97 protein-coding genes and 7 pseudogenes (1 of these 104 running past the window's edge) are annotated in these 113762 nt (G+C 71.3%); 39 read left to right on the top strand and 65 right to left on the bottom strand.

What is annotated here, in order from left to right; genetic code table 11:
* Positions 1-360, bottom strand: a 360-nt coding sequence (locus tag LCH29_RS23570) for a lyase family protein (protein ID WP_446463730.1), incomplete at its 3' end; no start/stop codon positions are given.
* Between the two features lie 247 nt (positions 361-607).
* Here LCH29_RS23570 and LCH29_RS23575 point away from each other — a divergent pair.
* The gene (locus LCH29_RS23575) at positions 608-1519 is read left to right on the top strand and encodes a LysR family transcriptional regulator (RefSeq protein WP_446463731.1); all 912 of its coding nucleotides are present in this window, start codon (positions 608-610) and stop codon (positions 1517-1519) included.
* Positions 1520-1589: 70 nt separating this feature from the next.
* Here LCH29_RS23575 and LCH29_RS23580 read toward each other — a convergent pair whose 3' ends face one another.
* Positions 1590-1877 (bottom strand): YiaA/YiaB family inner membrane protein, encoded by a 288-nt coding sequence (locus LCH29_RS23580; protein WP_039936191.1) that lies wholly within the window; start codon positions 1875-1877, stop codon positions 1590-1592.
* A 283-nt stretch (positions 1878-2160) separates the two neighbouring features.
* On the opposite strand from LCH29_RS23580, the gene LCH29_RS23585 reads away from it, so the two are divergent.
* Positions 2161-2583: a hypothetical protein gene (locus LCH29_RS23585; protein WP_446463732.1), complete on the top strand. Its 423-nt coding sequence runs from the start codon at positions 2161-2163 to the stop codon at positions 2581-2583.
* Positions 2584-2639: 56 nt separating this feature from the next.
* Here the strand turns inward: LCH29_RS23585 and LCH29_RS23590 are convergent, their stop codons facing one another.
* Positions 2640-6317 (bottom strand): nSTAND1 domain-containing NTPase, encoded by a 3678-nt coding sequence (locus LCH29_RS23590; RefSeq protein ID WP_446463733.1) that lies wholly within the window; start codon positions 6315-6317, stop codon positions 2640-2642.
* A 248-nt stretch (positions 6318-6565) separates the two neighbouring features.
* Between LCH29_RS23590 and LCH29_RS23595 the strand changes: the two genes are divergently transcribed.
* On the top strand, positions 6566-6979 hold the full coding sequence (locus LCH29_RS23595) for a peptidase inhibitor family I36 protein (RefSeq protein ID WP_446463734.1): 414 nt from the start codon (positions 6566-6568) through the stop codon (positions 6977-6979).
* Positions 6980-7066: 87 nt separating this feature from the next.
* Entirely contained in the window at positions 7067-7981 is a 915-nt protein-coding gene (locus LCH29_RS23600; RefSeq protein ID WP_446463735.1) for a hypothetical protein, read from the top strand.
* 14 nt (positions 7982-7995) lie between these two features.
* Here LCH29_RS23600 and LCH29_RS23605 read toward each other — a convergent pair whose 3' ends face one another.
* The 9 genes and pseudogenes from LCH29_RS23605 to LCH29_RS23645 all read right to left on the bottom strand — a co-directional run bounded on the left by LCH29_RS23605 (position 7996) and on the right by LCH29_RS23645 (position 17195).
* Positions 7996-8337: a hypothetical protein gene (locus tag LCH29_RS23605; RefSeq protein ID WP_446463736.1), complete on the bottom strand. Its 342-nt coding sequence runs from the start codon at positions 8335-8337 to the stop codon at positions 7996-7998.
* A gap of 13 nt (positions 8338-8350) precedes the next feature.
* Positions 8351-8647, bottom strand: a pseudogene (locus tag LCH29_RS23610) (serine dehydratase beta chain); the annotation flags it as partial.
* 75 nt (positions 8648-8722) lie between these two features.
* The gene (locus tag LCH29_RS23615; RefSeq protein WP_446463737.1) at positions 8723-9907 is read right to left on the bottom strand and encodes an NAD(P)/FAD-dependent oxidoreductase; all 1185 of its coding nucleotides are present in this window, start codon (positions 9905-9907) and stop codon (positions 8723-8725) included.
* A 76-nt stretch (positions 9908-9983) separates the two neighbouring features.
* Positions 9984-11138 carry an N-methyl-L-tryptophan oxidase gene (solA, locus tag LCH29_RS23620; RefSeq protein ID WP_446463738.1) on the bottom strand — a complete coding sequence of 385 codons (1155 nt, stop codon included), beginning with the start codon at positions 11136-11138 and terminating at the stop codon, positions 9984-9986.
* A 101-nt stretch (positions 11139-11239) separates the two neighbouring features.
* Positions 11240-11869, bottom strand: coding sequence for an MBL fold metallo-hydrolase (locus LCH29_RS23625; protein WP_446463739.1), 630 nt, complete (start codon positions 11867-11869; stop codon positions 11240-11242).
* Entirely contained in the window at positions 11866-12951 is a 1086-nt protein-coding gene (locus tag LCH29_RS23630) for an S-(hydroxymethyl)mycothiol dehydrogenase (protein WP_446463740.1), read from the bottom strand. The genes LCH29_RS23625 and LCH29_RS23630 overlap by 4 nt, the downstream gene beginning before the upstream one ends.
* On the bottom strand, positions 12948-13664 hold the full coding sequence (locus tag LCH29_RS23635; RefSeq protein ID WP_446463741.1) for an MFS transporter: 717 nt from the start codon (positions 13662-13664) through the stop codon (positions 12948-12950). Before LCH29_RS23635 ends, LCH29_RS23630 begins: the two co-directional genes overlap by 4 nt.
* A 197-nt stretch (positions 13665-13861) precedes the next feature.
* Positions 13862-14758, bottom strand: a complete 897-nt coding sequence (locus LCH29_RS23640; RefSeq protein ID WP_446463742.1) for a bifunctional methylenetetrahydrofolate dehydrogenase/methenyltetrahydrofolate cyclohydrolase — start codon at positions 14756-14758, stop codon at positions 13862-13864.
* 10 nt (positions 14759-14768) lie between these two features.
* Positions 14769-17195: a GcvT family protein gene (locus LCH29_RS23645; RefSeq protein WP_446463906.1), complete on the bottom strand. Its 2427-nt coding sequence runs from the start codon at positions 17193-17195 to the stop codon at positions 14769-14771.
* 212 nt (positions 17196-17407) lie between these two features.
* On the opposite strand from LCH29_RS23645, the gene purU reads away from it, so the two are divergent.
* Both purU and LCH29_RS23655 read left to right on the top strand, forming a co-directional pair.
* Entirely contained in the window at positions 17408-18280 is an 873-nt protein-coding gene (purU, locus tag LCH29_RS23650; protein WP_446463743.1) for a formyltetrahydrofolate deformylase, read from the top strand.
* A gap of 63 nt (positions 18281-18343) precedes the next feature.
* The gene (locus LCH29_RS23655) at positions 18344-19141 is read left to right on the top strand and encodes an IclR family transcriptional regulator (protein WP_123103746.1); all 798 of its coding nucleotides are present in this window, start codon (positions 18344-18346) and stop codon (positions 19139-19141) included.
* A 47-nt stretch (positions 19142-19188) separates the two neighbouring features.
* On the opposite strand, the pseudogene LCH29_RS23660 reads toward LCH29_RS23655, so the two are convergent.
* The 4 genes and pseudogenes from LCH29_RS23660 to LCH29_RS23675 all read right to left on the bottom strand — a co-directional run.
* Positions 19189-19506, bottom strand: a pseudogene (locus LCH29_RS23660) (SRPBCC family protein); the annotation flags it as partial.
* A 139-nt stretch (positions 19507-19645) separates the two neighbouring features.
* Complete coding sequence (locus LCH29_RS23665) at positions 19646-20467, bottom strand: carbohydrate ABC transporter permease (protein ID WP_446463744.1); 822 nt, start codon at positions 20465-20467, stop codon at positions 19646-19648.
* A 3-nt stretch (positions 20468-20470) separates the two neighbouring features.
* Entirely contained in the window at positions 20471-21415 is a 945-nt protein-coding gene (locus LCH29_RS23670; protein ID WP_446463745.1) for a carbohydrate ABC transporter permease, read from the bottom strand.
* 24 nt (positions 21416-21439) lie between these two features.
* Positions 21440-22813: an extracellular solute-binding protein gene (locus LCH29_RS23675; protein ID WP_446463746.1), complete on the bottom strand. Its 1374-nt coding sequence runs from the start codon at positions 22811-22813 to the stop codon at positions 21440-21442.
* Between the two features lie 271 nt (positions 22814-23084).
* Between LCH29_RS23675 and LCH29_RS23680 the strand changes: the two genes are divergently transcribed.
* Both LCH29_RS23680 and LCH29_RS23685 read left to right on the top strand, forming a co-directional pair.
* A complete protein-coding gene (locus tag LCH29_RS23680) occupies positions 23085-23873 on the top strand; it encodes a DeoR/GlpR family DNA-binding transcription regulator (protein WP_446463747.1) in 789 nt (262 codons plus the stop codon).
* Between the two features lie 126 nt (positions 23874-23999).
* Positions 24000-25124: a glycoside hydrolase family 76 protein gene (locus LCH29_RS23685; protein ID WP_446463748.1), complete on the top strand. Its 1125-nt coding sequence runs from the start codon at positions 24000-24002 to the stop codon at positions 25122-25124.
* A 74-nt stretch (positions 25125-25198) separates the two neighbouring features.
* Here LCH29_RS23685 and LCH29_RS23690 read toward each other — a convergent pair whose 3' ends face one another.
* Positions 25199-25753, bottom strand: coding sequence for a TetR/AcrR family transcriptional regulator C-terminal domain-containing protein (locus LCH29_RS23690; protein ID WP_446463749.1), 555 nt, complete (start codon positions 25751-25753; stop codon positions 25199-25201).
* A 544-nt stretch (positions 25754-26297) separates the two neighbouring features.
* On the opposite strand from LCH29_RS23690, the gene LCH29_RS23695 reads away from it, so the two are divergent.
* Complete coding sequence (locus LCH29_RS23695) at positions 26298-27224, top strand: ADP-ribosylglycohydrolase family protein (RefSeq protein WP_446463750.1); 927 nt, start codon at positions 26298-26300, stop codon at positions 27222-27224.
* Between the two features lie 43 nt (positions 27225-27267).
* A complete protein-coding gene (locus LCH29_RS23700; RefSeq protein ID WP_446463751.1) occupies positions 27268-27729 on the top strand; it encodes an N-acetyltransferase family protein in 462 nt (153 codons plus the stop codon).
* 46 nt (positions 27730-27775) lie between these two features.
* Here the strand turns inward: LCH29_RS23700 and LCH29_RS23705 are convergent, their stop codons facing one another.
* Positions 27776-28657 (bottom strand): peptidoglycan-binding protein, encoded by an 882-nt coding sequence (locus LCH29_RS23705; protein ID WP_446463752.1) that lies wholly within the window; start codon positions 28655-28657, stop codon positions 27776-27778.
* A 239-nt stretch (positions 28658-28896) separates the two neighbouring features.
* Between LCH29_RS23705 and LCH29_RS23710 the strand changes: the two genes are divergently transcribed.
* A complete protein-coding gene (locus tag LCH29_RS23710) occupies positions 28897-30066 on the top strand; it encodes an aminotransferase (RefSeq protein ID WP_446463753.1) in 1170 nt (389 codons plus the stop codon).
* A 20-nt stretch (positions 30067-30086) separates the two neighbouring features.
* On the opposite strand, the gene LCH29_RS23715 is transcribed toward LCH29_RS23710, so the two are convergent.
* On the bottom strand, positions 30087-31388 hold the full coding sequence (locus tag LCH29_RS23715) for an MFS transporter (RefSeq protein WP_446463754.1): 1302 nt from the start codon (positions 31386-31388) through the stop codon (positions 30087-30089).
* Between the two features lie 155 nt (positions 31389-31543).
* Positions 31544-32752, bottom strand: coding sequence for a PucR family transcriptional regulator (locus LCH29_RS23720; protein WP_446463755.1), 1209 nt, complete (start codon positions 32750-32752; stop codon positions 31544-31546).
* A 184-nt stretch (positions 32753-32936) separates the two neighbouring features.
* On the opposite strand from LCH29_RS23720, the gene LCH29_RS23725 reads away from it, so the two are divergent.
* The 4 genes from LCH29_RS23725 to LCH29_RS23740 all read left to right on the top strand — a co-directional run bounded on the left by LCH29_RS23725 (position 32937) and on the right by LCH29_RS23740 (position 35195).
* Positions 32937-33734 carry an SDR family NAD(P)-dependent oxidoreductase gene (locus LCH29_RS23725; RefSeq protein WP_446463756.1) on the top strand — a complete coding sequence of 266 codons (798 nt, stop codon included), beginning with the start codon at positions 32937-32939 and terminating at the stop codon, positions 33732-33734.
* Positions 33735-33796: 62 nt separating this feature from the next.
* Positions 33797-33964, top strand: coding sequence for a hypothetical protein (locus LCH29_RS23730; protein ID WP_446463757.1), 168 nt, complete (start codon positions 33797-33799; stop codon positions 33962-33964).
* 80 nt (positions 33965-34044) lie between these two features.
* A complete protein-coding gene (locus tag LCH29_RS23735; protein ID WP_446463758.1) occupies positions 34045-34482 on the top strand; it encodes a hypothetical protein in 438 nt (145 codons plus the stop codon).
* 86 nt (positions 34483-34568) lie between these two features.
* Complete coding sequence (locus LCH29_RS23740; protein WP_446463759.1) at positions 34569-35195, top strand: hypothetical protein; 627 nt, start codon at positions 34569-34571, stop codon at positions 35193-35195.
* Between the two features lie 16 nt (positions 35196-35211).
* Here the strand turns inward: LCH29_RS23740 and LCH29_RS23745 are convergent, their stop codons facing one another.
* The 8 genes from LCH29_RS23745 to glyA all read right to left on the bottom strand — a co-directional run bounded on the left by LCH29_RS23745 (position 35212) and on the right by glyA (position 45004).
* A complete protein-coding gene (locus LCH29_RS23745) occupies positions 35212-36408 on the bottom strand; it encodes an FAD-dependent monooxygenase (protein WP_446463760.1) in 1197 nt (398 codons plus the stop codon).
* A 90-nt stretch (positions 36409-36498) separates the two neighbouring features.
* Entirely contained in the window at positions 36499-37191 is a 693-nt protein-coding gene (locus LCH29_RS23750) for an HAD family hydrolase (protein ID WP_446463761.1), read from the bottom strand.
* A gap of 24 nt (positions 37192-37215) precedes the next feature.
* Positions 37216-38313 (bottom strand): winged helix DNA-binding domain-containing protein, encoded by a 1098-nt coding sequence (locus LCH29_RS23755; protein WP_446463907.1) that lies wholly within the window; start codon positions 38311-38313, stop codon positions 37216-37218.
* A gap of 323 nt (positions 38314-38636) precedes the next feature.
* Positions 38637-39266, bottom strand: coding sequence for a sarcosine oxidase subunit gamma (locus LCH29_RS23760; protein WP_446463762.1), 630 nt, complete (start codon positions 39264-39266; stop codon positions 38637-38639).
* On the bottom strand, positions 39259-42153 hold the full coding sequence (locus LCH29_RS23765; RefSeq protein ID WP_446463763.1) for a sarcosine oxidase subunit alpha family protein: 2895 nt from the start codon (positions 42151-42153) through the stop codon (positions 39259-39261). The genes LCH29_RS23760 and LCH29_RS23765 overlap by 8 nt, the downstream gene beginning before the upstream one ends.
* Positions 42150-42446, bottom strand: a complete 297-nt coding sequence (locus LCH29_RS23770; RefSeq protein WP_009712259.1) for a sarcosine oxidase subunit delta — start codon at positions 42444-42446, stop codon at positions 42150-42152. The genes LCH29_RS23765 and LCH29_RS23770 overlap by 4 nt, the downstream gene beginning before the upstream one ends.
* 10 nt (positions 42447-42456) lie before the next feature.
* Entirely contained in the window at positions 42457-43677 is a 1221-nt protein-coding gene (locus tag LCH29_RS23775; protein ID WP_446463764.1) for a sarcosine oxidase subunit beta family protein, read from the bottom strand.
* A gap of 13 nt (positions 43678-43690) precedes the next feature.
* Positions 43691-45004, bottom strand: coding sequence for a serine hydroxymethyltransferase (glyA, locus tag LCH29_RS23780; protein WP_446463765.1), 1314 nt, complete (start codon positions 45002-45004; stop codon positions 43691-43693).
* 95 nt (positions 45005-45099) lie between these two features.
* Between glyA and LCH29_RS23785 the strand changes: the two genes are divergently transcribed.
* Entirely contained in the window at positions 45100-45765 is a 666-nt protein-coding gene (locus tag LCH29_RS23785) for a GntR family transcriptional regulator (RefSeq protein WP_446463766.1), read from the top strand.
* 185 nt (positions 45766-45950) lie between these two features.
* Here the strand turns inward: LCH29_RS23785 and LCH29_RS23790 are convergent.
* Positions 45951-46364 (bottom strand): annotated as a pseudogene (locus tag LCH29_RS23790) (FCD domain-containing protein); the annotation flags it as partial.
* 75 nt (positions 46365-46439) lie between these two features.
* A pseudogene (locus tag LCH29_RS23795) lies at positions 46440-46727 on the bottom strand (MBL fold metallo-hydrolase); the annotation flags it as partial.
* A gap of 169 nt (positions 46728-46896) precedes the next feature.
* On the opposite strand from LCH29_RS23795, the gene LCH29_RS23800 reads away from it, so the two are divergent.
* Positions 46897-47208 (top strand): hypothetical protein, encoded by a 312-nt coding sequence (locus LCH29_RS23800; RefSeq protein ID WP_446463767.1) that lies wholly within the window; start codon positions 46897-46899, stop codon positions 47206-47208.
* Positions 47209-47290: 82 nt separating this feature from the next.
* Here the strand turns inward: LCH29_RS23800 and LCH29_RS23805 are convergent, their stop codons facing one another.
* The 4 genes from LCH29_RS23805 to LCH29_RS23820 all read right to left on the bottom strand — a co-directional run bounded on the left by LCH29_RS23805 (position 47291) and on the right by LCH29_RS23820 (position 52265).
* Positions 47291-47797, bottom strand: coding sequence for an inclusion body family protein (locus LCH29_RS23805; RefSeq protein WP_446463768.1), 507 nt, complete (start codon positions 47795-47797; stop codon positions 47291-47293).
* A gap of 4 nt (positions 47798-47801) precedes the next feature.
* A complete protein-coding gene (locus tag LCH29_RS23810; RefSeq protein ID WP_446463769.1) occupies positions 47802-48758 on the bottom strand; it encodes a thiamine pyrophosphate-binding protein in 957 nt (318 codons plus the stop codon).
* Entirely contained in the window at positions 48755-50794 is a 2040-nt protein-coding gene (locus LCH29_RS23815) for a flavin monoamine oxidase family protein (protein ID WP_446463770.1), read from the bottom strand. The genes LCH29_RS23810 and LCH29_RS23815 overlap by 4 nt, the downstream gene beginning before the upstream one ends.
* 370 nt (positions 50795-51164) lie before the next feature.
* Positions 51165-52265: a hypothetical protein gene (locus tag LCH29_RS23820; protein WP_446463771.1), complete on the bottom strand. Its 1101-nt coding sequence runs from the start codon at positions 52263-52265 to the stop codon at positions 51165-51167.
* Here LCH29_RS23820 and LCH29_RS23825 point away from each other — a divergent pair.
* Positions 52254-52595, top strand: a pseudogene (locus tag LCH29_RS23825) (prolyl aminopeptidase); the annotation flags it as partial. The gene LCH29_RS23820 and the pseudogene LCH29_RS23825 sit on opposite strands and share 12 nt — an antisense overlap.
* A gap of 24 nt (positions 52596-52619) precedes the next feature.
* On the opposite strand, the gene LCH29_RS23830 reads toward LCH29_RS23825, so the two are convergent.
* The 3 genes from LCH29_RS23830 to LCH29_RS23840 form a co-directional block, all read right to left on the bottom strand.
* Positions 52620-54500 (bottom strand): serine/threonine-protein kinase, encoded by a 1881-nt coding sequence (locus LCH29_RS23830; protein ID WP_446463772.1) that lies wholly within the window; start codon positions 54498-54500, stop codon positions 52620-52622.
* A gap of 276 nt (positions 54501-54776) precedes the next feature.
* Entirely contained in the window at positions 54777-55556 is a 780-nt protein-coding gene (locus LCH29_RS23835) for a polysaccharide lyase family 7 protein (RefSeq protein WP_446463773.1), read from the bottom strand.
* Positions 55557-55634: 78 nt separating this feature from the next.
* Positions 55635-56420, bottom strand: coding sequence for an FHA domain-containing protein (locus LCH29_RS23840; protein ID WP_446463774.1), 786 nt, complete (start codon positions 56418-56420; stop codon positions 55635-55637).
* 229 nt (positions 56421-56649) lie between these two features.
* Here LCH29_RS23840 and LCH29_RS23845 point away from each other — a divergent pair, with 229 nt between their 5' ends.
* From LCH29_RS23845 to ppk2, 5 genes are all read left to right on the top strand, one after another.
* Entirely contained in the window at positions 56650-57075 is a 426-nt protein-coding gene (locus tag LCH29_RS23845; RefSeq protein WP_446463775.1) for a hypothetical protein, read from the top strand.
* Between the two features lie 109 nt (positions 57076-57184).
* Positions 57185-57892, top strand: a complete 708-nt coding sequence (locus LCH29_RS23850) for a DUF2470 domain-containing protein (RefSeq protein ID WP_446463776.1) — start codon at positions 57185-57187, stop codon at positions 57890-57892.
* 221 nt (positions 57893-58113) lie between these two features.
* Positions 58114-59268: an anion permease gene (locus tag LCH29_RS23855; protein ID WP_446463777.1), complete on the top strand. Its 1155-nt coding sequence runs from the start codon at positions 58114-58116 to the stop codon at positions 59266-59268.
* Between the two features lie 41 nt (positions 59269-59309).
* Positions 59310-59546: a hypothetical protein gene (locus LCH29_RS23860; RefSeq protein ID WP_009712294.1), complete on the top strand. Its 237-nt coding sequence runs from the start codon at positions 59310-59312 to the stop codon at positions 59544-59546.
* A 26-nt stretch (positions 59547-59572) separates the two neighbouring features.
* Positions 59573-60496: a polyphosphate kinase 2 gene (ppk2, locus tag LCH29_RS23865; protein ID WP_446463778.1), complete on the top strand. Its 924-nt coding sequence runs from the start codon at positions 59573-59575 to the stop codon at positions 60494-60496.
* Positions 60497-60506: 10 nt separating this feature from the next.
* On the opposite strand, the gene LCH29_RS23870 is transcribed toward ppk2, so the two are convergent.
* The 5 genes from LCH29_RS23870 to LCH29_RS23890 are packed head-to-tail and all read right to left on the bottom strand — an operon-like array spanning position 60507 to position 65749.
* Complete coding sequence (locus LCH29_RS23870; protein ID WP_446463779.1) at positions 60507-61511, bottom strand: Gfo/Idh/MocA family protein; 1005 nt, start codon at positions 61509-61511, stop codon at positions 60507-60509.
* The gene (locus LCH29_RS23875; RefSeq protein WP_446463780.1) at positions 61508-62512 is read right to left on the bottom strand and encodes a Gfo/Idh/MocA family protein; all 1005 of its coding nucleotides are present in this window, start codon (positions 62510-62512) and stop codon (positions 61508-61510) included. Before LCH29_RS23875 ends, LCH29_RS23870 begins: the two co-directional genes overlap by 4 nt.
* A gap of 41 nt (positions 62513-62553) precedes the next feature.
* Positions 62554-63417: a carbohydrate ABC transporter permease gene (locus LCH29_RS23880; protein WP_446463781.1), complete on the bottom strand. Its 864-nt coding sequence runs from the start codon at positions 63415-63417 to the stop codon at positions 62554-62556.
* Positions 63414-64391: a carbohydrate ABC transporter permease gene (locus tag LCH29_RS23885; RefSeq protein ID WP_446463782.1), complete on the bottom strand. Its 978-nt coding sequence runs from the start codon at positions 64389-64391 to the stop codon at positions 63414-63416. Before LCH29_RS23885 ends, LCH29_RS23880 begins: the two co-directional genes overlap by 4 nt.
* The gene (locus LCH29_RS23890; protein WP_446463783.1) at positions 64388-65749 is read right to left on the bottom strand and encodes an ABC transporter substrate-binding protein; all 1362 of its coding nucleotides are present in this window, start codon (positions 65747-65749) and stop codon (positions 64388-64390) included. The genes LCH29_RS23885 and LCH29_RS23890 overlap by 4 nt, the downstream gene beginning before the upstream one ends.
* Before the next feature lie 206 nt (positions 65750-65955).
* On the opposite strand from LCH29_RS23890, the gene LCH29_RS23895 reads away from it, so the two are divergent.
* The gene (locus LCH29_RS23895) at positions 65956-67212 is read left to right on the top strand and encodes an ROK family transcriptional regulator (RefSeq protein ID WP_446463784.1); all 1257 of its coding nucleotides are present in this window, start codon (positions 65956-65958) and stop codon (positions 67210-67212) included.
* Between the two features lie 18 nt (positions 67213-67230).
* Here the strand turns inward: LCH29_RS23895 and LCH29_RS23900 are convergent, their stop codons facing one another.
* Together LCH29_RS23900 and LCH29_RS23905 are read right to left on the bottom strand one after the other, a co-directional pair.
* Positions 67231-67734: a GNAT family N-acetyltransferase gene (locus LCH29_RS23900; RefSeq protein WP_446463785.1), complete on the bottom strand. Its 504-nt coding sequence runs from the start codon at positions 67732-67734 to the stop codon at positions 67231-67233.
* A 64-nt stretch (positions 67735-67798) separates the two neighbouring features.
* Positions 67799-68362: a TetR/AcrR family transcriptional regulator gene (locus tag LCH29_RS23905; protein ID WP_446463786.1), complete on the bottom strand. Its 564-nt coding sequence runs from the start codon at positions 68360-68362 to the stop codon at positions 67799-67801.
* 102 nt (positions 68363-68464) lie between these two features.
* Here LCH29_RS23905 and LCH29_RS23910 point away from each other — a divergent pair, with 102 nt between their 5' ends.
* A complete protein-coding gene (locus tag LCH29_RS23910; RefSeq protein WP_446463787.1) occupies positions 68465-69316 on the top strand; it encodes an SDR family oxidoreductase in 852 nt (283 codons plus the stop codon).
* Here the strand turns inward: LCH29_RS23910 and LCH29_RS23915 are convergent.
* The 3 genes and pseudogenes from LCH29_RS23915 to LCH29_RS23925 all read right to left on the bottom strand — a co-directional run.
* Positions 69226-70715: pseudogene (locus LCH29_RS23915) on the bottom strand ((Fe-S)-binding protein); the annotation flags it as partial. The gene LCH29_RS23910 and the pseudogene LCH29_RS23915 overlap by 91 nt on opposite strands.
* A gap of 8 nt (positions 70716-70723) precedes the next feature.
* On the bottom strand, positions 70724-71230 hold the full coding sequence (locus LCH29_RS23920) for a GNAT family N-acetyltransferase (protein WP_446463788.1): 507 nt from the start codon (positions 71228-71230) through the stop codon (positions 70724-70726).
* Positions 71227-72804: an amidohydrolase gene (locus LCH29_RS23925; RefSeq protein ID WP_446463789.1), complete on the bottom strand. Its 1578-nt coding sequence runs from the start codon at positions 72802-72804 to the stop codon at positions 71227-71229. Before LCH29_RS23925 ends, LCH29_RS23920 begins: the two co-directional genes overlap by 4 nt.
* Before the next feature lie 98 nt (positions 72805-72902).
* Between LCH29_RS23925 and LCH29_RS23930 the strand changes: the two genes are divergently transcribed.
* Entirely contained in the window at positions 72903-74003 is a 1101-nt protein-coding gene (locus tag LCH29_RS23930) for an alpha/beta hydrolase-fold protein (RefSeq protein WP_446463908.1), read from the top strand.
* Positions 74004-74018: 15 nt separating this feature from the next.
* Here LCH29_RS23930 and LCH29_RS23935 read toward each other — a convergent pair whose 3' ends face one another.
* The 8 genes from LCH29_RS23935 to LCH29_RS23970 form a co-directional block, all read right to left on the bottom strand.
* Entirely contained in the window at positions 74019-75764 is a 1746-nt protein-coding gene (locus LCH29_RS23935; RefSeq protein ID WP_446463790.1) for an ABC transporter ATP-binding protein, read from the bottom strand.
* The gene (locus tag LCH29_RS23940) at positions 75751-86706 is read right to left on the bottom strand and encodes an amino acid adenylation domain-containing protein (RefSeq protein WP_446463909.1); all 10956 of its coding nucleotides are present in this window, start codon (positions 86704-86706) and stop codon (positions 75751-75753) included. The genes LCH29_RS23935 and LCH29_RS23940 overlap by 14 nt, the downstream gene beginning before the upstream one ends.
* 82 nt (positions 86707-86788) lie before the next feature.
* Positions 86789-88582 carry an ABC transporter ATP-binding protein gene (locus LCH29_RS23945; RefSeq protein ID WP_446463791.1) on the bottom strand — a complete coding sequence of 598 codons (1794 nt, stop codon included), beginning with the start codon at positions 88580-88582 and terminating at the stop codon, positions 86789-86791.
* Positions 88579-89634, bottom strand: coding sequence for an iron-siderophore ABC transporter substrate-binding protein (locus LCH29_RS23950; RefSeq protein ID WP_446463792.1), 1056 nt, complete (start codon positions 89632-89634; stop codon positions 88579-88581). Before LCH29_RS23950 ends, LCH29_RS23945 begins: the two co-directional genes overlap by 4 nt.
* Positions 89635-89737: 103 nt before the next feature.
* Positions 89738-90586 carry an ABC transporter ATP-binding protein gene (locus LCH29_RS23955; protein WP_446463793.1) on the bottom strand — a complete coding sequence of 283 codons (849 nt, stop codon included), beginning with the start codon at positions 90584-90586 and terminating at the stop codon, positions 89738-89740.
* Positions 90587-90625: 39 nt separating this feature from the next.
* Positions 90626-91690, bottom strand: coding sequence for a FecCD family ABC transporter permease (locus tag LCH29_RS23960; protein ID WP_446463794.1), 1065 nt, complete (start codon positions 91688-91690; stop codon positions 90626-90628).
* Positions 91687-92745 (bottom strand): FecCD family ABC transporter permease, encoded by a 1059-nt coding sequence (locus LCH29_RS23965; RefSeq protein WP_446463795.1) that lies wholly within the window; start codon positions 92743-92745, stop codon positions 91687-91689. The genes LCH29_RS23960 and LCH29_RS23965 overlap by 4 nt, the downstream gene beginning before the upstream one ends.
* A gap of 17 nt (positions 92746-92762) precedes the next feature.
* On the bottom strand, positions 92763-94130 hold the full coding sequence (locus LCH29_RS23970; protein ID WP_446463796.1) for a lysine N(6)-hydroxylase/L-ornithine N(5)-oxygenase family protein: 1368 nt from the start codon (positions 94128-94130) through the stop codon (positions 92763-92765).
* 246 nt (positions 94131-94376) lie between these two features.
* Between LCH29_RS23970 and LCH29_RS23975 the strand changes: the two genes are divergently transcribed.
* Both LCH29_RS23975 and LCH29_RS23980 read left to right on the top strand, forming a co-directional pair.
* Positions 94377-95324 carry a methionyl-tRNA formyltransferase gene (locus LCH29_RS23975; protein WP_446463797.1) on the top strand — a complete coding sequence of 316 codons (948 nt, stop codon included), beginning with the start codon at positions 94377-94379 and terminating at the stop codon, positions 95322-95324.
* Positions 95325-95407: 83 nt separating this feature from the next.
* Positions 95408-95779, top strand: a complete 372-nt coding sequence (locus tag LCH29_RS23980) for a hypothetical protein (RefSeq protein ID WP_446463798.1) — start codon at positions 95408-95410, stop codon at positions 95777-95779.
* Positions 95780-95844: 65 nt separating this feature from the next.
* Here the strand turns inward: LCH29_RS23980 and LCH29_RS23985 are convergent, their stop codons facing one another.
* The 4 genes and pseudogenes from LCH29_RS23985 to LCH29_RS24000 form a co-directional block, all read right to left on the bottom strand.
* Positions 95845-96843 (bottom strand): sugar phosphate isomerase/epimerase family protein, encoded by a 999-nt coding sequence (locus LCH29_RS23985; RefSeq protein WP_446463799.1) that lies wholly within the window; start codon positions 96841-96843, stop codon positions 95845-95847.
* Between the two features lie 28 nt (positions 96844-96871).
* On the bottom strand, positions 96872-98068 hold the full coding sequence (locus LCH29_RS23990) for a Gfo/Idh/MocA family protein (protein WP_446463800.1): 1197 nt from the start codon (positions 98066-98068) through the stop codon (positions 96872-96874).
* 66 nt (positions 98069-98134) lie between these two features.
* Complete coding sequence (locus tag LCH29_RS23995) at positions 98135-98656, bottom strand: MFS transporter (protein ID WP_446463801.1); 522 nt, start codon at positions 98654-98656, stop codon at positions 98135-98137.
* A 156-nt stretch (positions 98657-98812) separates the two neighbouring features.
* Positions 98813-99829: pseudogene (locus LCH29_RS24000) on the bottom strand (sugar ABC transporter substrate-binding protein).
* A gap of 177 nt (positions 99830-100006) precedes the next feature.
* Between LCH29_RS24000 and LCH29_RS24005 the strand changes: the two are divergent.
* A complete protein-coding gene (locus LCH29_RS24005; RefSeq protein WP_446463802.1) occupies positions 100007-101038 on the top strand; it encodes a LacI family DNA-binding transcriptional regulator in 1032 nt (343 codons plus the stop codon).
* Between the two features lie 120 nt (positions 101039-101158).
* Here LCH29_RS24005 and LCH29_RS24010 read toward each other — a convergent pair whose 3' ends face one another.
* Positions 101159-101236 carry a 50S ribosomal protein bL37 gene (locus LCH29_RS24010; RefSeq protein WP_370443954.1) on the bottom strand — a complete coding sequence of 26 codons (78 nt, stop codon included), beginning with the start codon at positions 101234-101236 and terminating at the stop codon, positions 101159-101161.
* A 324-nt stretch (positions 101237-101560) separates the two neighbouring features.
* On the opposite strand from LCH29_RS24010, the gene LCH29_RS24015 reads away from it, so the two are divergent.
* The 4 genes from LCH29_RS24015 (at position 101561) to LCH29_RS24030 (ending at position 104974) form a co-directional block, all read left to right on the top strand.
* Complete coding sequence (locus LCH29_RS24015; protein WP_446463910.1) at positions 101561-101992, top strand: amino acid permease; 432 nt, start codon at positions 101561-101563, stop codon at positions 101990-101992.
* 14 nt (positions 101993-102006) lie between these two features.
* Positions 102007-102204 (top strand): hypothetical protein, encoded by a 198-nt coding sequence (locus LCH29_RS24020; RefSeq protein WP_446463803.1) that lies wholly within the window; start codon positions 102007-102009, stop codon positions 102202-102204.
* Positions 102197-104272, top strand: coding sequence for a SpoIIE family protein phosphatase (locus LCH29_RS24025; protein ID WP_446463804.1), 2076 nt, complete (start codon positions 102197-102199; stop codon positions 104270-104272). Before LCH29_RS24020 ends, LCH29_RS24025 begins: the two co-directional genes overlap by 8 nt.
* Before the next feature lie 81 nt (positions 104273-104353).
* A complete protein-coding gene (locus LCH29_RS24030) occupies positions 104354-104974 on the top strand; it encodes an L-threonylcarbamoyladenylate synthase (protein ID WP_123101244.1) in 621 nt (206 codons plus the stop codon).
* A gap of 2 nt (positions 104975-104976) precedes the next feature.
* Here LCH29_RS24030 and LCH29_RS24035 read toward each other — a convergent pair whose 3' ends face one another.
* Together LCH29_RS24035 and LCH29_RS24040 are read right to left on the bottom strand one after the other, a co-directional pair.
* Positions 104977-105222 (bottom strand): hypothetical protein, encoded by a 246-nt coding sequence (locus LCH29_RS24035; protein WP_039936264.1) that lies wholly within the window; start codon positions 105220-105222, stop codon positions 104977-104979.
* Between the two features lie 252 nt (positions 105223-105474).
* Entirely contained in the window at positions 105475-106683 is a 1209-nt protein-coding gene (locus LCH29_RS24040; protein WP_446463805.1) for an alginate lyase family protein, read from the bottom strand.
* 230 nt (positions 106684-106913) lie between these two features.
* Here LCH29_RS24040 and LCH29_RS24045 point away from each other — a divergent pair, with 230 nt between their 5' ends.
* Both LCH29_RS24045 and LCH29_RS24050 read left to right on the top strand, forming a co-directional pair.
* Positions 106914-107711: a thioesterase family protein gene (locus LCH29_RS24045; RefSeq protein WP_446463806.1), complete on the top strand. Its 798-nt coding sequence runs from the start codon at positions 106914-106916 to the stop codon at positions 107709-107711.
* A 77-nt stretch (positions 107712-107788) separates the two neighbouring features.
* Positions 107789-108211 carry a PPOX class F420-dependent oxidoreductase gene (locus LCH29_RS24050; RefSeq protein ID WP_123101238.1) on the top strand — a complete coding sequence of 141 codons (423 nt, stop codon included), beginning with the start codon at positions 107789-107791 and terminating at the stop codon, positions 108209-108211.
* A 34-nt stretch (positions 108212-108245) separates the two neighbouring features.
* Here LCH29_RS24050 and LCH29_RS24055 read toward each other — a convergent pair whose 3' ends face one another.
* Complete coding sequence (locus LCH29_RS24055; protein ID WP_446463807.1) at positions 108246-109331, bottom strand: tetratricopeptide repeat protein; 1086 nt, start codon at positions 109329-109331, stop codon at positions 108246-108248.
* A 303-nt stretch (positions 109332-109634) separates the two neighbouring features.
* Between LCH29_RS24055 and LCH29_RS24060 the strand changes: the two genes are divergently transcribed.
* The 3 genes from LCH29_RS24060 to LCH29_RS24070 all read left to right on the top strand — a co-directional run bounded on the left by LCH29_RS24060 (position 109635) and on the right by LCH29_RS24070 (position 111734).
* On the top strand, positions 109635-110555 hold the full coding sequence (locus tag LCH29_RS24060) for an LLM class F420-dependent oxidoreductase (RefSeq protein ID WP_446463808.1): 921 nt from the start codon (positions 109635-109637) through the stop codon (positions 110553-110555).
* A gap of 197 nt (positions 110556-110752) precedes the next feature.
* Positions 110753-111196 (top strand): hypothetical protein, encoded by a 444-nt coding sequence (locus LCH29_RS24065; RefSeq protein WP_446463809.1) that lies wholly within the window; start codon positions 110753-110755, stop codon positions 111194-111196.
* Positions 111177-111734: a cupin domain-containing protein gene (locus LCH29_RS24070; RefSeq protein WP_446463810.1), complete on the top strand. Its 558-nt coding sequence runs from the start codon at positions 111177-111179 to the stop codon at positions 111732-111734. Before LCH29_RS24065 ends, LCH29_RS24070 begins: the two co-directional genes overlap by 20 nt.
* Before the next feature lie 97 nt (positions 111735-111831).
* On the opposite strand, the gene LCH29_RS24075 is transcribed toward LCH29_RS24070, so the two are convergent.
* Positions 111832-112695, bottom strand: coding sequence for an ABC transporter substrate-binding protein (locus LCH29_RS24075; RefSeq protein ID WP_446463911.1), 864 nt, complete (start codon positions 112693-112695; stop codon positions 111832-111834).
* Positions 112696-113205: 510 nt separating this feature from the next.
* Between LCH29_RS24075 and LCH29_RS24080 the strand changes: the two genes are divergently transcribed.
* Positions 113206-113682 (top strand): hypothetical protein, encoded by a 477-nt coding sequence (locus LCH29_RS24080; protein WP_446463811.1) that lies wholly within the window; start codon positions 113206-113208, stop codon positions 113680-113682.
* Here the strand turns inward: LCH29_RS24080 and LCH29_RS24085 are convergent.
* A protein-coding gene (locus tag LCH29_RS24085; RefSeq protein ID WP_446463812.1) for an MFS transporter crosses the window boundary here: on the bottom strand, positions 113655-113762 show its 3' portion. It continues 1401 nt past the right edge of the window; only the last 108 of its 1509 coding nucleotides appear in the window; the start codon falls outside the window, past its right edge; it ends in the stop codon at positions 113655-113657. The genes LCH29_RS24080 and LCH29_RS24085 overlap by 28 nt on opposite strands.

A 113762-nucleotide genomic window follows, 5' to 3' on the forward strand; every position in this document is an offset into this window, starting at 1 on the left:
GATCTCCAGCGCCCGGTTGGCGATGACCTCGTTGGCGTTCATGTTGGTCGAGGTCCCGGCGCCGCCCTGGATCACGTCCACGGTGAACTGGTCGTGCAGCTCGCCGCGGCGTATCTCCTGGCAGGCGGCGGCGATGGCGTCGGCCTTCTCCGGAGCCAGCAGTCCGAGATCCTCGTTGGCCCGTGCCGCGGCCTCCTTGACCGCGGCGAGGGCGTTGGTCAGGTGCGGGTATGCGGAGATCGCCGTACCGGTGATGGGGAAGTTCTCCGAGGCGCGCAGGGTGTGGATGCCCCAGTACGCGTCGGCGGGCACCTCCCGGTCGCCGAGCAGATCGTGTTCACGGCGATGACCGGTGGTCATGGACACATCAGTTCCTTGCAAAGGGGTGGCGGGGATTCGGACGAAGGAGGGCATCACACGAGCGCGGGACCCCTGCGGGCGCGGGGACGCCAGCCGGTTCGGAGCCCGGGACCAACGGCGGTCCTTGCCGTTGCGTTCATGGAAGACCACTTTGGAGAGCCGATCCTGTGAAGTCCATCGGCAATTTCCCAGGTTGCCTGTGAAGCTCCGCTTCACAGATGCTGTCCCGTCTGGTGAACTGCCTCATGTGATCGATCCACGGAGACTCCGGGTGCTGCGCGCCCTGGCCGAGCACGGCACCGTCACCGCCGCCGCCCAGGCCCTCTACCTGTCCCCATCAGCGGCTTCGCAGCAGCTCGCGGCGCTCGAGGCGGAGGTCGGGCACGCGCTGCTGGAGCGGCGCGGGCGTACCGTCCGGCTCACACCCACGGGCGTCGTACTCGCCGACCACGCGGCAAGGATCGCCGCGCAGCTGGAGCAGGCGGAGGCCGACATGGCCGCCAGCTCGGCGGGGCTGGCGGGCGAGGTGACCATCGCCGCGTTCGCGAGTGCGATCACCGAAGTGGTGGCCCCGACGGTGGCGGCGCTGCGGAAACGCGCTCCGCAGGTGCGGATCCGGGTGAAGGACGCCGAGGGGCATGCGAGCCGTCGGCTCCTCATCGACGGCGCGGTCGACATCGCCCTGGCGGTGGAGCACCGGGACACCCTCGGCCAGAACGGCGAGCAGCTGCTCCGTAAGCCGTTGTACGCGGAACCGTTCGATGTCGTCCTGCCGGCCGACCATCCGCTGGCCTCCGCGCCGGAGCTGGCCCTGACCGACCTGAAAGCGGATCCGTGGGTCACGCCGTGGCCCGGGAACCCGGTGCATGACGTGGTCATGCGTGCCTGCGAGGAGGTGGGTTTCCAGCCTCGGGCGGAGTGCCTGGCCGATGACTCCCGGGCGGTGTGCGCACTGGTCTCCGCCGGTTCCGGGGTGGCGATGGTGCCCCGTTCGGCGCTGCACGGCATCGCTTTCGGCGGCGCCGTCGTACGTCCGGTCAGCGGCTCCCGTCCGACGCGGCGGGTGTTCACGGCCGTCCGGAGCGGCAGCGAGGGCCACCCGCTGCTCCAGCTGGCGCTGCGCGGGCTGGGCGACCAGGCGGCCGACCTCAGCTCCTGACCGGCGGGGGCGACCCCGCCGGGTCCTGGAAGCGTGCGTGCGGTGCTGCCGGTCTCCGAGGGGGACGTGCTTACAGCTTTTCGAAGGGGTCGTGCTCGGCGAGGAGCCTGTCCACCCGCGCCTGGTCGACCCGGCTGACGAGCTGCCCGGCCTCCTGCCGGTCCCGGATCACCTTGGCCAGGGTGAACGCGGAGGTCACCAGGTAGAGCACGGCGATGGCCAGGAAGCCTCGTACCCAGGCGTCGGCGTTCAACCGGAAGATGCCGATGGCGGTGGCCGCCATGGCGATGGAAAAGGAGGCGACCGCCTGACCGTAGAACGCGGTCGTGCTCTGCTGCTTGACCGGTGTCTCACTCATGGGCAAAGAATCGGCGGCCGCCCTCGGCCCCACATCCGTCCGGATACTCAGGTACGTACTCAGATCGGTCGCGCGCGACAGGGCCCGGCCAGGCCTCGCCTTCCCCCTTCTCCCCGGTTCATTGTTTCGCGCGGCGAATTGGGCTGCGCAACAACGCAGGTGGGCGCCAGTCTCGAAGAACGCGGGCCCGGATTGCGGATCGGAACGGGGGTGGGCCCGACACGCGCCCTGCGGCGGAGAACGGCAGGACGAACTCAGCACTCGCGATCAGTGGAGGCAACCCATGCGATCGAGGTACTCAGCCATCGTGGCCCTGGCGGTGGGGGCCGCCGTCGCGCTCCCGGGGACGGTCGCGGCGCACGCGGCAGCCGGTGAGGGCACCGGCGGCGCGGAGCAGACGACGGCGGAGGTCCGCCCCATGGGCGAATGTTCCATCGGCGGCCATATCTGCGGAAACGTCTACAACCGCGATAACCGGTACTCGCTGATGATCACGAATAACTGGGGGAGGCACGGCAACTCCTCGACGTGGCGCACCCTCAAGCCCGGTCAGAACGGGCACCACGTGGGTGTGAAGGATGTCGACGGGTACTGGGTCGGCCCCGGGTGCAAGGCCAAGCGTTCGCTGGGGATGAGGACGGTGGGGCCCGGCTGGCACAAGGTGCGGGACGGCCAGAAGATCCAGATCGTCGACATCCGCTGCTGACCGGTCCGCCCGCCCGGTCGTGCGCGACCGGTGAGCCCTAGCGACGTGCCCCGCGGTCACACCGCGGGGCACGTCGTCCGGTATGCGGTGCCGGGGATCAGCTGCCGCCACTCCTGTGGGGTGAGATTGCGGCCTGCCGTGCGGCACAGCTGCGCCGAGGTGTGCCGGGGGTCGGCGTTCCACAGCAGGACGGACTGGTCGTCGCCTCCGGTGGCGAGGAATCGGCCGTCGGGGCTGAAGGCGAGCGACCTGACCTGCTTGGTGTGCCCGGTCAGCAGGGCCAGCGGGCTGCGCCGGGCGATGTCCCACAGCATCACCGATTTGTTCGAGTTGGCCGTGGCGAGCATGCGGCCGTCCCTGCTGAACGCCAGGGCGAACGCGGGTCCGGTGCTGTCGGCGAGGGTGGCCACGCGGGTGCGCTTGGCCACGTCCCACAGCATCACCTTCTGATCGATTCCGGCGGTCGCCAGCATGCGGCCGTCCGGGCTGAAGGCCACGGATCTGAGCTGTCCCGTATGCCCGGACAGGGTGGCCAGTCTGGTCCGTCCCGCCACGTCCCAGAGCGTCGCTTTGCGGTCCTGGTTGGCGGTGGCGAGGAATCGGCCGTCGGGGCTGAAGGCCACGCCGTTGACAGCGGTTCCGGCTTCTCCGGACGCCGCGGTCAGGGAGGCCAGCCGGGTGCGGCGGGCGGCGTCCCACAGGATGACCTTCTTATCGGCGCCGCCCGTCGCGACGAGGCGCCCGTCCGGGCTGTACGCGACGTCCATGACGCGACCGGCGTGCCCGGTACGTCTGACGGGCGGGCCATGGCCCGTAGCGCTCCAGAAGGTCAGGACGTGGTTGCGGGTGCCCGCGGGCCGCCCGTCGGTACCGCTCACGGTGGCGAGGGTGCGTCCGTCGGGGGCGAACGCCACGGCGTGTACGGGGTCGGATCCGCTGGTGAACGTGGCGCGGCGGGTGCGGCGTCTGCTGTCCCAGAGCACGACGTCGTCGCCGCCGGCGGTGGCGAGCGTGCGGCCGTCCGGGCTGAAGGCGACGTCGTTGATCCGGTCGCGGTGGCCGGAGAGGGGAATCCGGGCCGTGTCCCAGAGCACGACCTTGCCGTCCTCGCCCGCGGAGGCGAGGAGGGAGTCCCGTGGGCTGAAGGCGAGCGTGTAGACGTTGGTGGTCTGCCCGGTCAGCGTGGTCAGGCGGGTGGCGCTGCGGGAGTCCCACAGCATGACCGACTTGTCGTGCCCTCCGGTGGCGAGGGTGCGCCCGTCGGGGCTGAAGGCCACCGCTCTGACCTCGCCGCTGTGTCCGCGCAGGGTGGCGACGCGGGTGTGGCGTCGGACGCTCCACAGCCTCGCGGTCCAGTCGTCGCCGGCGGTGGCGAGCGTACGGCCGTCCGGGCTGAAGGCGACGGCGCCGACGGACCGGGTGTGGCCGGTGAGGGTGGCGATCCGCTGTCCCGTGGCGGCGTTCCACAACATCACCTTGTGGTCCGCGCCCGCGGTGGCCAGGGTGCGGCCGTCCGGGCTGAAGGCTGCCGCCCAGACGATTCCGGTGTGGCCGGAGAGGGTGAGCCGCCGGGCGCGGCGCTCGGTGTCCCAGAGTCTGACGGTGTGATCGGCACCGGCGGTGGCCGCGGTCCGGCTGTCCGGGCTGAAGGCGATGCTCTTGATCTGGCCCTTGTGGCCGGTCAGGGTGGCCGATGGTCTGTGTGCCGCAGCGTCCCAGAGGACCAGTTTCCCGTCGTTGCCTCCCGTTGCGAGCGTGCGGCCGTCCGGGCTGTAGGCCACCGCGCGCAGCCAGGTGGAGTGTCCGGTCAGGGTGGCCAGCCGCCGTCGGGCGCCCGTGTCCCACAGCATCAGCGTGCGGTCGCGGCTGACGGTGGCGAGGGTTCCGTCGGGGCCGAAGGCGGCCTCGGAGACGGCGTCGTTGTGGCCGGACAGCTCGGCCCGGTAGTACTGACGTGCCGAGATGGTGAGCATGGCACTGCGTGCTTCGAACGTCCGCGCGGTGCGGAAGGCCTCCACGCTCAGCAGCATGGCCGCGGCGGGCCGGGATTCGGCGAGGCCGAGGGCCTCGGCCGCCAGTTGCCGTGATACGGCGACCCGGTGGGCCTTCAGGGCGTCCCGGCGCTGTTGCAGGGCGACCACGCTGACGCCGGTGACCACGAGCAGCAGCAGCGCGAGGCCCGCGGCGAGAAGGCGCAGATGGCGGTGGCGCCGCACGGCGGCGGCCCGCTCGCTGTCCGCCAGGTCGACGCTCGCGTCGAGGAACGCACGCTCGGCCGCGTTCAGCTCGTCGCGGCTGCCGTCGCGGGAGGCCCAGTCGCGGAGTATCGCGAGCCGCGTTCCCCGGTACAGGGCACCGGAGTCGCGGTCGAGTTCGGTCCACGCCTGGGCGGCCTCGGTCAGGTGCCGGTGGACGCGCAGCCGCTCACGGTCCTCCTCGACCCAGGCGCGCAGCCGCGGCCAGCCGCTGATCAGCGCCTCGTGGGCGAGATCGACGGCGTCCTCGTCCAGGGTGATCAGCCGGGCGCGGGTCAGCTGTTCGAGGACGATGGAGAGGTCCTCGGGGGTGGCGGTGCTGTCCAGTTCGGACCGGTCGACGGGGCGGCGGGTGTCCTGGGCGCCTTCGCCTGGGGTGATGAGTCTGAGCAGGACGCGGCGGGCGATCTCGGCACGTTCGGGGGTGAGGTCGGCGTAGGTGTGCTCCGCGGTGCGGGCGATGGCGCCGTGCAGGCCGCCCGCCGCCTCGTAGGCGGTCTCGGTCAGGGCGCGGCCGCGGCGGCGGCGCCATGTTTCCAGCAGTGCGTGGGACAGCAGGGGCAGTCCCCCGGGCTCGTCGGTGACCTCCTCGATGAGCCGGGCGGTCAGGGCGCGTTCCACGATGAGTCCCGCGGCGGCGGCCGGTTTCACGATCGCCTCGCGCAGCTCGGCCGGGCTCATCGGACCGACCAGCAGGGTCGCGGTCCGCAGCGCGTCGGTGAGCCCACGGTGTTCGGCGCAGCGCCCGAGGAAGTCGGCGCGCACCGCGATGATCACGCGTAATCGGCTCCCGGGTGCACGTGCCGCCTTCAGCAGGTCGGTGAAGGCCGTCCGCTCCGCGGGGTCGGCGCACAGCGTGAAGGTCTCCTCGAACTGGTCGACGACGACCACCGTGTCGCCGTCGGCGTCCTTCGGCGTGAGCCGTTCGGCGTGGGTGCGGGCGGGGTGCGGGCCGGGCGTGAAGATGCGGATGGCGGCGGGACGTTCGTCCTGCGGGGTGGCGTTCTGGAGGGCGGGGATCAGCCCGGCGCGCAGCAGTGAGGACTTTCCGCTGCCGGAGGCTCCGACGAGGGCGATCAGGCGGTGCTTGCGCGTCAGTTCGAGGAGATCGGAGATCAGCTCGTCGCGGCCGAAGAACCGCTCCTGATCGCGGAGTTCGAAGCGGGCCAGGCCCTGGTAGGGCGGCTCGGCGTCGTCGTGTTCGGCCGCCTCGGCGGCCACTTCCTCGGCCACCTGCCGCCAGCGCCGTTCCCATTCCTCCGGGTCTCCTCCGCATCCCTCGGCATAGGCCAGGGTGACCTGAAGGGACGGCAGCTGCTCGCCGGAGGCGGCTCTGGAGAGGGTGGAGACCGTGTACGGCGTCCGCTGGGCCAGAACGCGGTAGGTGACGTCGGCTTCCTGGCGCAGCTTGCGCAGCTCCAAGGCGAACCGCTGTACGGGCCCGGCGCCCGGGTCCAGCGGCGCTTCCGGTCGGCCCATTTCGAAGCCCCTCTCCCCGCTTCGCCGTCCTCCACAACCTAGGAGCCGCATCAGGGCCGGGCAAGGCCGCGCCGAGGGCAGGACATCGCCCTCGGTGACTGCTTCACCTGTGACGACGTGATTGTTGCGGGCCGCGGATCGGGGCTGCGCAACAAGGTTGACGCCGCGGAGAGTCGGTGACGTACGGCGTCGCCCGGCTCACAGCGGGCCGGGCGGCGCTCCGGACCGAACGAAAGGGACACCTCACCATGTCGATCACGATCCGCACCGCCCTGGCAGCAGTCGCGCTCGTCGGCGGTACCGCTCTCGCCGCGGTGCCTGCGGCGTCCGCCGCCGACTCCGCGCCCGCGGCCCGCAGCGCCCAGGCCGGTGGCTTCCACATGTACCAGCACGACAACTACAAGGGCGGCTGGGCGCACGTCACGCGCACCGACAAGAACCTGCTGGACAACTACTGGGACAGGGGAGGGAAGGTCGACAACGGCACGAGCTCGGTGAAGAACCAGACGCGCAAGTACGTGGACATGTACCAGAACGGCACCGCCAGCCCCCGGGGCCGGTGCACGGGTGCGTCCACGACGTCGTACCCGGGCACCAGTGACCGGAACCTGAGCAACGACGCGATCAAGGACAACCGGCTGAGCTGCGTCATCTTCCGCTAGGCCCGCCCGGGTGGGGGTGGCGTCCGCCGGTCGGCATGGGCGCCACCCTCACCGCACGAGCACACCGGAAGGGAGACAGGAGGGGCCATGACCATCCGTTCCAGCGCAGCCCGCTCGGGCGCAGGCCTCCTGCTGCTGTGCACCGCCGCGGCCGGATGCGCCACCACGGCACCCGCCCGGCAGCCGCCACAGGGCGGAGTGGCCGTGCCGGCCATCGGCGCCGAGGCCCGGCGCCTCGTCCTGCCGTTCGACGCCTACGAGTTGTCCGACCGGGACATCCACACGATCGAGTCGGCCGAAGACCTCCTGCTGCGCCGTTGCATGCGCGATCGGGGCATGGGCTGGAAGCTGCTGCCCCGCGCGGCGGGCAAGGACCTGGCCCCGCCGAACCGCACCCGCTACGGACCGGTCGAGGCCGAGGTCGCCCGCCGCTTCGGGTACCACGCTCCCCCTCCCCTGCCGACCGCCGCGCGGCGCGAGGCGGCGGGCACGTCGCGGGACGCCGACCTGACGTCCCGGCAGCGCCGGGCCGCGTACGGGAGGGACGGCACGGGAGGGTGCTGGAAGGCGGCGCACGCGCGACTGCTGCGCGGCGCCCCGGCGTCCGATCACTCCTTGTTCAACCGGCTGGTCACGCGCGACTTCGAGCGGTCCCGGCGCGACGCGGCCGTCCGCCGGGGCATACGCGCGTGGAGCGCCTGCCTGGGCGCGGAGGGCTTCCGTCACGGCGATCCTCTGAGCGTCGCCGACAAGCCCGTGTGGGCGAGATCGTCCCGCCCGTCGCCCGAGGAGATCCGTACCGCGGTCGCCGACGTACGGTGCAAGGGCAGGACGGGGCTCGTCGAGATCTGGCGCACCGCCGAGGCATGTCTCCAGACGGAGACCATCCGCGCGCACGCCCGGAGTTTCCGGGCACTGAAGGCCGCCAAAACGCACTGGCTTCGCGCGGCCGAGCGGGTTCTCGCCCGCCAGGACGCGGACGGCCGTGGACGTGGCCGGTGAGCCCGTGAGGGTCGTCAGGGGCGGGCCGGGACGCCGGGCAGGCCCGCGCTGCCGGGCAGCGGTGTGGTGGCCGGGCGGCCCGCGAGCACCTCGAGGATGTTGTCGACGGCGAGGTCGACCATGGCGGCCCGGGTGGCCTCAGTGGCGGAGCCGATGTGCGGGAGTGTCGCCACGCGCGGCTCGCCGACCAGAGGGGACAGGTCGGTGCCCAGGCAGAGGATGCCGCTCGCCCCGGCGGCGAGGGCGTGCAGCTCGGCCGGTTCGGGCTTGCCGTCCCCGTCCCAGCGCACCAGGTCCGACTGGGCCGCCAGCCGGTCCAGGCCCTGGCCGGGCAGGTCGGGCCGGGTGGTGAGCACTCACTGGGTCATACCCCACTCCTCGGGTTCTTCCACTGAATGGAAAACGTATCTGCTCAACGGAAAGCATCGTCAGAACCGCGAGCTCGTTGCCCTCCAGGCCGAGCAAGACGGCCTTGGGGGTGCCGTGGCCGTGGCCGGTGGCGCCGAGGGAGCCGTACAGCTCGGCCCGTACCGCGGTGGTCTGGGCGAGCAGGCCGTCCTGCTTCAGCCGGGCGGCGAACATGCGGGAGGCCCGCATCGGGCCGACCGTGTGCGAGCTGGACGGGCCGATGCCGATCGAGAACAGGTCGAAGAGGCTGATTGCCACGCCATACTCCGTGGGGCGGGATCGCGGGCGCCTTGCCGCCGGGTTGTCGGTTACGGGTCCGGGTGGAGCGGATGTCTACTCCGTCAGGGCAGCGACGCGGGGCGCGGTGAGGGTACGGCGGAGCCGGTTGAACAGCTTCGGCTGGTTCATGCACAGCACGGCGACGGCGGCGCCCTCGTGGCGGTAGACGGCCGCGAAGGAGCGGCTGTCGACGTCGCCCTCGACCACCTCGGGCTCGGCGCCGGGGACGACGTGCCCGGCGAGCTGGATGCGCACCCGGTACTGGTCGGACCAGAAGTGCGGCGCGGTGCTCGGTGGTTGGGCCGAGGTGCCGGAGAGCAGCGTGCGGGCGGCGGTCTTCGCCTGCTCGGTGGCGTTGCTCCAGTGCTCGATGCGGGCGTGCCGTCCGGTGAAGGGGTGGGGGCAGCGGGCGACATCGCCGACCGCGACCACGCCCGGGACGCTGGTCGCGCACCCGGCGTCGCACACCACGCCGTCGTCCACCGCGACGCCGGAACCGGTGAGCCAGTCGGTGGCGGGCCGCACCCCCACCCCGACCACGACGATGTCGGCGGGCAGCAGGCGACCGTCCTCCAGCTGCACGCCGGTGACCCGGTCGTGGCCGGTGAATCCCGCCACGCCGGTGCCGCACAGCAGGCGCACCCCGTGATCGGTGTGGAGGGAGGAGCACACCAGCCCCATGTCGCGCCCCAGTTGGCGTTCCAGCGGTACGTCGAGCGCCTCGACCACGGTGACGTCGAGGCCGAGCCGGTGGGCGGTGGACGCCACCTCGGCACCGATGAATCCGGCGCCGATGACGACGACCTTGGGCAGACCGTCCAGGAGCGCGGCGCGCAGCGCCCGGGCGTCGTCCAGGGTGCGCAGGGTGTGGACCCCGGCCATCCCGCCGGTGCCGGGGAGCGTCCGGGGGCCGGCGCCGGTCGCGACGACGATCCCGTCGGTGCGTACCTCGCGCCCTCCGGCGAGGGTGACGGACCGGGCCGCGGTGTCGAGTCGTACGGCGCGCTCGCCGAGCAGCCACTGCGCCCGGAGCTCCTCGTACTCCTCGGTGTCGCTGAGCATGAGCGCGTCGGCGCCGACGTCGCCCTTGAGGAACTCCTTGGACAGCGGCGGACGGTCGTACGGGGCGTGGCGCTCCTCGCCGACGACGAGGATGTCGCCGTCGAAGCCTTCCGTGCGCAGCGCGCGGACCGTGCTCAGGCCCGCCAGCGATGCTCCGACGACGGTGATGCTCCTCATGCGGGCTCCCCGACGGATGCGTGGCGCGGGACGATCATGGGGTACCTCCGGGTTGCGAGCTGTCTCGCATGCGCGACTAGACGTCAGGGCGCACACGGCGGGGGTCGAACAGCGCGATGGGGTGTTCGGTGGTGCCCTCGGTGGCGAGGTCGGCGAGGATCTCGCCGACGACGGGTACGAACTTGAATCCGTGGCCGGAGAATCCGTAGGCCACCGTCACCCTCGGGTGCTCGGGGTGCTGGGCGAGGACGAAGTGTTCGTCCGGGGTGTTGGCGTACATCCAGGCCGTGGCCTTGAGGAAGCGCGTGGGGAGGGTGGGGACGCGCAGCCGCAGATACTCGGCCATGGCCCCGATCTCCTCGGAGCGCACCCGGCGGTCGACGGTCTCGGGGTTGCTGGGGAGGCCCTTGCGGAAGAAGGCGACCTTGGCGCCGCCGTCGGGGCCGTCGAGGGCGGGGAAGCCGCAGATCCGCCTGCCGTCCGCGTCCTCCCAGATGTACACGGGGTGCCGGTCGGCGGTGAACGGGTCGGTTCCGCCTTCGGGCTGGAACCAGTACATGACCTGCCGTTCCACCGTCACGGTCACGCCGAGGTCGGAGAGGAGGTTGGACGCCCAGGCGCCGGGGGCGATGACCAGCCGGTCGGCGGTGTAGATGCCGCGGTCGGTGACCACCCACGCCTTGCCGCCCGGCCCGTCGGCCTGCCATCCGAAGACGGTTTCCACGAAATGCAGGTCGGCGCCGTGGACGCGGGCCAGGTCCAGGTGGGCGGTGACGGTCGCCTCCGGCCGCGCCACACCGGCCTTGCGCTCGTAGAAGGCGAGATCGTCGGTGCCCGGTTTGAAGGTGGGGAAGCGGCTCCGGAGGTCGGCGGCCGTGAGGACCTCGTGGTCCAGGCCCCACTGCTGGGCGCTGCGCAGCGTACCGGCGAACGCCTGGCTGTCCTCGCGCCCGATCACGAGGCCGCCGGTCGGGGTGAACACCTCGTGGCCGGAGTCGGCGGCCAGCTTCTCCCACAGTTCGTGGGCGCGGAGCAGCAGGGGCACATAGGCCGGGTCCTCGAAGGAGGCCTGCCGGTAGATGCGGGATCCGCCGTGGCTGGAGCCGAGGTTGTGGGCCGGGCCGAAGCGCTCAAGGCCGAGCACTCGCTGCCCGCGGGCGGCGAGGTGGTAGGCGGCTGCGCTTCCCATCCCGCCCAGACCGACGACGATCACGTCGTACGAAGGGGCCATCCGTCCATCTCTCCTGGCTCGCCTGGAAACTCTGCCGGTAATGCGTTCGTTCTGCGGGTGCCCATGGGTCTCCTCTCAGCTTCGGGTTCTCTGACGTTGCGTCAATGTCCCCGGGCCACCCAGGCGTCGAGGTGGGGCGCCTCGGCCCCGATCGAGGTGGTGCCGCCGTGGCCGGTGTGCACGGCGGTGGCGGCGGGGAGGGCGAACAGCCGGTCGCGGATGGAGGCGATGATGGTGCCGAAGTCGGAGTAGGAGCGGCCGGTGGCTCCGGGACCGCCCTGGAAGAGGGTGTCGCCGGAGAACAGGGCTCCCAGCTCGGGCGCGTACAGGCAGACGGCGCCGGGCGCGTGCCCGGGGGTGTGCAGCACGTACAGCCCGGTGCCGGCCACGCTCAGCAGTTCGCCGTCGACCAGTTCCCGGTCCGGTTTCCGCTGGGGGTGTACGGACTTCCACAGCACCGCGTCCGCCGGGTGGAGCAGGATGGGCGCGCCGGTGCGGGCGGCGAGGGCGGGGGCGGCGTTGATGTGGTCGTTGTGGGCGTGGGTGCACAAGATGCCGACCAGGTGGCGGTCGCCTATGGCGTCCGCGATGGCCGCTTCGTCGTGCGCGGCGTCGATGACCATGACTTCCCGTTCGTCACCGATGAGCCAGACGTTGTTGTCCACCTCCCAGCTGCCCCCATCCAGCTCGAAGGTTCCGGAGGTGACCAGGTGCTCGATGCGCGCCGTCACAGGATCACCACCGAGCGCAGGACGTCGCCGCGGTGCATCTTGGCGAACGCGGCCTCGACATCGTCCAGGGTGATCTCCTCGGTGACGAAGCGGCCGAGGTCGAATCGGCCCTGCTGATAGAGGTCGACCAGGGCGGGGAAGTCCCGGGAGGGCAGGCAGTCGCCGTACCAGGAGGACTTCAGGGCCCCGCCACGGCCGAAGACGTCCAGCAGGGGCAGGTCGACGGTCATTTCCGGGGTGGGGACGCCGACCAGGACCACGGTCCCGGCCAAGTCGCGGGCGTAGAAGGCCTGTCGGTAGGTCTCGGGGCGGCCCACCGCGTCCACGACGAGGTCGGCGCCGAAGCCGCCGGTGATGGCGCGGATGGCCTCGACGGCGTCGGTCTGGGAGGAGTCGATGGTGTCGGTGGCGCCGAACTCCTCGGCCCACTTCAGCTTCCGCTGGTCGACGTCGACGGCGATGATGCGGCCGGCTCCGGCCAGATCGGCGCCCGCGATGGCGGCCATGCCCACGCCGCCGCAGCCGATCACCGCGATCGAGTCCCCGCGGCCGACGCCGCCGGTGTTGACCGCGGCGCCGAACCCCGCCATCACCCCGCAGCCGAGCAGTCCCGCCGCGGCGGCCGAGGCGGTCGGATCCACCTTGGTGCACTGCCCGGCGGCGACCAGGGTCTTCTCGGCGAAGGCGCCGATGCCCAGGGCCGGGGACAGCGGGGTGCCGTCGGCCAGCGTCATCGACTGGGTGGCGTTGTGGGTGTCGAAGCAGTACCACGGTTTGCCCTTGCGGCAGGCCCGGCACTGGCCGCAGACCGCACGCCAGTTGAGCACGACGAAATCGCCGGGCGCCACGGCGGTGACGCCCTCGCCGACCGCCTCGACCACGCCCGCGGCCTCATGGCCGAGCAGGAAGGGGAACTCGTCGTTGATCCCGCCCTGCTGGTAGTGCAGGTCGGTGTGGCAGACACCGCACGCCTGCACCTGCACCAGCGCCTCGCCCGGGCCGGGGTCCGGCACGAGGACGGTCTCCACCGAGACCGGAGCGCCCTTCTGCCGGGCGACGACGGCGCGTACTTCGTGTGTCACTGTCGCTCTCCTCGTTGCGGGGCGGCCGAATGCGCGGTTCCGGCCGGTTGATTCGGATGGCGGGGGCGCCGCGTCGCTCCGGCGGAGCGATCGGCGAGGGAGGGGAATGAACTCCGCTGTCCGCGGGGAGCACGAACGGCGGGCGGTGTACTGAACGGCGGGCCGACCGACCCCGGACCGATGTGCCGGGAGCGTGGGAGGGCCGAGACCGAGCCGTCGCGATTTGTTGCGCATGGCGCGTGCCGCTTCATTATGAGCAACAATCTGTCTTCCGGGCGACCGCTGTCAAGGAGTTGGCCGGGCGAACTTTCCCCGCGGCGCGTCGGCCTCCGAGCCCTGCGGGGAACGGCCGGGAAGTGCGTTGCTCTCCGCCAGGGTGCGGCCCTTCGTCTCCTCGGCCCAGTCCACTCCAGCACCGTGGGGCCACCCGAGAGGAGGGCATAGGTACAGAAGCACACGATGACCGCTCCGATGGGGAGCACTGAGCCGCCTCCGAGCACCACGAGCGGGACCACCATCAGGGCGAACGACCAGGTGATGACGGGGCGTCGCCCCGCCCGGTCCACCAGGCGCAGCGCGGGGAGGCAGCCCAGGACGAACACGATGCTGATCAGCGCCGAGCCCAGGTTGCTGGTGTGGCGCTCGCCGAGGCCGAAGGAATCCAGGATGGCGGGCCGAAGGTGTACAGGGCGAACATCGGCGTGATCTGGCACATGGAGAACAGAGGGCTCGTTGGATCGCCTTCTGGGCGTCGGCGGTGCGGCTCTTGTTCACCAGCCACAGCGGGGACTCGGGGGTGCCGACGCGCAGCAGCAGGATCACGGCGCTCAGTACGGCGCCGGAGGCGAGCATCCGCCGAGTGCGTGGCCGCGGGGCGCTCGGGCCGGTCGGGGCTCGCAGGACGGGGTGTTCATCGCGCGTCGGACAGCTGCGGCTGGAGAGGCTCCCGCGCGGGCGCGGCGGCGGTGCGTTCGGCGGTTTCGACGACGTTGGCGAGCAGCATGGCCCGGGTCATGGGGCCGACGCCGCCCGGCATGGGGGCGACCCATCCGGCGACCTTGGCGACGTCCGGGTGGACGTCGCCGAGCAGGCCGTCTTCCGTGCGGGTGATGCCGACGTCGAGGACGGCGGCGCCGGGCCGGACCATGTCCGCGGTGACGATTCCGGGGGAACCGGCGGCCGCGACGACGATGTCCGCGTCGCGTACGTGCCAGGCCATGCCCGTGGTTCGGGTGTGGCACAGCGTCACGGTCGCGTTCTCGGACCTGCGGGTGAGCAGCAGTCCGAGGGGGCGGCCGACGGTGACGCCGCGGCCGATGACGCACACCCGGGCCCCGGCCAGGGGTACGTCGTGGCGGCGCAGCAGTTCGACGACACCGCGCGGGGTGCAGGGCAGGGGGCCGTCGACGCCGAGCACGAGCCGGCCGAGGTTGGCCGGGTGCAGACCGTCGGCGTCCTTGGCGGGGTCCATGCGGGCGAGGACGGCGCCGGTGTCGAGGCCGCGGGGCAGTGGGAGCTGCACGATGTAGCCGGTGCAGGCGGGGTCGGCGTCGAGTTCGTCGACGACGGCCTCGACCTGCGCCTGTGTGGCGTCGGCGGGAAGTTCGCGGCGGATCGAGGCGATGCCGACCTGGGCGCAGTCGCGGTGTTTTCCGGCGACGTAGGCGCGGCTGCCGGGGTCGTCGCCGACGAGCAGCGTGCCGAGGCCGGGCGCCGCGCCCCGTGCGGTGAGGGCGGCGACGCGGGCGGTGAGTTCGGTGCGGATCTCCGCGGCGGTGCGGCGTCCGTCGAGGATGTGTGCGCTCATGGGGTTCTCCTCAGCTGCGCAGGCGCTGCATGGACGGGTCGAACAGGGGTTCCTGGGCGACGGTCGCGGGAATCCGCCGGCCGAAGTAGCCGATGTGCAGGGTCCGGCCGGGGGCGGCGAGTTCGGCGGGGAGCCAGGCGTAGGCGATGCCCTTGCCGACGGTGTAGCCGAAGGCGGCGCTGGTGACGTAGCCGACCGGGCGGTCGCCGTCGTACACGGGCTCCTTTCCCATGACGACGGAGCCCGGGTCGTCGATGGTCAGGCAGGTGAGCCTGCGGGTCACGGATTCCGCGCGCCGCTCCAGCGCGGCCTTTCCGATGAAGTCGTCCTTGTCGCGCTTCACGGCGAAGCCGACCCCGGCCTCGTACGGGTCGTGCTCGTAGGTCATGTCGTGGCCGAAGGAGCGGTAGCCCTTCTCCAGGCGGAGGCTGTTGAACGCGCCGCGCCCGGCGGCGATGATCCCGTGTTCCCGCCCCGCCTCCCAGAGGGTGTCCCAGAGCTTGGTGCCCATGTCGGCGGTGGTGTACAGCTCCCAGCCCAGTTCGCCGACGTAGCTCAGCCGCATGGCGGTGACGGGGACGGCGCCGATGTGGGCGCGCCGGGCCCGGAAGAACTTCAGGCCCTGGTGGGAGAAGTCCTGGTCGGCCAGGGGTTGCAGGACCTCGCGCGCCCTGGGACCCCACAGGCCGATGCAGCAGGTGCCGGCGGTGATGTCGCGGACCTGCACCGACCCGTCCCCGGGCAGGTGGCGGGTGAACCAGTCGAGGTCGAGGTTGCCGTTGGCGCCGACCTGGAAGTGGTCGCGGCCCAGGCGGGCGACGGTCACGTCGCTGCGGATGCCGCCGTCGTGGTCGAGCGTGAGGGTGTAGGTGACGGAGCCGACGGACTTGTCGACCTTGCCCGTGGTGAGGTGCTGGAGGAAGGCGGCGGCCCCACGGCCGGTGACCTCCAGGCGTTTGAGGGCCGTCATGTCGTACATCGCGACGCCCTCCCGCGTGGCCTGGGCCTCGGCGCCGACGATCGGCGACCAGTGGCGGGCCGCCCAGTCGCCCGGCACGGGGATGTTCCGCCCCGCCACCAGGGCGTCGTTGGCCTCGTACCACTGGGGCCGCTCCCAGCCGTTCGCCTCCAGGAAGACGGCGCCCAGGTCCCGCTGGCGGGGGTGGAAGGGGCTGGTGCGCAGGGGCCTGGGCGCGCCGGGCGGCTGGAGGGGATGGAGGATGTCGTACACCTCGGTGAAGTTCTGGCAGCCGCGGGCCGTGACGTACTCCGGGGCGAGCTGGTGGGGTTCGAAGCGGTTGACGTCGCACTCGTGCAGGTCGAACGACGAGCAGTGGCCGTCGACGAGCCATTCGGCCATGGCGCGGCCGACGCCCGCGGAGTGGGTGACCCATACGGCCTCGGCGACCCAGAAGCCCTTCACGTCCGGGGACTGGCCGAGCAGGGGCAGTCCGTCGGTGGTGAAGGAGAACAGGCCGTTGATGCCCTCCTCGACGTCCGCCTCCTTCGTCGCGGGCAGCAGGGCCTGGGTCTCGGTCCACGCCTCGGCGAAGTCGTCCCCGGTGAAGCGCAGGACGGACGGCATCTCCTCGGCGGCGTCCACGGAGACGATGTCGTCCGCGTCGATGGGCATGGGCCGGTGTCCGTAGGAACCGATGCCGAGCCGGTCGAAGCGGTCGCGGTAGTACAGGTCCGCGTCCTGGTGGCGCAGGATCGGGCGGATGGCTTCCCGGTCCTGCCCGGCGAGGGCGGGCACCGGGCCGGTCCAGGCCAGTTGGTGGGCCAGCGGGGTCAGCGGGAGGTTCATGCCGACCATGCGGGCCACCTTGGGCCCCCAGATCCCGGCGCAGCACACGACGATGTCGGCGGGGATCTCGCCGTGGTCGGTGAGGACGGCCGTCACCCGGTCGTCGTCATCGGTGCGGATGTCGAGGACCTCGTGGCGGCCGAGGGTGCGTACGCCGCGGGCGCGGGCGGCGCGGAGTTGCGCCTCGACCGCGAGGACGGCCTTGGCCAGGCCGTCGGTGGGGATGTGCAGTCCGCCGAGCACGCGCTCGCGCGCCACCAGCGGGTGCAGCTCGACGCAGCTCTCGGGGCCGATCACCCGGGCCTCGATGCCCCATGAGGCGAGCCAGCCCTGCCGCCGGTGGAGCTCGTCCAGGCGCTCGGGGGTGGTGGCGACCTCCAGGCCGCCGACCTCCAGGTAGCAGGGCCGGCCGTCGAGGTCGAGGGAGCGGAACTTCTCGACCGTGTAGCGGGCCAGCTCGGTCATGGTCTTCGAGGCGTTGGTCTGGAACACCAGGCCGGGTGCGTGGGACGTCGACCCGCCGGTGGCGGGCAGCGGGCCCTGGTCCACGACCGTCACGTCGGTCCAGCCTCGGGAGGACACTTCGTCCGCCAGCGCCGCCCCCACGACGCCCGCGCCGATGATGACCATTCGCGGTCCCGCCATCACAACCTCCAGTTGCGTTCAGCGCAACGCGCCTCGCATTGCGCAACTCACAGTGCAGGGGGCCCGGGGGGCTGTCAAGGGTTGGATCAGGGATACGGCCGGTCAGCAAAAGCCCCCTTGACCGCCCGGCCACCGCACTGGACCATGTTGCGCATCACTCACAGCGTTGCGCCATACGCACCACGACGGAGGATGCCATGTCTCCTCGACCGCAGCCCGGCCGCGAGTTCGTCCTCACTCTTTCGTGCCCGGACCGGGCCGGCCTCGTCCACGCCGTGGCCGCCTACCTCGTCAGCCACTCCGGCAACATCCTGGAGAGTCAGCAGTTCGACGACCGGCGGCAGGACCGCTTCTTCATGCGGGTGCACTTCGACGTCCTGGACCCGGAGATCTCCCTGGCGGAGCTGCGGACCGGTTTCGGGCCGGTGGCCGAGGCCCACCGGATCACCTGGCAGCTGCACGACGCGTCGACCCCGACCCGCACGCTGATCATGGTGTCGAAGTTCGGCCACTGCCTGAACGACCTGCTCTTCCGCAAGTCCACGGGCGCCCTCAAGGTCGACATCCCGGCGATCGTCTCCAACCACCGCACCTTCGAGCCGCTGGCCCGGAATTACGGCATCCCCTTCCATCACATCCCGGTGACCCCGGAGACGAAGCACGAGGCGGAGGCGCGGCTGCTGCGCCTCGTGGACGAGCTGGACGTCGACCTCGTGGTCCTCGCCCGTTACATGCAGATCCTCTCGGACGACCTGTGCAAGCAGCTCGACGGCCGGGCCATCAACATCCACCACTCGTTCCTGCCGAGCTTCAAGGGCGCGCGGCCGTACGTGCAGGCGCATGAGCGCGGCGTGAAGCTCGTGGGGGCCACGGCCCACTACGTCACGTCCGACCTCGACGAAGGCCCGATCATTGAGCAGGACGTCGTCCGCGTGGACCACTCGCGCGCCCCGGACGAGCTGGTCACCATGGGACGCGACGTCGAGGCCCAGGTGCTCGCCCGTGCCGTGGAGTGGCACAGCGAGAGCCGCGTACTGGTCAACGGCAACCGTACGGTCGTCTTCCGCTGACGGCCGTCCGCCGGCGGGTCCTGACCGGCGGGACCCGCGCTCACCTGCACGTATAGTTGCGTTATGGGCAACTACACGGCAGATGGTGGAACAACAGGTCCCCCCGGGACCGGGGTGCAGTCCGTCGACCGTGCCGTCAGCGTCATGGAGATCCTCGCCCAGCGCGGCGAAGCGGGCGTGAGCGAGGTCGCCGCCGAGATCGAGGTGCATAAGTCGACCGCGTTCCGCCTGCTCGGGGCGCTGGAGGCCCGCGGTCTGGTCGAGCAGGCGGCCGAGCGGGGCAAGTACCGGCTCGGCTTCGGGATCGTGCGCCTGGCGGGCTCGGTCATGGGCCGCCTCGACATCACCCAGCAGGGCCGCCCGGTGTGCGAGCGGCTGGCCGAGGAGATCGGCGAGACCGTCAACATCGCCGTCCTGCGCGAGCACTACGCGGTCAATCTCTACCAGGTGCGCGGCCCGGGCGCCGTCGGCACCCACCGGTGGGTCGGGCAGCTCACCCCGCTGCACGCCACGTCCAGCGGCAAGATCCTGCTGGCCCACCTGTCCGCGAAGGAGCGGGCCGCGGCGCTCAAGGCGTCCGGAATGGAGAAGCTGACGCCGCGCACCCTGACCGCCAAGACCAAGCTGGAGAAGAACCTCACCGAGACGCGGAAGCGCGGGTACGCGGTGACGCTGGAGGAACTCGAGATCGGACTGCACGCCATGGCGGCCCCGATCCGGTCCGGCGACGGCGAGGTCATCGCCGCCCTCAGCGCCTCCGGCCCCGCCTACCGGTTCACCGAGGAGCGCATCCCCGAACTCGCTCCCGTGCTGGTCAAGGGTGCCGAGGAGATCAGTCACCGGATGGGCTACGCGGGCTGAGCCCCAGCCGGCCCGCGTAGCCGCGGGCCGGGTGGGCCGTGCTCCCCCTACGCGCCGAGGCGGGTCCGGAGCCAGGTGTGGAAGGCGCCGATGTGGTGCTCGCTGGGCACCAGGACACCGCCCTCGGTGTACGCCCGGGCACTCCACGACCGTGCGGTCGGCCGCCATCGGGTACATCCGGTGGAAGATCACGTGTCCGGTACGAGGTTGATGAACACCTGCGGCCTGACCGTCATCGCATGATAACGACGGTCCTGCCCCTCGGCCACCGTCGGAATCCGGTCCAGCCCCTCCGAGCCGTCGACCGTGAATCCCCGGGCCCCTTCCCCGAACTCCGCGCCATGGCCCACGTAGTACTGCGCCGCGACCCGACCGGCGCCGGGCCGTCGTCGGGCGTCGTGCGTCGTGCGTCGTGCGTCGGAGTGCCATCGGCGGTTCGCGATGATGCGTTCCGTATTGCGCAACGACCAGCGTATTAGGCAACAAGGTGCGCTCGTCGGTCGGCTATCCCTTCACGGCCCCGGACAGCATCCCCGAGATGAAGTGACGCTGGAGGAACACATAGAGGATCACCACCGGCAGGGCCACGATCACGGACGCCGCGGCGAGCAGGGAGAACTGGGTGGTGTGCTCGCCCTGGAAGAAGGCGAGGCCGAGGGGCGCGGTGCGCTTGCTCTCGTTCGTGATCATGACGAGCGGAAGCAGGAACTCGTTCCAGGTCCACATGAAGACGAGCATGGCCATCGTGACGAGTGCCGGGCGCCCGGACGGCACCAGGATCTGCCACAGCACCCGCCAGTCCGAGGCCCCGTCGAGTCTGGCCGCCTCGATCACGCTGGACGGCACCGAACGGAAGAAGTTGCGCATCCAGAAGATGCCGAAGGCCAGGGACTGGGCGGTCTGCGGAAGGATCAGCGACCAGTACGAATCGGTGAGACCGAGGGAGCGCAGGTTGAAGTAGAGCGGGATGACGAATGCCTCCGGCGGCACCATCAGGCCGATCAGGGTGGTGTAGAAGAGCAGCGAGCGGCAGGGGTAGGTGAAGTGCGCGAAGGAGTAACCGGCCAGGATCGCCAGGACCGCGGTGAGCAGCACCACGCTCACGGTGACCAGCACGCTGGACGCGAGGTAGGTGGCGAAGTGCCCCTCGGCCCAGGCCGCGGAGAAGTTGCCCCAGTCGAGCCGGTCCGGCCAGCTGAAGGACGCGGAGGACTGGCTGCGCGGGGCGAGCGAGGAGGTCAGCACGCCGATGAGGGGCAGCGTGGCGAGGGCCGCGAAGACGATGAGGATCGCGTAACTGAGAGCGCGTTCGCGCCGGGAGATCACCGGTCAGTCCTCCTTGGGCTGGAGCTTGGTGATCGCGTAGGTGACCAGCAGGATGATCAGCGTCAGGACCACGGCGATGGCGCAGGCCGAGCCGACCTGGCCGGTGCTGAAGGCGCGGTTGTACACCTCGAAGGCGGGCAGACTGGTGGAGTCGCCGGGGCCGCCGTGCGTGGTGATGTACACCAGGTCGAACGTGCGCAGCGCGGCGATGACGGTGAGGGTGAGCGCCACGGTGATCTGGCCGCGCAGTCCGGGCAGCGTGACGGCGAAGAACTCCCGGACCGCTCCGGCGCCGTCCACCTTGGCGGCCTCGTAGAGTTCGCGCGGGATCTGGCTGATCCCGGAGATGAACAGCACGAGGCACAGGCCGATTTCCAGCCAGGTGCCGATGAGGCCGACGGCCGGCAGGGCGGTGCCGAAGTCGCCGAGCCAGGCGCGGGTGACCGACTTCAGGCCGATGGCCCGCAGCAGGGTGTTGAGCACTCCGTCGGGCGCGTAGATGGCCGTCCACGCGGTGGCGGTGACGACCATGGCGACGATCTGGGGCAGGAAGATCACGGCGCGGAAGAAGGACGCGCCGCGCAGCCGTGCCGCACGGGTGGTCACCCCTGCCAGCATCAGGGCCAGCACGGTCGGGACAACCGCGTAGAAGACGATGAGCACCAGGGAGTGGACGAAACTCGCGCGCAGCTGCGGGCTTCGTGCGATCTCGGTGTAGTTGGCGAGACCGGCCCAGGTCGAGCCGGACAGGCCGTCCCAGTGGTAGAGGGAAATCTGGACCAGTTGCCCGAGCGGGACCAGCAGGAAGGCGGCGAGGACGCTGAAGGCGGGCAGGAGGTAGAGGTATCCCTTCGCCTGGATGCGGCCGCGGCGCCCGGCCGGCCGCCGCCGTCGGGGCGCTCCGGCCGGGCGCTTGTGCGCGGGGGTGCGGGGCGTGGTGACTGCCATGGCTTCCGTTTCCGCTCGCGGACCTTACCTGCTCTGCTGGAAGGAGGAGTAGTCGGCCTGGAGCTTCTCGCCGAACTTCTCCGGGCTCAGCTGGCCTGCCGTGACCTCCTGTACCGCGGCGGTGAGGGTGTCGTAGAAGGTCGGGGTGGTGTAGTCGAGGTACGGCAGCAGTCCGTCCTTCTGGCTGACGGCCTTCCACTCCTTCAGGATGTCGGCGTGGACCGTGCCCTTGGCGGGCTTCCATGACGGGGGCGGCAGCGCGGGGAGGTTGCCGTTGTCCGCGGAGGCCTTCATGCCGCCCGCGTCGACCAGGAAGTTGATGTACGCGGCGGCCACGTCGGGGTGCCGGGACTTGGACGTGACCGCCCACGCCAACCCCTCGCCGCCCTGGGTGAGCGGGGTGGCGCCGGAGGACGGGGCCAGTGCGCTGAAGCCGACCTTTCCGGCTCCCATCTTCTGCGCGAGCGTGGCCTGCTGCCAGGTGCCGTCCACCAGGAAGGCGGACTTGCCCGCGGCGAAGGCGGACGCGGCCTGGTCGGCGCTCTGGCCGTTGAAGCCGGGCGTCAGGTAGCCCTTCTTGGCCCACTGCTGGAGGACCTGGGCGGCCTTCACCGTGCCGGAGCCGGTCCACTTCGCCTTGCCCTGGTCGAAGACCAGGTTGCGGACTTCGGCCTTGCCCGCGGTCAGGGCCTGGACCACACCGAAGAGGTGGATGCCCGGGCTCTTGTCGGAGTCGCCGTAGGAGACAGGCAGCAGGCCGGAGGCCTTCGCCTTGGCGAGCGCGCTCTGGAACTCGGCGAGGGTGGCCGGGGGTGCTATGCCGAGGGACTTCAGCTTGGCCTTGTTGTAGTAGACGCCGATGATCTCGCCGGTCTGGGAGACGCCGTACAGGTTGCCGGTCTTCCAGGTCTTGCCGTCGGCGGAGAACTTGTTGAGGTCGAGCAGCTGCTGGGGGTAGGCGGTGGACCAGCCGTACACCTTGGCGTAGCGGTCGACGGGCTGGAGCAGCTTGGCCTTCACGAAGGCGCCCATGTCGGGGTAGCCCTGGTTGGCCTGGATGGCGTCCGGGGGGTTGGCGGAGGACAGGGCGAGCTTGAGCGTCGTTTTGAGGTCGGAGAAGGACCGGGAGACGCGCTTGATGGTGACGTTCGGGTACTTCTTCATGAACGCCGCGTTGAGCGCCTTGGTCGAGGCGTCGGTGCCGGCATCGGTGTTCTGGTCCCACACGGTGAGCGTGACCTTGCCGGCCTTGGCCGGGTCGGTGGAGACCGGGCTCGCGCTGCCCGAGCCCTTCGGCGAACCGCTGTCGCCGCCCGGTGCGCAGGCCGCCGCGGCTGTCAGACACGCGGCGGTGAGGGTGGCCGCGGCGAGGCGACGATAACGTGTTTTGTCGCTCATGGGTGGTTCTCCTGTGATCTCGTCCGCGGTGGTGGGGAGCGGGGTGCGGGAAGGCGGGGTGTGGGGGGCGGGGTGTGGGAGGCGGAAGGCGGGGCGCCGGGAGGCGCCGCCCGCGCCGGTCGGGACATCTCCACCTCGGACACACCGTGCGTGGCCATGAAGGTGCTCAACTATGAGCAAGTGATTCCACTTATGACAAGAGTCGGTCAGTAGAGCACTTGTTTACTTTTTCTCGTGACCGAAGTCAGTCAGCTGGTGCTACTTTCAGCGCGTGACTTCGAGCAAACGGCACGCCAAGATCGTGAAATCCCTCCGGATGACGGGCGGCGTGGCTTCCGTGCGCGAGCTGGCCGAGCGGCTCCAGGTCAGCGAGTCGACGATCCGCCGCGACCTGACCCTGCTCGACCGCGACGGCGAGCTCATACGCACCTACGGCGGTGCCGCCCTGTCGCTGAGCGCCAGTGCGGAGGTCGCGGCGGAGAAGGCCGATGACGAGGAGCCGTTCGACGTCTCGGCATCACACGACATGGCGATGAAGGAGGCCATGGCCACGCGCGCCGCGGAACTCGTGGTGGACGACAGCGTGGTCGTCCTGGACATCGGCACCAGCACCGCCATGATCGCCCGTCGGCTGCGCGGCCGCCCGGTCACCGTGATCACCAGCAACGTGGCCGCCTTTGATGAGCTGCGGGACGACGACGCGGTACGGCTGGTCATGCTCGGCGGCGTGCTGCGCCGCAACTACCAGTCCATGGTCGGCTCGCTCACCGAGACGGCCCTGCGACAGATCAGCGCCGACCTGCTGTTTCTGAGCTGCACGGGCGTACGGCCCAGCGGGCACGTGGTGGACAACATGGCCGTCGAGGCGCCCATCAAACAGGCCATGATCGAGGTCGCCGACAGCGTGGTGCTGGTGGCCACCGAGACGAAGTTCCCCGGTACGGGCAGCCTGCGTCTGTGCTCGCTCTCCGACGTCGACGTCCTCGTCACCACCGCCGGCGCCGACCCCCAGACGCTGGAGTTGTTCCGGCAGGCGGGCGGAAAGGTGATCACCGCATGAGGCCGTCCCAGCCGCCCGGATACGGGTCACCCGGCCACAGCCCCTGACGGCATACCCGCGCCGTCCTCCGCACCCCACCCCCCGCCCCAAGGAGCAGTGCCTCTCACCACCCAAGGAGTTCCCGACATGCACAGACGGGCCCGAAGAATATGGACCGCCGCGGTCGTCGCCGCCTGCGGTGTGGTCCTGTCCCTGCTCGCGGCCGCCGTGCCGGCCCAGGGCGCACCGCAGGCCGCCCCCACCGCACGCGCCAAGGCCACCGCGGCCATCGACGCGATGATGGGCTTCTACGACCAGAAGACCGGCCGATGGAATCCCGATGCCCCCTGGTGGCAGTCGGGGAACGCCCTCCAGGCGCTGCTGGACTACATGACGGCGACCGGCTCACGGAAGTATCTGCCCGAGGTCAAGAACACGATCGCCGAACAGCGGAAGCCCCTGGAGTGGTGGCCGCAGGGCGGCGGCGAGTTCAGGGCCGACTCCACCGACGACACCGGCTGGTGGGCGCTGGCCATGACCCGCATGTACGACCTGACCCGCGACAAGCAGTACCTGGACATCGCCAAGCTGGACGAGACCTACATGCGCGACTACTGGGATGACACCTGTGGCGGCGGTATCTGGTGGGACATCCCGAGCAAGACGTACAAGAACGCGATCAGCATCGAGCTGTACATCAAGCTCGCCGCGTCCCTGCACAACCGGATCCCCGGCGACAAGGTGTACCTGAACCACGCCCTCGAAGCGTGGAACTGGTTCAAGAACAGCGGGATGATCAATAACGATCACCTCGTCAACGACGGCCTGAACACCCAGAGCGGCGGCTGCGCCAACAACGGCGGCACCACCTGGACCTACAACCAGGGGGTGGTCCTCGGCGGGCTCGTCGAGCTGTACAAGGCCACCGGCGACAAGAGCATGCTCACCACCGCGCGGCAGATCGCCGACGCCGTGATCGCCAGCCCGCTGCTGTCGCCGAAGGGCATCCTGACCGAGCCCTGCGAGGCGGTCGGGAACTGCGAATTCGACGGCACGGCCTTCAAAGGCATCTTCGCGCGCAACCTCGGCGAACTCGACCATGCCCTCCTCGGGCATCCCTACCGCAGCTATCTCCAGGCGCAGGCGAACTCCGCTTACGCCAACGACCGGAACGGCGAAAACCAGTACGGACAGAGCTGGGCAGGACCGTTCGACAAGGCGTCCATCGGACGCCAGGAGTCGGCTGTATCGCTCCTGGTCTCCGTGCTCTGACCCGCGATCCGCCCCGATGCGCCCCGCGCCACGCCCCTCCCGGGCAGGCGCGGGGCGTCCGGCTGCCGTTGCCGCTACGAACCCTCGACGAGGGGGGCCAGTCCGTCGAGGAGGGCCGAGAGGCCGGAGGCGAAGAGATGGTCGAGTCGCAGGTCGTAGCCGTCGGTGAAGGATCCGACCACCTTGGCGAAGGTCGGGAAACGGCCGGATTCCGCCAGCTCCCGGAGGGCGGGGGCCCGGCTGTCCATCCACTGGTCTTCCGATTGGCCCGTGGAGGCTTCGGCGTGCGCCTCCCACTCCAGGTACACCGCCAGGCCCTGGACATGGCTGTAGATCAGTAGGTGGATGTCGAACAGCGTGGTCGGATCGAGACCGTGGCCGTCGAGGGCGCTGAGCATCCATTCGCCGTGGGCGATCAGGTTGGGCACCATCAACGGGCGGGTGAGGGACCCGAGCTGGGCCAGCCACGGGTGCCTGCGGTACAGGGTCCAGAGGGTGCGCGCACAGAGCTCGATGCGTGGCCGCCACCCTTCGGGCGCATCGGCGGGGTAGGTCTCCTCGCCGAATGCGGCGTCGGCCATGAGGAGGACGAGGTCGTCCTTGCTGGGGACGTATCGGTAGGGCGACATGGCGGCGACGCCGAGCCGGGCCGCGACACCGCGTATGGAGGGAGCCGGGAGCCCTTCGGCATCGGCGATGGCGGTACGGACGATCCGGTCGAGGGTCAGCTCCTGTTTCCTGCTCCGGGGCCGGGGCGGGCGACGCGGGTTTGCGGGGCGGCGGGACGGGAGCGGTTCCGGCGACGACGGTGCCGGTCCGGGGCGGGTCTCGACAAGTCCCTCGAGGCGCAGGGTGGTCAGGGCCTTGGTGGCGGTGGCGAGCGCGACGCCGTACTCCCTGGCGATCTGGCGGGGCCAAGGAACAGCGCCTGCACCAAGCGCTGAGCCCCTGCTTCGAGGCCACGATCACGGAACGCGTCGAGTACCCCCTGCCCCTGACCGAGCAGGAGGCCCTCGACCTGGTGGGGATGACACCGAGCGCACGCCACGGGTTCCCGGCGGACCTGGCCGACAGCGGTTGTCTACCCGGTCAGGTCACCGTCTCCGTGCTGGCCACCGCCTTCCGGGCCCGGTGACCGCGGGCGGACGGAGGCCTGCTCGGTAGCCTGTTCGGATGGACTGGGAGGAACGGTCGGTCGGTGCGGTCGTGGGCTCGGCGGTGGGTGATGCGCTGGGCGGCCCGTTCGAGTTCGGTCCCGAGGGGGCGTTCTCCGCCCGGTTCCCGGTGCCGGGGTTCGGCGGCGAGATGTGCGGAGGAGGCGGCTGGGATCCGGGGGAGGCGACGGATGACACGCAGATGGCGGTCCTCGTCGCGGAGTCGTTGATCGAGCGGGGCGAACTGGATCTGCCGGACATCTTCGCCCGCTTCCAGCGGTGGGCCGCGTCCGGGCCGAAGGACATCGGATTGCAGACCGAAGACGTGCTCACCAACGGCATGTCCTGGGACCTGGCCGCCGCCATCCACTTCCAGGTCAACCTGCGGGCGGCGGGCAACGGATCGCTGATGCGGGCCTCCACGTCAGCGGTCCACTTCGCCCGCCACGGACGGCAGGCCACCATGGACGCGGCACGGCGCATCGCGGCCCTCACCCACGGCGACCGCGCCGCCTGGGAAGGCACCGCTGTCTTCCACGAACTCATACGGCTCGCGCTCCACGGCGCCGACCCTCTCGCCGCGCTCCCGGAGATCCTGGACCTGGTGCACCCCGGGCACCGGGACCGGTACGCGACCGTCCTCGCCCCCGGCTGGCACCCCGACCAGGCCACCGAGGTCAACGGCGCCGTCTGGCCCTGTCTGGGCTCCGCCGTATGGGCACTTCGCACCACCGGCACGTTCGAGGAGGCGGTACGGGCGGCGATCGACCTCGGCGGCGACACCGACACCGTCGCCGCCGTCACCGGTGGCCTCGCCGGTGCCTGCTACGGGCGCGACGCCATTCCGGCCCGCTGGACCGGGCCACTCCACGTTCCGCTGCCGGGCTTCGACCGGGTGCTGCGGCTCCCGGATCTGCTCGATCTCGTCCATCGTCTCGTGACCTGACCCGCGGCCCGGCGTGGTGCATGGGCTGCCATGATGGCCCTTCATGAACGTAGCGATCACACAGGCCGAGACAGCCGACATCCACCTGGTGCTGGAGCAGCACTCCCGGTACTGGGGTGAGCGGGATCTTCGCAAGCTCCACCTCGTGACCCTGGTGCACGAGTTCCCGTCAACGTGCCTGGTGGCCCGGGCCGATGACGGCATCCGCGGGTATCTCCTCGGTTTCGTCACGCCCACCGGGACGGGATATGTGCACCTGATCGCCACGCGGGACGATGCCCGCGGCACCGGGCTCGGACGGCGTCTTTGGGGGGCGTTCACGGATGCCGCGCGTCAGCAGGGCGCACAACGGCTGAAGGCGATCACGTCCGTCCAGAACACCGGCTCGATCGCCTTCCACCGCGGCCTTGGGTTCACCGCGCAGGTCGTCGAGGACTACGACGGTCCCGGCCGCCCCATGGTGCTCTTCGACCGGCTCCTGCCGGCGGAGGGCGCGGCCTGGTGAGACGGGAGGCGGGACGGCGCGCGCCGTCCCGCCGGGTGGTGCCGCTCTACACGTTCGGGACGCGCAGCTTGTCCCAGCTCTTCTTGCCCGGGATGCCGTCGGCGTCATCGCCGGAGTAGCCCAGCTTCCGCTGCCACGCCGCGTACGACTTCTTGTCGGCGTTCGTCCACTCCGGGCCCGGGCCCTCCTCGTAGTGGTCGCAGCCCTCGGCGACGAGCCGCTTGCCCATCGCGGTGATGATCTTGCTCTCCCGGCCGTTGCGGAAGAAGTCGGCGCCCGGGAAGGGCTCGTACGACGCCGGGGGCTTCGGCTTGGTCCCGGTGGCGCCGTCGGGTTTCTTGTCGAGCCGCTTGCCGATGCGCGTGCGCATGGAGCTCATCGTGAAGCCGCGGGGGTCCACCTTGCCCGGCTGCCACTCCAGGTGGCCGATCACGGACTTCTCGCTCCAGCCGTGGGCGCGGCAAATGGCGGCGGACACCTTCTCGATGGCCAGCTTCTGCGCCTCGGGCCATGGGTCCTTGCCGTCGCCGAGGTTGACGCATTCGAAGCCGTAGAAGCGGGCGTTGCCGTCCTTGTCGGCCTCGTTGTCGCTCGGCAGCCTGGTCTCGTTGATCACCGCGTTCAGGACGTCGTTGTCGCCCATACCCGCGTGGTTGGCGCGGCCGTTGCCGACGAGGTGGACCTCGCCCTTCTTGTCGATCACCCCGTGGCACAGCGGCCCGGGCAGCGAGGCGTGGCCCTCGTAGCAGAGTTCGACGGAACTGTCGGTGCCCGAGGTGACGGTGTGGTGGATCATGACGCCGTTCACCGGACCCCAGGCGCCCTTGGAGTTGCGGTTGTGCGAGCGCCAGTTGCGGACTTCGTGGACGGTCAGACCCTCGTCGCGCAGGGCCTTCAGAAGTCTGTCGGCGCTCAGGGGTTTTGCCATAGGGAGTGCTCCTTCGGTGCTGCTCGGTATGTGTCATATACGGATGCCGGGATGGCACGACTCAGTTGCGGTCGGTGTGCGGTGCACCAACTGCCGTACGGGCGTGCGTTTTCGGCCGCGGAGTTCGACATGGCGTGCGCAGCACGGCCTGTTCGGTCCGGCCGGTGCGCGGGGGATGTCGGTAGCATCGCGGTGAACCGACAGTGCCCGGCCAGCCAGCCCGTGAAGGAGCGCCCGACGTGCGACTCAGCCCGCGAACCGTGCGTGAGATCGATTCGCCGATGGGTGCGACGTACGCCCTGCTGGCGGGCCGCAGTGGTGAGCGTGCACTGCTCGATCTGGCCCAGGCGGCGCCGAGCTACCCGGCCGCCGCCGAGATGATCGAGCACGTCGCCGCGGTCGCGCACGAGCCGAACGGCGCCGCCTACGTGCCGGCCCCCGGACTGCCCCGGCTGCGGGAGGCCTTCGCCGCCGACCTCGGCAAGGGGTACGGGAGCCCGGTGGGGGCCGACCAGATGGTCGTCACCGCGGGGTGCAACCAGGCGTTCTGCCTCGTCGCCCAGGCGCTCACCGAGCCGGGTGACGAGGTCATCGAGGTCCTGCCGTACTACTTCAACTACGACATGTGGCTGCGCATGAACGGCGTCGTGCCGCGCTATCTGGAGCCCGGCCCCGATCTCGTGCCCACCCCGGAGGCGGCCGAGGCCCTCATCACGCCGCGCACCCGGGCGATCGTGCTGGTCACCCCGGGCAACCCGAGTGGTGTCACCCTTCCGCCGGAGGTGCTCGCGGGCTTCTACGAGGTGGCGAAGCGGCACGACATCGCGCTGATCCTGGACGAGACCTACCGCTCGTTCCGCGACACCGAGCAGCCGGCGCACCGGCTGTTCGCCGAACCGGACTGGGCGGGGACCCTGGTGAGCCTGCACAGCTTCTCCAAGGACCTCGCCATCCCCGGCTACCGGGTGGGCGCGGTCGTCGCTTCGCCGGAACTGAGCCGCGAGGTGATGAAGCTGCTCGACTGCGTGGCGATCTGTCCTCCGCGCGTCGGGCAGGAGGCCGCCTGGGCGGGGCTGACCTCGGCCCGGGAGTGGCGGCGTGAGCGGGTGAACGAGGTCACGGAGAAGCGGCGTTGGCTGGAGACCGTGATGGCCGACCGGCCGGGCGGTTTCGAGCTGCTGAGCTGCGGAGGGTTCTTCGGCTGGGTCCGCCACCCCTTCGCCGGGCGCGGCACCGACGAGGTCGTGCGCGACCTCGTCGCCCGCTACGACACGCTCGTCATCCCGGGCACCGCCTTCCTGCCCGAGGACCGCCAGGTGTTCCGGGTCAGCTTCGGCAACGTCGACCGGGCCGGGCTCACCGAGTTCGCCGCGCGGCTACGGCTGATGGCCAAGGACGTGCTCGGCTGACGCTGACCCCTGTCAGCCCGTCAGGTCGTCTCCAGGTCGCTGGTGTGGGTCTCCTTCAGGAACCATACGCACAGCGCGGAGGCCAGGGCGACCACCACGATGTAGCCGGACACCGGCGCCGAGGAGCCGGTGGAGGCGACGAGCTGGGTGGCGAGGAGCGGCGTGATGCCACCGCCGACGATGCCGCTCGCGTTGTAGGCCACGGACGCGCCCGTGTAGCGGTAGCGGGTGGCGAACATCTCGGGGAGGAAGGCGCCCATCGGGCCGTACAGCGCGGCGAAGGCGAGCATCCCGACGGCCATCGCGAGCCCGATGAGCAGCGGCTCACCGGTGTTGATCAGGGCGAACATGGGGTACGCCCACACCGCGGCCAGTACCCCCGCGCTCAGGCAGACGGTGCGGCGGCCGACCCGGTCGGACAGGACGGCCAGCAGCGGAGTGGCGACGCCCAGGACGAGCGCCGCGGCCATCACGCACAGCAGCAGCATGTCCTTGTCGAGACCCAGCACGGTGGTGCCGTAGGAGAGCGCGAAGGTCGTGATGGTGTAGAAGAGCGTGTGCGCGAGGATGAACGCGCAGGTCGCCAGGGCCAGGGTGGTGCCCTGACGGCGGACCACCTCGACGATGGGTGCCTTGGCCCGCTCGTGCTGATCCAGCGCCTTCCGGAACACCGGTGTTTCGGCGATCCGCATCCGGATGTAGAAGCCGACCACCACCAGCGCCGCGCTGGCGAGGAACGGGATCCGCCATCCCCAGGACTCGAACGCCGCGTCGTCCATCACCCGGCCCAGCAGCAGGAACGAACCGCCCGCGGCGATGAAGCCGATGGCGGGGCCCATCTGCGGGAAGCTCGACCACAGCCCCCGCTTTTCCCGGGGCGCGTACTCGGTGGCCAGCAGCACCGCGCCGCCCCATTCGCCGCCCAGCCCCACGCCTTGCAGGAACCGGCACAGGACCAGCAGGACCGGGGCCACGATGCCGACGTCCCGGTAGGTGGGCAGCAGCCCGATGGCAACCGTTCCCGTGCCCATGACGAGGAGTGAGGTGACCAGCATCGTCTTGCGGCCGGTGCGGTCGCCGAAGTGTCCGAAGATGACTGCGCCGATCGGGCGGGCGACGAAGCCGACACCGAAGGTGGCGAACGCGGCAAGGGTGCCCGCGAGCGCGGAGAAGGTGGGGAAGAACAGCTTGCCGAGGACGAGCGCGGCGGCGGTCCCGTAGATGTAGAAGTCGTAGAACTCGATGGCCGTTCCGACGAAACTGGCCACCGCGATCCGTGTGGTGGACACCGTGCGGACGGCGGGTGGGGCGGTGGTGGACATGGCGGCGGCTCCTGGGTGACCTTGGACTGCGGTCGGAGTATGGGGCGCGGCGGCGGGGCACGCCACCGTTGCCTGTCGGGAATCGGCCGGGTGCATTCCTCGCTTTGTCGAAATCCATCGGTGCGGACGTTCGCGTGCCGGACCGGGCAGGTGGCTCAGCCCATCAGCGCGTGGAGGCGGAGCCCCAGGTGGAGCGTGAGCCGGTTGTCGCCGTCGGCCAGGTCGAGCCCGGTGAGTTCGGTGATCCGCTGGAGCCGGTAGTAGAGCGATGTGCGGTGGAGGTGGAGGGCGTGTGCCGTGCGCGGGGCCGAACCCCCGTGGTCGAGGTAGGCGGTGAGGGTTTCGGTGAGGCGGCCCGACGGGTCCTGCGCGAGGAGGGTGCGCAGCGGTGCGGGCAGCAGTGCGGGGGTCAGCCGGTCCGGCGGGAGCAGCGACAGGGGTGCCAGGGCGCCGAGTTGCTCCCAGTGGACGATGCCGTCGCCGCCGGGCCGCGCACCGGCCGCCCGTGCGGCACCGGTGGCCTGCTCGTACGCCATCCACGCCGCTTCGGCGCCGCCGTCCGTGGTCTCGCCGATTCCCGCGACGCACTCCGCCGTCCCGGCCAGCACCGACCGTGCCTGTTCGAGGAGGGCCGAGGCGCGGGCGCGCAGCGGCTCGTCCGGCAGGGGGCGGTCGGAGAAGGTCAGCAGCACGCCGTGCGGTCCGTTGAGGCAGAACTCGGTCCGCCACGTTCTGTCGGCCGCCACCCGCTCAAGACCCGTACGCAGCGCCACCTCCACCGCTCCCCCGCGGTCGGCGGGTGGGTCACCTGCGACCGTTGCGACCGTGACGGTGGCATAGCGGGACGACGGCAGCCAGCCGGCGCGTACGAGCGCGTCCCGCCCGGTTTCGCGCACGGTGGCCGAGGGGTTCAGCAGCTGGCGCAGCGCTCCCTCGCGGGCCGTGCGTTCGGTGTCCCCGGCGGCGAAGTCCTGGTACATCAGGGGCGCGAGGGTGTGCGTGGCGGCGGTGACGGCGTCGATGCTGGAGGGGGGCAGGGAGCCGTCGGGGTCGATGACGACGAGCAGGCCGAGCAGGTGGTGCCGCCACCGGATCGGTGCGCACAGCCGGGCCCGCATGCCGAGGTCGGCGCGCGGCGGGATGACGCCGGGTGCGGTCCAGCGGTCGACTCCCTGCGCGAGGATGTGTCCGGCGGCGGCGCTCCCCGCGTCGCGCTGGAGCACGGCGCGCACCCGTACCCGGTCCTCGTCGCCGAAGTGGCGGCTGGCGCAGAGGATGTGAACGCGTGGATCGTTGACCGCGACGGAGCGGCCTATGCGCTCGGCCAAGTCGTCCACGACGTCCTGGAGTCGGCCTCCGGGCATCGCGCATCACCTCCCAACGGACGCTGCCACTGCCGAGGGCACCGCCGATTGAAGATCATTACGCATGTGGGCCTGCCAGGTGAAGGGTTATGACCTGGTGTTTTCTACAGATCGAGGATCGGGCACGGCAGGTTTGCGACGGCCGTCGGTGGTCCGGTCACCTTGCGGCGCGCAGGATCGGGTCATGCGCAGGGCACGACGACTGGACGGCCGTACCGCACTCGTCTTCGGGGCCGGTTCGAGCGGTGGCGGGGTGAGCAACGGCACGGCGGCCGCGCTCGCGTTCGCCCGGGAGGGCGCGCGCGTCGCGGCGATCGACATCGACGGGGACCAGGCGCGGCGTACGGCGGAGGCGATCACGGCCGAGGGCGGTGAGGCGCTGCCCCTGACGGCCGATGTGACGGTCGAGGAGCAGGTGGCGGCCGCCGTCGTGGCGGCCGAGCGCGCCTTCGGCACGCCGACGGTGCTGCACAACAACGTGGGCGTGGCCCGCTTGGGCGAGGTCACCGGGCTGGACCTCGCCGAGTGGCGGTCCACCCTCGCGGTCAACGTGGACGGTGTCTTCCTGACCTGCAAGCACGTGCTGCCGCGGATGGTGGCGGCAGGTGGTGGCGCGGTCGTCAACGTGTCCTCGATCGCCGCGATACGCGACACGGGTTACCCGTACCCCGCGTACAGCGCGGCGAAGGCGGCCGTCAATCAGCTCACGGTCACCCTGGCGCTGCGCCACGCCGCCGAGGGCATCCGCGTCAACGCCGTCCTTCCGGGGCTGATCGACACCCCGCTGGTGGCCCGGCAGATCGTGGCCGGTGCCGACGATCCCGAGGCCGCACTCGCGGCCCGCCACGCGGCGAGCCCGACCGGGCGCATGGGCAGCCCCTGGGATGTCGCGGCGGCCGCCGTCTTCCTCGCCTCCGACGAGGCGGGTTACGTCAACGGCGTGTGCCTGCCGGTGGACGGCGGTCTCACGGCGCGCTGCTGACCTCCGCTCCGGGGCGCGGGTAACCGCACCGGCAGCTGCGAAGCGGTCATGGCTGTGCGAGTATGGCCCGCCGAGTACACCAGACCCCCGGGAGTCGGCTCTCGGGGTACGCGGCGGCGCTGGCCGTGGCCGTTCCGGTGGCCGGGCGGCTCGTGGACCGGCTTCGGCCCCGCAGGGTCCTGGCCTGCTGTCTGGTGGCGAACATGGCCGCGTACGCGGTGCTGCTGTAGGCGCTGGCCCAGCACGCCTCCGTGGGAGTGCTGATCGCGCGGCGGCACTCGGCGCCACCACCCCGCCCGCGGGCCCGGTGGTGCGCTCCAGCTGGCCGGTTCTGGTGTCCGGGGAGCAGCTGAAGACGGCTTTCGCCCTCGACGCGGTGCTCAACGAGATCATGTTCGTCACCGGCCCCCTGATCCTCTCGGGCCTGATGGCCTTCGCGTCCCCGAATGCCGCAGTGGTGTTCGCGGCGTGCAGCACGACCGCCGGAGTCCTGCTGTTGCTGACGGTCGGGGCGCGCGAGCGCAAGGGACGTCCGGGGCCCCAGCTCGCCCTGTACCACGCCGCCTCCGCGGCCCTGCTCCTGGTCAGCGCCCAGGTGTCCCATCTGGTGCGGGCCGGGCTGGTCCTGCTGCTGGTGGGCATGGTCGGCGGCCCCCGGGACACCCTGCACCAGGTGGTGCTGGGCGAGGCCGCGCCGCGTCCGCGGGCGAGGAGCAGCGGGAAATCCTTTAGACGCGCTGCATCTTGACACCCCGTCACCCATGCCTTCTCTTAATACCGCACAAAGTCGAACGCCCCCACACAGCACCGCACGGACGACGAGGAGTACGGGACATGACGTCACCCCACCCCAGACGCCGGGCCCTGGCCGCCGCTCTGGCGGCCGTCACGTTCACGATGGCCGCCCCGGTCGTGGCACAGGCAGCCGCCCCCGCGAAGGCACCGAGCGCCACCCAGCAGCGGTCGCCACAGGCCGCGTTGGCGACCATCACCTGGACGCTGCAAAAGGCCGGTAATCCCACCCCGGATCAGAGGGACGCGTACAGCCGCATCACCGCGGCCATGAACGCCGCGGTGTCGCGCTACAACAACCTCAGCGACCTGGGCAAGAACATCACCGTGCAGTACGACCCGGGTGTTCCCACCGCCGACGGCAACATCAACGGGACGATCCGCTTCGGCAACCGCGCCTATATGACCGAGCGCACCGCACTGCACGAGATCGCGCACACGATAGGCGTCGGCACGAGCGGCCGCTGGGCCTCGCTCACCAGCGGCGGCACCTGGCGTGGCGCGGAGGCCACCAGGCTCGTCCGGAGTTACGACGGCGCCGGTGCCACGCTGTCCGCCGGGGGCGGCCACTTCTGGCCGTACGGCCTGAACTACGACAACGAGTTCTCCCAGACCGCCGCCGACCGGCACGTGAACATCGTCGCCGCGATGGTACGAGACGGCCTGTAGCGAACCCGGTGGCCCGTCATACGGTGTGGCCGTAGTCGGGCAGAACCAGGGCGGTGTTGGCCGCGCGGAACTCGGCGCCCGTCAGTTCGTCGGGGTTGAGCAGGGCCGCGTTGCGGGCGTCGAGCGCTTCCCGGGTGCCGGGGATCGTGATGGCGGCACCCGAGGTGGCCAGGGCCTGGTTCTGCTCGGCGAAGGGACGCATCGTCCGCTCGTAGGCGGCGAAGGCGGCCGCGTGATCGGCGTGGGTGGCCAGTTCCCCGGCCAGGATGTACGCACCGACGAGGGCGATGCTGGAGCCCTGCCCGGAGACGAACGAGGTGGCGTGGGCGGCGTCGCCGACGAGCGCGACGCGGCCGTGTGCCCAGGTGGGCATGTGGATCTGGCTGACGATGTCGAAGAACAGGTCGTCGGCCGTGCGCATGGCGGCCACCAGGCGTGGGATGTGCCAGGTGTGCTCGGGGAACCTGGAGGCGACGAGATCGCGCTGGGCCTCGGGGTTGCGGAAGGCCTCGAAGGGCGGTTCGTCCTGCCGGAAGACGAGGAACCCGTGCACCCGGTCGTCGGGTTCGTGGGCGTAGAGGACGGCCGCCCTGCCGGGGGTGTTCCAGGCGACCGCTTCGTGTGCGAGGCCGAAGTCGTTGGGGAGGGTGAAACCGGCGAAGGCGTGGCCGAGGTGGCGGTGGAACCGGTCCTCGGGGCCGAAGACCAGGCGGCGGGTGTTCGAGTGCAGCCCGTCCGCGCCGATGACCAGGTCGAACGTGCGGTGGGTGCCGCTGTCGAAGGTGACCTCGACGCGGTCGCCGCGGTCGTCCAGGGTGGCGATGGAGTCGTGGAACACGAACTCGACCCGGTCGCGGACCGGGGCGTAGAGGGCGTCGGCCAGGTCGCCGCGCGGCACTTCGAGGTCCAGGCCCTCCGCGCCGCCGGTGATGGCCTCGGGGCGGAGGGAGCCGATGAGGTGTCCGTCGGCGTCCACGAACGAGGCCTTGCGGGTGTCGACGTGGGCTTTCCGCAGCTGCGGGAGCAGCCCCATGCGGTCCGCGACGCCGCGGGCCGTGCCGCGGATGTCGATGGGATAGCCGCCGCCGCGGATCGCGGAGGCCTTCTCGACGACGGTGACCTCGAAGCCGTGGCGATCGAGCCAGTAGGCCAGGGACGGACCGGCGATGCTCGCGCCGGAGATGAGGATCGTGCGGTGCGTGGAAGGGGTCATGACCGCGATAATACATACCTAAGTTAGGTAATCAAATGGAGATGAGGCGAGATCCATGGCCGACATCGGCCAGGCCCGGATCGGGAGCGCTCAGCCCAGCAGGTCCAGGACGGGCGTGAGCCCCGCCGGACGCCGGCCGACCGGCAGGTGGTCGACGAAGTGCACCGGACAGCCCAGCGCCTCCGCGCCGCCGTCCGCGACGCGGTTGTCCCCGACCATCAGCACGTCGGAGGGGGACAGGCCGAGCGCGTCGCAGGCGGCCCGGAAGATGGCGGGGTCGGGCTTCTGCGTGCCCAGCTCGCAGGAGAGCACATAGGCGTCCACCAGCCCATCGAGGTCATGGGCCCGGAACACCGGCCGCAGGTCCCAGCCGATGTTGCTGACCACGGCCACCGGTATCCCCCGTCGGCGCAGTGCCCGCAGCGTTGCCCCCGTGTCCGGGTAGGGCCGCCAGGCGGCTGGCGCCTTGTGGCGGTCGTACAGCGCCTGGGTCAGCTCCGCCCGCGGCAGCCCGGCCTCTTCGATCAAGGTGCTGTAGGCCGCTCGATGCTGATCAGGGCTCAGATCCCGCTCGTGCCACAGCCCTTCGAGCCCCGGGGAAATGCGCTGGGGCGACGGCCCGCCCGGCAGTGCTCCGCACTCCGTCAGCCGCCGCACCCAGTCGGCGAACTCCGCGCCGTCCACCGGGACTTCAGCCTCCGCCAGGACCGCGCCGAGCCACTCCTCGACCGACTCGCAGCGCAGCAACGTTCCGGAGAAGTCAAACATCACTCCCTTGACCATGCCGTCATCGTAGGACGCCGCCGCTCACGGGGACGTGGCAATCCGTACGCGGTCGCTGTCGTTCTCGGACAGGAACGCGGCCAGGCCCTGGCCCTCCTCGGTGATGGCCGCGCGCTCGGCCCGGGAGAAGCCTCGCAGCGGGGTGACCTGGACGGTGGCCGCGTCGACCGTCCAGGTCGCGGCGACCCGGCCGTCCACCAGCACCACGCGGGCGCCCGCGACGGACAGGCCGCGGTGGACATCGTCGATGATCCGGCCGCGGTCGTGGTAGCCGAGGATCGCGTTGTCGAACGCGGGCAGGAACCGCACCGGGGCGGGTGTGCCGGGGTCGGGGCGCGGTGCGTCGGGCAGGTCGAGCAGTTCGCGGCCGCGCGCGTCGCGGAAGCTGACCAGCTCCCCGCGGAGGGCGGCCACCGCGGCGGGCAGTCCGGCGAGGCCGCACCAGGCCCGCAGGTCGGCCGAGGCGGCGGGGCCGAACGCGGCCAGGTAGCGGCGCACCAGGGCTTCGCCGACCGGGTCGGACCCCTCCGGGGCGGGCGGGGCGATCTCGCGGCCCAGCCAGCGGGTGAGCGGGGTGTAGCGCACCCCCGACCGCGCGCGCCACAGCCCGCGCGGCGGCAGTTGTACGACCGGGACGAGGGCGGCGATCGCCATCTCGCCCAGTGCCCTCGGGCTCGGCGCGGGCCAGCGGTCGGCGAGGATCCGCGCGACCTCGGGCATCGAGCGGGGCTCGCCGTCGGCCAGCACCGCGCCGGCCGCGGCGGCGAGTTCGGCGAGGTCCACCCCCTCCAGTTCGCGGCGGTAGGTGCCCAGCGCCTTCTGGCGCAGCATGGTGTCATGGCGTATCCGCCAGGCCAGGGTGTCGTCGGCGGTGAGGAGGTGCACGGTGCGGCGCATGAGGTGGGTGCGTACCACGTGCCGCCCGGTCAGCAGTCCGTCCAGGGCCGCCGGGTCGAACGCGCGCAGCCGCGACCACAGGCCGGTGAACGGTTCCTGCGGCTCCTGCGCCTGAAGACCGCCGAGGTGGGCGACGGCGTCGAGCACCGGTACGTCGGCGCGGTCGAGCAGCAGCTGCCGGGCCAGCGTGGCGCGGTTCAGCGCCCGGTCGTCGAGGACGGTCATCCTCATCGTCACACGTGTTCCCTTCGGGGCCTGCCGATTGCTGTCGGGTGCGGGACGACGATCGCAGGCGATGCGGTCAGGATGTGTCCGCATCCGGGACCCGCGTCGCCGTTCCCGCACCCGATGCGGGAACCGTGTTCCTCCGGCGCTAGGGGGTGTCTTGTCGATCAGGCCGGATCAGCGAGCGGCGTCAGGGGGCACCTCCCAGTGGTAGCTGGGGGCGCAGGGGGCACCTCCCAGCGGTAGCTGGGGGAGCGACGAGCGCGGGGCCGCGAGGTGCCGTGCCAGGCGTCGGGAGCCCGGCATGATCGGCAAGACACCCCCTACGGCAGCGCCGGGCCGCGGTACTCGCTCATCGCGTCGATGAGCCAGCGCGCCAGGTAGTCGGCGAACGAGGACCGCGGGAACAGCCGGTAGGTCGGGGCCTCGTCGATCTGCCAGAGCAGTACGGCGACGGGTCCCACCGTGGTCGAGACCGCCCGGCCGGGGCCGAAGGCCCGGGGGTGCAGATCCAGGGGGCAGCCCTTCTCCAGCACCTGCCGGGCGGCCGGGCCGCTCAGCTCCAGCGTGGTGCGGTTCGCCGAGACGTCCACCACCGACCCCGGGTCTCCGGCGAGCGCCTCCCGCAACTCGGCGGCCACGGACGTCCCGCCGACCGGGGTCACCACCAGCCACTCGTCGGGGCCGAGCCACAGGACCGTGTGGGGGCCGGATGCGGCGGTCTGACCGCACTGCCGCGGGAGCGGCGCGCCGAGGGTCTTCTCGATGCGATCGGCCGCTTCGGAGGCGGGGGCGACGCGCAGGTTCACCATGGTGATGAACGGCCACTCGGCGAGCCGGACACCCCGCTCGCCGGTGACGGCGGCGGCGCGCATCCGCGCCTCCAGATGGCCCAGGGGGCTGGTGCGCAGGGCCACCGGGCCCGCGCCCGCGTCGATCGTCGGCTCAGCCATCGCGCTTGGTCCCTTCGGGGTCGTACAGGACGGAGTCGGCCACCAGGACGGGCACCAGCTCCTCGCCCACCGGGGCGAGCAGGGTCTGTCCGATCCTCGCCCGCCCACCGGCGACGAGGGCGAGGGCGAAGGGGCGGCCGAGGGCCGGGCTGTGATAGCTGGAGGTGACGTGGCCCAGCATCGGCACCGGCCCGGCCCCGGGGGTGAGGGGCACGTCCGGGGCGACGAGCTGGGCGCCCTCGGGCAGCCGGGTCCTGCCGTCGCTCGGCAGCAGGCCGACCAGTTGCTTGCGGTCGGTGCGGGAGGTGTCCACGCGGGAGTAGGACCGCTTCCCGACGAAGTCCTTCTGCTTGGAGACCACCCAGGACATGCCCGCGTCCTGCGGGGTCACGGTGCCGTCGGTGTCCTGGCCGACGATGATGTAGCCCTTCTCGGCGCGCAGGACGTGCATCGTCTCGGTGCCGTACGGGGTGATGTCGTACGGTCGGCCGATCGCGTACACCTCCTCCCAGACCGCCAGGCCGTACCACGCGGGGACGTTGATTTCGTAGGCGAGTTCGCCGGAGAAGGAGATCCGGCAGATGCGGGCCGGGACGCCGGAGGCCAGGGTGGTCTCGCGGAAGGCCATGAAGGGGAACGCCTCGGCGGACAGGTCGACGTCGGGGGCGAGACCGGCGACGACCTCGCGGGACTGGGGTCCGACGACGGCGATCGTCGTCCACTGCTCGGTCACCGAGGTGCAGTGGACGTCGAGTTCGGGCCACTCGGTCTGGAGCCACTCCTCCAGCCAGTCCAGGACCCCGGCGGCGCCACCGGTCGTGGTGGTCATGAAGTAGCGGTTCTCGTCCAGGCGCAGGGTCACGCCGTCGTCGAAGATCATCCCGTCGGGCTTGCACATCACGCCGTAGCGGGCCATGCCGGGCTTCAGCTTCTTGAAGCCGTTGGTGTAGATCCGGCCCAGGAACTCGCCCGCGTCCGTGCCCCAGATCTCGATCTTGCCGAGGGTGGTGGCGTCCATGAACGCCACCCCCTCACGGGCCGCGCGGCACTCGCGGGCCACGGCGGTGTCCATGTCCTCACCGGGCCGGGGGTAGTACCAGGGGCGCTTCCACTGCCCGACGTCCTCGAACTCCGCGCCGTGCGCCACGTGCCAGCCGTGGATGGACGTGGTCCGCTCCGGGTCGAACAGCGCGCCGCGTTCGCGCCCGGCCAGGGCGGCGAAGGCCACCGGGGTGTACGGCGCCCGGTAGGAGGTGGTGCCGATGTCTCCGGGTGAGGCGTCCGCGCCGAGGGCCTGGGCGATCACGCCGATCGCGTTGACGCCGGACGTCTTGCCCTGGTCGTTCGCCGTGCCGAGCGAGGTGTAGCGCTTGACGTGCTCGACACCGCGCATTCCGGCGCCCACCGACCGCCAGACGTCGGCGACCGACACATCGCGCTGGAAGTCGACGAAGTGGGTGTCCCAGCTGCCCGGTTCGCCCTCGGCCGCGGGGACCAGCCACAGGGCGCGCACCGGGCCGCCTTCGGACCGCGCCTCGTCGGACGGGGGCACGGGCACCGGGAACCCGGCGTCCGTCGCGGCCCGCGCACCGGCCCGCGCCCCCTCGGCCAGACAGCCGTCGAGGCCGTACGTCCCGCGGGCCGCGCCGACGACCTGCTGGTCGCGTACGGTGCCGTCGGGCACGAAGGCGGCCAGGTCCTCGTCCCAGCGCAACCGGCCCTGGCGCTGGCTGTGCAGGTGCACCACCGGGCTCCAGCCGCCCGAGACGGCCAGCAGGTCGCAGTCGAACGACTCGGGGGCGCCGGTGAGTTGGCCCTCGGCGTCGAGGGCCCGGACGGTGACACCGGTGATGCGGCTCGCCCCCGCGGTGGCGGCCACCGCGCTGCCCGTCAGCACCCGCACCCCGGTCGCCACGGCCACTTCGGCGGCCCGGTGGGACAGCTCGGGGCGCGCGTCCACGACGGCGGCGATGTCGATCCCGGCGGCGTGCAGATCGGCGACCGTGTCATAGGCGCTGTCGTTGGTGGTGCTCACCACGGCCCGCGAGCCCGGGGCCACGGCGTACCGGTTGAGGTACGAGCGCACGGCGGCGGCGAGCATCACCCCGGGGCGGTCGTTGCCCGCGAAGACCAGCGGACGCTCGTGGGCGCCGGTCGCCAGGACCACCCGGCGGGCCCGTATGTGCCACACTCGCTGGCGCGAGACGCCTGTCGACGGCTCGGGGGCGTCGGCGCCGAGGTGGTCGGTGCGCCGCTGGACGGCCAGCACGTAGTTGTCGTCGTACGAGCCGAACGCCGTGGTGCGCGGCAGGACGACGACCTCGGGTGCGGCGTCGAGGGCCGCGCGGACCTCGGCGGCCCAGGCGGGGGCGCTCTGCCCGCCGACCGTCTCGGTGCGCCCGGAGAGCAGCGCGCCGCCCGGCTCGGACTGCTCGTCGAGGAGGATCACCCGGGCGCCGGAGCCCGCGGCGGCGGTGGCGGCGGCGAGCCCGGCCGGTCCGGCGCCGACGACCAGCACATCGGTGTGGAGGAACTTCTTGTCGTAGACCGCGGGGTCGGGGGCCGGGTCGAGGCGGCCCATCCCGGACAGCGTGGTGGCGGACAGGCCGTCGTACAGCTCCGCCGTCGTCGCGGGCAGCATGCCCTCCGAGCACGGGCCGTCGATCTGCACCAGGGCGTTGGGCTCCTCGGGGCCCGCGGCGACGATGCCGCGCGGACGGCCGCGGTAGATCGACGGGGCGACCTCCACGAGCCCGTTCGCCAGCATCGCCGAGGCGACGGTGTCCCCGGGGTGCCCGGTCAGCTCACGGCCGTCGACGGTGAAACGCAGCACGGAGCCGCGGTCGATACGGCCCCCGCCCGGGAGCCGGAATGGCTGGTCGGTCATCGGTTCCCTCCGGCCTGGGGCAGTGCGGGGCGGGGCTCGTCGAGCCGGTAGGCGGCCAGCACCTCGTACGTCGTGGTGTCGCGCAGGACGTTGAACCAGCGGCGGCACCCGGTGCCGTGCATCCACCGCTCGGCGAAGGGCCCCTTGGGGTTGTCGCGGTAGAAGACGTACGCGGCCCATTCCTCGTCGGTGAGGTCCGCGGTGTTTCCGGGATAGGGGACGTGGGCCTGTCCCCCGTAGTGGTACTCGGCCTCGTCGCGAGGACCGCACCATGGGCAGGTGATCAGCAGCACGGTGTTCTCCTCAGTGGGCCACGGCCGCGGCGCCGTGTTCGTCGATCAGTGCGCCCGTCGTGAAGCGTTCGAGGGCGAAGGGGGTGTTCAGCGGGTGGGGCTCGCCGGTGGCGATGGTGTGGGCGAAGGTCCATCCGGCGGCCGGGGTGGCCTTGAAGCCCCCGGTGCCCCAGCCGCAGTTGACGTAGAGGTTCTCGACGGGGGTGGCGCCGATGATCGGGGAGGCGTCCGGGGTGACGTCGACGATGCCGCCCCAGGTGCGCAGCACGTGCGCACGGGCGAAGACGGGGAACAGCTCGACAGCGGCGGCCATCTGATGCTCGATCACATGGAACGAGCCGCGCTGCCCGTAGCCGTTGTACGCGTCGACGCCCGCGCCCATCACCAGCTCGCCCTTGTGCGCCTGGGACACGTAGACGTGCACATGGTTGGACATCACCACGGTGGGGTGCACCGGCTCGTGCAGTTCGGACACCAGCGCCTGGAGCGGGTGTGACTGCACCGGCAGCCGGAAACCGGCCATCTCGGCCAGGACGCTGCTGTGTCCGGCGGCCGCGAGGCCGACCCGGCCCGCGAGGATGCGCCCGCGGTTGGTCTCCACGCCCACGACCCGGTCGCCGTCCTTGACGAAGCCGGTGACCTCGCACCCCTGGATCAGGTCCACGCCCAGCTCGTCCGCCCGCCGGGCCAGCGCCCAGGCGACGTGGTCGTGCTTGGCGATACCGGCCCGCGGCTGGAAGGTGGCGCCGAGGACCGGATACCGGGTGTCGGGCGAGACGTTGAGGATGGGGCAGACCTCGGCGACCTCGTCCGGGGTGAGCCACTGGGCGTCGACGCCGTTGAGGCGGTTGGCGCCCACGCGGCGCACCCCTTCGCGGACGTCCTGGAGGGTGTGCGCGAGGTTGAGGACGCCGCGCTGGCTGAACAGGAAGTCGTACTCCAGCTCCTCCGGGAGCCGCTCCCACAGGCCCAGCGCGTGCTCGTACATCGCCGCGCTCTCGTCCAGCAGGTAGTTGGAGCGGATGATCGTGGTGTTGCGGGCCATGTTGCCGCCGGCCAGCCAGCCCTTCTCCAGGACGGCCACGTTGGTGATGCCGTGGTTCTTGGCGAGGTAGTAGGCGGTGGCCAGGCCGTGGCCTCCCGCGCCGACGATGACGACGTCGTAGGAGGAGCGCGGCTCCGGGTTGCGCCAGAGGAAGTCCGGGTGCTCCGGCAGCGGCTGGGTGGTCATGCCGCGTCTCCGTTCAGGTGGGGATGTTCAGGTGGGGGTAGAGGGGGAACGCGGCGGCGAGCTTCTCGACCCGGTCGCGCAGCAGGCCCGCCTGCTCGTCGCCGAACTTCTCGTCCTTCAGGGCCTGGGCGATGATGTCGGCCACCTCGCGGAACTCCGTCTCGCCGAAGCCCCGGGCGGCCAGGGCCGGGGTGCCGATGCGCAGCCCCGAGGAGACCATCGGGGGGCGCGGGTCGAACGGCACCGCGTTGCGATTGACGGTGATGCCGATGCGGTGCAGCCGGTCCTCGGCCTGCTGTCCGTCGAGCGCGGAGGCGCGCAGGTCGACGAGGATCAGATGGACTTCGGTGCCGCCGGTCAGCACCGTGATCCCGGCCTCGGCCACGTCGTCGGACAGCAGCCGCCCGGCGAGGATGCGGGCACCGGCCAGGGTGCGCTGCTGGCGCTCGGCGAACTCCTCGCTCGCCGCCACCTTGAAGGCCACCGCCTTCGCGGCGACGACGTGCTCCAGCGGGCCGCCCTGCTGGCCCGGGAAGACCGCGGAGTTGATCTTCTTGGCCAGGTCGGCGCGGCTGAGGATCACCCCACCCCGCGGGCCGCCGAGGGTCTTGTGGGTGGTGGTCGTCACGACGTCGGCGTACGGCACCGGGCTCGGGTGGAGGCCCGCGGCCACCAGCCCGGCGAAGTGCGCCATGTCCACCATCAGATACGCGCCCACCGCGTCGGCGATGCGCCGGAACGCGGCGAAGTCCAGTCGGCGGGGATAGGCCGACCAGCCGGCGACGATCATCTTGGGCCGGTGCGCGAGGGCGAGCTGCTCGACCTCGTCCATGTCGATGCGCATGTCGGACTCGCGCACGTGGTACGGCACGACGTTGTACAGCTTGCCGGAGTAGTTGATGCGCATGCCGTGGGTGAGATGGCCGCCGTGTGCCAGGTCGAGGCCGAGGATCGTGTCACCGGGATCCAGCAGCGCGAACATCGCGGCCGCGTTGGCCTGGGCGCCGGAGTGCGGCTGCACGTTGGCGGCCTCCGCGCCGAAGAGCTGCTTCACCCGGGCGATGGCCAGCTGCTCGACGACGTCGATGTGCTCGCAGCCGCCGTAGTAGCGGCGGCCCGGGTAGCCCTCCGCGTACTTGTTGGTCAGGACCGAGCCCTGGGCCTCCATGACCGCGGCCGGAGCGAAGTTCTCCGAGGCGATCATCTCGAGGGTGGACTGCTGACGGTGCAGCTCGGCGTCCACCGCGGTGGCGATATCCGGGTCGAGTGTGCTGAGCGGAAGGGTGAGGTGGGAGGTGACCGTGGTGATCGACGGGTTGGTTGCCATCTGTGCACCATCCTGAGAGCCAACTAATGGGCAACTGATATATCAGCCTCTGCGGTAAGGTATGGGAGCTCGACGGGAGAGGTCAAGGGGGTTTCATGCAGCACGTGGCGATCGAGCCGAGGGGCGAGGAGCTGTCCCTCGCCGAGCGCGCCTACCGCGCCATCCGCGACCGGCTCGTCATGCTCGAGATCCGCCCGGGCGCGCCGATCAACGAGGACCAGCTGGCACAGTCCCTCGGGGTCGGCCGGACACCGGTGCGCGAGGCGCTCAAGCGGCTCCAGTACGAGCGCCTGATCACGACCTACCCCCGCCGCGGCACCTTCGCCACCGACGTCAACATCACCGACCTGGCGCACATCTCCGAGGTGCGCCAGGAGCTGGAGCCGCTGGCCGCCGCCCAGGCCGCGCGGCGCGCCACGGCCGCGGACCGCGCGGTCCTGGCGGGCGCGCTACGGGAGCTGGGGAGCGTGGATTCCCGTCGGCCCGGCGCCGATGAGCTGATGCGCCTGGACCTCCAGGTCCACCGCGCCATCTACGCCGCCACTCACAACCCGTACCTGGAGGACACCCTCGTCCGCCACGACAACCTGGCCACGCGCATCTGGTGCCTGTTCATCGACCGGCTGTCGGACATGGCGGGCCACGTCGAAGAGCACGGACCGCTGCTCGAGGCGATCGTCGCCGGTGACGCCGAGAAGGCGGCCCAGCTCGCCCGCGACCATGTCGAGGGCTTCGAGCGGGCCATTCGCGCCGCGATCTGAGGCGCCGTAAGGCCTGGGCTGAAGCGGCGTAACGCGCCGTCCGCGTCAGTGCGCGGCGTCCCTCGGACCGTCACGGCAGCCGGGGCCTGCCCGCCAGGGTGGTCCACAGCTGCGGGGGCGGCGTCGTCCCCGGGGCGCTGGGCGATCATGAAGCGGACGCAGCGTTCGATCTTGACCCGCCACAGGCGGGCGGCCTCGTTCCCGTCGGCCTTGCGCAACGCCTCGTAGACGGCGGTGTCTTCGTCGCTGATGGCGTCCCACGCCTGGCTGTAGTCCATGTCCAGCACCGTGACGAACATGCGCAGCCGGGCCGTGAGGCGTTCGAAGGTGTGCGCCGCCTGCGGGAGGTCAGGGGTGCGGGCGAGGGCGTCCTGATACCGCAAGTCCACCTCGCGCATGCGGGCGTGGTCGTTGTCGCGGGCGGCGTCGCGCACCTCCGCCAGGGCCGCTGAGGCCGGGGCGAGCTGGTCGCGCCCGAGCATGGCGACGCGCCGGATGAGCAGCGCGCCCAGGCTGGCGCGCAGGGCGTAGAGGTCGAGGACGTCCTTCGGCGTGACGGTGGGGACGGCGGTCGCACCGCCCGGGAGCAGATCGAGCATGCCCTACTCGGCCAGCGCCCGGAGCCCCGCGCGGACGACCCGGCGCGAGAGGCCGAGGCGGGCCGCGAGCGGCGCCCCGCAGTGGTCGAAGTGGAGGTGGCAGTTCACCACGAGCGTGACGTCGGCGAGGGCGGCACCGGCCGCCGCCGGCGCGGCCGGGAGAGCGCGGCGGTGGGGCCGGTAGTGGGCGTCGGTTTCGGGGCTGCCGGTGCCGATGCCCGTGTCGAAGAGGAGCAGCCCCCGCTCGTGCCGCACCAGATAGCCGAGCACCGGCTCGACCCGCGGGTGCGGGCCGCCCGTCTCCGACGAGGGGCGGATGAGGCAGCCGAGGTCGAGCCGGCGGATCCCGATGTCGTGGGCCACGGCCCCAGCCTGGCAGGCCGCGCCCGGGGCCGCGCCCGCCTCTGCTGTCGGCAGAGACCGGCGCCCACCAGGGACTCCAGCGAAATTCCTGTGGGTGCAGGTATCCCGAGAGGTGGTCATCGGTCTGGAACTGCCACACCGACCGCAGCACTCCGGGAAGGAGTCCGGCATGATGCGCCGCCTCACCACCACGGCAGGGATTCTGGCCGCCGCAGGAGCCCTCGTCCTCGGCATGGCTCCATCGGCCTCCGCCGCTCACGGCGACCTCTTCAACAGCACCTGGCGCGTCGTCAATCCCAGCGGCTGCATTTCCGTACAGCTGGAGGACAACAGGTTCCACGTGTACAACCTCACCAACGAATACGCCCTCGCCTACATGAACAACGACTGCACCGGGCCGGTCATCGATGTGATCCCGCCCGACGGCGAGTCCGACGGAGGCGAGATCGCCGTTCTGGGCCGGGCCGTCTGGATCCGCTGACGCTGGACGGACGACGGAGTGGACGGCGCGGGCTTGCGCGCCGTCCACGTGGTGTGCGGTTACGCGACCGCGGCGATGACCGTCAGGAGCGTTTGTCGATGGTGATGAACGGGTCCCATTGGAAGTACCCCACCGGCTTCAGGTCGCTGTCCAGGACCTGGAAGTAGAAGCGGTACGTGACCCGGCCGATCTTGCGGACGTCCGCCTCCCAGTAGTGGTCCTCGTAGTCCTGCGTGACGAAGTCCGGCCTGCCGTCGGACCCCTCCTTCGGCATCGGATAGGTGCCGTCGCCCACCACGATCCGCGGGGTGCTGATCAGTGGATCGCCGCTCACGTACCGGTACAGCAGGGCGCTGTACTCGCTGTTGAGCGACAGCGTCGTCTCGCGCCACCGGATGATGTCCCGGGGGTTGGCACGGAAGTTCAGCTCGGCTCCCGACGTGCCGACGACGCGGTCGTGGCGCGTCGTCATGTAGATCAGGTCGTGGTCGACCTGGGTCGGCGCGTCGGGGTTCCTCGACGCACCGGGGTAGCGCTTGGCGATCGAGAAAGCGTCGAACGCGATCATCACGTTGATGAACTCGGACATGTTCCTAACCCCTTTTCTGTTGCACCTTGTACGCCATGGCCCGCGGGTAGTCGTGCCGGTGCAGGCGGACGCGGACCAGTAGCGGCCCGGCGTTGAGCGGGTCGGTGGGATCGGCGAGGCGGGCCAGCAGGTCGTCCAGCTCGGAGGTGTGCGCGATGCTGATCCCGTTCGCCGGGGTGTCCTTGCCGGAGAACACCTCGGCGAGGCGGTCGTAGTGCCACGGGTGGAGGACGTTGTAGAAGTCCGCCTCCTCCGCCTCGCCCGTGCCGTCGCGGGAGTACCGGTCGGCGTAGTAGGACGGGTGCACCAGCATCTGCTCGATGCCGTAGAAGTGCCCGTTGTCCATGACGAACACCACCGACCGCAGCCCGAGCCGGGTGTGGGTGGAGATCTCCTGGCAGGTCTCCTGGAAGGCGCCGTCGCCGACGAACACCATCGGGCGGGCGTGATGGCGCCCGGGGGCGAGCGCGGCGCCCGTGGCCGCGCCGACGGACCAGCCGATGGACAGCCAGCTGATCTGCGACAGGAACCCGCCCGCGGGCACGGTGACCTGCCGGTAGACGTCCAGGTTGCTCTCCCGGCGGGGGCTCATGTGGGAGGTGAGCAGGCCGAGGGCGCGGTAGTTCTGCCACTGCTCGTAGGGCGGGCAGGCGTTGATGGCGACGAGCGGGACGTGTTCGACGTAGGCGCCGCCGCAGGCGTTGAGCAGGTTGAACGCGCCGACGCTGTAGGTGACCGCGGCCGCGCCGATGCCGTGGACGCGGGCGTAGGCGTCGGCGGCCTGGCCCGCGCCGCCCTCGGTGGGGGTGCCGACCCACTCGACGTCGCCCTCGTCCCGCAGGGTGGTGAGGAACGGGCCCAGGTGGTTGCCGGGGACGCCGAACAGGTGCGTGATGCCCAACTCGGCCAGACGGCAGGCCAGATGGCGGGCGACCGTGTACTCGGGGAAGACCGCGGTCATGAACGGCCCTCCCGGTGTGCGCCCGGGGTGGTGACCGACGGGGCCTGGTGGACGGCGGTGGCGGCGCGGACGGCGCTCTCCAGGGCGCCCTCGATCCAGGCGTGCTTGAGCGAGGTGTGTTCCCCGGCGAAGTGGACGGGGCCTTCGGGACGGGACACGTCCAGGTGGAAGCTGGTCATCTGGTGCGGGGTGTAGATGGCGGCCTCGCCGAAGGCGTACGGGTCGCGGGCCCAGCTCTTGGTGGCGCCTCGGCCGGTGAAGAACACCTCGATGCGGCGGCCGTGCAGGGCCTGGAGGTTGCGCAGGGCGTAGACGTAGCGCTCGTCGTTGCGCATGGAGTCCCAGCGCGCGGCGTCGTCGGACCAGGAGTACGAGGCGAGCACCACGCCGCCGGTGCTGCCCTCCACCCGGTGCGACGGGTAGTACATGAACCGGTTGGGGTTGTCGGTGGCGGAGCCCCCTCCGAAGCAGTGGGAGGCGGGGCGGACGGCGGGGCCGCGCAACGGCATGGTGCTGTTGAGCTGCCGCATGTCCTCGGTGACGCTGTTGTCCTTGACCGCGGCACCGAGCAGCCCGGCGCCCGCCTCGGCGACGAACGCGGGGACGGGCGCGGTGTCCTGCTCGCCGCCCTGCTGGTAGTGCTCGTAGAGGCCCGGGCCGATGCTCTCCAGTTCGTTGCGCCAGTCGTCCTCGGTGAACTCCCACCACCGGTGGCTGAACTCCAGCAGCACCTTGGTGGCCTGGTCGTAGTGGGTCTCGATGATGGCGCGGCGCTTCTTGTACGACATCGAGGGGACGATCTCCACGAAGCGCAGCGCGGAGAACGGGATGGTGACGATCGCCAGGTCCGCCGTCCACAGCCGCGGCGCGGCCTGCGGGTCGTTCTCGGGGACGGTCTGCACGGCCACGCCCCACCCGTCGGGCCCGACGGCACCGGTGCCCTCGGGGTCGGCATCGCGGCTGGGGTCGTGGTATTCGAGGCGGATCATGCGGTGGCCGGGCTTCACCTCGTCGCGCAGGCCCTGGTGGAGGGCGTGCGGCAGGCGCCAACTGCCGCCGGGCACCTCCCAGTAGCGGACGCCCGGGTTGATGTCGCTGCGGCTCAGGAAGCTGTGGAAGAAGGAGAGGTGCAGCCGCGAGGACATGTTCTCCAGGGTTCCGACGGCCTCGATCGCCTCATCGCTGAGCCCGCCGCACTCGCGCAGGAAGCCGCCCATGGAGTAGCCGTCGAAGTCGCGGATGACCCGGGCCCAGCCCTCGACCCACGCGTCGAACGGCTTGTTGACGCGCTGCCCGTCGACGACGTCGGAGTAGTAGTCGCGCACGTACTCCAGCGCGTCGTCGACCATCTTGATGACGGGGGCGCGGACCTCGTCGTCGGTGAGGTGGAAGCCCTCGTTGATCCGCTCGGGGGCGGCGCCGTAGTCGGCCCGCCGCACCTGGGTGCGGTTGGCGCGGATCCAGGAGTTGCCGCGCTTGTCGGGTTCCCGGAAGCCGGGGCTGTCCTCGCCGTGGGTCCAGGTGCGGCCGGTGAAGGACGTGTACGTCACCGGCGGGACGGCGACCTCGGGGCCGCTGCCGGTGGCGGGGTCGATGTCCACGTTGTAGAACTGGCGGCGGCCGAGCCCGAGCTTGTCGACGAGGGCGAGGACGAGCGGATGGAAGTCGGGCAGCCGCATGGCCCCGGCCTCGGCGTACTGGGCGGAGTCGTCGAAGGGCTGGTGGTGCTTGGTGGCGCGGAAGGTCTTGATGCGTCCGCCGACCCGGCTGGCGTTGGCCTCCAGGATGGTGACGTCGTGACCGGCGTCCTTGAGCAGCCGGCCGGCGACGAGACCGGTGATACCGGCGCCGACGATGAGGATCTTCTTGCGCGGATGCGGGGTGGGGCCGAGGTCGCCCGTGTCGATCAGAGTCTGGAGATAACCGAGCTTGAGGTCCTTGTCGTCCGGTCCGATGAGGAGGAGCTCGCGAGCGAGCCTGAGACACGTCTGCCAGCGCGCACGGGTGGCGGAGTTGCCGCGTGGAGTGTCCGTCATAGCCCGCGATCCTAGATATGAAGAAACGATTATCCACTTATCCAGGAAGGTAATGCGTGAGCAAAGTCCTAAAAAGGCCGAACAACCACATGACGGAATGTCAACTTGCCGACAATTTCCCGTGAGAGGCCAGAACTCACGCCCGGGACGGAAGGGAAAAGAGAGAGGGACCGAGGGCGCCGCAGGTGAGTGCACGGGGCGATCCATCGAACTGACCAGCGAATATGTGCGGTCAGATATCGTTGGGCAGAGCTTAATTCGAACGCGGGAACACCCTCGCGCTGACGCATTCTATGGCCAACGCTTTTCGGGTTACCCGCGCCCGGATTCATAAACCCGGTTCGGTCCCGCACCGGCGGCGCCCCCAAGGTCAGTTGTCGCGCAGTACCGTCGTGGTCTTGTTCCCCGCGTAGTCCTCCAGGACCGCGACCACCTTGCTGGTGGCGCTGGACATGGTGACCGTCGTCGCCGAACGGGTGGTGCGGCCGCGGACGATGTACGGCTTGTTGCCCGATCCATAGATCGTGGCGAACGACTTCGGCCGGCCGTTCTCCAGGATCGTCAGCGTGTGCCAGTCGCCAAGAGTGGGGCGGGAGAAGGCGAAGGTGTTTCCCGTGATCTTCACGGCGGACCGGGGATAGGGGCTGATCTCGGCGTCGGCAAACGTGCCGCGCACACCGGTGGCCGTGCCGTCGGCGGTCTTCACGGTGAGGAGGTACTCATCTCCGCTCACGGGCACGCCGGTCAGGGTCGCGCCCGACTGGTTGCCCGGCACCGTGACCTCCTTGGTGAAGGGCTTGGCGGTGTCGAGGCCGCGGACGGCCACGGTGACGGGCTGACCGGTCTGCTTCGGGGACCATGCCGCCTTCAGGGTGCCGTCGGGTGCCGCCTTGGCGGTCACGTCGGCCGGGGCCGTGGACAGGTCGAACGACACGGTCGCGGGCTTGCTCCGGGTGCCGTCGGGGCCGACCGCGACGAGCTTGAGCTGCCCCGAGGTGGCGGTGAATCGCTTGACGTAGTAGACCTCGCCGTAGATGCCGCCGAGGTAGGTGTCGTCGAGGTGGACGTCCAAGCGGCGGACCGTGTCGTAGTCGCTGCGCTGCCAGGACAGGAACAGCTCGTCGCTTCCGGGCAGCAGCTGGTCGATGCGCAGCTTCTTCGGTGCCGCCGGGGTGCGGTCGACGCCGTCGTGCAGTGCCAGGGCGCCCAGGTTGACCTGGTAGTCCTCGATCGGCTGCGCGCCCGCGGCGAGGACGAGGCCGAGGGAGGCGATGCGCTCCCCGGCGTACTTCGACAGATCGGCGGAGACGGTGGTCCAGCCGGTGGTGTGCTTGCCGGAGCCGGACAGCGGCACCTGGACCACCTTGCCCGGGTCGGAGGCGAGCACCAGCGCGAGCCGCAGTTGGGAGTCGTCGTCCGCCGAGGGCTTGGTGTAGGTCAGGTCGAGCGTCGAGGCCTTGTCATCGCCCATGAGGTGCTGGGCAGCCCGGGCTACTACAGCGACAAACCCGACGACGCGCTGATGGCCTTCCCCCGGATCTGCGCGCACTACTTCGCCCACCACGCCTGGCTGGAGGACGGGCAATTGCTGCGGGAGGCACACCGGCTGGCGGGGATCCCCGGGGTGCTGATCCACGGGCGGCTCGACCTGGGCAGCCCGCTGAAGACCGCGTGGGAGTTGTCCAAGGCATGGCCGGACGCGGAGCTGAAGGTGATCGACGAATCGGGGCACGCGGGCAGTCCCGCGATGCGCGACGCGATCCTGGAAGCGATCGCCCGATTCGGAAGGGAGACCGCGTAGCGGGGCCCGTGCCGACAGCCGCCGTCAGGCGGACGGCAGCGCGGCGGCGGCCGCCCCGGCGAGATCGGTGGCCATCTCGCAGGGCCGGTCCTTGCGGCCCGCCCCCTTGACGACCAGGGCCACCCGCTCGGTCCCCTCCTTCCGGTCCACGCCGGTGTACTCGCGATGGACCACCTCGACGCGGCAGCTCCTCGGGCCCTCGTCCTCCGGCAGCACGATGGCCTGGTGATCGCTGAGCCGCGTCGACCGGGCGTTCTCGTCGTCGGGCAGGCTGCCCTGGTCGAAGCGCAGGTCCACCTCGTACTCGCTGGTCGTGCTCTTCCACTGGCAGTCCCAGCGGCCGAACCCGACGTCCGGGTCCCGGGCGTCGATGCCGGGCACCTCTTCCAGCGCCTTGCTGTCGAGCAACGTACAGGCGTCCTTGTGCGCCAGCGAACCGGCCGGGAAGTCCGGGGAACGCCGGGGGATCGCCCCGCGGTTGAGCACCTTGACCGCGCGTCCCGTGGCGGTGTCGGCGGTGTCGCACAGCGGCTCCTTGACCTCATCGGGGCGTCTCGCGGCCGCGGTGACCCGGAGGCTGTTCTCGCGGGCGCCGGTCACCGCCACGGCCCGCTCGCACTCGTCGCGCTCGGCGGCACGCTCCACGACGGTGACCCTGCCGGTGGTCCTCCTCGCCACGCCCTCCGGCAGCGGATCGGCGTCGAGCTCCACCCTGACGTCCACGACCTCCTCGCCGCGCTGCTTCAGGAGGACGTCGCACCGGTTGAAGTTGCCGTAGTCGGCGTCCAGCTCGGCTTGCTCATACCGGTGGAACACGTCGGCGTTCAGCAAGGCACAGGGGTTGGCCGTACGGGGGTCGCCGATGAAGTCCGCGCTGGTCAGCTTGGCGGGTTCGGCGGAGGGAGCGGCGTTGTCCGTCCCGGAATCACCGTCCAGGCTCATCACGACGAACGGCACGGCGATGGCCAGCGCGGTGACGGCGGCGGCACCGGCCGTCAGCAGCGGGCGGCGTCGGACGAGGTTCGTCGGCAGGCGCGGCCGTCGCCCTCCCGCGGCGTCCTCGCGGTACGCCACGGTGGCCGTATAGGGCGTGGTCGACGCGGCCTCGGGCAGCGTCGGGAACTGCTCGGGCGGGCCCGCGATGTCCGCGAGGACGCCGAGCGCCTCGGCGGCCGTGGGCCGGGCCCCGGGGTCATGCTGGAGCATCGCGGTGAGCACTCCCCTGAGCGGCCCGACCCGGGGGCTGATGGCCTCCAGCCGGACCATGCGCCCGGCGCCGCGCAGCGGTGGAGTCCCCGTCACCAGGCAGTACAGGGTGGCGCCGAGGGAGAACACGTCGGACGCGCGCTCGGGTGCGCCCCGGAACGCCTCCGGAGCGGCGTAGAACGGGGTGAGGCTGACCGGCCCGTTGGGTGTGATCGTCTCACTGCCGTCCACCCGGTACGCGGCGCCGAAGTCGGCCAGTTTGGCGACCTTCTCGTGGGTGACCACGATGTTGCCGGGCTTGACGTCGCAGTGCACGATGCCCTTGGCGTGCAGGGCCGCCAGCGCGCTCGCGATCTGCGCGCCGACGTGGGCCGCGAGTGCCGGCGCCAGCTTCACCGGGACGTCCAGGCTCCCGCCGGTCACATGTTCCATCACCAGCCAGAACGTGGACCTCTTGCCCTTGCCCGCGCGGACGGCGTCGTAGAGGGTGACGACATTCGGGTGGCTGAACTTGGCCAGGGCACGCGCTTCGGCCAGCAACTCGTCGAAATCGGCCTGGCTGTTGTCCTCGAGCAGGGCGCGTTTGAGGACGACGGGTCGGCCCAGCTCCGTGTCGACGGCGAACCAGACCGCGCCTCGCCCTCCCTCGACGGGCCCCCTCGTGAGCCGGTATTTGCCCACCCTCTCCCCCCGCCGCACGACGAACTCCCCTCTCGCGAAACCAGAATCCCCGCTGCCACCAGGCACGTAGTCCGAACTTAGCGCCCTCGGGGGCGGACCCGCACCGGTTGTGCCGCCATTGAGGTCGGTTCCGGGCGCGGGGCGTGCCCGCGGCGGGCCCGATCTGGCCGGTTGAGAAGAGAATTCACGCGCCACTGCGGAAATTTTCACGTTTGTGAGGGTTGTGGCCGCCCGGAAGCGCATGCGGAGGTGCCGGGCTCGCCCGCGACGGGGAGGCCCGGCACAGCGTGCCGCTCAGGTGTGGGTGACCTTGAGACCGGATATGCGGACCTCGCCATGGTTGTCGCCGTCACACGGGTCCGAGTTCTCGCAGTTGGCCTGCGTGTAGGCCCCTGCCTTGAAGTAGTTGGTGTCGCCGTCGTCGGAGATCGTGGTCTCGCGCTCGCCGTTGTAATAGACGTCGATCTTCCCGTTCCGCGCCACGAATTTGGCCTCGAACTCGGTGCCCAGCTCGTAGTCGTCGGTGACGAGGTGGTGGTGGGAGTCGTCGCCCTTGGTGATGTAGAGCTTGCTGCCTTCGAGGCGGAAGACCGTGACGTCGTCGTCCCCGCCGTGGATCTGGGCCCCGACGAGATGCGGCTTGTCGTTGGGGAGCGCCATGAACGCCTCGTCGACCACCAGGGTGTGGGTGCCCTCGGTGGTCGACCAGCCCGCCTCTTCCTTCCCGCCATCGGTCATCTCCCGCAGCTCGGCGCGCGGGTAGCTGGAGCCCCCGGTCGTCACGCCGTCGACGGCGGACCGGAACCGGACCGCGTCGCAGTCCCCGGTGACCCGGAACCAGGGCGTGGCGGAGAAGGTGGCGAGATCGGGCTGGGTGATCTCGGTCGGGTCCTCGTCCTCGCCGGTGGGCAGGGTCAGCTTCCAGTTGGTCAGGTCGAGGACGTCGGCGGGGTACGGGCACCGGGCGGCCGTGGCGTCATGAGGGTCGGCGTCGGCCTGCGCCGGAATCGCGAGGGCGGCCGCCGAGGCGACCGCGGTGATGCCCGCGAGAGCGACGATGCGCATGCGCGTCATGGGAATGTTCCTTCCTGTGTCAGCCGCCATCGTTCGCCGACACGTTCGGGACGGGTCCCGAGGAAGGGCACGGGGCGATCACGCGGGATCGGGCCAGGGGGCGTCGTCCTCGATCAGGTCCAGGTCCGGGGGAACGAGCGTCGTGGACTCCACCAATCCCTTGAGCAGGTTGTGCAGCAGACCATTGTCCGCTGGGCGCCCCTGCGACTTGTCGTGCATCAGCGGGTACTTGAAGCCGGTTTGGTGCAGGCGGCGGCGTACGGCCTCGATCCGGTACTCGATCTTGCGCTCGTTCCAGCCCGTGTCCGGGCGGAGGTAGCCGAGTTGCCGCGCCGCCATGGCGTAGCTCATGGGGCGCGGATCCTCCTCGTACAGCAGGTACCGCTGGCCGAGGACGACCAGCAGCAGCCGTTCGTCGTCGTCGAGCGGCCAGATCTCCGGCCGCAGGGTCTCGGCGCGCCGCCGCGAGACCGGCCCTTGGTCGTCGTGGCCCGCCACGTACAGCTCGACCAGGTGTTCCCGGTAGCCGGAGCCCTTGACGAACAGCGGGGTGTAGCCGGTGTCGAGCGGGATCGGCTCGGTGCTGAGATGCATCATCCGGCCGCGGGGCAGCCGGACGAGCTGCCGCCCGGTGTTCCGCAGCCACCACTGCCCCTGGCGGTAGGTCAGCTCGCCATGGCGTCGGCTCACCCGGAGGTCGTCCACGCCGACCCCCAGGTCCACGTCCGGCTTCTGACCGCGCCCGAAACAGACCGTCCGACCCGGCTGGGGCAGTGCGCTGAGGTCACCGGTCAGGGTGCGGGCATGCAGGCTGCCGGGCGTGGTGGGCGCGACGCCGCGCGCGAGGCTGGCGGAGAGGGGCATCGGGTGTCTCCTCGGTTCGGGGGATGCGCGGCACGTGCGCGGTCACACGCGCCCAGGGTCCGCTCCCTGCTCCGGGACCCGTCCCCACAGCACATCCCCTCACAGCGTACGAGCCAACTGGCGTGTGACGGGACGGGTCCCGAAGCCGCGGACGGACGATCCCGTCAGGACCCCGGCACGGCCGACCCCCGGCCACCGGACCAGCGGACCCGCGAACAGGGAGGACACGATGACCAGTTCACCGGACGAGGACCACCGGCCGGAAGCAGCCCCGGCCCGGCGGCCGTCCCAGGTCACCGCGGCCGCCTCGCTGCTCATCCTCTCGGCGTTTCTCGGCACCACCATCGCCGTGAACGACCCGGCGATGACGCAGTCCGTGTACCTGCTGCTCTTCGTCACCATCGGTGCCGCCGTGCGCATCCTCGGCGGTGGCCGCACGGCCCGCGTCACGGGCACGGTGGCGGCCGTGCTGCTCCTCCTCTATCTGGGCCCGCACGCGATCTGGGGGCTGTCGGCGCCGGGTGGAGTGTTCCAGCCGGATTACGCGGTGCGCGCCCTCCTCGCCATCGGCGCCTCCGGTACCGGTGTGAGCCTCCTCTACGCGCCGTCAAGCCGCGCGTACTTCCGCGTACGCCCCCGGCAGACCGTCCGGTGACGATCCCTCGCCGTCCGGCGGGACTATCCGAATCCCCGCGGGTGAGTTAGGTTAGGCATGCCTAAGTAGACCGCTTGGTGTCCGCCCTACCCGCGCCTGGAGTCCCCGGATGCGTCCTTTCGCCACCCGCGCCACCACCCCGACGGCCGCCGAGCGCGTCCGGTCGATCCTCGCCGCCGCCCACTCGATGTCCGTGGTGAGCGACGGGGTCAGCACCGAAGTCCGCCGCCTCGACGGCACGGGGGCGATGGGCCACTTCCACCTCCACCCGCCGTTCGAGGGCACTCCGGGGGCCAAAACGGCGATGCGCATTCCGGTGCGGCTGGAGCTCACCGACATCGCCCCCACGCCCGTACGCGACCGCCTGCGCTCCCGCGTCACGGTGACCGGGCTGCTGGCCGCCCCGTACGACGCGGAGGCCAAGGAGAGCACCTGCCTGGAGTTCGGGCAGGCGGTCCTGGAGGACGACCGGGGGCGCACGTACGTCACCCTCCGCACCCTCCAGGCGGCGCCCCTCGATCCCATCGCGACCAGCGAGGCGAGCATGCTGACCCATCTCGTCGACGACCACAGCGAACTCGTCCCCCTGCTGCTGCGCCTCGTCCACCCCCATCCGGACAAGGGCATGGTGCGCGCCCTCCCCGTGGCGATGGACCGCTACGGCATCACCCTGCGCCTCGAACGCCCGCGCACCCACCACGACGTCCGGCTGTCGTTCAAGACCCCCGTGACCGACATCAACCAGGCCGGACCCCAGATCCACGCCCTCCTCACCACGGCGCGCCGTCTCTCCCACTCGGGCAACCTGCTGGCCTGAACGACCGGCGCGTCACCCGGCTTCGGCCCGGTGGCCGCTCATCACGGCCAGGGCGCCAGGGCGGGCACGGGGGTGGCGGTGGTGAGTTCCTCGGCGGCCAGGGCGGCGAGGAGCGGGGTCACCGGCTGACGGCCACCGGCGGACGTAGACCATGCGGTGTCCTTGTGCTTCCTTTGCCACGCGTTCGCCGGGCATTGGCCTGAGCTTGTTTGCCTACAGGAATGGACCACATCACCTTCCTGGTGGCGGTCGTCATCGTCACGGCCCTCGCCTTCGACTTCACCAACGGATTCCACGACACGGCGAACGCGATGGCGACCTCCATCGCCACCGGCGCGCTCACCCCCAGAACGGCGGTTCTGGTGAGCGGGGTCCTCAACGTGGTCGGGGCCTTCCTGTCCACCGAGGTCGCCAAGACCATCTCCGGCGGCATCGTCGACGACTCCCTGGTGAACCCAGGGATGATCTTCGCGGGACTGGTCGGGGCCATTCTCTGGAACCTGCTGACCTGGCTGGTCGGGCTGCCGTCGAGTTCGTCGCACGCCCTGTTCGGCGGGTTGATCGGGGCCGTGTGGGTCGGGGCGGGCGCCCATGGTGTGCACTTCGACAAGGTCGTCGAGAAGGTACTCATCCCGGCGGTGGCCTCGCCGGTCGTGGCCGGTGTCGCCGCGCTGCTGGCCACCTACCTCGCGTACCGGCTCACCGACCGGGCCCGCAAGGAGTCGGTGACCAAGGGCTTCCGGGCCGGTCAGATCGCGTCGGCCTCGCTCGTCTCCCTCGCGCACGGCACGAACGACGCGCAGAAGACCATGGGTGTCATCACGCTGACCCTGATCTCGGCGGGCGCGCTCGGCCATGACGCCGGTCCGCCGCTGTGGGTGGTCGCCTCGGCGGGGCTCGCCATCGGCCTCGGCACGTACCTGGGCGGCTGGCGGATCATCCGCACCATGGGCAAGGGCCTCACCGAGATCCAGTCGCCGCAGGGCTTCGCCGCCGAGACCGCCTCGACCACCGTGATCCTCACCTCCGCCCACCTCGGCTTCGCCCTGTCCACCACCCAGGTGGCCTCCGGCAGCATCCTCGGCGCCGGGCTGGGACGGCGGCTGGCGGAGGTGCGCTGGGGCGTCGCGGGCCGCATGGTCATCGCCTGGATGGTCACGCTGCCCGCCGCCGCGGTGGTCGGTGGCGTCTCCGCGAGCGTGGTCACCAACGGCGGCAACATCGGCGCCGCGGTGGTCGCCCTGGTCGGCGCCGCCCTCGCCACCGGCATCGTGGTCCTCTCGCGCCGCAATCCCGTGCACGCGCGGAACGTGAACGACACCCACGAGGTCACCCTCCGCACCGAGCCGCCGGCCACGGTCGGCTCGGCCGCGTAACTCCTTTCGCGACACGGCTGAATCACGGAGAGTGGAAAACGATGCAACTCGACTGGAGCGCACTCGGCCAGGTCGCCGCGGTGAGCGTCGGCGTCACCGTCGCCGTGGTCACCGTCTTCGCCCTCGGCGTCCTGGGCCTCGCCCGCGTCGAGGCGGCCCGTGAGGAGAACGGCACCGGCTCGTCCACCGTCGGCCTGACCCAGGCCGGGCTGTGCTTCGTGGCATGCGCCGCGGTGGTGGGTTACGGAATCTATCTGATCGTGCCGCAGTTCCACTGAGGCACCGTGGCGGAAAGGAACACCGGATGACGACACCGCCTTTGCTGTCCGAGCTGGCCGACCTGCGGGTCGACTACAGCGACCACGACGATCCCGTGCTCATCCGGCCGGACGGGAGCCCGGTCGACACGTGGCGGGAGAACTATCCGTACCCGCAGCGTATGGAGCGCCCGGAATACGAGTGGCACAAGCGGCTCCAGCAGATCGAGCTGCTGAAGCTCCAGGGCTGGATCAAGGAGACCGGACGCCGGCTCGTCATCGTCTTCGAGGGCCGGGACGCGGCGGGCAAGGGCGGCACGATCAAACGTTTCACCGAGCATCTCAACCCGCGCGGCGCACGCGTCGTCGCGCTGGAGAAGCCGACCGAGCGCGAGCGCGGCCAGTGGTACTTCCAGCGGTACGTGGAGCATCTGCCGACCGCGGGCGAGATCGTGCTCTTCGATCGGTCCTGGTACAACCGGGCCGGTGTCGAGCGGGTCATGGGCTTCTGCGCGGAGGACGAGTACCGGCGCTTCATGCGCCAGGCGCCGATGTTCGAGCGGATGCTCGTGGACGACGGGGTGGACCTGGTGAAGTTCTGGTTCTCGGTGTCCCAGGGCGAGCAGCGCACGCGTTTCACGATCCGCCAGGTGGATCCCGTACGGCAGTGGAAGCTCAGCCCGATGGACCTCGCCTCGCTGGACCGCTGGGACGACTACACGGCCGCGAAGGTGGCCATGTTCCGCGAGACCGACACCGATCACGCGCCCTGGACGGTGGTCAAGAGCAACGACAAGAAGCGGGCCCGGGTCGAGGCCATGCGCAGCGTGCTCGCCCGTTTCGACTACGCCGACAAGGACGAGGAGGTCGTCGGCACCGCCGATCCGCGCATCGTGGGCGCGGCGGCGGGTCTGCTGGAGGCGGGCGAAGACGACGCTGCCGACGCTGCCGACGCTGCCGACAGCGCCTAGTTGACCGGGCTCAGCCCACGGCGGCGGGGCGGCCGGTGCGCAGGGAGGCGTAGGCGGCCAGGACGATGCGCAGGGTGCGCAGCCCCGCCTCGCCGTCGGGGCGGGGGCGCCGCCGGGTGCGGGCGGCGTCGAGGAACTCGTCCAGCATGGCGGCGTCCAGGTCGGTGCCGCCGGGTTCCCAACGGGCGCGGCCGTTGATCGAGTCGAAGCCGCCGAGCAGCCGGGGGAAGGCGTCGAACTCGACGATGGCGCGCTCCCCCACGCAGGTCAGGGTGAGGCCGCCCCAGGTGGGATGGTCCGGGGGCTGGCTCCAGCTGCAATCGATGGTGGCGACGGCGCCGCTCGGGTAGCGGACGGTGACCAGGCCGGCCGTCTCGACGGGCGAGTCGGCGTCGAGGACGGTGTTGGCCTGGGCGTAGACCTCGGTGGCCTGTTCGCCGCGCAGCAGGACGTCCATCAGGTCGGCGAGGTGGACGGTGTGGTCCATGACCGCGCCGCCGCCGGCCAGCTCCGGGTCGGCGAACCAGCGGCGGATACGGGCGGGATTGGTGCCGTTGTTGCTGCCGTGGACGCTGACGAGGTCCCCCAGGGAGCCGTCGGTGAGGGAGCGGTGGAGGGCGTCGAACGCCGGGCTGAACCGCACGGGGTAGGCGGTCATCAGGCCGACTCCGGCGCGCGCACAGGCGTCGATCATGGCGTGGGCGTCGTCCTCCGTGGTGGCGAGCGGCTTCTCGCAGAGGACATGGGCTCCGGCCGCCGCCGCGCGCTCGACCAGGGGCCGGTGGCGGGCGTTCTCGCTGCACACCACGACCGCGTCGGGGGGTGGCGAGAAGGCCTCGTCCCAGGTGTCCGCGTAACGAACCCCCAGCCGCTCGGCGAGGGCGCGCCCGCGGGTGGCGTCGCCGGGCGGGGCGTCGGGGTCGGCGGTGATCAGGTCGATGCCGTCGCGGTCGCGCAGCAGCTCGACGTACGTCGCGGCGTGGACGTGGGCGAAGGACAGTACGGCGACCCTCACGTGGGGGTTCCTTCCTCGGTGGCGGTCAGCTCGACGGCGCGGCCCGTGCGCGCGGAGTGGGCGGCGGCCTCGGCGATACGGACGGCGGCCACGCCGTCGCGGGCGCTCACCCGGGGCGCCGGGCCGCCCGCGAACGCCTCGGCGAACTCGCGTATCTGGGTGAGGTAGGGGGACTCGCCGAAGTCACCGGCCGGGATTCCGTCCTCCTCGGCCACGGTGCCGGTGACGCGCAGACCGGGCGCGGCGAGCGAGTCGTAGCGCACGGTCCCGCCGGTCCCGGCCACGTGGAAGGTGGTGCGGAACCTGGTGGCCGGGGGCGCCCAGACGCCCACGACCTGGCTGATGACACCGCCCTCGTGGGTGAGGACCGCGCCTCCGGTGGCGACCGCGGCGGCCGGGGCGGGGGCGGTGAAGTGGCCGCGCTGGTAGGCGTGGACGCGTACGACCTCCCCGAACAGCCAGCGGGCGATGTCCAGGTCGTGGATCATCTGGTCGACCAGGATGCCGCCGGAGCGGACGGGGTCGGCGAACCAGCGGCTCCAGGTGGGGTAGCGGCCGGTGCGGGTGAAGCGGGCGACCGCGACCCGGCCGAGTTCGCCGCCCGCGACGGCGGCGCGGAGCCGGGCGTAGGCGGGGAAGTAGCGCACCACGTGCCCGGGGTAGAGCCGCACCCCGGCGGCGTCGGCGGCATCCGCCATCTCCGCGGCGTCGGCCGCGCCCAGCGCGAGGGGTTTCTCGCACAGCACATGGGCCCCGGCGGCGATGGCGGTCAGCGCGATGTCGTGGTGGGTGTCGGTGGGGGTGCAGATGTCCACCGCGTCGGCGCCACTGATCGCGTCGTGCAGCGAGTCGGCCGTGGTGGCGCCGAATTCGTGGGCGAGGGTGGCGGTGTGGGGGTCGGGCGCGTAGACGCGTACGCGGGCGCCGAGCGCGGCCCAGGCGGGCAGGTGGGTGCGGGCGATGCCGCCCGCGCCGATCAGCGCGATGTCGAGTTCTGCCATGGACTTTCCTAGCCGTTGGGGGGCTCTGGCCTTGATGGCGTCTAGCCTTTGAGGGCTCCGCTGAGCACCCCGTTGATGAAGTGCCGCTGGAAGAACAGGTAGACGAGGACGACGGGGGCGATCACGATCAGGGTGGCCGCCGCGAGGAGCGGTACGTCGACCTCGTACTGGCCGGTGAACAGGCCGAGTCCGGCGGGTGCGGTGCGTCGGCTCGGGTCCTGGATCAGGACCAGCGGCAGCAGGAACTGGTTCCAGCTCCAGACGAAGTAGAGGACGCCGAGGGTGGTCACGGCGGGGCGGGAGCTGGGCATCAGGACCCGCCACAGCGTGGTCCACGACGAGGCGCCGTCCAGCCGGGCGGCCTCGATGAGGCTGCGTGGCATGGTCGCGAAGTGGGCCCGCATCCAGAACACGCCGAACGGCATGAACGCGCCGATCTCGGCGAGGGCCAGGCCCGGCACGGTGTTGGTGAGCCCGACGGCCCGCAGGTCGTAGTAGAGCGGGATGACGGTGACCTCGACCGGGATGGACAGGCCGAGCAGCAGATACGCGTAGAGCTTGCCGCGGCCGGGGACGTCCATGGTGGCGAGCGCGTATCCGGCCAGGGTCGCGCAGACGACGGCGGCGGGCACGACGCTGAGGGCGATCACGGCGCTGGACCGCAGCAGGGTGCCGAATCCGGCGGCGGACCAGGCGTGGCCGAAGTTCTCCAGGTGGATGCCGCGGGGCCAGGCGAAGCCGGTGAGCGGCGTACCGGCGGGCTGGAGCGCGGCCAGCAGCAGGGAGAGGAAGGGGATCAGGACGACGGCCAGGAACACGGCGAGGACGGCGGGCGCCGCGAGTCCCCTGGCGGCCGGGCGGGCGGTGGCCTTCGCGGTGGCGGTGGCGAGGGCGCCGGTGGTCACGGGGCCTCCTTGGCGAGCCGGTTGATCACGAGGACGGCCACCGAGATGACGGCGGTGAGGACGACGGCCAGCGCGCCGGCCAGGCCGACGGCGCCACCGCCGAAGGCGAGGCGGTAGATGAGGATGCCGGGGACGACGGTGGTGTTGCCGGGGCCGCCGCCGGTGGTGATGTAGATGAGGTCGAAGCTGGAGAGCGCGGCGATCACGGTGATCGACAGGGCGACCGCGATCTCGGGCCGCAGCAGCGGGACGGTGATGGACCGGAACTCGCGGATCGGGCCCGCGCCGTCCATGCGGGCCGCCTCGTAGATCTCCTGGTCGATGCGCTGGGTCCCGGACAGGAACAGGACCATGCACAGGCCGGAGACGACCCAGGTGCCGATGAGTCCGACGGCGGGCAGCGCCCAGGTGAAGCTGCCCAGCCACGAGTCGGCGAGCCCGCCGAGGCCGATGGCGCGCAAGCCCTGGTTGAGGGTGCCGTCCTCGGCGTACACCCACCGCCAGATGATGGCGACCGCGACCAGCGGGATGACCTGCGGCAGGAACAGCAGCGCGCGGATGAGGGCGGTGCCCCGGCCGGTGCGGCGGGACACGATGGCCGCCGAGACCAGGCCGAGGCAGATGGGCAGGACGGAGAAGAACACGATGAGCGCGCCCGCGTGCCAGGACGCGGCGCGCAGCTGCGGATCGGTGAAGACACGGCGGTAGTTGTCGAGGCCGACGAAGGACGGCAGGGTCACGCCGTCCCAGTCGAAGAGCGACAGATAGGCGGTGTGCAGGGCGGGGAGGACGGCGAAGAGCGTGTACGGGAGGAGGGCGGGCAGGACGTACAGCAGCGCCACGGCCTTGCGGCGCCGCCGCCGTCCGCCCACGCCGGCCGTCGCGGTCCGGGCCGTGTGCGGGCGCGGCCGGGGACGCTGTTGTGTGCGGGGGCGGCGGTGGGTTCCGGTGGCGAGGCGGTCGGTGGCGGTCATGCGTGGTAGTTCTCGTAGTCCTGCTGGAGGTTGGCCAGGAACTTCTCCGCGCCGACCTTGCCCCCGGCGAGCAACTGGAGCTGGGTGGTGAGGGTGTCGGCCATGGTGGTGGTGGAGGCGTTCTGGATGAACGGCTCCAGGCCGGAGTCCTTGACGATGCCCTGCCAGCCCCGCTGCACCTCGGCGAGCAGCCCGCTCTGCCGGGGCATGGCCGCCGCGTCGGGTGCCATGAAGCCGCCCTTGGCGATGACGGGAGCGGCGCCCTTGCTCGCGGCGAAGTCCAGGAAGGCGGCGGCGGCGTCGGGGTTGTCGCACTTGCTGGAGACGCAGTAGTAGACCCCGGCGCCGGTGGTGCGCAGCGGTGCGCCCCGGGTGGCGGGTGGCGCGTTGACGTAGCCCGCGTCGTCGCCGAGGCCCTTGGCGACGGCGGCCGCGGCCCAGTTGCCGCTGATGCGGAAGACGCCCTGGCCCTTGGCGAAGGCGGCGGTGGCGTCGTTGTCGCTGAGCCCGTTGGTCTTGGGCGTGACGTAGCCCTCGTCGACCCAGCGCTTCAGTGTCCGGGCGGCCTTCAGCGCCTCCGGTCCGGTGATGGTGGCGCCCTTGTGGCCGAAGGCCCAGGCCTCGCGGTCGGCGGGCTTCATGAAGATCGAGAGCAGGACGTTGAAGGGGTGGTTGAGTCCGCCGTCGAGGTTGCCTTCGACGAGCGCGGTCTCCCCCGCCGCCTTGGCCTTGGCGAACATCGCCTCCAGGTCGTCCAGGGTGGCGGGCGGGAGGCGCAGTCCGAGCTTGCGGGCCTTGGCCTTGTTGTAATACACGCCCTCGAACGACAGCCCGGCGGGCACCCCGTACAGCTGTCCGGTGCCGACGGTGCGGCCGTCGTCGGAGAAGGTGATCTGGTCCAGGCCCGGGAACTTCTTCGGCCAGCCGTACGCGCGGCTGTACGCGCCCAAGTCGAGCAGGAGACGGCCGCGGACGAGGTTCTGCATGCCGGAGGTGAACTGGGCGATGTCGGGGGCGGTGTCCGCGGACATCGTGGTGTTGGCGCTCTTGAGGTAGTCGTCCCAACCGGTGTACTGGCGCTTGATGGTGACGTTGGGGTACTTCGCCATGAAGGCCTTGACCAGGCCCGGGGTCATGGTGGTGTCGTCCGCGTCGGCGAGGACGAGGGTGAGCTTCTTGCCGGTCGGCACGGCGGTGGAGGCGGGCCCGGCGCTGCTCTTCTTGGCGGAGGAGCCGGGCGTCAGGCTGCCGCATGCGGCGAGGGCGGCGGCTCCGGCCACGCCGGTGGCGGCGAGGAAGCCACGTCGGGACAGGGCGGCGGAGGACACGGAGGACAGGGGCGACTGGCTGGGTCTCACGGGGGTCTCCTGAGACGGCGAGGAGGAGATGCCGGGCTTCGCGGGGGGCGCGGCGGGGCCCTGTGCGGGGGACGCAGGGCGTGATTTAATAAAGCAGTTTCGTTTCATAATCGGCATGGCGCACGGACGCGTCAAGAGCCGATACCGAGGTCGATACCGACCGGGTTGTGCATCGGGTTCGACGCAGGAGGCTGAATCCTTTGGTCATGTCCAGGGGTCTCGGGGGCCACGACGACGGGCCCCCGGCCACGGCCACCGTCCCGCAGACGCGCTGGCCCGTGGACCAGGGCACGGAACCGGACCCGCCCCTGCCCGCGGTGGTGGGCGTGGCGGATCTGCGCGCCACGAACGCCGCCGCCATCCTGGCCGCCGTCCGCTCGGCGGAGCGCCACCCACGCCTGTCCGAGCTGGCCAAGGCCACCAAGCTGTCCCGCCCCACGGTGGAGGCCATCGTGGACGAGCTGGCCGACTGCGGCCTCATCGAGACCGCCCCGGCGGAGTCCGCCCGCGGTCTGCGCTCCCCCGGCCGCCCGGCCCGCCGGTTGCGCTTCCGGGCCCGCGCGGGCTTCGTCGTCGGCGTGGACGTACGGGCCCGGTCGGTGACCGCCTGCCTCGCCGATCTGGACGGCCGGGCGGTGGCCGTCGAGCGCAAGGCGGTGCGTGCCGACCTCACCGGGCGCGCCCGCGCCCGCGCCGTGACGACGGTGGTCGACGCCGCCATCGGCCGGGCGGGCGTCGACACCCGGCGAGTGTGGGCCGCGACGGTCGGCACCCCGGGCCTGGTCGACCGGGACAACCTCACCATCCGGCAGGCCGACAACCTCAAGGACTGGGCTCAGGCGGACATCGTCGGCATCCTGCGCGACCGGCTCGACTGCCAGGTGACGGTGGAGAACGACGCCAACCTCGCCGCGCTCGGCGAACGGTGGCGCGGCGTCGGCGGCGACACCGACGAGATGATCTTCGTGTTGCTGGGCGAGCGGCTCGGCGCGGGTGTGATCACCGAAGGGCGGCTGCTGCGGGGCCACCACGGGGCGGCCGGGGAGATCGGCTTCATCCACTTCCCCGGGCTCCCCAGCGAGCCCGCTCCCCCGCGCCCGGGCCTGGCGCCGCAGGCCTCGGACACCGTCCGGGACGCGGCCGCGGGCGACCCGGACGCGGCCCGGGCCGTCGCGTCGTACGGACAGCGGCTGGCCGACGGCATCTCCCCCGTGCTGCTCGCGCTCGACCCGGCGCTGGTCGTGCTCGGCACCGGCCCGTTCGGCGCCCCCGGCCTGCTGCCCGCCGCCGAACTCCTCCTGGACGCCGCCCAGCGGCACGCCGACGGCCTCCTCGTGGACCCGCCGCGCTGGCGGCTGTCCGCCCTCGGCGACGAGGCCGTGATCACGGGCGCGGTCCGCCTCGCGCTCTCCTCCGTCGAAGCCGTGCTGCGCACCCGCCCCACCAGCCTCGCCGGGCGGTGAGCGGGGGTCGTCCGGGGCTCACCGCGCGGCGAAGTCGTCCTGGCTCAGCGCGTAGACGGTGCAGGGGCGGTCCAGGACGGTGTCCTCGCGCAGAGGGGTGAATCCCAGGCGGCGGGCCAAGGCGGCGGAAGCGGTGTTGCCGTGGTGGATCATGGCCGTGATCTGCTTGAGGCCGAGCGTGCCGAAGCCCCAGGCGAGGACGGCACGCGCCGCTTCCCCGGCGTAGCCGTTGCCCCAGTGCTCTCGCGCGAAGGTCCACCCGACTTCGGTCTCACCGAACTGCTCCCACCAGTTGAGCCCGGAGCGGCCGATCGCCTCACCGGTACGGGTCAGTTCGACGGCACACAGCCCGTGGCCGCGCTCGGCCCATTGCTGGTGGATGTCGCGGAGACGTGCCACGGCCTGCTCATGGGTGTACGCGCCGACGAACTGGTTCACCTCGTCATCGGCGTGCAGACGCACCCACCAGTCGGCGTCGGCCTCGGTCAGTGGGCGCAGTCGGAGGCGGGGTGTGGTCAGCACGGGCCTTCGGTCCTCCTCCTCGTGGGCACTGCCGTGGTACGGCGACCGGCAGCCTACCGCGCCGTCAACGCGCGGTCAGCGCGTCCATGAGGAGGTCGACGAGCCGACGGGCCTGCTCTGCGGTGCTGTGCTGCACGGAATAGGCGATGCCGCCCATGAGCAGCAGGACGTCATCGGAGGTGACGTCGGTTCGCAGGCTGCCGTCCCGGGCTCCGGCATCGAGGAGGGCGGCGACGGCGTCGGTGAGGAGAGCGCGGCTGTCGGCGTAGGGATCGACTCCGGAGGCGATCACCGCGTTGAGCGCTTCGGACATGCCGCTCTTGGCAGTGGCGTAGTCGACGAAGTGCTCCATCCACATCCTGGTGGCCTCGGCGGCCGGATACCGGGCGAGGAGGTCGGCCGCCTCCTCGCACACGCGGGTGAGCTTGCGCCGGTAGGCGGCGTCGATGAGGGCTTCCCGCGTCGGGAAGTGCCGGTAGAGCGTGCCGACGCCGACGCCCGCCTGCTTGGCGATGGCGGCCGGTGCGGTGTCCAGCCCCTGCTGGGCGAAGACCTGCGCGGCGACCTCCAGCAGACGCTCCCGGTTCTGTAGCGCATCGCTCCTGGTCCGGCGGGGGGTGGCGGGCATGCGCATTCCTTCGGTGCCTGACTGCGATTGCTTTCCGGAATGCGTTCCGTTTAACTGCTTACCGGAACGTATTCCGGTAACATCCTACGCCAGGAGACTCCCATGCCCCTCCCCTCCGACAAGGGCGTACGCCGCTGGTTCATCACCGGAGCCTCCGGCGGCCTGGGCCGCCACCTCACCGAGCACGCCCTCCGGTGCGGCGACCGCGTCACGGCCACGGTCCGCCGCCCCGCGGCCCTCGACGACCTGCGCGCGGCGTACGGCGACCAACTGACCGTCCAGATCCTCGACCTCACCCGCCCGGCCGACGTCGACCACGCGGTCGCCGAGGCCCTCCGGTCCGGGCCGGTGGACATCGTCGTCAACAACGCCGGATATGCGGTCGTGGGCGCCGCCGAGGAGATGACAGCCGAGCAGATCCGCGACCAGATCGAGGTCCTCCTGCTCGCTCCGATGCTGATCACCCGGGCCTTCCTGGCGCCGATGCGCGAGCAGGGCGGAGGCCGCATCATCCAGATCTCCAGCCTGGGCGGCCAGATCGGCACCCCCACTCACAGCTCCTATCACGCGGGCAAGTGGGGCCTGGAGGGCTTCACCGAGAGCGTCAGCCGTGAAGTCTCCGACTTCGACATCCGCCTCACCCTGGTCGAACCCGGCGCCACCCGCACCGGCTTCGCCGCGGCCCTGCGCTACACCACCGAATCTGCCCCCTACCGCGACAACGCCGTGGGCCGGACGCGGCGTTATCTGGAGACCGCCGACGACAGCGTCTTCACCGGCGATCCTGCCAAGCTCGCCGCCGCCGTCTACGACACCACCCGCCACCCGGACCCGCCCCTGCGCCTGACTCTCGGTTCCGACACCTACGAGGCCGTCCACACCGCACTCACCGAACGTCTCGCCACGCTCGAAGCCCAAAAGGATCGTGCGGCCTCCGTCGCCTTCACGCACTGATCCGGTTCGCCGACGGGCGGGAGGGCACGGGCGATGAGCTGGGCGAGGTGGGTGCCGGTGCGGTCGGTGCGCTGGGCGATCTGCGTACGGCAGCTGAATCCGTCGGCGAGGATGTGCGTACCGGGCGCGGCCGCGCGTACGGCGGGCGGCAGGACCTGCTCGCCCGCGGCCACCGATACGTCGTAGTGGCCGCGTTCGAAGCCGAAGTTTCCGGCCAGGCCGCAACAGCCCGACGCCAGGCTGGTGTTGTCGACGCCCATGCGGTGCAGCAGGGTGCTGTCGGCGCCGAAGCCCGAGGTCGCGTGCTGGTGGCAGTGGGTCTGGCTGAGGGAGCGGGCCGGGACGGTCGGGGGCTGCCAGTCGGGTGCGTGGTGGACGAGGAGTTCGGCGAGGGTGACGGTGGCCCGGGCCAGGGCGCGGGCGTCGTCGCCACTGCCATCGCCACCGCCTCCGTCGCCGTCGCCGTCGCCGTGGAGGAGTTCGGGCAGGTCGCTCTTGAGAGCCGCCGTGCAGCTGGGTTCCAGGCCGACGACCGGGACGCCCGCGCGGACCGCGGGGGCGAGAGCGGCGGTGGTGCGCCGGGCGATACGGCGGGCGACGCCGAGCTGCCCGGTGGTGATCCAGGTCAGCCCGCAGCACTGGGTTCCCTCCGGAACCCGGACCCGGAATCCGGCGATCTCCAGCACCGCCACCCCCGCTCGGAGCACATCGGGGGTGAAGTGGTTGTTGAACGAGTCGACCCACAGCACCACCGGGCCCCGGTGCCCGTCGCCTTCCGGTGTGCGGTCGCGGGACCAGGACAGGAAGGTCTGGTCCGCGAAGCGCGGTATCTCCCGTACAGCGGCGATGCGCCCAGCCGTTCGACCAGGGGCGCGAGCCGGGACGACGTCAGCGCGTTGACCAGCCGTGGCGTGCGGGCGGCCGGGCGGGACAGCAGCGGCAGCCAGCCCATGGTGTAGTGCGAGGCGGGCCGGACGCGCCGCTTGTAGTGACGGTGCAGGAACCCCGACTTGTAGGTGGCCATGTCGACGCCGACCGGGCAGTCGCTGCTGCATCCCTTGCAGGACAGACACAGGTCCAGCGCGTCGCGGACCTCGCGGGAGCGCCAGCCGTCGGTGATGACCTCGCCCCGGGTCATCTCGTGCAGCAGCCGTGCGCGGCCCCGGGTGGAGCCCTTCTCGTCCCGGGTGACCCGGTAGCTGGGGCACATGACGCCGCTGCCGGGAGCTGCGGTCCGGCACTTGCCGACGCCGACACAGCGGCGGGTGGCCTTGGCGAAGTCGCCGTCGTCGGCGTGGAAGGGAAGGACCGTCGTCAGCGGGAGTGGCGTGCGGTGCGGGGTGACCCGCAGATTGCCGTCGACGGGCAGCGGCCGCACGATCATGCCGCTGCTGACACCGGCCCCGGTCACAGGCTGCGCGCGAGGATCCGCGCATTGCGCCGGGGATCCAGCGACTCCACCCAGGACGGAGGCGCCAGGCCAACGGCCGTGGGGGCGAATCCGTACCGGAGGAACAGGCCGCCACCACCGGTCGTCGCCGTGAACAGGGCGTCGAGCGACTGGGCGCGCGCCCTGGCCAGCACCGCGCACAGGAGCGCGGCTCCCATGCCACTGCCCTGCCTCCGCCCGGCCACGCAGAAGTTGTACACGACGCCCGCGGCCCCGCGGCCCTCCCCCGGCGCCGCGGAGTGCACGCGCAGGCCCACGCAGCCCTCGACGGTGCCGTCGGGGGCCTGCGTCACGAGGAAGTCGGCCGCGTGGGCGGCGTAGAGCGAGACGGGCCGCTCCCGCAGCGCGCCCGAGCGCACGAAGGGCCGGGACAGCGCGGCGAGTTCGGCGGCGTCCTCCGGACGGGCGGTGCGCACGGGGGCCGTGGGCGCACGCCGTACGACAACCGCCGACGTACCGCTCACGACGCCGACGTCCCGGTGTCGCGGCCGTCGACGTACGTCGCCACCACCTCGATGTCCCCGATGCGCGCGGCGCCGACCCGCCGGGGGTCGTCGCCGAGCACGACCAGGTCGGCGCGCTTGCCCGGGGTGAGGCTTCCCACGCTGTCCTCCAGGTGGCAGGCGAACGCGCCCGCGACGGTGTAGGCGTGCAGGGCCTCGTCGACGGTGATGCCCTCGTCCGGGCCGATCACCTGGCCGGACTCGGAGGCGCGCTCGACCATGAACTGGATGGCCCGCAGCGGAGATCCGTCCGTGACGGGGCGGTCGGAGCTGCCGACGAGGGGAATGCCGTGGTCCAGGAACGCCCTGCCGCGGTAGAGCCAGGGCGCCCGCTCCTCGCCCGTGATCGCCGCGTAGTCGTCGCCGAAGGAGCGCAGGAAGGTGGGCTGGACGACCGCGCTGACGCCGAGTCGCGCGCAGCGCGGGAGCTGGTCGGGGCGGATCAGACCGGCGTGCTCGATGCGGTGGCGGGCGCCGGGGCGCGGGCGCAGGCGCTGGGCCCGCTCCAGGGCGTCCAGGGCGATGTCGGCCGCGCGGTCGCCGATCGCGTGGACGGCGAGCTGCCACCCGGCCAGGTGGCCGTCCACGATGGTGTCCGCGAGGACCTCCGGGTCGTCCTGCACCTCGCCCGCGTGGTCCAGCCCTTCGTACGGGCTGCTGAGCGCGGCGGTCCGGGCCATCATCCCGCCGTCGGTGAAGATCTTCAGCGCGCCGACGGAGAGCCGGTCGTCGCCGAACCCGGTGCGCAGGCCGAGGTCGAGGGCCCGGGGTATGCCGTCGGCTTCGTGCGCCGCGACCGTACGCAGCCGGTCGGCGGACACCATGAGCTGGACGCGCAGCGGCAGCAGGCCCTTTTCGCGGGCGAGTTGATAGGCGCCCAGTTCGACCGGGCTGTGGCCGAAGAGGGTGCCGCCGATGCCCGCCTCGGCGCAGGTGGTGACGCCCTCGGCCAGGCAGGTTAGGGCGGCGCGCCCGATCGCCTCGGCCAGGTCCGCCTGGGAGTGGGGCAGGCGCAGCGCGCGGGCGACCCCCATGGCGCCCTCGGCCAGGAAGCCGTTCTCGTGCGGAAGGCCGGCGGGGAGCAGCTCCAGGACGGCGGAGTTGACGACGCAGCCGTGACCGGAGTCGTGCAGCAGGAACACCTTGCGCCCGTGGCTGACCCGGTCCAGTTCGACGGCGGTCAGGTGGCGGCCCAGGGCCCGCTGGTCGTAACCGGCAATGCTCACCCAGGCGCCGGGCGCGCCCTGCCGGGTGACGGCCTCCTCCACGAGGGCGAGCACCTCGTCGACCCGTGTGCACCCCGCGATGCTCGGGGTGTTCTGCTTGAATCCGGTCCAGGCCAGATGCACGTGGGCATCGATGAACCCGGGCAGTACGGTGGCGCCCTGAAGGTCGATCACCTCGCGGGCGGGGAGGGAGGTCACGGCCTCGTCCAGGCCCACGATCCGCCCCCGCCACACGCCCAGGTCGTGGGCGACGGGATGGTCGGGGTCCATGGTGACGAACCGTGCGTTCGTCAGTCTGGTGCAGAGCATCGGTCAGGGTTCTCCTGATGTGAACGCCAAACCTAGATTAGGCTCGCCTAATTGACAGGAGCTTATCCGTGTCCCTTCCCTCCCACAAGGAGACGTTCATGCGCCTGGGCACGTCCAGCAGGGAGAACGCCTTCGTCGAGTTCGGACTGCCTGGCACCCCCGGCACCGACGCGTTCTGGGCGGCGGCGGAGACACCCGCGTCCTTACCCGCGGACGGCGGCGGCTGGGTGACCCTGTTCCTGTGGCGCGGGTCCCCAGCGGTCCTCGGCTTCGAGAGCTGGTCGGAGCCGGTGCCCCTGCGCCGGTGGGGCGACACCGACTGCTGGTACGCCGAGGTGCGCATGCCCGCGCGGCTGCGGGTGACCTACCAGTTCCTCGTGGACGGCGCGGCGCACGCCGATCCGTTCAATCCGGTCGGCGCCGGGGGCGACCGGTCCATCGCCGCGACCCCGGACGCCCCGGCCCAGCCGCACTGGCCCGCCGTCGGCGACACGGACGTCCTGCCCCTCCCGCGCGCCCGGATCCGCTGGAGCAGCGAACGGCTCGGCGGGCGGCGCACCGTGCGCGTCCACCCGGTGGGCGGCGGCGGGCCCGTGGTCCTGCTGCTCGACGGGGACGACTGGCTGTATCTGCACCCGGCCATGACGGCGTTCGACGCGGCCCACGCCGGTGGCGAGATGCCCGCCGTCACGCTCGTGTTCCTCCCGGCCACGGACCGGGAGGCCGAGTTCGCGTGCCGGCCCGAGCTGTGGGAGGCGATCCGGGACGAGCTGCTGCCGCTGGTGGCGGAGTCCGGCGTGCCCGCCGACCCGGACCGGCTGGTGGTCGCCGGGCAGAGCCTGGGCGGGCTGAGCGCGGTGTACGCGGCGCTGGAGTTCCCGGACCTGGTGTCCCGTATCGCCTGCCAGTCGGGGTCGTTCTGGTGGACGCCCGGCGCCGCGGACCTGCCGGACCCCCTGGGCGGCCCGGTCGGCGGCGCCCTCGCCGCACGCCTGCGGGAGCGCCCCGACCTGTCCGGTCTGCGCGTCGCGTTCGACGTGGGGGAACACGAGACCGCGATGCTCCCCCACTGCGAGCTGACCGAAACCCTGGCCGAACGCAGCGGCGCGACCGTACGGGTCTCGCGGTCGGCGTCCGGCCACGACCGGGCGGGCTGGCGGCAGGCCCTGCTCAGAGATGTCGCCTGGGCGCTGGGCTAGGCGGTCACCTTGGGGTCATCTCGCCACCGCCGCGCAGTAGCCCTCGTCGGTGGCGAGGAGGCGGCGATGGGTGTCCTCGGCGGTGATGACGCCGTCGTCCAGCACGAGGACCCGGTCGGCGGCGTCCAGGAGGGCCGGGCTGCTGGTGATCACGACGGTGGTGCGGCCCCGGCGCAGCTTCGCCACGTTGCGCGCGATGAGCTGCTCGGTGACCGCGTCGACGGCTGTCGTCGGGTCGTGCAGGACGAGGACGTCGGTGTCGGCCGCCAAGGCCCGTGCCAGGGACAGCCGTTGGCGCTGGCCGCCGGAGAGGTTCGCGCCGCGGTCGCGGACGCCGTAGTCGAGCCCTTCGCGGTGGAGGGCGACGACGTCGGTCAGCATGGACGCCTCGACGGCCTCGGGCACCATCCGGCTGGTGCCCGACGGGTCGATGTTCGTCCGGAGGGTGCCCGCGAAGATCTCCCCGTCGTACGGGTTCACCAGCATGTACCTGCGGACCTCCTCGATCGACAGATCCGCCAGCTCCTCCCCGCCGACCCGCACCACTCCCTCGTACGCGCCGGGCGGGACGTTCACGGCCAGCACCGACGCCAGGTCGGCCGCCGCGCGCGGCTGGTAGGCGGCGATGGCCACGAACTCGCCCGCGGCCACCGTGAACTTCAGCCTGCGCAGGGTGCCGTACCGGACGCAGTCGACGTCGAGGTCCCCGCCCGCGGCCGGGTGTCCCGGCCCGGGGGCCGTCACCGGCGGCGCGGCCAGCACCAGCGCCATCCGCTCGGCCGAGGCCCGCGCCATCATCACGTACTTCGGCATCTCCGAGAACAGCTTGAGGGGCTCCATGATGAACTGCGCCAGCCCCACGGCCATGACGAGTTCCCCGATGTTGATCCGCCCGCTCCACGCCAGCGAACCCGCCGTGAGGGTCACGGCGGCGGCGAGGACCGCGTTGAGGGCCAGCGCGGTGCCCGCGTACACGCCGTTCACCTTGGCGACCGTGATGGCCTGGTGCTTCGCCTCCGTGCTGACCTTGCGGTAGGAGCGGAACGCCGCGTGGTTGCCGCCGAAGCCGTGCAGCGGGCGCAGGCCGGTGATCAGGTCGGCGACCTTCGCGCCCGCCCGCGCCACCCGGGCCTGCTGTTCGCGGGTACTGGAGCCGATCCGCTTGGACAGCACGCTCAGGACCGACAGGATCGCGACGGTTCCCACGATCACCAGCAGGCCGAGCCGGACGTCGGCCAGGCCCAGCGCGACCGCCGCGACGAGCACCGCGACCAGCGAGCTGATCAGCAGCGGCACCACCTCGATGATGTCGGCGGTCTGATCGGCGTCCTCGGTGGCGATGGTCAGCACCTCGCCGGACTTGAGGTCCATGTCCCTGGCCACCGGCTGGAGGCCGCGGCCCGCGACCTTCACCCGCCAGCGGTGTGCCTCGGTGGTGTTGGCCTTCTGGAGGATGCGCATCCCGAACCGCCACGACAGCGACACCGTCGTGATGATCACCGCCAGCGCGGCGATCGACAGGCCGAGCGCGCCGAGGTTCCGGTCCCGCATCGTGTGTTCCACGATCAGGCCGAGCGCGATGGGGAAGGCGGTCTCACCGGCCTGGTACAGGCCCATGAGGACGGTGCCCCCGGCCATGGCGCCGATGTTGCGGCGCAGGGCGGTCCGGAGGATGTCGGACCCCGGCCGGGGCCGCCGCGTGGGCTGCGTGGGCTGCGTGGGCTGCGCGTGCTGCGCGTGCTGCGCGTCAGGAGTGGTCATCGAGATGGCGGGCCATCGCTTCCGGGGTTCGCAGGGTGAACAGGTCTCGGATCGTGATCACGGGGCCGTACTCCCGGCGGAGCAGCCCGATCAGCCGCACCGCCAGCATGGAGTGCCCTCCCAGGGACACGAAGTCGCTCACCGCGCTCACCTCGTCGTCGTCCAGGTCCAGTGCCTCGGCGAAGAACTCGCACACCACGGTCTCGGTCTCCGTCGCCGGTGGCCGCTCCCCCGCCGTGGTCAGCGCGCCCAGCGGCTTGGCCTCCGGCAGTGCCTTGGTGTCGGCCTTCCCGTTGACCGTCAGCGGGATGCTGTCGACCCGGGCGTAGTGCGTCGGGCGCAGGAAGTCCGGCAGCCCGGTGCCCACCTCGGAGGCGACCGCGGCCAGCTCCGCACCCTCCAGCACCAGATAGGCGGCCAGCCGGTACGCGCCGTCGACCTGCGGGTCGGGCTGGGCGACCGCGGCGACGAACCGCACCGCCGGATGCGCCGCGAAGGCGGCCTCGACCTCGCCCAGTTCGACCCGGTGCCCGCGGATCTTGACCTGCTGGTCGGTGCGGCCCAGGTACATCAGGTTGCCGTCGGGCCGCCGGACCACCAGGTCCCCGGTGCGGTACATGCGCTCGCCGGGCCCGCCGAACGGGCAGGCCACGAAGCGGTGGGCGGTCTGGGCGGGCTGACCGAGATAGCCGCGCGCGATGCCGATGCCCGCCACGTACAGCTCGCCGGGGACTCCGTCCGGGAGCGGCCGCAGCCATGGGTCCAGCACGTAGACATCGGTGTTGTCGATGGCCACGCCCACCACCGGGTCCTCGCATTCGAAAGTGCCGACGCCGAGGGTGTTGATGGTGTACTCGGTGGGTCCGTACAGGTTGTAGCCGACCGTCCCCCCGGTCCCGGCGAGCCGCTGCCACAGCGTCGGGGTGACGGCCTCGCCGCCCAGCAGCACCAGCGGCGGACGCCGATCCGGATCGTCCAACAGGCCCACGGCGACGAGCTGTTGGGCGTAGGTCGGGGTCACGTTGATCACGTCGATGCCGTGCTCCAGGCAGTACTCGACCAGCCGGGGCGCGTCACGGCGCAACTCCTCGTCGCAGATGTGCACCTCGTGGCCGTCGGCGAGCCACAGCAGCTCCTCCCACGACATGTCGAACGCGAACGACACGGTGTGCGCGATCCGGAAGACCCGGTGGCCGTGCTCGGCCAGCACCGGTTCGAAGATCCGGCGCTGGTGGTTGATCAGCATGTTGGTGAGCCCGGCGTACTCGGTCACCACGCCCTTGGGCTTCCCGGTCGATCCGGAGGTGTAGATCGTGTACGCGGGGTGCCGCAGCCGGTCCGGGTCGTCCGGCGCGAACGTCACGTACGGCTCGGCCTCGGGCAGCGGACGGTCCAGCTCGATCAGCTCGCCCGTCAGCCGGGGTGACACGGCGCTCACCGTGAGGATCACCTCGGGGCGGGCGTCCGCGACGATCGTGGCGATCCGCTCGTCCGGGTGGTCCAGCTCCAGCGGCACGTACGCGGCGCCGACGCGCAGCACGGCGAACAGCGCCACGATGGAGTCGAGGGAGCGCGGGATCGCGAGACCCACGGTCGCCTCGGGGCCGATGCCGCGCCGCGCGAGCACACCGGCCACGGCGCGGCTGCGGTCGCGCAGCTCGGCGAAGGTCATGGTCGAGCCGTGGGCGACGAGCGCCACCCGCCGCGGGGCGCGGTCCGCCGCCTGGTCGAACCGGTCGACCACGGTGTCCGTGCCGATGTCCGTCCGCTCCCCCCGCGCGGGCTCCGGGCCCAGGCCGCGCAGCGCGCCGACCGGCCCGGTGGCGCGGGCCAGGTCTTCGAGTACGCGCAGATAGTCGCCGAGGAGACGACGGGCGTTCGCGGTGTCCTCGTCGCGGTACTCCAGCTTGACCGTGAGCCGGTCGCCGGGGGTGACGACCCAGGTGAACGGGTAGTGGGTGGAGTCGTCGGCCTTCACCGAGGTGATGCCGTGCCGGGCGTTCATCTCGGCGAACGCGTCCATGTCCAGGAAGTTCTGGAGCACGAACAGGTTGTCGAACAGGGTGTCGTGCCCGCTGGCCCGCTGGATCTCGCCGAGCCCCAGGTGCTCGTGCTCCATCGCCTCGACCCTGGCCGCTTGGACGGCGGACAGATACGCGCCGACCGTGTCGTCCGGCCGGGCCCGCGTCCACATCGGCACGGTGTTGAGCAGCACGCCGACGATGGCGTCCAGGCCCTCGCCCTCCCGGCCGGAGACGGTCACGCCGAACACGGCGTCGCTGCGGCCCGTATGGGCGCCCAGCAGGAGGCCGAAGGCGCCGGTCAGCACCGAGTTCAGCGTGACGCCGTGGGCCCTGGCCGCGTCCCGCAGCAGCTCCGACAGCTCGGCGGACAGCGTGTGCACGAGCGTGGCCGGGAGGTCGTCGGTGAGGGACGGCGCAGGTCCGGCGAGCAGCGTCGGACCGGGGAGCCCGGCCAGGTGCTCCATCCAGAAGCGCTCCGACACGGCGGAGTCCCTGGCGTCGAGCGCCCGGGCATGGTCCTCGAAGCTCGGCGTGGCCGGAGTCGGAACCGGCAACTCGCCCGCGAGGACGGCTTGATAGGCGTCGAACATCTCCCGCAGCACGATCTCGCGGGACCAGCCGTCCCACAGCAGCAGGTGGTAGCTGAGCAGCAGCCCGTCGCGGTCGTCGGGCAGCCGCACCACGGTCAGCCGGATCAGCGGCGGCTCCCCCGGATCGAATCCGGTGTCGCGGTCCCGGGCACGCAGGGCGTCGACTTCGGCGTCCGCGGCGAGGACGACCGTACGGACATCGACCCGCCGCCCGGCCCCCAGGACCTGGACCGGGTTTCCGTCGTCGTCGGTGGCGAATCCGGCACCCACGACCGGATACCGCGCGATGACGTACGCCATCGCCTCGGCCAGCGCGTCGGTGTCCAGGCGCCGGTCGAAGGTGAACCAGCTCTGCGCGACATAGTGTCCGGCCGGGCCCGCCATCTGCGCCTGGAAGAACAGGCCCCGCTGGAGCGGGGTGACCGGTGCGGTGCGCTCGGCCGTCACGGAGGCGTCCGCGAGGTGTTCCAGCGCGCTCCGCCAGTGCGCGGCGATCTCGTCCGGGATGCCCTCGGCGAGGGTGAAGTCCGCGTGCAGGCTTCCGGTGGCCGCGTCGGTCCAGGCGTTGACCTCGACGGCGTACGGGCTGCCCCGGTCACCGCCGGTGATGCGCGGCGCCTGGGACTCGCCGCCCCGGCCGAGGTAGTTGAACAGCACCTGCGGGCGGGCGTTCAGCAGCGGGGCCGTCTGCGGGTTGAGGTATCTGAGCTGCCCGTAGGCGAGGTGTCCGCGCTCGTCCGGCTGGCGTTCGGCCACCTCGTACGCCGCCGCGACGGGGTCGGTGTGCGCGCTGAGCCGTACGGGCGCGATGGAGGTGAACCAGCCGACGGTGCGGGTGTAGTCGTGGTGTTCCAGCACCGGGACCCGGCCGTGCCGCTCCAGCTCGATGGCGAGGTCGGTGGGCGACGGCTGGATGCGGGTCAGCGCGGTGCGCAGGGCGCCGCACAGCAGCTCGGTGAGACCGACGCCGAGGGCCGCGGGCGCGGTGCGCGTCACGCGGTCGCTCACGTCGGGCGCGAGCACGACAGTGGTCTCGCGCAACTCACCGGTAGTCGGGAGCAGTTGGGGCGCGGCGAGCGTGGTGACCCACGCCCCGAGGCCGTCGATCGCCTGGGCGGACCGGAGGGTCAGCGCTTCGGCGTACTCGGCGTACGACGTGGTCGGCGGGGCCAGAGGTGCCCCGCGCAGGGCGGTGGCCAGGTCGTCCAGCAGGATCAGCCAGGACACCGCGTCGACGGCGAGGTGGTGCGCGGTGACCACCAGGGTCCGGCTCGCCTCCCGCCACGAGAACGCGACCACGTTCCCGGACTCGGGGTCGAGCCGTCCGGCGGCCTCGTTCGCCACTTCCGTCGCGTCGGTGGTGTCCGTCGTCACGACGGTGACCTCGCGGGCGGGCTCGGTACGCAGGGCCCACACCCCGTGCTCGACGCGCAGCCGCAGCCGGAGTGCCGGGTGCGCTGCCACGACGGCGTTCGCGGCGCGCTCGACGTCGGCGAGCCCGGTGCCCTCGGGCGCCACCAGCGTTCTGGCCTGGGCGAACCGGGCGAGTGATCCGCCCAGTGCCCGCTGGCGCAGGATGATCGGCGTCGGCGGGAGCGGGCCGTCCGCGCGGCGGACGGAGGCGGGAGCTTCGGCCTTCGGCGCGTGCGTTCCCAGGCGCTCGGCGAGCGCGCGCGGCGTCCTGTACAGGAACACGTCCCGTGGCACGATCGGCAGGCCGAGCGCCCTGGCCCGGTTGATCACGGTGATGGCGACGATGCTGTCGCCTCCGGCGCGGAAGAAGTCGGTGTCGGCGTCCACGGCGGAACCGGGCAGGCTTTCGGCGAAGATGTCGACGAGCACGGGCAGTGCGGCCACAGCAGCGTCTTCGTCCGCGCGTGCGTCGTGGCTGGTCGCGCCCCGCGGCGGAGCCGCACTCGGATACAGCCCCACGCCCCTTCGGGCGCGCTCGATCAGGGCCTTGCGGTCCAGCTTGCCGTTGACCGTGAGCGGCAGGGCGTCGACGGGCAGCACCCGGCCCGGCACCATGTGCACGGGCAGCTTCGTGGACAGCGACGCGACGACGTCATCCGGCACCCGGCCCACGACGTGTGCGACCAGGTGGTCACCGCCGTCCGCCACGGTGACGGCCACGTCGACCACGCCGTCGAGTGCCCTGACCGCCGACTCCACCTCGCCCAACTCGATGCGGAAACCCTTGAGTTGGACCTGATCGTCGGCGCGTCCGGTGAACTCCAGCTCGCCGTCGAGGGTGCGGACGGCGAGGTCGCCCGTGTGGTACATGCGGGAGCCGCCGCCCGCGAACGGGTCGGCCACGAACCGGCCCGCGGTGAGCCCCGGCCTGCCCAGGTAGCCGAGCGACACCTGATCACCGGCGACGTAGATGACGCCCACCCGGCCCGGCGGCACCGGCCGGAGCCGGTCGTCCAGCAGATAGGTGACCAGGCCCGGAATCGGACCGCCGATCGGGCTGACGTCGTCACCGGCTCGGAAGTCCTCGTCGGTCAGCACCCGGTGGGTGACATGGACGGTGGTCTCGGTGATGCCGTACATGTTGACCAGCTCGGGCGATCCGGTGCCGTGCCGCTCGACCCAGCCGCGCAGCCGCCCGAGGTCCAGTGCCTCGCCGCCGAAGATGATCCGGCGCAGTGCGGGCAACGGCTCGTCGGCATGCCGGTCGGCCTCGATGAACTGGTAGAACGCCGACGGGGTCTGGTTGAGCACGGTCACCCCGCGCTCGCGGACCAGCCGGTGGAAGTCGACCGGCGAGCGGGTCAGCCCGTACTCCGGCACCAGCAGCTCACCGCCATGGGACAGCGCGCCCCACAGCTCCCAGACCGCGAAGTCGAAGGAGAAGGAGTGGAACTGGACCCATACGTCGTGCGGGCCGAAGTCCATGTCGGCCCGGGTGTTCGCGAGCAGCGACACCACGCTGGAGTGCGGGACGACGACGCCCTTAGGTTGGCCGGTCGATCCGGAGGTGTAGATCACGTACGCGGGGTCGTGCCACCCGGGCCCGGGACCGGGCTCGGTGGAGGCCCGCGGCAGCTCGTCTCCCTGCACCAGCACCCGGGCCCGCACACCGGCCCGGGTCAGCAGCCGCGTGAAGCGGTCGCGCTGCTCGCGGTCCACCAGGACGACCTGCGGGGCGGCGTCGGCGAGGAGGTACTCCAGCCGGTCGTCCGGGTACGCCAGGTCCAGCGGTACGTACGCGCCGCCCGCGCTGACGATCGCGACCAGGGCGACGACCTGCTCGACGGAGCGCTGGACGGCCACGACGACCCGCCGGCCCGGCCCGACCCCGGCCGCGCGGAGGGCCGAGGCCAGCTCGTTCTTCGCGTCCGCCAGTTCGCCATAGGTGAGTGACCGGGTGCCGCCGTCGAGGTCGCACCGGGTGACGGCGGTGGCGGCCGGGTCGCGGCGCGCGGCGGCGTCGAACAGCGCGCCCAGGGTCGTCGGGGCGACCCGCGCCGCGGGACGCCGGGCGTCGCCCTCCGGGACCAGGGCGTCGACCGGGGCGTCCGGCCGGGTGAGCAGGCCGGTGAGGGCCTGGGTGAACGTGCGCAGGATCGCCCGGGCGGTCGCCTCCCGCAGCAGGGCGCCGTCGTAGATCAGGTTGAAGCGCGGACGGCCGTCGAGCGCGCGCTCGACCACCAGCGTCAACGGGTAGTGCGGGGCACCCTCGTTGACGATGTCGGCGATGACCAGCGTGTCGTCGGGCCGCCGCAGCGCGTCCACATCGGTCGCCACGTCGAACACCACCAGGGTGTCGAACAGCGTGCCCGCACCGGCCTGACGGCCGATCCTCGCCAGTGAGACATGCTGGTGCGGCAGCACCGCGCTCTGGTGTTCCCGCACGGCGGTGAGCAGCTCGCGGGCCGTGGTGGCGTCGGTCCACCGGGCGCGCACGGGGATCGTGTTGATGAACAGACCCACCATGTCCTCGATGCCGGGCACCTCCGCGTCCCGCCCGGACACCGTGGAACCGAACACCACGTCCCGACCGTGCAGGATGCCGCCCAGCGTCACCGCCCAGGCGCTGTGCACGGCCACGCTCAGCGGCACACCGGCCGCGCGGACCGCCGCGTCGATGTCGTCCCCCGGCACCACGGCGGTGTCGGCGAACCGGTCGGACGGGATGTGCCCCTCGGCGATCAGCGAGGGCCCGGGCAGCTCGGCGAGCTGATCGCGCCACACCCGGTCGCTCTCGTCGTCGTCGCGTTCGGCGAGGTGGCGTACGTAGTCGGGGAAGCCGCCACGCGGGTACCCGGTCCCCGGCGCGTGGTACTCGGCCAGCAGCGCACGGAGCATGGGCGGCACCGACCAGCCGTCGGCGATGATGTGGTGCACGGTCTGCACCAGGATGTTCCGGCCGGAGCCCCCGCGAATGAGCGTGTAGCGCATCAGTGGCCCGGTGGCCAGGTCGAACCCGGCGCGGCGGTCCCGCTCGGCCAGGGCGCGGATCTCGTCGTCGGTGATCCCGGGGCGGTCCAGCGTGGTGAAGGGCGCCTCCGCACCGCTCTCCAGCACGGAGACCACGCGGCCGTCGGCGAGGGCCGTGAACCGCGCGGCCAGGTTCGGGTACAGCGTGAGCAGCCGGGTGGCCGCCGCCGCGAGCCGGTCCGCGTCCACCTCGCCGTCCAGCGTCAGCAGCTGCTGCTCGACGTACGCGCCCGCCGAGTCGTCGAAGACCGAGTGGAAGTACAGACCCTCCTGCAACGGGGTCAGCGGCAGGATGTCGCGCAGCGCCGGGCCGTCGAGGGCGTCGACGTCGGCCTGGGTCAGCGCCACCGCGCCGAAGTCGCTGGGAGAGTGGCCGCCCCGGTCGAGCGCGGCCAGCCCGGCCAGGGCCTCCTGGAAGTACGCGCCGAGGGTCGCGATGTCCTCGTCGGTGAACATCCCGTCGGGCCAGGAGATGGCGGTGGTCAGTTCGTAGGCACCGGTCGCGGCGGGTTCGGTGATCGCGTTGAACTCCAGGGCGCGGGGCAGCCGCATCCTCGGGTCGCGCTTCTCGCCCAATTGCCCGGTGGTACTGGCGAGTTGCCAGTCACCGGAGGCGCCCGCGTCGAACCGGCCCAGGTAGTTGAAGAGCACCTGCGGGGCGGGCGCGTCGAACTCGGTGCCGTGCAGATAGCGCAGGGCGCCGTAGGACACGCCGTTGCCCGGCACGCGGGCGAGGTCTTCCTTGACCGCCTTCAGCGCGGAGGCCAGGTACGCGGGCGCCGTGAAGTCGGCTGCCGCGCCGGGGTCCACGGTCACCGGGAACAGGGTGGTGAACCAGCCCACGGTCCGCGACAGCTCCGGTTCGAATCCGGCGGCGTCCGCCACGAAGCGTCCTTCGCGGCCGTGGCCCTCCAGTTCGATGTGCGCGAACGTCTGGTCCTGTCCGAGGTCGCGGCGCCACCGGGCGAGGGTGACGGCGAGCGCGGTCAGCAGCACGTCGTTGACGCCCGCGTGGAACTTCGCGGGGATCTCGCCCAGCAGCGCGGCCGTGGCCTCGGGGCCGACCGAGACGGTCCGCACCCGCTCCCCCGCCACGGTGTCGGCCCCGGACAGCGCGCGCCTGCCCACCGGCCCGTCCGCGCCTGGCAGAGGACGCTGGTAGTAGGCGCGGTCCGCGTCGAACGCGGCCTGCTCCAGCACCTGCGTCCAGCGCCGGAACGACGTGCCCACCCCGGGCAGCTCGATCGGCGCGCCCGAGGCGAACTGCCGCCACCCGGTGGCCAGGTCGTCCATGAGGACGCGCCAGGACACGCCGTCGATCACCACGTGGTGGACGACCACGACCAGCTGCCGTGGCTCACGTCGCCAGACGGCACGCAGCATCACGCCGCCCGCCGGGTCCAGCCCGTCGGTGGCGAGCGCGACACATGCGTCGAGTGGCCGGTCGCTCTCCTGCCACAAAGCCTGCCGTGACGCGGCGGCCCGACCCGCCTCCGGGATGTCGAAACTCCAGCGGTCGCCGCGCACCAGCCTGGCGCGCAGCATGTCGTGCCGCCCGACCACGGCCGCGAGGATCGCGTCGAGGGCGTCGGCGGTCAGGTCCGCGGGGGTGTTCAGCACGACCGACTGCACGAAGCCACGAATCGCGTCCGTGGTCTCGCCGAGCCACTGCACGATGGGCGACCCCACCACGGCACCGGTCGCGACATCGCCGTCGTCCACGGTGGCGGAGTCCTCGTCGAGCGCCACCGCCGCCAGTGCCCCCACGGTGCTGTGGGTGAAGATGTGCCGTGCCGTGAGGTGAAGCCCTGCGTCGCGCACCGCGCTCAACAGCGAGATGGCCAGCAGGCTGTCGCCGCCGAGCTGGAAGAAGTCCTGGTCGACGCCGACCTCGTCCAGCCGCAGCACCTTGGCGACCGCCGCGCACAGCATGCGCTCGTTCTCGGTGGTGGGCGGGACGAGCGCGCCCCGCCCAATCGCGGGCTCCGGCAGCGCGCGGCGGTCGAGCTTGCCGTTCGCGGTGAGCGGGAACTCCTTCATGACGACGACGTGGGCGGGCACCATGTACTCCACCATGTGCTCGGCGGCCCACGCCCTGACCTCGTCCGCGCGCAGCTCCTCGCTCCCGGCGATCGGGATCACGTACCCCACCAGATAGGTGCCACCCGCCGCGTTCTTCTTCGCGACGATGCAGGTGTGCCGTACCCCGGGGTGCTCGGCGAGACCGACCTCGACGTCCTCGATCTCCAGCCGCATGCCGCGGATCTTGATCTGGTTGTCGGCCCGGCCGAGGAAGTCCAGCGATCCGTCCGGGGCGAACCGCGCGAGGTCACCGGTCCGGTACAGCCGGGACCCGTCCGTCGCGAAGGGGTTGGCCACGAACCGGGACGCCGTCAGGCCGGGTGCGCCGATGTACCCGCGCCCCAGCAGGAACCCTCCCACGTACAGTTCGCCGCCGACCCCGACCGGGACCGGGCGCAGTTCGTCGTCCAGCACGTACAGCTGGGTGTTGGGGTTGGCCTTGCCGATCGATGTCGACAGGCGTTCCGCGGCGCCCCGGTAGATGACGTGGGAGACGCCGATCGTCGTCTCGGCCGGGCCGTAGCCGTGGTACAGCAGGATGTCGAGCCGGGTGCGGAACCGCTCGTACAGCTCCGGGGTGAGCACCTCGCCGCCGCACCACACGTGCCGCAGGCTGTCCAGGCGTCCGGAGTCGCCCGCCATCTCCAGCAGGACGTCCAACATGGACGACACCAGGTAGGTGAAGGTGACGCGCTGCTCGGCGATCACGCTCAGCAGATGGTGCGGGTCGCGTTCGCCGCCGGGGCGCAGGACCACCAGCCGGCCGCCGGACACCAGCGGCAGGAAGATCTCGTTGATGGAGATGTCGAAGGACAGCGGCGCCTTGAACAGCGAGGCGTCGTCGTGGCCGAAGCCCAGGATCTCGTTGACCTGCCACAGCAGGCGCTCGCTGATCGCCTCGTGCCGGATCATCGCGCCCTTGGGGCGCCCGGTCGAACCGGACGTGAAGATCACGTAGGCCAGGCGGCTGCCGTCGACGGTGACCCCGGTGCCCTCCGCGGGGGAGGAACCGTAGCGCCAGTCGCCGAGGTCGACGGCCACGGCTTCCGGTTCACCCGGGGCGTGTTCGCCCGAGTCGTTGAGCTGCATCACGACCCCGGCATCGTCGATGACGACGGCGCGGCGCGCGGCGGGCCACTGCGGATCGAGCGGTACGAACGCGCCCCCGGCCTGGAGGACGCCGAGCAGCCCGATCACCATGTCGGCGGAGCGGCCCAGGGAGATGCCGACGACCTGTTCGGGGCGGAGTCCGCGGTCGAGCAGACGGTGCGCAAGACCGCCCGCCAGCCCGGCCGCCTCACGGTAGGTCAGCGAGCGGTGCTCGTCGACGATGGCGATGGCGTCCGGCCTGGTCCGCGCCTGCTCGTGGAACATCTCCACGATGGTCGGGCGGACGCGGTCGGCGTGGTTGTCGTTCCACTCGGCCAGGGTGTCGAGCCTCGCCGCGACGCTGGACGGGCCGATGGTGCCGAGGGGCCGGTCCGGGAAGTCGGCCAGGTCGTCCAGCGCGAGCTGTGCGTCGGCCAGTACGACGCCCTCCGGGAGGGTGATGCTCCGGCCGTCCGCGCCGACCTCCCATTCGCCGGGCGTGGCACCGCCGTTGTCGACCCATCCGAGGACGTCGGCGAACAGGGTGGCGGGGGTGAGGTCGATGCCGTCGGGGCTGCGGCCCGTCGCCCAGTACGACAGCCCGATGGCGCACGCCGCGGCGATGGTCCGGTCGGAGAAGTCGCCGGTCCGGCGGCGTACGTCGGCAACGCGCGTGGGAGAAAGCCGTACGCGACGACTGCTCGGTTCCCTCATCGAAGACTCGGCCATCGAAGACTCAGCGTTCCTTCCGCGTCATGAAAACCTCATCTGAATCCGGAGGGGGATCCCGGGGGGCCTAACTGCCTTCTCGCCAGGCCCGCCACAGCCGCGCGTACCGCCCGCCCAGGGCCACCAGCTCCTCGTGCGTCCCCTGCTCCACCACGCGTCCCGCGTCCAGCACGGCGATCCGGTCCGCCGCCATCGCCTGGGTCAGCCGGTGCGCCACGAACAGCGTGGTCCGGCCCGAGCACGCGGCCAGCACGGCCCGGTCCAGTTCGGCGGCGCCCTCGCTGCCCGCCTCGGCGGTCGACTCGTCGAGCACCACCACCGGCGACCGGCCCAGCACCAGCCGGGCCAGGGCGATCTGGGCGACCTTGGTGACGTCCAGTCGCTCGCCGCCCTCGCCGACCATGGTGTTCAGCCCGTCGGGCAGCGCGTCGACCCACCCGTCGGCGCCGACCGTGCGCAGGGCGTCCATCAGCTCGGCGTCGGTCGCCTCGGGTGCGGCCAGCCGCAGGTCGTCGGCGAGCGGGCCGGAGAACACGTGGGTGTCCTGGGTCAGGATGCTCACCAGGGCCCGGGCCCCGGCCTCGTCCAGTCCGGCGAGGTCGGTCGGCCCGATGTGCACCGATCCGGCCTGCGGGGTGCCGATGCCCGCGATGAGCGCGGCCAGGGTGGTCTTGCCCGCGCCCGTCGCGCCCACCAGCGCGAGCGAACCACCGGCCGGAATCGTCAGGCTGACGTCCCGGAGGACGGGCTCCTCGGCGTCGGGATAGCGGTACGTCAGCCCCGTGACCGTCACCGGGTGCGGCACGGCGTCCGCCGGTGCGATGGGCGCTCCGCCCACCAGCCGGTCCTCCGCACCCTCCCCCAGCACCCCGACCAGCCGGGTCAGGCTCGCGCCCGACTTCTGTGCCTCGTCGAAGGTGAACATGATGGAGCCCAGCGGGGTGAACAGCCGGTGGAACATCAGCGGCGCCGACGACACCTCGCCCAGGCTGGCGGCGTCGGCCTCCAGCAGGGCGTACCCCACCACGATGATCAGGACCAGCCCGATGAACTCGGCGCGGTTCTCCCTGCCGACGAACCGGCCGAAGAACCGGAACACATCGATGCCGAGGTTCCGCACCCGCCACGACTCGCTGGTGACCTTTTCGCGGAAGGCGCCCTCCAGCCGGTACGCCCGGACCGTGTCGATCCCGTTCAGGCCGCTGATGAGCGCCTGCGCGCGGTCGGCCTGGGCCGCCCGCTGCTTCTGGTAGAGCGGGGCGGAGCGGGGCAGGTACCAGCGCAGGGCCAGGGCGTACGCGGGCAGCGCACCGGCGCCCGCCAGGCCGAGCCGCCAGTCCAGCCCGAACATGCCGACCGTGGCGATGACGACCAGCACGCCCGCCGAGAACACCGTGGGGACGGCCGTGCGGATGCCCTTGGACAGCACGGCCACGTCGTCGCCGACCCGGGACAGCACGTCTCCGCGGCCGACCTGCTCGATCCGTGCGCTCGGCATCCCCAGCACCGCGCGGACGGCGCCTTCCCGCAGCCGCGCGAGCAGATCCGCGCCCAGCCGTCCGATCAGATACGTCGACGCCGCGGTGGCCGCCGCGCCGAGCAGCGCGGCGGCCCCCATCAGCACTCCGATCGTGACCAGGGCCGAGCGCGGTTCGCCCTCGACCACCCCGTCGACCACCCGGCCGAGGAGGAGCACCGGGAGCACCTGGAGCGCTGCCCCGGCCACCGTGGTGAGCACGGTGGCGGCCGTCAGCCAGGGCGCCTCGCGGCAGTGCGCCGTGACCCATCGGGTGGCCACGCGCCCGGTGGCCGTGCGCAGGGTGGCCGGGGCCGGGGTGGCACGCGCGTCGGTGACGCTCACCCCCGGCCGGCCGACGTGACGAGCTGGTCGATCGCGTACGGCAGGGACAGCAGGGTGCTCTGGGACATGGCGGCGCCGACGGCCGGGCCCTCGCTGTCGAGCAGGTACGACACCTTGCCCTTCTTCACGGCGTCCAGGTTGGTGAACAGCTTGAACTTCTTCAGCTTCTGCTGGTCCGCCTTGTCGTTGATGACGAAGACGCGGTCGACGTCGACCAGGTCGACGCGCTCGGGGGACAGGACGGTGAAGAACTTCCCGTCCGCGACCTTGTCGATCTGGGTCTGGTAGCCGAAGCCGATGCCCGTCACCAGCCGTCCGCGCACATCGGTGGAGGTGAACGGCGCCACCGAGTTCTCGTACCAGGACAGCGCGACAGCCTTCTGGTCGGCGAACTTCGGATGGGCCTTCTTGGCCGCGTCGAGCTTGTCCTGGATGCCCTGCACCAGGTCGGTGCCCTCGTCCTCCTTGCCCAGCGCCTTGGCGATCTGCACCGCGTTGTCCTGCCAGGGGGCGCTGAACGGCTCCTTCTCGCCCTGGGTGCGGCCCACGGTCGGGGCGATCTTGGAGAGCTTGTCGTAGGCGGCCTTGTCGATCTCGGAGTACACCGCCACGATCAGGTCCGGCCGCAGGGCGGCGATCTTCTCGTAGTCGGGGCCGGAGTCGCCGTTCTTCATGACGACCTCGGGCCGGGTGTCGCCCCACTTGTCCTTCACCCAGGGCCACTGGGTGTTGATGTCGGGCGTCTTGCCCGCCGGGTTCGGGTACTGGTCGACCATGCCGACCGGCTTGACGCCGAGCGCCAGCATGGCCTGGTCGTCCGTGTAGCCCACGGAGACCACGCGCTCGGGCGCCTGGCTGATCTTCGTGGATCCGAACGCGTGCTCCACGGTGACCGGGAAGGCGCCGGAGGCGGCGGCCGGGGCGTCGTCGTTCGACGTGTCCGCCGCGTCGGAACCACATCCCGCGAGGAGGCCGACGCCGAGGGCCGCGGCGGAGAGTGCCGCCGCTAACCGCCGCCGGGGCGTCATACGCGTCGTTCTGTGGAGGAGCATCCGGAATCCCTTGCTGTCGCGCTGTCCGTTACGCCCCGGTCTCAGGGCAGCCACACTTTATCCCGGGCAAGTGAGGCTAGCCTAGCCTTACTTACATATTCCTTTACGGGACCTGGTCGAGCTGAACGTGGGTGCGGCCGATCGGCACGATGAGCGGCCGGTCGCCCACCGGGTCGTCAACCACCGCGGCACGCAGCCCGAATGCCTCGTCCAGCAGCTCGGCGGTGATCACGTCGCGCGGATGGCCCTGCGCCAGGATCGAACCCGCCCGCATCACGATGAGGTTGTCGCTGTACCGCGTGGCCAGGTTGAGGTCGTGCAGCACCATGACCACGGTGCAGCCCGACTCGTGCAGATCGTCCACCAGGTCGAGCACGTCGATCGCGTGCGCCAGATCCAGGTACGTGGTCGGCTCGTCGAGGAGCAGCAGATCGGTGCCCTGGGCCAGGGTCATCGAGATCCACACGCGCTGGCGCTGCCCGCCGGACAGCGAGTCGACCGGGCGGTCGGCCAGGTCCGACACCCCGGTCATGGCCAGCGCACGCTCCACGACACCGGCGTCGTCCGACGACCACTGCCGCAGCCAACTCTGGTGCGGATGGCGGCCCCTGGCGACCAGGTCGGCCACCGTCAGCCCCTCCGGCGCGACCGGAGCCTGCGGCAGCAGGCCCAGCTTCTTGGCCACGTCCCTCGTCCTGAGCTTGACGATGTCCTCGCCGTCCAGCACGACGCTCCCCCTGGACGGCTTGAGCAACCGCGTCAGGGTGCGCAGAAGGGTGGATTTCCCGCAGCCGTTGGGGCCGATGATCGTGGTGATCACGCCCGGCGGGATCGCCACGTCCAGGCCGTCGATGACGTTCCGGCCGCCGTACCCGACCGTGACGTCCTTGGCCGCCAGCCGTGCGAGGCCCTGGGCCCCGGACTCGATCTCGGTGATGCACTCGGTGCTCACAGGTCCCCCTGTATTCAGGATTGCCCAATTGCTTGCCATCTACCTGAGATTCGCCCGTACCAGCAGATAGACGAGGAAGGGGCCGCCGATCGCGGCGGTGACCACGCCCACCGGGAGGGTGATCGGCAGTGCCGTGCGCGCCACCAGGTCCGCACCGATCAGCAGCAGCGCGCCCACCAGACCGGAGGCCACCATCGGCGGCGTCGGACACCTGGCCAGACGCATCGCCACCTGCGGCGCCACCAGCGCGACGAACGGGACCGGGCCCGCCGCGCTCACCGCCACACCGGCCAGCAGCACCGCGCACAGCAGCAGGACGGCCCGTACCGCCGTGTACCGGACGCCCAGGCCCGCGGCGACCTCGTCGCCCAGGTGCAGCGGCTTGAACTGGAACGCGACGCAGGACACGACCACCAGAAGGACGAGCGTGCACCACAGCGCCGTACGGACCTCGCCCCACGACCGGTCGTCCAGCGAGCCCACCAGCCATGCCTGCGCCCGGGCCACGTCCTTGATGTCGGCCGTGACCAGCAGCCATGTCGTGATGGCCTCCATCACGGCGCTCACCGAGATGCCGATGAGGATGAGCCGGAAGCCGTCGATCCCGCGCCGCCACGCCAGGAAGTACACCAGCAGCCCCGTGCCGAGACCACCCGCGAGCGCCGCCGCGGACAGGCCCACGGTGCTTTCCACCGCCGCGGCGGCCCCGCCCGACACCGTCACCAGGAACACCGAGACCGCCCCGGCGCCGCCGGTGATCCCCAGAATGTCCGGGCTGGCCAGCGGATTGCGCGCGATGGACTGCGTCAGCGCCCCGGACACCCCCAGCGCGATCCCCACGACGAGCCCGGCCAGGGCACGGGGCAGCCGCAGGTCCATGATGACGAACCGGTCGACGCGCTCGCCCCCGCCGAGGACCGTGGCGATCACCCGGGACAGCCCGATGGGGAACTCCCCGACGCCGATGGACAGGCAGAACACCAGGAAGGTCGCCGCCGCCAGCAGCAGCGTCACGCCGACGAGCCAGGGCCGCCACACGAACGACACCTGGCCGAGCCGCACACCGGGCGCGACCACCGATCGCTTCACCTCTGTTCCGCTCATGTGTCCTTGAACTTTCCGCGCCACACCAGAACCGCGAAGAACGGTGCACCCAGGAGCGCCACGACCACGCCCGCCTCCAACTCCCCCGGCCGCACCACCAAACGGCCCACGATGTCGCAGACCAGGAGGACGACGGCCCCGAGCAGACCCGCGTACGGCACCAGCCAGCGATAGTCCGGCCCGGTCAGATACCGCGCCACATGGGCCACCATGAGTCCGAGGAACGCGATGGGTCCGCACGCCGCCGTCGCCGCGCCCGCCAGCAGGGTGATGGCGACGATGCCGACGGTCCGGCTCAGCACGATGTTCACGCCGAGGCCCCGCGCCACGTCGTCCCCCAGATTGAGCAGGTTGATGGCGGGCAGCGTGGTCAGGGCCAGCACCAGCCCGACCGCGATGAACGCGGCCACCGGCCAGATGACGTCGAATCCGACCCCGGCCACCGAGCCCGCGTTCCAGAACCGCAGCGCGTTCAGCGACTTCTGGTCCGACAGCGCGACCGCCGTGGTCATCGCCGCCAGGAACACCGTGATCCCCTGCCCGGCCAGGGCGAGGGTCAGCGGGTTGCCGGCGCCCCGGCCGATGCTCGCCAGCCCGAACACCACGATACCGGCGACCGCCGCCCCCAGGAAGGCGAACCAGACGTACTGGAACGGGTCGGCTAGCCCGAACACGGCGATCACCGACACCACCGCGAACGAGGCGCCGGAGTTCACTCCCAGCAGCCCCGTGTCCGCGATCGGGTTGCGCGTGTAGCCCTGGATCAGCGCCCCGCCGACCCCCAGCGCGACGCCCGCCACGATCGCGAGCACCGTCCGGGGCACCCGCACGGTCCGCACGATGAGCCTGATCTCGGTGAGCCGCTGGTCGGGGTCCGGCCCGGCGAACAGCCCGTGCCACACCTCGGCCGGACTCAACGCGCGCGCGCCGACGGCCAGCGACACCGCCGCCACGGCCACGAGGACCACGACGAGCGCGCCCAGCCCCACCCCCCGCCGCCGACGGACCTGCGTGGCGCACCCGGATACGGGGCGTTCGATTGCCGTTGTGCCCATGTCTCAGTACGTCATCCCTACCGCGCCGTGCTGCCGACTCCGTCGGCGACCGGCCGGGCCTCGCCGGGGACGGAGGTGACACCCCGGTCGAGGAGCGAGTCCAGGATCTCGCCGACCCTGATCGCGGTGTTGGACAGCAGGGACGAGGTGATGCCGTGCGTGTGCTCCGTACCGCCCTGGAGATAGATGCCGCAGCGCAGGCCGGGATCGGTCGCGATGCGGTAGTCGCGCTCGACGCGGACCCGGCCCTCGTCGTCGCGGAGGCAGCGGTCGGCCACTTCGCCGAGGAGGCCGATCGGGTCGACGGGGCCGTAGCCGGTGGCGAACACCACGACGTCCGCGTCCAGGAAGGTCTCCTCGCCGGTGACGAGGGACCTCACGGTGGCACGGACCTGAGCGGGGGTCTCCTTGACGTCGGTCAGCCGGGACACGTTGAGGAAGCGCAGCCGCTCGGCGCCGAGGACCTTCTCCCGGTAGCTCTGCCGGTACAGGTCGTCGATCAGGTCGATGTCCACCACGGAGTAGTTGGTGTTGCCGTGGTAGTCCATCAGCTGCCGCTTGACGTCGTCGGGGGCGGCGAAGTAGTCGTCGACCGCCTCGGGGTCGAAGATCCGATTGGCGAAGCCGCTGTCGTCGGCGGGGCTGTAGCCGTAGCGGGAGAAGACCGCGCACACCTCGGCCCCGGGGAAGCGGCGGTGCAGGTACGCGACGTTCTCGGCGGCGCTCTGCCCGGCGCCCACGACGATGAACCGGGAGGGCGAGGTGCCCTCCAAACCGCCGGCCTTCGCCAGCAGTTCGGAGGTGTGCCAGACGCGGTCACCGCGCTCCACGCCCTCCGGCATGAGGGGGCGCAGCCCGGTGCCGATGACGAGGTTGCGGGCCCGGTGGACCTCGAGCCCCTCCCCCGACCGGACCGTCACGTCGAGGTACTCCACGTCCCCGTCCCGGACGACGGGCGCGACGCCGACGACCTCGTGGCCGTAGGACACCATGTCCTCGACCTTGGCCGCGGCCCACTCGAAGTAGTCGTGGAACTCCACCCGCAGCGGGAAGAGGTTCTTGTGGTTGATGAAATCGATCAGCCGCCCCTTGCTCTGCAAGTAGCAGAGGAAGCTGAACTCGCTGGCCGGGTTCCGCAGCGTCACCAGGTCCTTGAGGAAGGACACCTGCATGGTCGCGTCGTCGATGAGCATGCCACGGTGCCAGCCGAAGCGCGGCTGCTGCTCGAAGAAGTGAGCCCTGATCGCCTCGTGTCCGCCGACGCGTGCGTTGTGCTCACCGAGTGCGATCGCCATGGCCACGTTGGACGGCCCGAAGCCGATGCCAATGAGGTCGTGGACCGGTAAGTCGCGGACCGGCAATGCGTCACCAGGAACCCGTGACATGTCACTCCCATCGTGCGGGGCAATCGCCTGTCAGGCGTGCGGAAAGTGCGAAGGGTGGGCACGCCGACGGATCGGCACGCTCACAACTTAGGCGAGCCTAAGCTAAACCTGTGGGGCTGTCGATAGGTCACGACGGAGAATCGGAGGTCCGCACCCGCCAACTAAGGGGTCACATAGGGCCGTTGCGAAATAAGGTAAGCCTTGCTTTACTTTTCCCGGTCATCCCCTGCTGCGAGGAGGAACCCCATGCGGGTCGTCATGTTCGGTTACCAGACCTGGGGGCACCGCACCCTGCAAGCCCTCCTGGACTCCGAACACGACGTCTTACTGGTCGTGACGCACCCCAAGAGCGAGCACGCTTACGAGAAGATCTGGGGCGACTCCGTCGCCGACCTCGCCGAGGAACACGGCGTCCCCGTGCTGATCCGCAACCGCCCCGACGACGACGAGTTGTTCGAGCGCCTCAAGGAGGCCGACCCGGACATCATCGTGGCGAACAACTGGCGCACCTGGATCCCGCCGCGCATCTTCGACCTGCCCCGCCGCGGCACGCTCAACGTCCACGACTCGCTGCTCCCGAAGTACGCCGGGTTCTCCCCGCTGATCTGGGCCCTGATCAACGGCGAGTCCGAAGTGGGCGTCACCGCACACATGATGAACGACGAGCTCGACGCCGGTGACATCGTCCGGCAGGAGGCGGTCCCGGTCGGCCCGAAGGACACCGCCACCGACCTCTTCCACAAGACCGTCGACCTCATCGCCCCCGTCACCATCGGCGCGCTCGACCTCATCGCCACCGGGCAGACGGAGTTCACCCAGCAGGACCGGTCCCAGGCGAGCTTCTTCCACAAGCGGTCCGTCGAGGACATCCGCATCGACTGGACCTGGCCCGCGGAAGACCTCGAACGCCTGGTGCGCGCCCAGTCCGAGCCGTACCCCAGCACCTACGCCTACCACAAGGGCAAGCGCCTCGAGATCCTGGCCGCGGTCGTGTCCGAGGGCCGGTACGGCGGCACTCCCGGCCGCATCTTCTACCGCGAGGGCGACGGCGTGGTGATCGTGGCCGGAGCCGACGCCCGCTTCGGCCGCAACCACGGCCTGGCCATCACCCGGGTACGCACCGAGGACGGCCGCGAGATGGCCGCCACCGCGTACTTCACCTCCATGGGCGGCTACCTGACCAGCCACCCCTGAGTCCGGGCACGTCGGGAGGGGTCCCGGGACCGCCGCGTTACAAACTCCGGGCAGCGACCCTTGGAGAACCGGAGGTTCCATCGATGAGTACGGGCATGCGGCGGCGCGCCGCGACGACGGCCGCGACCCTGACCATGGCGGGCGCACTGGGAGCCGGCCTGATGACACCGGTGGCGTACGCGGCCGGTCACGGGCCCTGCTACGACGGGCGGTGCACCATCACCGTGTCCAGGCCCGGGACCATCACGGTCAACAGCCATAAGTTCGGGTTCGGGAAGCTGAAGGTCACCCACATCAGCTCCCGGACCGTGAGGTTCTCGGCGACCAGCGGCGGTACGCGCCTGGGCGGCAGCACCAGCCCGGGTGGCACCGTCAAGCTCAACAACCTGAAGATCTGGGTGAAGTCGGCCTCCGGCCACAAGGCCAGGCTCGCCCTGTTCCCCACGCGGTACTAGGGTCCTCGGACAGGCCGTGGCCCCGCACCCGCTCGGAGCGGGTACGGGGCCACGTGCGCGGTGCGTCAGAGGCCGGCCGCGGCGCTGTGCAGGTTCTTGGCGGCCAGGGCGAGGCCCTCGGTCCGGGAGTAGGCCGCGTCCTCGTGCTCGATGTTCACGGCCATGTCCGGGTCGACCTCCGCGAGGGCGCGCAGGAACTCGGTCCAGTAGGCGGTGTCGTGGCCGAGGCCGACGGCGACGAACTTCCACGCCGGGTTCTCCGGCCAGGCGTTGCACCAGAAGCCGTATCCGGTGGGCACCTTGCCGGTGGCGTCGGCGGGCACGCGGGTGAACGACGAGTCCAGGACGCCGCGGATGTCGGCGCCGGGGCAGAGCGTCGCGTCCTTGGCCGCGGCATGGAACACCAGCGGGCCGAGCCACTTGATGGAGGCCACGACGTCCATGCCCTGCCACATCATGTGCGAGGGGTCCATCTCCGCGCCGACGTTGGTGGCGCCGGTCTCGTCGACGAGCCGCTTCAGGGTGACCGGGGAGAACACCACGTTGTGCGGGTGCATCTCGACGGCGACCCGGACGCCGTTCTCCCGGGCCAGCGCGTCGATCTCCTTCCAGAACGCGACGGCCACGCCCCACTGGTAGTCCAGGACGTCCATGTAGACGCCGTCCCACGGGTTCACGACCCAGGAGGGGTATTTGGCGTCGGGGTCGGAGCCCGGGGTGCCGGACATCGTCACCACGTACTTCACCCCGAGCAGCCCCGCGAGCCGGATGGTGCGGCGCAGGTCGTCGGCGTGTTTCGGGCCGACCCCGGGCAGCGGGTTGAGCGGGTTGCCGTTGCAGTTGAGGCCGGTCAGCTCCATCCCGCGGTCGGCGAAGGTGGCCAGGTACTCCTCGCGTGCGGTGGCCGAGGACAGCAGCAGGTCGACCGGGCAGTGGGGGGCGGGGATGAAGCCGCCGGTGTTGACTTCCACGGAGGTCAGCCCGTTCTCCTTGAGGATGTCGAGGGCCTCGGTAAGCGTACGGTCGTGCAGACAGGCGGTGTAGGCGCCGAGCTTGAGAGCCATGGGGCGCTGCTCCTTCGCAGGGGGGTGGTCAGGAGGTGGCCGGGATGGTGACGGCGGCGCCGTCGCGGTCGGAGGACTCGACGATGGCCCGGATGATCTCCATGGTCCGCAGCCCGTCGGCGAAGGTGGCGCAGGCCGGCAGCGGGTCCTCGACGCCCGCGACCTGGTCCAGGAAGGCCCGCGCCTGGTAGGTGAACATCTCGGCGTTGCCACCGCCCACGCCCGGCGCCTCCATCGGGTAGCCGCCCTTGAAGTACGGCATCTGCGGGCCCGCGATGATGTGGCGCGCGCCGCGGGTGCGGGCGTCCGGCTGGGCGTCGTCGAAGAGGTACTCGGCGGGCCGGTGCTGGTCGAACGCCGCCCGGCCGCCGAGCCCCACGATGTCGAAGCCGAGCCCGTTGGGCAGGCCGAAGGCGGTCCGCGACAGCGAGAAGGTGCCCACGAGACCGGACTCGAAGCGCGCGGTGAAAGACGCGGTGTCCTCGTTCTCGACCTCACCGAACTCGTCAGAGACGGGCGCGGCGTTGTGGCCGACGACCGCGCCCAGCGGCAGCGGGCGCTTGGGGATCTGCGTCGACAGCGAGGCGCCGGAGACCGCGGCGATGGGACCGGCGATGTACTCGGCTGTGTCGATCACGTGCGCGCCGACGTCCCCGAGCGCGCCGGAGCCGGGGCCACCCTTGAAGCGCCAGCTCAGCGGCCCGTTCGGATGGGTGGCGTAGTCACACCAGTAGCGGCCGCTGAACAGCGTGAGGTCGCCCAGCTCACCGCGCCGGACGTGGTCGCGGACCGCGGAGATGGCGGGAGAGCGCCGGAAGGTGTAGCCGACGGCCGTCACGACGTCGGCGGTGCGCTCCAGCTCGGCCATCGCGCGGGCGTCCTCGAGCGATCCGGCCAGGGGCTTCTCGCACAGCACGTGCTTGCCCGCGGCGACCAGGGCCTCGGCGATCGGGCGGTGCAGGTCGTTGCCGACGACGATGCTGACGGCGTCGATCGTCGGGTCCTCGGCCACCGCCTCCCAGCTGGGGAGCGCCTTCTCGTAGCCGTACCGGCGGGCGGCGTCCTCGCCGAGTGCGACGTTGGCGTCGGCTATGGCGGCCAGACGGACCGGCGGCAGGCCGGCCGCGAAGACCGTGTTGACGTTGCGGTAACCGGCGGCGTGGGTGCGGCCGGCCATGCCGGCTCCGATTACCGCGACGGAAAGGGGCTTGCCGGACGTGGCCATGGATGTGCCCTTCAGCGTGTGCGGGGGTGGTCAGGTCGACGTGGAGTGGTGGTGAGGCAGTGGTGGTCAGGCAGTGGACTGGCCGCGGAAGTGGGCCTCGATGGCTTCCATCGAGCGGCCTCGCGTCTCGGGGACGGTGCGGAGGTAGGAGAAGATGGTGGCGGTGTTGACCGCGGCGAAGAGCAGGAACGTGGCACCGCCGACCGCGGCGATGAGCGGCGGGAAGGCCAGGGTCACCACGAAGTTGGCCGTCCAGGTGCCGAACACGGCCATGACCCTCGCGAATCCACGCAGCCGGAGCGGGAAGATCTCGGAAAGCATCAGCCAGAAGACGGTCGCCACGCCCCCCTGCATGAACAGCAGGAACGTCAGCATGGACGCCAGGACGAGGTAGCTGCGGGCGGCCGACTCGGGCAGGACCAGGAAGCAGAAGGCGATCAGTACCAGCGACACGGTGACGCCGATCTGTCCGGTGAGCAGCATCGGGCGCCGCCCGTACCGGCCGAGCAGCCACATGCCGGTGGAGACGGCGAGCACCGCGACGACACCGTTGGCGATGGTGGCGGTCAGCGCGGCCTGGGCGTCCATGGCCACCTCCTACGGGGTGGGAATTAAAGCGCTTTAAATCGGCTTCGGCGAGTACGATGCCCTCGCGCAAATGTCATGTCAATAGGTTGTCCCCACGCCGTTGCGCGACGCAGTGGCAAATGACCCGCCAGGAGCGGGAGCCCTCACCGGCCGCCCTCACCGGTTGCCCTTCGCGGCGAATGTGGCGACGGTGTGGACGTTGCTCTTGTCGACGAAGGCCGGGCCGGTCAGCACAGGCCGCTCGCCGCCGCCGCTGTAGTTGCCGTTGTTCTTGTAGAGCCACAGCGACTCGACCGCCAAGTAGCCCTGAAGATAGGGCTGCTGGTCGACGGCGAACTGGACACTGCCCTTCTCGATGGCGGAGATGAGGTCCTTGTTGAGGTCGAAGGTGGCGACCTTCGCATTGCTGCCCGCCTCGGACGCCGCCTGCGCGGCCGTGAGCGCGAACGGGGCGCCGAGCGTGACCACTTCGTCGATGGACGTGTCCTGCGCGAGCTTGGCCTTGATCGTCGACTTCACCGAGGGCATGTCGGTGCCGTTGACATAGAGAATGTCGGTCTTGCCGCCGAAGGCCTTCTTCACCCCGGCGCAGCGCTCTTCGAGGTTGACGTCCCCCTGGGTCTGGATGACGCACAGGGCGTGCCGGGCGCCGGTGGTGTTGATCTTGCTGCCGAGCGCCCGGCCCGAGACGGATTCGTCCTGGCCGAAGAACGACAGCAGACCCTGCTTCCTTCAGACGGACATGCCGGCGTTGAAGCCGACGACCGGGATACCGGCCTTCTCGGCCTTGGCGACCACGGCCTTCAGGGCGTCCGGCTTGGCCAGGGTGACGGCGATGCCGTCGACCTTCTGGTTGATGGCGTTCCGCACCAGACCGGCCTGGTCGCCCGCGTTCTCGTCACTGGAGTAGATGAGCTTGACGTTGTCCTTGGCGGCGGCGGCCAGGGCACCCTTACGGATGGTGTCCCAGAAGGTGTCACCCGCGGGCGCGTGGGTGACCATCGCGATCGTCATGCGGGGAGTGGAGGCCTTGCCCGCGGCCACGTTGTTGCCGGACTCCTGAGCCTTCTTCCCGCCGGAGCTGGAACAGCCCGCCAGGATCAGGGTGGCCGAGGCGGCCACGGCCACGACGGGGACGACCCTTCGGGGGCGGGAGAGGAACATGCGATTCATGGCTGGTGCACCTCGCTGTGCAGCTGGAAGGGAGCGGTGGGCAGCGGATCCGCGACTCCGGAAGGGGCTGGGGATGCCCCGAACGCGATTAAAGCGCTTTAAGTGCTGGTACTATCGACTCGTTTCGAGAGCGTGTCAAGGGCGCTGTGCGAGGAGATCGCTGTCCGGGAGGTACAGGTGGACGATGCCGATTCCGAGCGCCGCCAGAACGGCACGAACAAGCGCCCCCGCCTGGAGGACGTGGCGGCCCGCGTAGGCGTGTCCACGGCGTCCGTCTCCCTGGTGCTGCGCGGGGTGTCCGGCCCCAGCGAGCGCACCCGTCAGCGGGTGCTGAAGGCCGCCGCCGAGCTGGGCTACCAGACGGATCGCACGGCCAGCCTGCTCGCCAGCAGGCGCACCCGGCTGCTCGGCGTCATGGTCGACGTCCACAGCCCGTATCACGCCGAAGTGGTCGACTTTCTGCACACGGCCGCCGAGGAGGTCGGCTACGACCTCGTCCTCAGCACCCTGACCCGGACCCGCGACGAGCACACCGCCGTCGATACGCTGCTGGCCTTCCGCAGCGAGGCCCTGATCCTCCTCGGCCCGACCTCCCCCGCCGACACCCTCGCCGCCCTCGACCGCAAGGCCCCGGTGATCGTCGTCGGCCGCCGGATCACCGACGAGCAGCTGGACGTGGTCCGCACCGCGGACGACGACGGGGTCGGCCAGATCGTCGACCACCTGGCGGGCCTCGGCCACCGCGCGATCACCTACGTCGACGGCGGCAAGGGCGTCATCGCCACCGACCGGCGCCGCGGCTACCGCACCGCCATGCGCCGCCACGGCCTGGACGCGCACATCGAGGTCCTGCGCGGCGACAACACGGAGGCGGCCGGTGAGCGTGCAGCCCGCCACCTCCTCGACGGCGCCGCCCTGCCCACCGCCGTGGTCGCCTTCAACGACCAGTGCGCCATCGGCGTCCTGGCCGCACTCTCCCGCGCCGGTGTCGCCATCCCCGGCGAGGTGTCCGTGGCCGGATACGACGACGACACCCTCGCCCGGCTGAGCTGCTTCAACCTGACCACGGTCAGCCAGAACGCCGAGCAGCAGGCCCGGCACGCGGTGGCCGCCGCCGTCGAACGCCTCGACCGGGGCCGCACCGACCCCCGCGAGGTCGTCCTGAGCCCGCAACTCGTCGTCCGCGGCACCGTGGCCGAGCCCGCCTGACCCGCTCCGTACGAAAGCCCGCACGGAAGCTCCGCACGGAAGCTCCGCACGAAAACGAGGGACCCCGGTGCGCCATGCGCACCGGGGTCCCTCATTTGCCACGCGGCAGAGCGCCTCAGATCAGGACTGGGGGCGGCTGCCGTGGTTGGCGCCGTTCTTACGACGGGCCTTCTTCTTGCGACGTCGCTTCGACGACATGTCGCCCTCCTTCCAACGATGCTCTACCTGTACCGATCACTTCGGTGTTCCACGTGGTGATCATGGCGCGCGTACCCAGCTCGCCACGCGTCACCCTTCATTGTGAAGCACCTCACGCCACCGTCACCCGACGAGCTAGCTTGCTAATGCCGCGTCAATCAAGGTTTGCCCGGTAGCGAGGCGTCCTGGTGCGGTCAGCTGCAAGGCGCCGGATCGGCCTCGTAGTGGGCCTACTCGGTCGATTCGGCAACGCCGCAGGGTGAACCTTGGCTGACGCGGCACTAGGACGCCAGCATCGCGGGTGGCATCGTCCACGCCCTGGCCATCGGCGGCATCGCCTTCGGCTACCTCGGCTCCCGCCAGGTCCTCGACTACGGCAGTGAGGCGCGCAACCCACGGCGCGACATCCCGCTCGCCGTCATCGGATCCATCCTCATCCCCATGGTCATCTACCTCGGGCTTCAGATCGGCTTCCTGGGCGCTCTCGACTGGAAGGACGCAGGGCTCGCCCCGGGCGACTGGGCAGGGCTGACCAGCAGCGACTGGGCGTCCTCTCCCCTGTTCTCCGCGCTGGGCGCCGCCGGGTTCGGCTCGTTCGCCACCGTGTTGCTCATCGACGCCGCCGTCTCCCCCGCCGGAAACGGCCGGGTCACCCTGGGCAGCGCCGCCCGCGCCTCCTACGCCTTCGGGGTGGACGCCTACGCGCCCGCGCCCCTGGCCAGGTCAACCGGTACGGCATCCCCTGGATCTCGCTGATCACCGCGCTCGTCGTGAGCGCCCTCACCACGCCACCGCTGGGCGAGCCGTACGACCTGCTCGCCGTCGTCGCCCTCGCACTGGTCAGCTACGGGTGGGCCGTGCGCAGCGGCTTCCGCACCGGACAACTCGACCGGGCCCTCGCGGAGGAGTGTCCCCCGGCCCCGAACCGCCCCGTGGCCGATGTGGTAAATCCGCATTCGGGTGGGTAAGTGGCTTGGTGTGCGCTGGCTGAGCAACATCCGGACAGCGATAGCGTTTGCCCTGGTGGGGCCGCTGATCGTTTCCTTGATGCTGGTGCCGTTCCGTACCACCTTCCCCCGGACCGACGCGGCCCTCGTGCTGGTGGCGGTGGTGGTGGCCGTGGCCGCCCTGGGGTACCGGAGCGCCGGAGTGGTCGCGGCGCTGTCGGCCACGCTCTGCTTCGGCTTCTTCCTGACCCGCCCGTGGGGAGCGCTGTCCGTCACCAGCCCCCAGGAGGGCTGGACGGCCGCCCTGCTGCTCGCCATCAGCCTCGCCGTCTCGGAGCTGGCGGTGCGCGCCCTCAACCAGCGGGACCGGGCGCGGTCAGCACATGACCGCCTCAAGCTGCTGCACGACGCGGGCACGGCCATCGGCGCCACCCTCGACGCGGAGCGGACCGCGCAGGAGCTGGCGCAGGTGGCGGTGGGCCGGTTCGCCGACTTCGTCACCGTCGATCTTGCGGTGTGCGTCCTGGCCGGGGAGGAGATGCCCTCGGAGGGTGTCACACAGGTACGCCGGGTGGCCGTGGCCGGGGTCCGCCGGGATCATCCGCTGCTCCCCGTGGGCGGGCCGCCCCGGCTTGCCCTGTGCGATCCGCTGGCCCGTGGTTCGCCGTGCGGGCGGGCGAGGATCGAACCCGATCTGCGGGCCTGCATCGACTGGCAGGCGCTGGTCCCCGAGCCCGCCGGGGCGGTGCTGGACCACGGCATGCGCTCGCTGATCACGGCTCCGCTGCGGGCGCGGGGCAGCGTGCTGGGGATGGTCGCCTTCTGGCGTACGCGGGACACCCGGCCCTTCACCGACAGCGACCTGTCCGACGCCGGGGAGCTGGCCGCCAAGGCCGCCGCGGCCATCGACAACGCGCGCCGTTACACCCGTGAGCGGGCCACCGCCCTGGCGCTCCAGCGCAATCTGCTGCCCCGGCATCTGCCCCGGCAGACGGCCGTCGAGGTGGCCTCCCGCTACCTTCCGGCGGATTCGCGGGCCGGAGTGGGCGGCGACTGGTTCGATGTGATCCCGCTGTCCGGCAGCCGCGTGGCGCTCGTCGTCGGGGATGTGGTCGGCCACGGCATCAACGCCTCCGCCACCATGGGACGGCTGCGCACCGCCGTACGCACCCTGGCCGATGTCGACCTGCCGCCCGACGAACTCCTCACCCACCTCGACGACCTGGTCATCCACCTCACCGATGACGAGCGGGACAGCGCGGCTGAAGGGGACGAAGAGGACGATGAGGATACGGACACGGCGACCACCGGCGAGGTGGGAGCGACCTGTCTGTACGCGGTCTACGACCCGGTCTCCCGGCACTGCGCGCTGGCCTCGGCCGGTCATCCGCTGCCCGTCCTCGTCGCCCCCGGCGGCCGGGCCGATCTGGTGTGCGGCTTCACCGGACCGCCCCTCGGAGTGGGCGGCCTCCCGTTCGAGACCACCGAGCTGGACCTGGCCGAGGGAAGCGTCCTCGCCCTGTACTCCGACGGTCTGGTGCGCGCGAGCGACCGCGACATCGACGCGGGGCTGACCAAGCTGTGCGACGCGCTGTCGGTGCCGGACGCCTCGCTGGACACGGCCGGCGACACCGTTCTGCGCACCCTGGCGGCCGACCGCCCCGCGGACGACGTCACCCTGCTGCTCGCCCGTACCCGCGCCCTGACCCCCGGCCGGGTCGCCACCTGGGACATCGCAGACGACCCTGCCCTGGTCATCCAGGCCCGGAAGCTGGCCGTGGAGCAGCTCGACGCATGGGGGCTGTGGGATCTGACCTTCGTCACCGAGCTGCTGGTCAGCGAGCTGGTCACCAATGCCATCCGCTACGGCGCCGCCCCGATCCGGCTGCGCCTGATCCGCGACCGCAAGCTGATCTGCGAGGTGTCCGACGCCAGCAGCACCACACCCCATCTGCGCCGCACCCTCGCCTATGACGAGGGCGGCCGCGGGCTGGTGCTCGTCGCCCAGCTCAGCTACAACTGGGGGACGCGCCAGACCACCGCGGGAAAGACCATCTGGTGCGAGCAGAGGCTGCCGGTCACGGGATGAGCGGCCGCACCGCTACGGCTCCCCGCGCCCTTTCCGATCATCACTCTGCGCATGTTCCCGGCGATCGATTACGCTCGGCGGATGGCGAAGTACTTCGATGTGCACCCCGACAATCCCCAAGCGCGCACGATCAGCAATGTGGCCGACAGGATCCGCTCCGGCGCGCTTGTCGCCTACCCGACGGACTCCTGCTTCGCGCTCGGCTGCCAGATGGGCAACCGCGACGGCATCAGCCGGATCCGGTCGATCCGTAACCTCGACGACCGTCACCACTTCACCCTCGTGTGCCAGGATTTCGCGCAGCTGGGTCAGTTCGTGCACATCGACAAGGATGTGTTCCGCGCGATCAAGGCGGCGACCCCCGGCAGCTACACCTTCATCCTGCCCGCGACGAAGGACGTGCCGCGGGCCCTGCCGCATCCGAAGAAGAAGACGGTCGGGGTGCGGATTCCGGACCACGCCGTCACCCAGGCGCTGCTCGCCGAGATCGGCGAGCCACTGCTGTCCAGCACCCTGCTGCTGCCCGGCGAGGACGAGCCGATGACGCAGGGCTGGGAGATCAAGGAGCGGCTCGACCATGTGGTGGACGCCGTGGTCGACTCGGGCGACTGCGGCACCGAGCCGACCACGGTCATCGACTTCTCCGACGGCGAGGCCCGGATCGTACGCCGGGGAGCGGGCGACACCGCGCGGTTCGAATAGGACTAATCGTCGATGCACTTGGGGTACTTCGAGCCCCGGTTGCAGTCGTGGTAGTCGTACTTGCTGACCCGGAACTTCTTCTCCTCGCCCCCCTTAGCGGGATCGACGACCAGATAGAACTTCTTCCCGTCCTTCACCTTCTCGGTGACCTTCCCCTCCGGGCCTTTCTCGAAGTCCTGTGCGCACCCGGTGAGCGCGAGGGCGGTCACGGCCACGAGAGCGAGGGCGGGGGCGAGGCGGCGTTGCATGTGGTGCTCCTGATCGACTTGAAGACGAGGGCAGTCTAAGGTCATCCGCCGCCCCGCTGAGCAGGCAGGGTCCGGCGATCACACCCCCTTCACACACGGCGTCCGGGGACCGGGTGAATCGGGGCCTCGCGGGCTACCGTTGGGGCGAAATGGCTCCGCGCTGTGCCACTTCCCGCTCGACGGCTGATGGCGGTCAGGGCGGGCCGGGCGCCCCGATGCGGACGTCCGGCCCGCCGGTCCTATCGCGAACGGTCAGGAGGGGTTGTCCGCGTGGGTGAGGGTCGTCCAGGCGTTGAAGTAGTTGTCGGTGCCGGACGGGCGGTGCGCCTCGGTGTACTTCTGGGTGTTGGACATGGCGATGCCGAGGCGGTTGTGGAGGGCGTTGAAGCCGACCTCGGTGACCTCGTCGAGGCCCTTCTTGACCGAGCCGCCGCACAGCCAGGACGGCACGGTGGCGCCGTTCTCGTAGGACGTGTGGAAGCCCAGGGCCTGGCGCAGCCGCTCCCGGATCTTCGGGTAGAGGTCCTGGCCCTGGATGCGGCTGGTCTCGGCGATGTCCGCGATGGAGGCGATGCCCCAGCCGGTGTGCCCGAAGTCGCGGCAGGTCTCCTGGGAGAGGCCGTCCGTGAAGGTGCTCTGGCCCTGCCAGTACTTCACGATCTCGGCCTCGGTGTCGATGCTGCTGTTCGCGGGCGGCTTGGGCAGATCGCCGTCGGAGGCCAGGTAGACGTACGCCGGGACGCGGGCGAGGTAGGTGCTGACGGCCTTGTCGTAACTGGCGCGGTCCTCGATGAAGACGGAGATGCCGATCGCCGCCTCGGTCATGACCAGTTGCCAGTTGCCGTTCTTGGTCTCGGCGCCGCTGATCACCTCGGGGAGGTACACGGTGCGCAGCATGGTGGCGAAGCGGCCGGAGTTCGCCCAGCCGCCGTCGTAGGTGTACTTGATGATCTCGGCGGCACGTGGCCAGGTGGATCCGGACCAGCCGCTCTGGAGCGGGGCGTTGCTGTTGGTGTGATCGGTGATGGTCGCGGACCAGGCGTCCATGATCTCGATCGCCTTCTTGGCGTATCTGCTGTCCCGGGTGAAGTACCAGGCGAGCGCGTCGGTGTAGGCCGCGATGGCGTCCTGGCGCTCCTCGGTGCAGCCGTTGTTGGGGTTGGACGACGATCCGCATTCCACGATGGCGCGTGGCTTGGGGTTACGCGACAGTGAGGCGTAGGAGCTGGCCATCATGCTGTCGTACGCGGCCTTCCAGGGCTGCTGGCCGGCCTGCACCTTCGCCCGGGCGTAGTCGAGTTGGCCCCGGCTCACCAGCACCCCGGGGTGGGTGAAGGTGGTCGGCGCGGCGGTCGCGCGCGGGGCCGGGCCGGTGAGCTGAAGGCTCACGAGCCCGGCCAGCAGGGCGAGAACACTGAGCAGGGCGGTTCTGGGTCTGATTCTGGTTCTGGCTCGTGCCATCCGATGACCTCTTCCATGCTCGTTGGCCTGGACCAAGCTGCATAGTCGTGGGCATGTCAACACTTGTCAATGCTCGTGTATGTGGCCGGTGTTCATCTCCTTGTCCATGAAGGTCACTTCGGCAGATCACCGTGTGGTGTTATGACCCGCCGGTGGTCACGCTCGCTGCGGTCGCCGTCCGCGCCGAAAACTAAGGTGGCCCCCGACACAGCCAGCGGAGAGGCGAACCGGTGAATACGGAATCATGGCCCGAGTCCTTCTATCGGCACCTGGGCGGCGGTCGATACGCGTCCAGTCCCGCCACGGCGGGGCCGTGGAGCCCGAAGACGCAGCACGGCGGCCCTCCCTCCGCGCTGCTGGGCAGGGCGCTGGAACGGCACGCGGCCCGGGAGGGATTGCGCATCGCCCGCATCACGCTGGATCTGCCGCGCCCGGTTCCCGTGGGCGAGTTGGAGGTCCACGTCCGTACGCTCCGCTCGGGCGGGCGCACCGAGCTGCTGGAGGGCGAGCTGACGTGCGACGGCACGAGCGTGCTGGTGGCACGGGCCTGGAAAATCGCCGCCAGCCCTGCCGACACCCCGTCGCTGCGGCCGGTTCCGGCCCCGCCCGGGCTGCCGCCGGCGCAGCCCGCGCAGACGATGGCGGGCGCCTACCTGGACGGCTACCTCTCCGCGATGGAGTGGCGGTTCGAGCCGGGGAAGGCGTTCGACACGCCCGGCCCGGGCACGGCCTGGGCGCGGCAGCGCATTCCGCTGGTGGCCGGTGAGGAGGACACTCCCCTGACCCGCGCCCTCACGCTGGCCGACAGCAACTGGGCCGTGGCGTTCGAACTCGACCATCAGCAGGGGTTCGTCATCAACACCGACATCACGCTGGCGCTGCACCGGGAACCGGTCGGCGCATGGTTCTGCATACGCGCCGCCACCGCGGCCAGCCCCCACGGGTCCGGCCTGGCGCTCGGGCAGCTCGACGACGAGGCCGGGGACTGCGGCCGCATCCTCCAGACCCTGCTGGTCGCCGACCGCTGACGGAACGTACCATCCCGGCATCGCGGGGCCCGCCATGCCCTCCGGCTTGCCCCGCCACCCGTCAGCAAGGAGTTCTCATGTCCAAGCCGCCGCTGCCGCCCGAGGCCGTCGCCCTGCTGCGCGGCCCCAATCCAGCCGTCATGGCCACCGTGCGCTCGGACGGCACCCCCGTGTCCACTCCCACCTGGTACGCGTGGGAGGACGGCCGTGTCCTGGTCAACCTGGACGACGGCCGGGTGCGGCTGAAGCACCTGCGGCGCGATCCGCGGGTGACCCTCACCGTCCTGGACAAGGACGACTGGTACACCCATGTCACGCTCATAGGACGTGTCGTCGAGATGCGTGAGGACGAGGGCCTGGCCGACATCGACCGCATCGCGCACCACTACATCGGTGGCCCGTATCCGGACCGGGTCCGCGCCCGGACCAGCGCGTGGATCGAGGTCGAGCGGTGGCACGGCTGGGGTTCGATGAAGGACAACGACCAGGCCTCCGTGTAAGCCGTCGAACACCCCCGGGGCGGGGTTCTCCGCGTCAGGCGGGGGCGGCCTCCCTCCGGTGTTCCGGGGACGCCGTCGCCGCCTCCTCGTGCTCCGTGATGCCGAGCTCCACCCGGGCGCGGTCCACCATCCGGCGGGCGTGCCGCAGCCCGATGCGGTCCAGTACACCGGCCAGCTCGGCGAGATCGGCGGCTGTCCCGTCCCGGTCGCGTCCCAACCGGGCCAGGGACTTGACGAGCCCCAGCCTGGCGAGGGCCTCGCCGCGCGGCTCGCTCATGGTGCGGAACTCGGCCAGCGCCTCCTGGTAGATGTCACGCGCCTCGGCGAAGCGGCCCGCGCGATAGAGCACATTGCCGCGCATCTTGTGGTTGTAGGCCAGCGCGCTCATCAGGTTCATCGTGCGGCACGTCACCTCCGCCTCGGCGAGCAGTTCCAGCGCACGGTCCGCGTCGCCGTCGCGCACCGAGACGATGTCGGCCAGACCGCGCAGTGCCCAGGCGTGTCCGCGCCGGTCATCGGCCTGTGCGGCGATCGCCGCGGACTCCTCGAACATCGCGTACGCCGTGTCGTAGGACCCGGTGTTGCGATGCATCTGGGCGATGCCCTCCAGCGCCCAGACGGTGTGCCGCGCCTCGCCACGTTCCCGCGCCTCGGCGAGGAGTTGCTCGTGCAGCGCGCTCACGGCCTCGTAATCCCCTTGGATACGGCCCGTCTCCGCCATGCCCGCGAGCGAGTAGCCGCGGGCGAGGATGTCCCCTCCGCGTTCGCCGAGTTCGGCCGCGAACCCGAGCAGCCGCCACGCCAGCGCCAGGGCGCCCCGCTGCCGGGCGAGCGTGCCGCCGCTCCACAGCGCCCACGCCATCGCCCCGGCGTCCCCCGCCGTGCGGGCCGCCCGGTAGCTGGCCTTCCACTCGCGGTCGGCATCCGCCACGTGTCCCAGCCTGCGGTGAGCCTCGGCCACCGCGAGCCCCACGCGTGCCGTCTCACGCGGGCAGCCGCTCCGCTCGGCCGCCCGCAACTGCTCGGTGCCCGCGGCCAGTACGTCGACCAGTGACGAGTTCACGGACAGGGTGGTGGTGAGGGAGCCCTGGTACTCCGGGGCGAATGCCTTGCCGTACATGGATGCCTTTCCGTCGGTGATTCCCGCGGAAGCGCATGCCACCTGCTATACACCGCGTCTATACATCACGTGCATAGCAGGGCGCAAACGACCCCCTCTCCGGTGGCCGCCGCGCGTCCGCTGCCGATCAAGACGCGATATGGCCCGGGGAGGTTGTTCCGGATCCGTGTCACTCACATATGGTGTCCCGGACGGCCGGACGGCCGCCCGGGAAGCCGCCATGTCAGGCGCGGGGCAGCCGATGACACACAGCCGTCACACGCCAACGGAAATGCGGGGCCGCCCCCGTGGGTTCGCACAGACATGACCGTAGGAGTAGCACTCACCGCCGCAGACGCGGACAACCAGATCGACGCGAGCGTGCACCTCGCCAGGGAAGCCGCGGCCGCCGGGATGCGGTCCGCCTGGTTCGGCCAGACCTTCGGCGCCGACTCGCCCCAACTCGCGGCCCTCGTCGGGCGCGAGGTACCGGACCTGCACGTGGGCACGTCCGCGATCCCGGTCTTCGGACGTCACCCGTTGCTCGTGTCCAGCCAGGCCCAGACCGCGCAGGCGGCCACGCACGGCCGCTACCACCTCGGCCTGGCGCTGGGGACCAAGCTCCTGACGGAGGCGGGCTTCGGTCTTCCCTTCGAACGGCCCATCGCCCGTCTGCGTGAATTCCTCACCGCGCTGCGGCAGTTGACCGAGACCGGCGCCGCCGAATTCCACGGCGAACTGCTCACCGCGACCACCCCGCTTTCCGCCCGCGTCCCGGGTGCCGAGAGCGGCGTACCGCTGCTCGTCGCCGCGATGGGCCCGCAGGCGCTGCGGGCCAGCGGGGAGCTGGCGGACGGCATCCTGCCCTACCTCGCCGGGCCTCGCGCCCTGGCCGAGCACATCGTCCCCGCCGTCACCGCGGCTGCGGAGGCCGCCGGTCGTCCCGCGCCCCGCATCGTGGCGCTGGTGCACGGTGTGGTCACGGACGATGCCGACTCCGTGCGCGAGACGGTGGGCGAACAGCTCGCGTTCTACGAGCAGATCCCCTCCTACGCACGGGTCATCGGACTCTCCGGCGGCACCCGGGCCGTCGATATGTCCGTGATCGGCGACGAGAAGACCGTGGCCGCCGAGGTACGGCGCTACCGGGACGCCGGGGCGACGGAGGTGGTGTTCACGGGGACGGAGTCCGTCGGTGACGCCGCCCGCCGCCGCACCTGGGCGCTCCTGGGCGAACTGGCCTGACCACACCCCCGCGACTCCCGAAGAGTGAGGAAGACACCGAGGAGATGACCACATCAAGACCATCCTTCAGCCCTGACGCCCCGAGGAGGATGAGCCGAATATTGGCTTCCCCTTAACGAACCGCTGGAGTGACGCTGGCTTCGCCCTGGGCCAGGGGCAACTACGGTGGTCTGCGGCCCCGCCCGTACGGAGGAAACATGTCACCCGATTCCGGCTCGCCCCCTTCACCGGACGACCACTCGGCCGCCGAGACCCGCGTCGGGCCAGGTGAGGAGGGAGACGACGGGTCAAGCGCCCGGGACCGCTGGAGGAACCACAAGACCACGGTCCTCACCGCGGCCGGTACCGCTCTGGTCCTCGCCGGATGCGCCCTGGCCATGTCGACGATCATCGACTCGGCCTCCGTCTCCTTCGGCAGCAGGCAGCCCGCGGGAGGACAGGTCTCGCTCACCGCCCCTCCGAGCCAGGGGGACGGGTCCGCCCCTCCGCCCGCCCGCGAAAAGACTCCCCCGACCGGCTCCACCGCCCCTCAACCGTCGGCCAGCAGCGGTCCGGAAAGCCCCTCTCAGGACGACGAGGACGACCGCGAAGACAGCCACGACGATGAAGACGACGAGGACGATGAGGACGACGACGGATAAGACCCTCTCCGGCACCCCCTCTAAGGATCGCGACGCTGCCCCTCGGAAGGACGGCTTCCACCCCGATCTGCCTGACCATCCCGACGGCGGTACCGCGCTGCCGCTCCGCGCGCGGCTGCACCACATCCGCGCCGACGCCCTCGACGGCGACACCGCCCAGTCCGGCGGGATGCGGCGGTTCGCCGCGATCAGCGGACGCAGCGTCGGATCGGAGCGCATCTGGATGGGCCAGACGCATGTCGCCCCCGACACCGCGTCGTCCAACCACCACCACGGGGCCTCCGAGACGGCGATCCACGTGGTGAAGGGGCACCCGGAGTTCGTCTTCCTCGACGACTCCAGCGGCACGCCCGAGGAGGTCCGCATCCGCACCTCGCCCGGCGACTACATCTTCGTGCCGCCGTACGTCCCGCATCGCGAGGAGAACCCCAGCCCGGACGACGAGGCCGTCGTGGTGATCGCCCGCAGCACCCAGGAGGCCATCGTCGTCAACCTGCCGGAGCTGTACGTGCTCGACACCGCCCCCGACGCCGGCTGACGCCCACTCCGGCCCGGCGGGCGGCCGGTGCGGCCGGGTGCCGGCCCGCACCGTCGAGTGCGACGGCGAGATGGGGGGCGGCCCTCGTGGCGGCCCGTCATGAGGTCTGCTCGGGCGGGTTGATCCGCGAGGTCTTGATCGCGGATGGCTCGGTGCCCCACTTGTCGAGGATGCGGGCGTAGGTCCCGTCCTTGATCAGCTCGTTGACAGCGGCCTGGAAGGCCCGGGTGAGCCGTGATCCCTTCTTGAAGGCGAAGCCCACGTCGAGCCGGTGGTACTCACCGAGGAAGGTGGTCTTCGCGGCCTTCTGGGCCGCCTGGTAGCGGAGGCCGTTGATGGTGGACATCTCCACGTCGATCCGGCCCTGCTGGAGTGCGGTGAGGATCGCCCCGTTCTCCGAGTAGACCTTCACCTCGTACGGCTTCTTGCCCGCCTTGGCGCACACCTTCTTCCGGGCTTCGAGCGTCGCCTCGAGGGTGGTACCCGCGCCGGTGCCGATGGTCAGGCCGCACAGCCGAGTGAGGTCGGTGACCTTGCCGCCGAGCGCGGTGTTGCCCTTCTTCACCGCGAAGCCCTGGCCGTCGTTGATGTAGGTGGCGAAGTCGACGGTCTTCAGCCGCTCGGCGGTGACGCCGAAGTTGCCGGTCCCGACGTCGAACTTGCCGCTGCCGAGGGCGGGCAGGATCGTCTCGAACGAGGCGTCCTGACGCTTCAGCGTGACGCCGAGGACCTTGGCCACCGCGTTGGCGAGGTCGATGTCCTGGCCCACCGGCTTTCCGCCCGTCCCCTGCGGGTAGTACGCGTTCGGCGGTCCCCCGACCGAGCTGCCGATCCGCAGCGTGCCCGACTTCCTGAGATCCGCAGACAGTGGCGGCACGACAGCGACAGATGGAGGCGGTAGCGGCGTGGCACGGCGTAGTGTCCACTGCGCGCGTCCCGGCCGATCCTGCCCCGGAACGATGCGACGGACAGCGAGGACGGCGCGGCTTTCCCAGGTGTGACGGACACGTTTCTGCCCAGGTCGGGTTCTTCGCTGGTGGTGAGACGTACGGTGAGCGGCCGGCGGCGGACGGCCTGCGGTGAGCGCGCGGCGGCGTTCGCCCGCATCGGCGCATGACGACGCTGTCGGATATCCCCGATGGCCGATCGGCTCAGGCGAGAGGACTTGCGGCGCTGCACACGCGCAGCAGGTCGATGTGGCGGCGGGAGGTCAGAAGGGGAGATGGCCGATGCGTGCGGACCTCCCGGTCGGCGGCCGCAGCCAACGCGCGCGGTCGCGTGTTTCCGTTACCGCATCCACCACCGTCACGCCTGCTCCCCTTCCTTCGGCACGGGCCGCCTGCCATCATTCCCTATTAATTCAGTAGGAAAAATAGGGAATCAGGCCGCAGACGTCCACCCGCTATCGTCGGCCCGTGAACGTGTTGGCCGGTCCGGCTCACGCCGAGAGGCTCCGGCCCGGAGGTGACAGGTGACGGCGGAGAGCGGCGGCAACGGGTCACGGTTCGAGGCGGCCACGGGTGACGAAGAGCCCCTCGGCGTGGGCACCCGGGAGCGGGTGGCGGCGGTGCGGGCGGCGTTCGACGGACTGCGCGAGATCCGCCGGCTGATGAACACCGACCGGGACGACCCCCTCGCCGCCCCCGCCCCCTGGGAGCGGCACCAGCCGGTACGGGCCGTGGCCATCGCCCTGGAGGCGGCGGCCATCCCGCCCTCGGCCGTCGGCGCCGACGGCCACCGGCTGGTGACGGGATACCGCTGCGGCGAGGCCGAGCAGCCGGGGGTGGTCCGGGTCGAGTGGCTGGGGCCTCCGGGAAGTGGCGCCGCGTACGCGGCGGGAGAGGAGCTGGCCCGCTGCGCCCGCGTGCTGCGCGAGCTGGGCTGGGAGGCCCTGGAGTACCGTGGTCACGGCCGCCACCGCTACCTGGAGGTCGAACCCCTCCCCTGACGCCGGGCGGGCGCCGCGCATCCCGCGGCGACGCACGCGGCGGCGAGGAGGATGCCGAAGCCGACCGTCAGGGCGGTGGT

The organism is Streptomyces sp. BRA346, from assembly GCF_052851135.1.

What these genes read in the sequence shown, in the direction of transcription:
- LCH29_RS23580 (WP_039936191.1), bottom strand. Translation starts at nt 1,877, where the DNA reads ATGAGTGAGACACCGGTCAAGCAGCAGAGCACGACCGCGTTCTACGGT.
- LCH29_RS23585 (WP_446463732.1), top strand. Translation starts at nt 2,161, where the DNA reads ATGCGATCGAGGTACTCAGCCATCGTGGCCCTGGCGGTGGGGGCCGCC.
- LCH29_RS23590 (WP_446463733.1), bottom strand. Translation starts at nt 6,317, where the DNA reads ATGGGCCGACCGGAAGCGCCGCTGGACCCGGGCGCCGGGCCCGTACAG.
- LCH29_RS23595 (WP_446463734.1), top strand. Translation starts at nt 6,566, where the DNA reads ATGTCGATCACGATCCGCACCGCCCTGGCAGCAGTCGCGCTCGTCGGC.
- LCH29_RS23600 (WP_446463735.1), top strand. Translation starts at nt 7,067, where the DNA reads ATGACCATCCGTTCCAGCGCAGCCCGCTCGGGCGCAGGCCTCCTGCTG.
- LCH29_RS23615 (WP_446463737.1), bottom strand. Translation starts at nt 9,907, where the DNA reads ATGAGGAGCATCACCGTCGTCGGAGCATCGCTGGCGGGCCTGAGCACG.
- solA (WP_446463738.1), bottom strand. Translation starts at nt 11,138, where the DNA reads ATGGCCCCTTCGTACGACGTGATCGTCGTCGGTCTGGGCGGGATGGGA.
- LCH29_RS23640 (WP_446463742.1), bottom strand. Translation starts at nt 14,758, where the DNA reads ATGAGCGCACACATCCTCGACGGACGCCGCACCGCCGCGGAGATCCGC.
- LCH29_RS23645 (WP_446463906.1), bottom strand. Translation starts at nt 17,195, where the DNA reads ATGGTCATCATCGGCGCGGGCGTCGTGGGGGCGGCGCTGGCGGACGAA.
- purU (WP_446463743.1), top strand. Translation starts at nt 17,408, where the DNA reads ATGTCTCCTCGACCGCAGCCCGGCCGCGAGTTCGTCCTCACTCTTTCG.
- LCH29_RS23655 (WP_123103746.1), top strand. Translation starts at nt 18,344, where the DNA reads ATGGGCAACTACACGGCAGATGGTGGAACAACAGGTCCCCCCGGGACC.
- LCH29_RS23670 (WP_446463745.1), bottom strand. Translation starts at nt 21,415, where the DNA reads ATGGCAGTCACCACGCCCCGCACCCCCGCGCACAAGCGCCCGGCCGGA.
- LCH29_RS23675 (WP_446463746.1), bottom strand. Translation starts at nt 22,813, where the DNA reads ATGAGCGACAAAACACGTTATCGTCGCCTCGCCGCGGCCACCCTCACC.
- LCH29_RS23685 (WP_446463748.1), top strand. Translation starts at nt 24,000, where the DNA reads ATGCACAGACGGGCCCGAAGAATATGGACCGCCGCGGTCGTCGCCGCC.
- LCH29_RS23690 (WP_446463749.1), bottom strand. Translation starts at nt 25,753, where the DNA reads ATGTCGCCCTACCGATACGTCCCCAGCAAGGACGACCTCGTCCTCCTC.
- LCH29_RS23695 (WP_446463750.1), top strand. Translation starts at nt 26,298, where the DNA reads ATGGACTGGGAGGAACGGTCGGTCGGTGCGGTCGTGGGCTCGGCGGTG.
- LCH29_RS23700 (WP_446463751.1), top strand. Translation starts at nt 27,268, where the DNA reads ATGAACGTAGCGATCACACAGGCCGAGACAGCCGACATCCACCTGGTG.
- LCH29_RS23705 (WP_446463752.1), bottom strand. Translation starts at nt 28,657, where the DNA reads ATGGCAAAACCCCTGAGCGCCGACAGACTTCTGAAGGCCCTGCGCGAC.
- LCH29_RS23715 (WP_446463754.1), bottom strand. Translation starts at nt 31,388, where the DNA reads ATGTCCACCACCGCCCCACCCGCCGTCCGCACGGTGTCCACCACACGG.
- LCH29_RS23720 (WP_446463755.1), bottom strand. Translation starts at nt 32,752, where the DNA reads ATGCCCGGAGGCCGACTCCAGGACGTCGTGGACGACTTGGCCGAGCGC.
- LCH29_RS23725 (WP_446463756.1), top strand. Translation starts at nt 32,937, where the DNA reads ATGCGCAGGGCACGACGACTGGACGGCCGTACCGCACTCGTCTTCGGG.
- LCH29_RS23730 (WP_446463757.1), top strand. Translation starts at nt 33,797, where the DNA reads ATGGCCCGCCGAGTACACCAGACCCCCGGGAGTCGGCTCTCGGGGTAC.
- LCH29_RS23740 (WP_446463759.1), top strand. Translation starts at nt 34,569, where the DNA reads ATGACGTCACCCCACCCCAGACGCCGGGCCCTGGCCGCCGCTCTGGCG.
- LCH29_RS23745 (WP_446463760.1), bottom strand. Translation starts at nt 36,408, where the DNA reads ATGACCCCTTCCACGCACCGCACGATCCTCATCTCCGGCGCGAGCATC.
- LCH29_RS23750 (WP_446463761.1), bottom strand. Translation starts at nt 37,191, where the DNA reads ATGGTCAAGGGAGTGATGTTTGACTTCTCCGGAACGTTGCTGCGCTGC.
- LCH29_RS23755 (WP_446463907.1), bottom strand. Translation starts at nt 38,313, where the DNA reads ATGACCGTCCTCGACGACCGGGCGCTGAACCGCGCCACGCTGGCCCGG.
- LCH29_RS23760 (WP_446463762.1), bottom strand. Translation starts at nt 39,266, where the DNA reads ATGGCTGAGCCGACGATCGACGCGGGCGCGGGCCCGGTGGCCCTGCGC.
- LCH29_RS23765 (WP_446463763.1), bottom strand. Translation starts at nt 42,153, where the DNA reads ATGACCGACCAGCCATTCCGGCTCCCGGGCGGGGGCCGTATCGACCGC.
- LCH29_RS23775 (WP_446463764.1), bottom strand. Translation starts at nt 43,677, where the DNA reads ATGACCACCCAGCCGCTGCCGGAGCACCCGGACTTCCTCTGGCGCAAC.
- glyA (WP_446463765.1), bottom strand. Translation starts at nt 45,004, where the DNA reads ATGGCAACCAACCCGTCGATCACCACGGTCACCTCCCACCTCACCCTT.
- LCH29_RS23785 (WP_446463766.1), top strand. Translation starts at nt 45,100, where the DNA reads ATGCAGCACGTGGCGATCGAGCCGAGGGGCGAGGAGCTGTCCCTCGCC.
- LCH29_RS23800 (WP_446463767.1), top strand. Translation starts at nt 46,897, where the DNA reads ATGATGCGCCGCCTCACCACCACGGCAGGGATTCTGGCCGCCGCAGGA.
- LCH29_RS23805 (WP_446463768.1), bottom strand. Translation starts at nt 47,797, where the DNA reads ATGTCCGAGTTCATCAACGTGATGATCGCGTTCGACGCTTTCTCGATC.
- LCH29_RS23810 (WP_446463769.1), bottom strand. Translation starts at nt 48,758, where the DNA reads ATGACCGCGGTCTTCCCCGAGTACACGGTCGCCCGCCATCTGGCCTGC.
- LCH29_RS23815 (WP_446463770.1), bottom strand. Translation starts at nt 50,794, where the DNA reads ATGACGGACACTCCACGCGGCAACTCCGCCACCCGTGCGCGCTGGCAG.
- LCH29_RS23820 (WP_446463771.1), bottom strand. Translation starts at nt 52,265, where the DNA reads ATGGGCGATGACAAGGCCTCGACGCTCGACCTGACCTACACCAAGCCC.
- LCH29_RS23835 (WP_446463773.1), bottom strand. Translation starts at nt 55,556, where the DNA reads ATGACGCGCATGCGCATCGTCGCTCTCGCGGGCATCACCGCGGTCGCC.
- LCH29_RS23840 (WP_446463774.1), bottom strand. Translation starts at nt 56,420, where the DNA reads ATGCCCCTCTCCGCCAGCCTCGCGCGCGGCGTCGCGCCCACCACGCCC.
- LCH29_RS23845 (WP_446463775.1), top strand. Translation starts at nt 56,650, where the DNA reads ATGACCAGTTCACCGGACGAGGACCACCGGCCGGAAGCAGCCCCGGCC.
- LCH29_RS23850 (WP_446463776.1), top strand. Translation starts at nt 57,185, where the DNA reads ATGCGTCCTTTCGCCACCCGCGCCACCACCCCGACGGCCGCCGAGCGC.
- LCH29_RS23855 (WP_446463777.1), top strand. Translation starts at nt 58,114, where the DNA reads ATGGACCACATCACCTTCCTGGTGGCGGTCGTCATCGTCACGGCCCTC.
- LCH29_RS23860 (WP_009712294.1), top strand. Translation starts at nt 59,310, where the DNA reads ATGCAACTCGACTGGAGCGCACTCGGCCAGGTCGCCGCGGTGAGCGTC.
- ppk2 (WP_446463778.1), top strand. Translation starts at nt 59,573, where the DNA reads ATGACGACACCGCCTTTGCTGTCCGAGCTGGCCGACCTGCGGGTCGAC.
- LCH29_RS23875 (WP_446463780.1), bottom strand. Translation starts at nt 62,512, where the DNA reads ATGGCAGAACTCGACATCGCGCTGATCGGCGCGGGCGGCATCGCCCGC.
- LCH29_RS23885 (WP_446463782.1), bottom strand. Translation starts at nt 64,391, where the DNA reads ATGACCGCCACCGACCGCCTCGCCACCGGAACCCACCGCCGCCCCCGC.
- LCH29_RS23895 (WP_446463784.1), top strand. Translation starts at nt 65,956, where the DNA reads ATGTCCAGGGGTCTCGGGGGCCACGACGACGGGCCCCCGGCCACGGCC.
- LCH29_RS23905 (WP_446463786.1), bottom strand. Translation starts at nt 68,362, where the DNA reads ATGCCCGCCACCCCCCGCCGGACCAGGAGCGATGCGCTACAGAACCGG.
- LCH29_RS23910 (WP_446463787.1), top strand. Translation starts at nt 68,465, where the DNA reads ATGCCCCTCCCCTCCGACAAGGGCGTACGCCGCTGGTTCATCACCGGA.
- LCH29_RS23925 (WP_446463789.1), bottom strand. Translation starts at nt 72,804, where the DNA reads ATGCTCTGCACCAGACTGACGAACGCACGGTTCGTCACCATGGACCCC.
- LCH29_RS23930 (WP_446463908.1), top strand. Translation starts at nt 72,903, where the DNA reads ATGCGCCTGGGCACGTCCAGCAGGGAGAACGCCTTCGTCGAGTTCGGA.
- LCH29_RS23935 (WP_446463790.1), bottom strand. Translation starts at nt 75,764, where the DNA reads ATGACCACTCCTGACGCGCAGCACGCGCAGCACGCGCAGCCCACGCAG.
- LCH29_RS23940 (WP_446463909.1), bottom strand. Translation starts at nt 86,706, where the DNA reads ATGAGGGAACCGAGCAGTCGTCGCGTACGGCTTTCTCCCACGCGCGTT.
- LCH29_RS23950 (WP_446463792.1), bottom strand. Translation starts at nt 89,634, where the DNA reads ATGCTCCTCCACAGAACGACGCGTATGACGCCCCGGCGGCGGTTAGCG.
- LCH29_RS23960 (WP_446463794.1), bottom strand. Translation starts at nt 91,690, where the DNA reads ATGAGCGGAACAGAGGTGAAGCGATCGGTGGTCGCGCCCGGTGTGCGG.
- LCH29_RS23965 (WP_446463795.1), bottom strand. Translation starts at nt 92,745, where the DNA reads ATGGGCACAACGGCAATCGAACGCCCCGTATCCGGGTGCGCCACGCAG.
- LCH29_RS23970 (WP_446463796.1), bottom strand. Translation starts at nt 94,130, where the DNA reads ATGTCACGGGTTCCTGGTGACGCATTGCCGGTCCGCGACTTACCGGTC.
- LCH29_RS23975 (WP_446463797.1), top strand. Translation starts at nt 94,377, where the DNA reads ATGCGGGTCGTCATGTTCGGTTACCAGACCTGGGGGCACCGCACCCTG.
- LCH29_RS23980 (WP_446463798.1), top strand. Translation starts at nt 95,408, where the DNA reads ATGAGTACGGGCATGCGGCGGCGCGCCGCGACGACGGCCGCGACCCTG.
- LCH29_RS23985 (WP_446463799.1), bottom strand. Translation starts at nt 96,843, where the DNA reads ATGGCTCTCAAGCTCGGCGCCTACACCGCCTGTCTGCACGACCGTACG.
- LCH29_RS23990 (WP_446463800.1), bottom strand. Translation starts at nt 98,068, where the DNA reads ATGGCCACGTCCGGCAAGCCCCTTTCCGTCGCGGTAATCGGAGCCGGC.
- LCH29_RS23995 (WP_446463801.1), bottom strand. Translation starts at nt 98,656, where the DNA reads ATGGACGCCCAGGCCGCGCTGACCGCCACCATCGCCAACGGTGTCGTC.
- LCH29_RS24010 (WP_370443954.1), bottom strand. Translation starts at nt 101,236, where the DNA reads ATGTCGTCGAAGCGACGTCGCAAGAAGAAGGCCCGTCGTAAGAACGGC.
- LCH29_RS24030 (WP_123101244.1), top strand. Translation starts at nt 104,354, where the DNA reads ATGGCGAAGTACTTCGATGTGCACCCCGACAATCCCCAAGCGCGCACG.
- LCH29_RS24035 (WP_039936264.1), bottom strand. Translation starts at nt 105,222, where the DNA reads ATGCAACGCCGCCTCGCCCCCGCCCTCGCTCTCGTGGCCGTGACCGCC.
- LCH29_RS24040 (WP_446463805.1), bottom strand. Translation starts at nt 106,683, where the DNA reads ATGGCACGAGCCAGAACCAGAATCAGACCCAGAACCGCCCTGCTCAGT.
- LCH29_RS24050 (WP_123101238.1), top strand. Translation starts at nt 107,789, where the DNA reads ATGTCCAAGCCGCCGCTGCCGCCCGAGGCCGTCGCCCTGCTGCGCGGC.
- LCH29_RS24055 (WP_446463807.1), bottom strand. Translation starts at nt 109,331, where the DNA reads ATGTACGGCAAGGCATTCGCCCCGGAGTACCAGGGCTCCCTCACCACC.
- LCH29_RS24060 (WP_446463808.1), top strand. Translation starts at nt 109,635, where the DNA reads ATGACCGTAGGAGTAGCACTCACCGCCGCAGACGCGGACAACCAGATC.
- LCH29_RS24065 (WP_446463809.1), top strand. Translation starts at nt 110,753, where the DNA reads ATGTCACCCGATTCCGGCTCGCCCCCTTCACCGGACGACCACTCGGCC.
- LCH29_RS24070 (WP_446463810.1), top strand. Translation starts at nt 111,177, where the DNA reads ATGAGGACGACGACGGATAAGACCCTCTCCGGCACCCCCTCTAAGGAT.